Raw genomic sequence first — 112,645 nt, 5'->3', positions numbered from 1 at the left:
TTCTGGGGTTTCGCCGTGGTGCTGCTCGGCATCGGGTTCCTCGCGGCGATCCCCGTCTTCCTGACGTGGTTCAACCGCGTGCGGACGAACGCGGAGGTCTTCGCGCCGGGACGGCACCGCCAGTCGCCGGGGATGGCGATCGGCGCGTGGTTCATCCCGTTCGCCAACTGGTGGATACCGAAGCAGATCACCGACGACATCGTCGCGGTCAGCGACCCGTCGGGCGGCGCGCGGCCGACCGCGTACGGCCACCCCGGGCAGCCGACCGCGTACGGCCACCCAGGGCCGTACGCCCGGCCAGGGCAGGGCGCCGTCACCGCATGGTGGGCGACCTGGGTCGCGTCCAGCGCGCTGAACGCACTCGGCTGGCTGCTGCTCATCGCCGCCGACGAGGGCGACACCGGGCAGGGACGCACCGCGCTGCTGATGTTCATGCTCTCGGACGCCGCCCTGATAGCCGCCGGCATCTGCGGCATCGTGATGATCCGGACGATCACCACCATGCAGGACCTCCGCCTCGGCTTCGCGTACCCGGGCCTGCGGATGCCGCCGCCCATGCCGCCGCCCCCCTCGGGCCCCCGGCACTGGTGAGCCGGTGCCCGCGGGCGAAGGGCCGCCCCCGCGGGCGACTACGCTTGAAGGTCGATCGTCCCCCCTGTCAGGAGTGAAATGGCCGTCAATCTGGTCAATGTCGAGGCAGTCAGCAAGGTGTACGGCACCCGTGCCCTGCTCGACGGCGTCTCACTCGGCGTGTCCGAGGGGGACAGGATCGGCGTCGTCGGGCGCAACGGCGACGGGAAGACCACCCTGATCCGGATGCTCGCCAAGCTGGAGGAGGCGGACACCGGCCGTGTCACGCACAACGGCGGTCTTCGCCTCGGCGTGCTGACGCAGCACGACTCCCTCGACCCGGCCGCCACCGTCCGGCACGAGGTCATCGGCGACCTCGCCGACCACGAGTGGGCGGGCAGCGCCAAGATCAGGGATGTGCTGACCGGACTGTTCGGCGGACTCGACCTGCCCGGCTTCCCGCAGGGGCTCGACACCGTCATCGGCCCGCTCTCCGGCGGCGAGCGGCGACGCATCGCGCTGGCGAAGCTGCTCATCGCCGAGCAGGACCTGATCGTGCTCGACGAGCCGACCAACCACCTCGACGTCGAGGGCATCTCGTGGCTGGCCCAGCACCTGCGGACGCGGCGCTCGGCGCTCGTGTGCGTGACGCACGACCGCTGGTTCCTGGACCAGGTGTGCACCCGCATGTGGGACGTGCAGAAGGGCTCCGTCTTCGAGTACGAGGGCGGGTACTCGGACTACGTGTTCGCGCGAGCCGAGCGCGAGCGCATCGCCGCCACCGAGGAGACCAAGCGGCAGAACCTGATGCGCAAGGAGCTGGCGTGGCTGCGGCGCGGCGCCCCGGCCCGCACCAGCAAGCCGAAGTTCCGCATCGAGGCGGCGAACGAACTGATCGCGGACGTGCCGCCGCCGCGGGACACCAGCGAGCTGATGAAGTTCGCGACGACCCGGCTCGGCAAGACCGTGTTCGACCTGGAGGACGTGTCCGTCCAGGCCGGGCCCAAGCTGCTGCTCAAGCACCTCACCTGGCAGCTCGGCCCCGGCGACCGCATCGGCCTGGTCGGCGTGAACGGCGCGGGCAAGACCTCGCTGCTGCGCGCCATGGCCGACGCCGCCCGCAGTGACGGCGACGTGCAGCCCGCCGACGGGAAGATCGTCGTCGGCAAGACGGTGAAGCTGGCCTATCTCTCGCAGGAGGTCGCCGAGCTGAAGCCGACGCTGCGGGTCCTCGAAGCCGTGCAGCAGGTGCGCGAGCGCGTCGACCTGGGCAAGGGCCGCGAGATGACCGCGGGGCAGCTCTGCGAGACGTTCGGGTTCAACAAGGAGAAGCAGTGGACGCCGGTCGGCGACCTCTCCGGCGGCGAGCGGCGCAGGCTGCAGCTGCTGCGCCTCCTCATGGACGAGCCGAACGTCCTCTTCCTCGACGAGCCGACCAACGACCTCGACATCGAGACGCTGACGCAGCTGGAGGACGTGCTCGACGGGTGGCCGGGCTCCATGGTCGTGATCTCCCACGACCGGTTCTTCGTCGAGCGGACGACGGACAAGGTGTTCGCGCTTCTGGGTGACGCCACGATGCGGATGCTGCCGCGTGGCATCGACGAGTACCTGGAGCGCAGGCAGCGCATGGCGGCGGCCACGGCCCCGTCGGCTCCCGCGGCCGCGCCCGCCGCGGCTCCGGCCGCCGGGACGAAGACCGTCTCCTCCGCGGAGGCCCGCGCCGCCAAGAAGGAGCTCCAGAAGATCGAGCGGCAGCTGGACAAGGTCTCCCAGAAGGAGGCCAAGCTCCACGCTCAAATCGCCGATAACGCCACGGACTTCGAAAAGGTGGCCAAACTGGACGCCGAGCTCCGTGAACTGATCGGCGAGCGGGACGAGTTGGAAATGCGCTGGTTGGAGCTTGCGGAGGACGCGTAGAGCTCTCGTGCAGCTCGCGTAACGGGTGCATTACAGGCCGGTCCTCCCTTGGGAACAGGGACAGGACCGGACCCGTGTGGTACGGGGGCAGGGTGATAGAAAGGCTGCCCTCAGCACCATTTGGCGTGCCGAAAATCAGTGAAGGGGGGAGCGCTGATGACTCAGCCGCCCAACCAGCCGCCGCCCGGCGGTTTCGGAGCTCCGCAGCCACCTGGCCAGCCGCAACAGCCTCCGGGCCAGCCGCCGCAGGCACCGGGCCAGCAGCCGCCGCAGCCGGGCTACGGCTACCCGCAGCAGCCGGGCCCGTACCACCAGCCGCAGCAGCCGGGACCCTACGGCCAGCCGCAACAGCCCGGTCCCTACGGCCAGCCGCAGCAGCCAGGACCGTACGGAAATCAGCCACAGTACGGGTACGCGCAGCAGCCGACGCAGCCGCAGTTCGCAGGACCCGGCGTGCCCGGCACCCCGCCCGGCGACGGCAAGGGCAAGCGCAACAAGCTCGTCGTGATCGTCGCCGCCGCGGTGGCGGCCCTGCTCGTCGCGGGCGGTGTCACGTACGCCGTCGTGAGCGGTGACGACGGCGGCAAGAAGAAGCCCGAGGCGAAGAACAAGGGCCCGAAGCCCACCGCTTCCGCACCGGTCAACCCCGGCAACGGCAGCGGCGACGGCCACGAGGGCAAGGAAGACCTCAACGAGGGCCGCCAGGCCGGTGAGGCGAAGGTCCTCTGGTACAAGGAGGCGCCCCAGGTGCCCGGCTCCGGCGGTGACGCCCCGGGCATGTGGATCCAGGACGACATCGTGGTCAAGGCCGCGTACAAGCAGCTCCTCGCCTACAACGTGAAGACCGGCAGGACCGCCTGGAAGGCCATCACCTTCCCGGAGAAGCTCTGCGCCGCGACTCGGACGGCCACCGACGACGGCAAGATCGCCGTCGCGTACAAGGACGGCTCGCAGAGCGGTGCCGAGTGCAACCAGATCCAGGTCATCGACCTGAAGACCGGTGACAAGGGCTGGGGCCACCCGGTCAAGAAGGAGGGCCTGTTCGACTCGGCGCTCTCCAGCAACCTGGTCCTCGTCGACGACGTGCTGATGGTGGGCCGCGACCAGTCCGGCACGGCGCTGCGGATGAGCGACGGCAAGAAGCTCTACGTCGCGAAGAAGAAGGACGAGGGCACCTGCTTCCCCAACGGCTTCGCCGGCGGCGAGAAGCTCCTCATGGCCCTGTCCTGCGGCGCGAGCACGCCCACCGAGCACGACGAGCTCCAGCAGCTCGACCCGAAGACCGGGCGCGCGCTGTGGACCAAGAAGTTCCCCAAGGGCTGGCGCATCGGCAAGGTCTACTCGGGCAGTCCCACGGTCGTGTACCTCGCCAACGAGGACAAGAAGAAGTGGAACATCTCGGTGCTGAAGGAGAACAGCGACGAGACGCGTTCCGAGGTCGTCACCGACGACAACTTCGCGCCCGAGTGCGACACGGCGATCCTCAACCGCAAGCTGGACGGCTGCCTGGGCGTGACGACGGACGACAAGTACCTGTACCTGCCGTCCGACGAGAAGAGCGGCGCCAACCAGGTCGTCGCGTTCAGCCTGGCCACCGGCAAGGAGGCCTGGCGCGTCAAGTCGCCGCTGGACGAAACGATGCTTCCGCTGAAGGTCGAGGACGGCTCGCTGATCGCGTACGTCAAGCCGTCGTACGACTCCGGCGGCCGTGTCGTCTCCATCGCGACATCGGGATCGCACACGCCCAAGACCCTTCTGCAGCACCCGAAGGGCACCTCGCAGATCGAGAGCGGCTTCTACTCGAAGGACGTCGACTACGTGGACGGTCGCTTCTACATCTCGACGACCAACATCATGAGCACGTCCGGCCAGGCGAAGCTGATGCTCGCCTACGGCAAGTGACGCGCTCCCACCCAGTCATCCGCTCGACCGCTCTCGTCCCCAAGGAATAGACCCGTCATGACCCAGCCGCCCCAGCCACCCCAGCAGCCCCCGAACGAGCCCCCGCAGGGCGGCTTCGGCGCCCCGCAGGACCCTCCGCCCGGAGGCTTCGGCAAGGCCCCCGAGCCGTCGTACGGCTACCCGCAGGCCCCGCCGCCCGCGGCTCCGCCCGCGCCCCCCGGCCAGCCCCCGCAGGCCCCGCCGCCCGCGGCGCCCCCGGCCCCTCCGGCGCCCCCCGCGGGCCAGCCCACCTACGGCTACCCCCAGGCACCCCAAGCGCCCCAGCCGCCCCAGGCCCCGCAGAGCTACGCCTATCCGACGCAGCCCGCGCAGCCGCAGGTCCCGCAGGGCTACGGCTACCCGACGCAGCCCGCGCAGCCCCAGTACCAGCAGGGCTACCAGCAGCCGCCCACCATGCCGATGCAGCCGCAGCCCGGCGACTCCGGCTCCGGCGGCGGCAAGAAGATCAGCAGCCAGACGACGATCATCATCGCGGCGGTCGCCGCGATCGCGCTGATCGTCGGCGGCGGCGTCTTCTACGCCTCGACGAAGGACGACGACTCCAAGAACACCGCGCAGGAGTCGGGCGGCAAGGACGCCAAGGGCGGCAAGGACGGGAAGGGCGGCAAGGACGGCGGCGAAGCGGCGCCCGAGCAGGGCCCGGCCAAGGAGAAGGCCCCGGCCGACCCGGCTGCCAAGGTCCTCATGCAGCTCCCGCAGCCCGCGATCCCCAAGGACCAGATCTGGAACGCCACCGGGTCCGTCCTGACCGACGACACCTACGTCAAGGCGGGCGTCAACGAGCTGAACGGCTACGACCCGGACACCGGCAAGGAGAAGTGGTCGATCCCGCTCTCCGGCATGACGTGCGCGATGTCCCCCGAGGTCACCGAGGACGGCATCGCCGCCGTCGTCACCGAAGAGGCCAAGCGGAACAAGAAGGGCGACTACGAGCAGTGCAGCAACGTCTCGGCCGTCGACCTGAAGTCCGGTAAGAAGCTCTGGACCGAGAGCGTCGAGAGCAACGGCGTGAAGGCGACCTTCAAGGAAGTCACCATCTCGGGCACCACGATCGCCGCGGGCTCGGGCACCTCCAGCGGCGGCGCCGCCTGGGACGTCAAGGGCACCTCCCTGTGGAAGCCGAAGGTCGGCAAGTGCAAGGACGTCGGGTACGCGGGCGGTGACCAGCTCGTCGCGATCCGCGAATGCGGCACGTACGGCGACGAGACGCTGAAGGTCCAGCTCCTCGACCCGAAGACCGGCGACGACAAGTGGACGTACCCGATCGCCCCCGGCATCGACAACGCCAAGATCATCTCGACGAACCCGGTCGTCTTCGGCCAGGACACCACGAAGATCACGGCGTCCGGTGTCACGGACGTCTTCTCGCTCGGCAGCAACGGCAAGCTGCGCGCGAAGATCTCCCTGCCGGAAGGGAAGTACGATCACGACTGCGGCGTGAACATGGTCAACGACTGCAAGGCGATCGCGGTCGGCAACGACCGGCTGTACGTCCCGACGCGCCAGCACGACGGCAGCGGCGAGAGCTACAACCGCACCAACGAGATCGTGTCCTTCTCGCTGGCCACCGGCAAGCCCACCAGTGACCGCGCGGTCGCCGGCGACAACGGCGAGATCTTCCCGATCCGCATGGACGGCGGCAACGTCCTCGCGTACAAGGCGCACGGCTACAAGCAGGGCGCCCAGGTCGTCTCGCTCGACGGCAAGACGATGAAGGAGACCAAGCTCCTGGAGACCCCGGGCACCGAGGCGGTCACCGAGGCGATCAGCGGCATGGTCCCGAAGTCCAACGAACTCCTCTACGCCGACGGGCACTTGTTCCTCGGCAAGAAGCTGCTGAGCAAGCCCTACTCGAAGGACGAAAAGGAGTACGTGGCACTCGGCTTCGTCGCGAAGTAGTCGAACAGGCACGGCGCCACGGACGGCGGCGGGCGCCCCCACGCACCACGGGGGGCGCCCGCCGCCGTTCGCGTACCACCCGCGTCTCGCCAACGCCCCCCGAATGGCAAGGATTTCGGCATTCCGGGCCGCTTCTGGCCGGTAGGGGGCGCGTAACGTCGAACAAGCGTGTAGCTTCCGGGGGATGAAGGGGCGGGGGGCCCGCGGGAAACTGGGGGGTTGCTATGGGTGTGCGGCTCATGGTGGTCGACGATCACCGACTGCTCGCCGAGGCCCTCGCCTCGGCACTGAAACTGCGCGGGCACCGCGTGCTCGCCGCCGCCGCGCCCGCCGCGGGCGCCGCGGAACTGGTCATCAGCAGGGCCCCGGAGGTCTGCCTCCTGGGGACGGCCACACCGGCCGAACCGGGCATGTTCGACCCGGTCGTGAAGATCAAGCGGGACCGTCCGCAGGTCGCGGTCGTGGTGCTCGGCCCGGTGCCGAGCCCGCGCGGGATCGCCGCGGCCTTCGCCTCCGGCGCCTCCGGCTACGTACGCCATGACGAGCGCATCGAAGGAGTGGAGCGCGCCATCATGAAGGCGCGTGCCGGAGAGGCCGCCGTCGCGCCCCAGTTGCTGCAGGGGGCGTTCAGCGAACTGCTCAATCCGGCCGCGCAGCCCGACGACGAGGGGCAGCGGCTGCTGCAGATGCTCACGCCCCGCGAGGTCGAGGTCCTGGTGCGGGTCGCCGACGGCGAGGACACCCGGCTGATCGCCGCGGGCATGGGGATAGCCCCGAGCACCGCGCGCACGCACGTGCAGCGGGTCCTGATGAAGCTGGGTGTCGGATCGCGCCTGGAGGCCGCCGCGCTCGCGGCGCGCACGGGACTGCTGGAGCGCGCCGAGCGGCCCGCGTCGGCGTACGCGCACCATGCGGGCGCCGCGGAGGGCACGGAGATGACGACGGGACCCGAGCCACCGCGGTGAACTCGGGCCCCCGTCGTCGCAGGAGCGGGGGTCAGTCGTCCGACGGGCCCTCGGCGGGGGCGGCCGCCGGGCGCAGCCAGAGCCATCCCAGGAAGAAGAGCCCGAGGGCGAGCATGCCGAGGCCCGTCCACAGGTTGATGTTGATGTCCTCGGCCTTCTTCAGGTCGGCGTCGGACGCGGTGATCCCGGCGATCGTCACGATGATTCCGTAGACGACGAAGAGGCCGCCGATGATGCGCCGGATGTCGAAGAGGCGCGCGGCTGTCGCGGACTTGCGCTCCAGCTCGGAGACTTCGTCGTGCAGGTCGGAGTTGTGCTGGTCGGACATGTCTTCGGTCCTCCGATCGGTCTAGAGCGAGTACGGCAGGTAGCAGGCCGCGGCGAGCACGATGGCACCCCAGCCGAGCAGGGCCGGCTTGCGGTACCAGGCGTCGTCGCCCTCCTCCGTCCCCTCGTCCTCCAGGCCCGGCGAGGCCGTCCCGTAGACCAGGCCCGCGAGCTCCGCCTCCGGCTTCGGCGCGGTGAAGAGGGTGACGACGACCATGACGACGGCACCGGCGACGAAGCCGACGATCGCCGAGACGAAGTTGGCGCCCTGGTCGGTCGGGATGTCGATGACGCCCTGCTTGTAGATCCAGAAGTAGTTGACCATCGCGGCGCCGGTGCCCGCGACGAGGCCCCAGACACCGGACTTCATCGAGGCCCGCTTCCAGAACATGCCGATGATGAAGACGACGAACATCGGGACGTTGAAGAAGGAGAAGAGGGTCTGCAGGTACCCCATGATGTTCGAGAACGACGAGGCGATGAACGCCGTGCCGATGGAGGCGAGCACACCGATCGCGGTGATGAGCCGCCCGAAGTTCAGGTAGTAGCCGTCCTCGCGGTCCTTGACCACGTACTTCGCCCAGATGTCGTACGTGAAGACGGTGTTGAAGGACGAGACGTTCGCCGCCATGCCCGCCATGAACGCGGCGAGCAGACCGGTGACCGCGATGCCGAGGACGCCGTTGGGCAGCAGCTCCTGCATCAGGTACGGGATCGCGTCGTTGTACGTCAGGTCGGAGCCCGGCGTGCCTATCTTCGGGACGAGGACGGCGGCGACCAGGCCCGGGATCATCACCAGGAAGACGATGAAGATCTTCGGGAAGGCGGCGATGAGCGGGGTGCGCTGGGCGGCGCTGAGGTTCTTCGCGGAGAGGGCGCGCTGCACCTCGGCGAAGTTGGTCGTCCAGTAGCCGAAGGAGAGCACGAAGCCGAGGCCGAGGATGATCGTCAGCCAGTTGGCGCCGAGCGGGTTGGCGTCACCGATGCCGGTGCCGCCCCAGGCGGTCATGAAGTTCTCGCCGTGCTGCTTCTCGATGGAGCCGGTGAGACCGTCCCAGCCGCCGACCTTCTTCAGGCCGATGACGCAGATCGGGATGAGCGCGGCGAGGATCACGAAGAACTGCAGGACCTCGTTGTAGATCGCCGAGGAGAGCCCGCCGATCGTGATGTACGCGAGGACGAAGAGTCCCGCGACGACGATCGCCACCCACTGCGGCCAGCCGAGGAGCGCCTCGACGACGATGGAGAGGGCGTAGAGGTTGACGCCCGCGATGAGGATCGCCGCGAAGGCGAAGAGCGCCGAGCTGAGCAGGTGCGCCGACTTGTCGAAGCGCTGGAGCAGGAACTCGGGGACGGAGCGGACCTTGCTGCGGTAGTAGAACGGCATCATGACCAGGCCGAGGAAGACCATGGCCGGGATGGCGCCGATCCAGTACCAGTGGACGACCGCGACGCCGTACTGCGCGCCGGTGGCGGCCATGCCCAGGATCTCGGTGGCGCCCAGGTTCGCGGCGACGAAGGCGAGACCGGTGACCCACGCGGGCAGGGAGCGGCCCGAGAGGAAGAAGTCGAGACTGGTCTTCACGGAGCGCCGGGCGGCGAAGCCGATGCCGAGGACCACGGCGAAGTAGATCGCCAGGATCGCGTAGTCGAGGCCGTTGGTGGGCAGCCGAAGCCCCTCGGCCAGGGTTGTCGTGGTGGGGGACTGCATGTGAACTCGCTTCGTTGCGCGAACGGATCAGTCGGGAACCTACGCCTCTCGCTTCAATAACTGAACAGTTCTGTTGGTGTTCTTTGTTTGATTGTGATCGTTGACGTCGCTGTTGGCTTGTGGTTTGTTATGTTCGGTTCTGTTGGTGGGTGATGAGGAGCCCCGGACGTGAAGAAGACCTCGACCCGTCTCGCCGACGGTCGTGAGCTCATCTACTACGACGTACGCGACGACACCGTCCGCGACGCCGTCGACCGGCGCCCGCTCGCGCCCGTCGCCACCACGTCGGAGGTCCGCAAGGACCCCCTTCTCGGCGACTCCGTGGCCATCGCCTCGCACCGCCAGGCCCGCACCTACCACCCGCCGGCCGACGAGTGCCCCCTCTGCCCGTCCGCCGGAGACCGGCTCAGCGAGATCCCCGACGCGTCGTACGACGTCGTGGTCTTCGAGAACCGCTTCCCCTCGCTCGCGGGCGACGCGGGCCGCTGCGAGGTCGTCTGCTTCACCTCCGACCACGACGCGTCCTTCGCGGACCTCACTCCCGAGCAGGCCGCGCTCGTCCTGGAGGCGTGGACCGACCGGACCGCCGAGCTCTCCCACCTGCCCTCCGTCGAGCAGGTCTTCTGCTTCGAGAACCGCGGCGCCGAGATCGGCGTGACCCTCGGCCACCCGCACGGGCAGATCTACGCGTACCCCTTCGTCACCCCGCGCACGAACCTGATGCTGCGCTCGCTCGCCGAGTTCAAGAAGTCGTCGGGCGGCGGCAACCTCTTCGACGACGTCGTCGCCGGGGAGAGCAAGGGGGAGCGGGTCGTCCTGGAAGGCGAGCACTGGATCGCGTTCGTGCCGTACGCGGCGCACTGGCCCTACGAGGTCCACCTCCACCCGAAGCGCCGGGTGCCCGACCTGCTCGGGCTCGACGAGGCGGCGCGCACGGAGTTCCCACGGATCTATCTGGAACTCCTGAGGCGCTTCGACCGGATCTTCGGCACGGAGGAGAACCCCACTCCCTACATCGCCGCATGGCACCAGGCACCCTTCGGGCCGCTGGAGGGACATGACGGGATCAACCGGGACGACTTCGCCCTCCATCTCGAACTTTTCACGATTCGCCGCACTTCGGGCAAGCTGAAGTTCCTCGCGGGTTCCGAATCCGGTATGAGCGTGTTCATCAACGACGTGCCGCCGGAAGCCGCGGCCCAGCGACTGCGAGAGGTAGCGAGTTCATGAGCGGTAAGTACCTGGTCACCGGTGGTGCGGGCTACGTCGGAAGTGTGGTGGCCCGGCATCTGCTCGAGGCCGGGCACGAGGTGACCGTCCTCGACAACCTCTCGACCGGTTTCCGCGAAGGCGTCCCCGCCGGCGCCTCGTTCATCGAGGGCGACATCCGCGATGCCGCCAAGTGGCTGGACTCCTCCTACGACGCCGTCCTCCACTTCGCCGCCTTCTCGCAGGTCGGCGAGTCCGTCGTGAAGCCAGAGAAGTACTGGGACAACAACGTCGGCGGCACCATGGCGCTGCTCGCCGCCATGCGCGACGCCGACGTGCGCAGGCTCGTCTTCTCCTCGACGGCCGCGACGTACGGCGAGCCCGTGAACACCCCCATCACGGAGACCGACCCCACCGCCCCCACCTCGCCCTACGGCGCCTCCAAGCTCGCCGTCGACCACATGATCACCGGCGAGGCCGCCGCGCACGGCCTGGCCGCCGTCTCCCTGCGCTACTTCAACGTCGCGGGCGCGTACGGCGACTGCGGCGAGCGCCACGACCCCGAGTCGCACCTCATCCCGCTCGTCCTCCAGGTCGCGCAGGGCAGGCGCGAGGCCATCAGCGTCTTCGGCGACGACTACCCGACCCCCGACGGGACCTGCGTCCGCGACTACATCCACGTCGCCGACCTCGCCGAGGCCCACCTCCTCGCCGTCGAGGCCGCCACGCCCGGCGAGCACCTGATCTGCAACCTCGGCAACGGCAACGGCTTCTCCGTGCGCGAGGTCATCGAGACCGTCCGCAAGGTCACCGGGCACCCGATCCCCGAGGTCGTGGCCCCGCGCCGCGGCGGCGACCCGGCGGTCCTCGTCGCGTCCGCGGCCACCGCGCGCGAGAAGCTCGGCTGGAATCCGTCCCGCGCGGACCTCGCGGGCATCGTCGCCGACGCATGGGCCTTCGCCCAGCGCTGACCTGACCGGGAGCAAGGGGTAACCGATGGACGTAGCGGGGAAGTTCGCCGAGCTGTACGGGTACGAGCCGGAGGGCGTCTGGTCGGCGCCGGGCCGGGTCAACCTCATCGGCGAGTACACGGACTTCAACGAGGGCTTCGTCATGCCGCTCGCGCTGCCGCACACCGCGGTGGCGGCGGTCGCACGCCGCACCGACGGTGTCCTGCGGCTCCACTCCGCGGACATCGACGCCCCCGTCGCCGAACTCCGCGTCGACGACCTCGAACCCCTCTCGAAGTACGGACAGGGCGGCTGGGCCGCCTACCCGGCCGGTGTGGTCTGGGCGCTGCGGGACGCGGGCCACGACGTCTCCGGCGGCGCCGACGTCCATCTCGCCTCGACCGTGCCGACCGGGGCGGGCCTGTCCTCGTCGGCCGCGCTGGAGGTCGTCACGGCGCTCGCCATGAACGACCTGTACGGACTCGGGCTCGACCGGCCGCGCCTCGCGGTCCTCGCCCAGCGCGCCGAGAACGCCTTCGTCGGCGTGCCGTGCGGTGTGATGGACCAGATGGCCTCCGCGTGCGCCATGGAGGGCCACGCCCTGCACCTGGACTGCCGCGACCTCGCGATACGCCAGGTCCCCTTCGACCTCGCCGCCCACGGCCTGCGGCTCCTCGTCGTCGACACCCGCGTCAAGCACGAGCTGGGCGACGGGGCGTACGCGGAGCGGCGGGCCGGCTGCGAGGAGGGCGCGCGCATCCTCGGCGTCTCGCACCTGCGGGACGTGGCGTACGACGAACTGCCCGCGGCCCTGGCCGAGTTGACGGACGAGAAGATCCGCCGCTACGTCCGCCACATCGTCTCGGACAACCACCGCGTCGAGCAGGTCATCGACCTCCTCGACTCCGGCGACGTCCGCGCGACCGGCCCCGTCCTCACCGAGGGCCACGCCTCGCTCCGCGACGACCTGCGCATCTCCTGCCCCGAACTGGACCTGGTCGTCACCTCCGCGAACGCGGCGGGCGCGCTCGGCGCCCGGATGACCGGCGGCGGCTTCGGCGGCTCGGCGGTCGTCCTGGTGGAGTCGGCGGACGAGGACACGGTGACGAAGTCGGTCCTGGAGGCCTTCGCCGCGGCGGGCTTCACGGCACCGCGCGTGTTCCCCGCGGAAGCGTCGGCGGGGGCACGCCGGGAGGCCTGAGCGCCGGAGGACGTTTCGCCCGGCCGCTCAGCCGAGCCGCTTGGTGAGCGTGAACTCCTTGACGCCCTCGGGGTAGTCGGGGATCACGCTCACCAGCTCGTAGCCCTGGTTCCGGTAGAAGCCCGGCGCCTGGAAGTCCCAGGTCTCCACACGGGAGTTGACGCACCCGCGCTCCTCCCGGGCCACCCGCTCCGCCTCGGCCAGGAGGCGGGAACCGAGCCCCGCCCCGCGGTGCCGGTCGTCGACCCAGAGGTGATTCACGTGGAGCCAGCGGGCCCACGTGTGCGCGGCGAGACCCGCCGCGAGTCCGCCGCGCCCGTCCAACGCCCATACGGCCAACGGGACTTCCTGGTCCTCACGCGTCCCGCGCAGGGCTCTGAGCTCAGGTGACGCCGCCGTGTTCGTCTCGCTCAGCCGCGAGCGAAGCAGACCGAGCCGCTCCTTGTCGACTCCCGTCTCAATACGAAACATAAGGCTCACCATAAACGCGCTGGCCAACCAGTTCTGCAAATCACCTTCCGCTCCCGGCGTCCGGCCCTACTCTGAAGGGCAGTGCCGGTGGGGGCCGGTACTGATCAGGGGGCGAGACAGTCGGGTACGGCGCCCGGCGTGGGGGTGACGGTGACAGCGCGGCGGCGGCCGTGCGACCGTGTCGGCCTCCGCTCCGTGCGCCGTACCCGCACCAGCCGTTCTCCGATGATGGGGTATCCCCCGCTTCCGGCAGGAAGCGTGGGGAAGGGGGTTTCTGTGGTTCGCATTCGAGTCCTGGTCGTCGACGACCACCGTATCTTCGCCGAGTCGCTTGCCGCGGCGCTCGCGGCCGAACCGGACGTCGACGTGTCCGCGGCCGGCAGTGGCCCCGCCGCGCTGCGGTGCCTGGAGCGCGCGGTCACCGAAGGCCGCAGATTCGACGTGCTGCTCGTCGACGCCGACCTCGGCAGCACCGCGAGCGCACTGCAGGGCACCAGGCCCGCCGTGTCCGTGCAGGACGGCAACGCGGACGGACTCGTCGACGGCATCTCGCTGGTCGCGGGCGTCCGTTCGGGCCAGCCGGCCGTGCGCACCGTCGTCCTCGCCGAGAAGGACGACCCGCGCCGCGCGGCCCTCGCCCTCCAGGCCGGCGCGTCGGGCTGGGTCGCCAAGGACTGCTCGCTGTCCCGTCTCCTGACGGTGATACGTGGCGTGCTGAGGGACGAGACGCACCTGCCGCCCGCCCTGCTCACCGGCGTCCTGCGGGAGCTGACCGCGGCCCGCAAGCACCGCACCGAGTCCGAGCGGCTCGTCGAGTCGCTGACCCCGCGCGAGCGGGAGGTGCTGCGCTGCATGGTGGCGGGACTCGGCCGCAAGGCGGTCGCCGAGCGGCTCTTCCTCTCCCCGCACACGGTGCGGACGCACATGCAGAACGTGCTGGGGAAGCTGGGCGTCCACTCCACCCTCGCCGCCGTGGCGCTCGCCCGGCGCGCGGGTGTCGGTCCCGCCGACCTAGCCGGGGATGTTGTCGAACGGGGCGGTCAACTGGCGTAGCAGCGCGGCCAGTTCGGCGCGCTGGGCGCGGGAGAGTTCCGCGAGGATCGCCCGCTCCTGTTCCAGCAGACCGGCGAGGGCCTGGTCCGCGCGGTCCCGGCCCTCCGCGGTCAGGCGCACGAGGACGCCGCGGCGGTCGCTCGGGTCCGGGAGGCGCTCGACGAGGCCCTTCTTCGCGAGGCGGTCGATGCGGTTCGTCATGGTGCCCGAGGTCACCAGCGTCTGGGTGAGCAGCTGGCCGGGGGAGAGCTGGTAGGGCGCGCCCGCGCGCCGCAGCGACGTCAGGACGTCGAACTCCCACGGCTCGAGATTGTGCTCCGAGAAGGCGAGCCTGCGGGCGCGGTCCAGGTGCCGCGCGAGCCTGCTCACGCGGCTGAGCACCTCGAGTGGTTCCACGTCGAGGTCAGGGCGCTCCCGGCGCCACGCTGCGACCAGCCGATCGACCTCGTCCTCCATGACGATCAGTGTAGGGGGTCTGTCGACGTGAAGTCTCTTGACGTCAAGATACCTCGGGTTCAGGATGAGGCCAGACCCCCGTAACCGAGGAGGCCCGCCCCATGCCTGCCGAGCCCACCATGCCCGCCGTGCCCTCCGCCGCCACCTGGGACCCCCACCAGTACCTGCGCCACGCCGACCACCGCTCCCGCCCCTTCGTCGACCTGCTCGCCCGCGTCCCCGAGCTCCCCGCCTCCGGGCGCCCGCCCCGCATCGCCGACCTCGGCTGCGGCCCCGGCAACGTCACCCGGCTCCTCACGGCCCGCTGGCCCACCGCACACGTCACGGGCCTCGACAACTCCCCGGCGATGCTCGCGAGGGCCGCGGAGCTGGTCGGCCCCACGGAGGGCGGCGGCCACCTGGACTTCGCGCGGGCGGACGCCACGTCCTGGACCCCGCCCCCGGGCACGTACGACCTGATCCTCTCCAACGCCACCCTGCAATGGGTGCCGGACCACGTCGTCTCCTTCCCGGCGTGGGTCGAGGCGCTGACCCCCGGCGGGACCTTCGCCTTCCAGGTGCCGGGCAACTTCGATGCCCCGAGCCACGTCCTGATGCGCGACCTCGCCGCGTCCCCCCGCTGGCGCGACCGCCTCGGCGGCGTCCTGCGCCACGCTGACGCGGTGCTCCCGCCGGGGGCTTACCTGGAACGGCTCGCGGACCTCGGCTGCGAGGTCGACGCGTGGGAGACGACGTACCAGCACCTCCTCGCGGGCGAGGACCCGGTCCTGGACTGGGTGAAGGGCACGGGCCTGCGCCCGGTCCTGACGGCCCTGTCGGACGACGGGGCGGCGACGCAGACGTTCCTGGACGAATACCGGACCCTCCTCCGAAAGGCCTACCCGCCCACGCCCCACGGCACGGTGTTCCCGTTCCGCCGGGTGTTCGCGGTGGCCCGCAGGAGGGACGCGTGACCCTGACGTCCCTCGACCGCGTCCAGCTGGACGCGGCGGGGCTGGTTGCGTCGGGGCAGGGTGCGGCGCAGGGCCCCGGCCGGACAGGCGACCGCACCACGGCAGGCAGGGTGGCGGCAGGGGAGCGGCTGACCCAGGGGGTCAGCTTTTGCGGTGGCCTATCAGGCGCGGCTTCGGTTCCAGCCCGTCCAGGCCGTGCCACGCCAGGTTGACGAGGTGCGCCGCCACCTCCGCCTTCTTCGGCTTGCGCGCGTCCAGCCACCACTGGCCCGTCAGCGCGACCATGCCGACCAGCGCCTGCGCGTACAGCGGGGCCAGCTTCTGGTCGAAGCCGCGGCCCTTGAACTCCTGGCCGAGGATGTCCTCGACCTGCGTGGCGATGTCGGAGATGAGGGACGCGAAGGTGCCCGTCGACTGCGCCACGGGCGAGTCACGGACCAGGATGCGGAAGCCGTCCGTGTACGTCTCGATGTAGTCGAGCAGGGCGAACGCGGCCTGTTCGAGGAGTTCCCGCGGGTGCCCCGCGGTGAGCGCGCTCGTCACCATGTCCAGGAGCTGCCGCATCTCGCGGTCCACCACGACCGCGTACAGCCCCTCCTTGCCGCCGAAGTGCTCGTACACGACCGGCTTGGAGACCCCCGCCTTCGCGGCGATCTCCTCCACGGACGTGCCCTCGAAGCCCTTGGCGGCGAACAGGGTGCGGCCGATGTCCAGCAGCTGTTCCCGCCGTTCGGCACCCGTCATACGGGTCCGGCGGGTGCGCCGGGGCTGCTTCTCTTTGCCGGCAGGGATGGAATTGCTGGAGTCGGTCGCCACGTCGTCAATCATGCCGCGTCGGAGGCGGCAGCCCCGCGCCGGGACTCGGCCGCGCCCTCCGGCTTGCGGCGCGAGTCGATCCGCGACCGCGAAGGCCACCGCACGTCGTAGGCCCAGCCGAGCTGCTCGCACCACCGGATGATCCGCGCCGACGAGTCGACCTGACCCCGCATCACCCCGTGCCGCGCCGACGTCGGGTCGGCGTGGTGCAGGTTGTGCCAGGACTCGCCGCAGGACAGCACCGCGAGCCACCACACGTTGCCCGACCGGTCACGGGACTTGAAGGGGCGCTTGCCCACCGCGTGGCAGATCGAGTTGATCGACCACGTGACGTGGTGCAGCAGCGCGACGCGGACGAGCGACCCCCAGAAGAACGCCGTGAACGCGCCCCACCACGACATCGTGACCAGGCCGCCGACCAGCGGCGGGATGGACAGGGAAACGATCGTCCAGAACAGGAACTGGCGGGAGATGCGGCGGATCGCCGGGTCCTTGATCAGGTCCGGCGCGTACTTCTCCTGCGGCGTCTGCTCCTCGTCGAACATCCACCCGATGTGCGCCCACCACAGGCCCTTCATCAGGGCGGGAACCGTCTCGCCGAACCGCCACGGGGAGTGCGGGTCGCCCTCCGCGTCCGAGAACTTGTGGTGCTTGCGGTGGTCGGCCACCCAGCGCACGAGAGGGCCCTCGACCGCCATGGAGCCCGCGACGGCCAGCGCGATGCGCAGCGGCCGCCTGGCCTTGAAGGAGCCGTGCGTGAAGTAGCGGTGGAAGCCGATGGTGATGCCGTGGCACCCCAGGTAGTACATGAAGACGAGCAGGCCGAGGTCCAGCCAGCTTACGCCCCAGCCCCAGGCCAGCGGCACCGCCGCGACCAGGGCCAGGAAGGGGACGGCGATGAAGAGCAGCAGCGCCACCTGTTCGAGCGAGCGTTTCTGCTCGCCGCCCAGCGTCGCCGACGGCGGCGCGACGTCGGTGGCGGTGGCGGTGGCGGTGGGGGAGCTCGCGTCCGCCCGGGGAGCGTCTGGAGCGTCGTCGATCACATCGGCCTCGGAGTACGCATCGGAGGTTGTCGTCATGGGCACGTCCCCTGTGGGGTCGAGGGTTGGGGTGGGAGCGGTGCACGGGCACGGTTCCTGCAACGGCTGCCACACCGCGTTTCCTACGGTTCCGTAACCTACGGCGACGTAAGTATGGCAGTGCGGAGCCTCGCGGCAAGAGGCCGCGAGCTCTGTGCCCGATGTGACACCTATCCTTGGAGACGGTCGGACAGCGCGGTCCGCTCTGTATCTCCCCCCCCCGGTATCCCCATCGGGGACCTCTCCCAGTCTTGAAGCGCTTCAACACTGCAAGGAGCCGCACCTGTGAGCAGTGCCGACGACCAGGGCCAGCAGGCCACCAGCACCGCCAGCACCGAGCTGCGCGCCGACATCCGCCGCCTCGGCGACCTGCTCGGCGAGACCCTCGTACGCCAGGAGGGCCCCGAGCTCCTCGACCTGGTCGAAAAGGTCCGCCGCCTGACGCGCGAGGACGGCGAGGCCGCCGCCACCCTCCTCGGCGGTACGGAACTGGAGACCGCGGCCAAGCTGGTCCGCGCCTTCTCCACGTACTTCCATCTGGCGAACGTGACCGAGCAGGTCCACCGCGGACGCGAGCTGCGCGCCAAGCGCGCCGCCGAGGGCGGGCTCCTCGCACGCACCGCGGACCGGCTCAAGGACGCCGACCCCGAGCACCTGCGCCAGACGGTGCAGAACCTCAACGTGCGCCCCGTCTTCACCGCGCACCCCACCGAGGCCGCCCGCCGCTCCGTGCTCAACAAGCTCCGCCGCGTCGCCGAGCTCCTGGAGACGCCGGTCATCGAGTCCGACCGGCGCCGTCACGACGTCCGCCTCGCCGAGAACATCGACCTGGTGTGGCAGACCGACGAGCTCCGCGTGGTGCGCCCCGAGCCCGCCGACGAGGCCCGCAACGCCATCTACTACCTCGACGAGCTGCACGCGGGCGCCGTCGGCGACGTCCTGGAGGACCTCACCGCGGAGCTGGAGCGCGTCGGCGTCGAGCTGCCCGAGGGCACCCGCCCCCTCAGCTTCGGCACCTGGATCGGCGGCGACCGCGACGGCAACCCGAACGTGACGCCCGCCGTCACCTGGGACGTCCTGATCCTCCAGCACGAGCACGGGATCAACGACGCGCTCGACATGATCGACGAGCTGCGCGGCTTCCTCTCCAACTCCATCCGCTACACCGGGGCCACCGAGGAGCTGAAGACGTCCCTCCAGGACGACCTGGAGCGCCTGCCCGAGATCAGCCCCCGCTACAAGCGCCTCAACGCCGAGGAGCCCTACCGCCTCAAGGCCACCTGCATCCGGCAGAAGCTGGAGAACACCAAGCAGCGCCTGGCCAAGGGCACCCCGCACGAGGAAGGCCGCGACTACCTCGGCACCGCCGAGCTCCTGCACGACCTCACGCTCATCCAGACCTCGCTGCGCGAGCACAAGGGCGCCCTGTTCGCCGACGGCCGGATGAACCGCACCATCCGCACCCTCGCCGCCTTCGGTCTCCAGCTCGCCACGATGGACGTACGCGAGCACGCGGACGCCCACCACCACGCGCTCGGCCAGCTCTTCGACCGGCTCGGCGAGGAGTCCTGGCGGTACGCGGACATGCCGCGCGAGTACCGCCAGAAGCTGCTCGCCAAGGAGCTCAGGTCCCGGCGCCCGCTCGGCCCCTCCCCGGCACCGGTCGACGCCGCGGGCGAGAAGACCCTCGGTGTCTTCCTCACCGTCAAGAAGGCCCTGGAGGTCTTCGGCCCCGAGGTCATCGAGTCGTACATCATCTCGATGTGCCAGGGCGCGGACGACGTGTTCGCCGCGGCGGTCCTCGCGCGCGAGGCGGGCCTCATCGACCTGCACGCCGGCTGGGCGAAGATCGGCATCGTGCCGCTCCTGGAGACCACCGACGAGCTGCGCGCCGCCGACGTCATCCTCGACGAGATGCTCGCCGACCCGTCGTACCGCCGCCTGGTCGCCCTGCGCGGCGACGTCCAGGAGGTCATGCTCGGCTACTCGGACTCCTCCAAGTTCGGCGGCATCACCACCTCCCAGTGGGAGATCCACCGCGCCCAGCGCCGCCTGCGCGACGTCGCCCACCGCTACGGCGTGCGCCTGCGCCTCTTCCACGGCCGCGGCGGCACCGTCGGCCGCGGCGGCGGCCCCTCGCACGACGCGATCCTCGCGCAGCCGTGGGGCACGCTGGAGGGCGAGATCAAGGTGACCGAGCAGGGCGAGGTCATCTCCGACAAGTACCTCGTGCCGTCACTGGCCCGCGAGAACCTCGAACTGACCGTCGCGGCGACGCTGCAGGCCTCCGCCCTGCACACCGCGCCGCGCCAGTCCGACGAGGCTCTCGCCCGCTGGGACGCCGCGATGGACGTCGTCTCGGACGCCGCGCACTCCGCGTACCGCAAGCTGGTCGAGGACCCGGACCTGCCGAACTACTTCCTCGCGTCGACGCCGGTCGACCAGCTCGCCGACCTGCACCTCGGCTCCCGGCCCTCGCGCCGCCCCGGCTCGGGCGTCTCGCTCGACGGCCTGCGCGCCATCCCGTGGGTCTTCGGCTGGACCCAGTCCCGGCAGATCGTGCCCGGCTGGTTCGGCGTCGGCTCGGGCCTCAAGGCGCTGCGGGAGGCGGGCCTGGACACCGTCCTCGACGAGATGCACGAGCACTGGCACTTCTTCCGGAACTTCGTCTCCAACGTCGAGATGACGCTCGCGAAGACGGACCTGCGGATCGCCAGGCACTACGTGGACACGCTCGTGCCCGACGAGCTCAAGCACGTCTTCGACATGATCGAGGAGGAGCACGAGCTCACGGTCCGCGAGGTCCTGCGCGTCACGGGCGGGGAGCAGCTCCTCGACTCCCACCCGGCGCTCCAGCAGACCTTCGCGATCCGCGACGCCTACCTGGACCCGATCTCGTACCTCCAGGTGGCGCTGCTCAAGCGCCAGCGCGACGCGGCGGCGGCGGGCACCGACCCGGACCCGCTCCTGGGCCGCGCACTGCTGCTCACGGTGAACGGCGTGGCGGCGGGCCTCCGCAACACGGGCTGATCTGCCCCCGCAGACGTCGACGGCCCACCCGATTCCGTTCGGGTGGGCCGTCGGCGTACGGGGGCTGCGGGCGGGCTCAGGAGTTGTACGTGCTCTGGGCGCGTTCCAGGCCGTCCGCGATCAGGGACTCCACCGCGTCCGCCGCGCGGTCCACGAAGTAGTCGAGCTCCTTGCGTTCCGTCGAGGAGAAGTCCTTGAGGACGAAGTCCGCGACCTGCATGCGGCCCGGGGGGCGGCCGATGCCGAAGCGGACGCGGTGGTAGTCGGGGCCCATCGCCTTGGTCATGGACTTCAGGCCGTTGTGCCCGTTGTCGCCGCCGCCCAGCTTCAGGCGCAGCGCGCCGTAGTCGATGTCCAGCTCGTCGTGGACCGCGACGATGTTCGCCGTGGGGACCTTGTAGAAGTCGCGGAGCGCGGTGACGGGGCCGCCCGAGACGTTCATGTACGACATGGGCTTGACCAGGATGACGCGTCGGTTCGCGGGGCCGGGTGCCCCGATCCGCCCCTCGACCACCTGCGCCTGCGCCTTGCCGGCCCGCTTGAACTTGCCGCCGATGCGCTGCGCGAGCAGGTCGGCCACCATGAAGCCCACGTTGTGCCGGTTCATGGCGTACTCGGGGCCCGGATTGCCGAGGCCCGCGATCAGCCAGGGGGCGCTGGCGTCGGTCGTCACGTGCATGTCTCCTTCATACGCGCATCACTGGCTCGGAGCCTCGTGGGCTCACGCGCGGCAGCCGCCGCCCCCCTTGAGGAGCGGCGGCTGCCGTGTGGACCGGGTGTCGCGGAGGCTCAGGCCTCGGCGGCCTCGTCGCCCTCGGCCTCGGCCGGGGCCTCCTCGGCCTGCGCGGCCAGGACCTGGAGGACGACGGTGTCGTCCTCGACGGCCAGCGTGGTGCCGGAGGGCAGCGGGATGTCCTTGGCGAGGACCGACGCGCCGGCGTCGAGGCCCGCCACGGAGACGGTGACCGACTCCGGGATGTGGGTGGCCTCGGCCTCGACCGGGAGGGTGTTGAGGACGTGCTCGAGCAGGTTGTTGCCCGGCGCCAGGTCGCCCTCGGTGTGGACGGGGATCTCGACGGTGACCTTCTCGCCGCGCTTCACGATGAGCAGGTCGACGTGCTCGAGGATGCCGATGCGGAGGGCGTCGCGCTGGACGGCCTTCGGGATGACGAGCTCGCTGCGGCCGTCGATGTCCAGGTTGATCAGGACGTTCGAGGTCTTCAGCGCCATGAGGGTGTCGTGGTGCGGAAGGGCGATGTGGACCGGCTCGGTGCCGTGGCCGTAGACGACGGCGGGCAGCTTGTCGGCGCGACGCAGACGGCGGGCGGCACCCTTGCCGAACTCGGTACGGGTCTCGGCGGTGATCTTCACCTCGGACATGTGCACTCCTCGTATATGCAGTGACGGAAAAGAATCGGTCACCCGGCCACGAACGGCCTGCTACGAAGAGCGCGTCGATAACGGACAGCCACACAAGAAGTGCGGCCTCCCTCGCCGAGCAACTTCAGCAGTCTACTCGGCGACGGAGGCCGCACCAAAAGGATCTTCCGAGCGGGTCCTACTGCTCGTCGAAGAGGCTCGTCACCGAACCGTCCTCGAAGACCTCGCGCACCGCGTTCGCGATCGTCGGCGCGATGGAGAGCACCGTGATCTTGTCGAGCTCCAGCTCGCTCGGCGTGGGCAGCGTGTCCGTGAAGACGAACTCGCTGACCTTCGAGTTCTTCAGGCGGTCCGCGGCGGGGCCCGAGAGCACACCGTGCGTGGCCGTCACGATGACGTCCTCCGCGCCGTGCGCGAACAGGGCGTCGGCGGCGGCGCAGATCGTGCCACCCGTGTCGATCATGTCGTCGACCAGGACGCAGACGCGGCCCTTCACCTCACCGACGACCTCGTGCACGGTGACCTGGTTGGCGACGTCCTTGTCGCGGCGCTTGTGCACGATCGCGAGCGGCGCGCCGAGGCGGTCGCACCAGCGGTCGGCGACGCGCACGCGGCCGGCGTCGGGGGAGACGACGGTCAGCTTCGAGCGGTCGACCTTCGCGCCCACGTAGTCCGCGAGGATCGGCAGCGCGAAGAGGTGGTCGACCGGGCCGTCGAAGAAGCCCTGGATCTGGTCGGTGTGCAGGTCGACCGTGAGGATGCGGTCGGCACCCGCGGTCTTCATGAGGTCCGCGATCAGACGCGCCGAGATCGGTTCACGTCCGCGGTGCTTCTTGTCCTGGCGCGCGTAACCGTAGAACGGCACGATGACGGTGATGGAGCGGGCCGACGCGCGCTTCAGCGCGTCGATCATGATCAGCTGCTCCATGATCCACTTGTTGATCGGAGCGGTGTGGCTCTGGATCAGGAAGCAGTCGGCGCCGCGCGCCGACTCCTGGTAGCGGACGTAGATCTCGCCGTTGGCGAAATCGAAGGCCTTCGTCGGCACGATGCCGACACCCAGCTTGTGTGCGACCTCCTCGGCCAACTCGGGGTGGGCGCGGCCGGAGAAGAGCATCAGCTTCTTCTCGCCGGTCGTCTTGATCCCGGTCACAGCACTGTCTCCTCAGAGAGTTCTTCCCGCTGCCGTACTCACGCGTCCCGGTGCGTCGAGTCGGCCGAATGTGCACTATCACGGTACGCCGTGTCCGGCGCACCTGTTTCCGGTCAGCTTTCGCCGGCCGGCTCCCGGGACGCCGCCTCGGCCGCCTTCGCGGCCGCGCTCCCCGGACGCTTTCGGGCCACCCAGCCCTCGATATTCCGCTGCTGGCCCCGGGCGACGGCCAGCGAACCCGCCGGCACGTCCTTCGTGATCACGGACCCGGCGGCGGTGTAGGCACCGTCCCCGACCGTGACAGGAGCCACAAACATGTTGTCCGAACCGGTCCGGCAGTGGGACCCGACCGTGGTGTGGTGCTTGGCCTGGCCGTCGTAGTTCACGAAGACGCTCGCGGCGCCGATGTTGGAGTGCTCGCCGATCGTCGCGTCGCCCACGTACGACAGGTGCGGCACCTTGGAGCCGTCGCCGATCGTCGCGTTCTTCATCTCCACATACGTACCCGCCTTTGACTTGACTCCAAGCCGGGTGCCGGGACGCAGATACGCGTACGGGCCGACGATCGCCTGCTCGCCGATCTCCGCGGTGTCCGCGACGCTGTTGTCGACGCGTGCGCCCGCGCCCACCGAGGTGTCCTTGAGGCGGGTGTTCGGGCCGACCTCGCAGCCCTTGCCGAGGTGCGTGGTGCCGTGCAGCTGCGTGCCCGGCTGGATGATCGCGTCGCGCTCGAACGTCACCGTCGCGTCCACCCACGTCGACGCCGGGTCCACGACCGTCACGCCGGCCAGCATCGCGCCGGTCAGCAGCCGGTCGTTCAACGTGCGGCGGGCCTGTGCCAGTTGGACGCGGTTGTTGATGCCCGCGATCTCCTCGTGGTCGTCCGCCACGGCGGCGCCGACGCGGTGCCCGGCCTCGCGCAGGATGCCGAGGACGTCGGTGAGGTACTCCTCGCCCTGGCTGTTGTCCGTGCGGACCTTGCCGAGGGCCTCGGAGAGGAGGCGGCCGTCGAAGGCGAAGACCCCGGAGTTGATCTCGCGGATCTCGTGCTGTGCCTCGGTGGCGTCCTTGTGCTCGACGATCGCCGTGACGGAGCCGTCGGCGCCGTCCCGCACGATGCGGCCGTAGCCCGTCGCGTCCGGCACCTCGGCGGTCAGCACGGTCACGGCGTTGCCGTCGTCGGTGTGCACGGCGGCGAGCTTCCGCAGCGTCGCGCCCGTGAGGAGGGGGGTGTCGCCGCAGACCACCACGACGGTCCCGTCGACCGTGCCGCCGAGCTCCTCCAGGCCGATGCGGACGGCGTGCCCCGTGCCGTTCTGCTCGGCCTGGTAGGCGGTGCGGACCTGCGGGGCGATGACCCCGAGGTGCTCGCGGACCTGGTCGCTCTGGAAACCGACGACGGTGACGAGCTGCTCGGGCGAGAGCGCGGAGGCGGCGTGGAGCACGTGTCCGATGAGGGAACGTCCACAGATGTCGTGCAGGACCTTCGGCCGGTCCGACTTCATGCGGGTGCCCTCACCCGCTGCGAGGACGACGACGGCTGCCGGGCAGGTTGCGCTCACGGGGGATGCCCTTCGGCTTCGGATGGGTTGGGGTTCCTCTGTGGGAGGACATCCGCAGGATACCGGGGCATTGTGCGGTGGAAATGAGGGCGGGTCCCGACCTCGGCGGTCAGGACCCGGATAAAGAGTGCAGCTCCCCCATCAGGATTCGAACCTGAACAGACGGTACCAAAAACCGCAGTGCTGCCTGATTACACCATGGGGGACTAAACTCGAACGAACCGGACATTCCGTCAGGTTGCCGAGTCGGCACGCAACACTATGCCGTACCGACCCCCTTCGACGCGACGGTGGAGATCGCCAACCGGTCGGCATCCGGTCGTGTGCTGGATCACCGAGCCGGAAACTCACCGGAAAACCGGGGCGGAACGCCCGTACGCTGGAAGACATGACCACGACGGGGGACGACCGCACCACGGCCATGACCGGGCCGTGGTGGTGGGAGCGGTGGCGCGGTGTCGCGCTGGACGCGGGGCTCGCCGCGCTGTCGGCGGCGGAGTGCGGGGCGGAGGGAGTGGCCTTCGCGCGGGACGCGGGGCTGCCCGTCCCGGTGGGAGTCGGCTTCGGGCTGCTCGCGGGAGCCGCGCTGCTGATCCGGCGGCGCTGGCCCATCGCGGTCGTCCTGATATCGATCGCCATCACACCCGCCCAGATGGGCGTCCTGCTGACCGTCGTCGGCCTCTACACCCTGGCCGCCTCGGAGCTGCCGCGCCGCATCATCGGCGCCCTGGCCGGCATGTCGATGGCGGGCACCCTCGTCGTCGCGCTGGTGCGGGCCAACCAGGACATGGCCGAGGGCAGCCCCTCCATCGGCAGCGAGTTCATCCCCTTCTTCGCCGTGACCGCGGCGATCGGCGTGACCGCGCCCCCGGTCCTCCTCGGCCTGTACGTGGGAGCGCGCCGCCGCCTCGTCGAGGGCATGCGCGAGCGCGCCGACAGCCTGGAGCGGGAGCTCCAGCTCCTCGCCGAGCGGGCCGAGGAACGCGCGGAGTGGGCACGCAACGAGGAGCGGACGCGGATCGCCCGCGAGATGCACGACGTGGTGGCGCACCGCGTGAGCCTGATGGTGGTGCACGCCGCGGCCCTCCAGGCGGTGGCGCGCAAGGACCCCGAGAAGGCCGTCAAGAACGCCGCGCTCGTCGGCGACATGGGCCGTCAGGCGCTGACCGAGCTCCGCGAGATGCTCGGGGTGCTGCGCACCGGCGACGGCACGAAGGCGAAGCCGGAGAAGCCGGCCGAGCCGCCGCTGGCCGCCGTGGCCTTCGCGGCCGCCGCCGCCGCGTCCCGCGCGGTCGACGAGGACGGCCCGTGCCTCGCCGAGCTCGACGAGTTGGTGGGCCAGTCGCGGGCCACGGGCATGGCCGTGGACCTGTCGGTGGAGGGCGAGGCGCGCGACTGCTCCGCGGAGGTGGAACAGACGGCGTACCGGGTGGTGCAGGAGGCGCTGACCAACGTCCACAAGCACGCGGCGGGCGCGAAGACCCATGTGCGGCTCGCGTACCGCAGCGCGGAGATCGCGATGCAGGTGGAGAACGAACCCCCGCCGGAGGCCGACGCCTCGTCCGACGCGCGCCTGCCGAGCGGCGGCAACGGCCTCGTCGGCATGCGGGAGCGCGTGATGGGCCTGGGCGGGGTGTTCGTCTCGGGGCCGACGGACGGGGGCGGCTTCCGGGTGTCGGCGGTGCTGCCGGCGGCCGTGTAGGCCTACCGGCCGCCGCGTAGTCCTATATCCCCGAGCCCGCCGACAGGCGGGTGGGCTGGGCGCCGGTGATGAGCGTGGCCAGGGCCTGGTCGATGTGGGCGCCGAGGAACCAGTCGCCGCTGTGGTCGAGGCTGTAGACACGGCCCTCGGTGTCGATGGCGAGCAGCGCCTGCGTGTCCGGCTCCTCGCCGATGGGGCAGACCTCCGTGCCGAGCGCGCGGCCCAGATCGCCGAGGGTCCGGGCCAGGTGGAGGCCGTACATCGGGTCGAGGTGCACGGTGGCGGGCGCAATCTGACGGCCGGGCCCCTGCGGGGTGATGTGCAGGCCGCCGAACTCGGCCCACGCCTCGACGGCCGCGGGGAAGACGGTGTGCCGGTGCCCGGCCGGCGAGGTGTGGCGGCGCAGGGCGTCGGCCCAGATCTCTGCCTGCTTTATGTCCCAGTGTCCGGGGCGCCAGCCGGCGGCGCGCAGGGCGGCGTCGACGGGGACGGGGAAGCGGGTGCTGCCGCCGGTGCCGGGTGCGGTGGCGGTGGCGGGGTGGTCGGGGTGCATGGGCTGGTAACCCTCGTTCGGGTGGTGGGAACGGTCGGCCGGGCGGCGGATCAGGCTTCGGTGGCCGTGGGGTCGACGACGCGGACACCGAAGTGGGCGGTGAGCGCGGTACAGGAACGGCAGGGCTGGACGAAGTGCCCGTGCAGGGGGTCGCCGTCCTCGCGGATGCGGCGGGTGGTGAGTTTGGCGTGTTTGAGCGCCTTGCGGGCCTCTCCGTTGGTCATGGGCTTGCGCGAGGCGCGCTTGGAGCGGCTCGCGTCGGCCGCCGTGAGGTGCCGGGAGATGAGGATGGCCTCGGCGCAGCGGCCGGTGAAGCGTTCGCGCTGACCGCTGGTGAGGGCGTCGAGGAAGTCCTGGACGAGCGGGTGGAGCGCGGGGGGCTCCTCGCCGCGGCCCGCGGTGCAGGTGAGGGTGGTCTGGCCGCGTACGGAGAGGGCGGCGGCGACGGTGGGCAGGATGCCGTCGCGGCGCTGACGCAGGATGGGCGCGTGGGCGGCGGTGGCGCTCCAGCCGACGCGTGGATCCCCGGCGGCGTGTGCCGCCTGCGCGGCCTGTGCGGCTGTCGGGACGGTGCCCGGGGCCGTGCCGTCGCCGGTCGCGGCGCCCGCCGTGGTCGCCAGTGCCTGGCCGGGCATGCTGCTCTGTGCGGTCTGCATCGTGCTCTTCCCTCCCCCTGCTCGCGGCCGTCACCGCGTGTACAACGCCCCCGCGTCGCGGGGACAGCCTGCCAAATGGGGCGGGTGGTGCGGAAGCTGGGGCACTGCGACACGCCTGGCTTTCCGCCGGGATTCGTCACACCGTGACCGTCCGGTGGCTGGTGGTCATGGAATCGGAGGCCCGGTGACCGGTGTCGTGCTTGCGCATAGGCTGTGTCGACATCGCGGGACCAGGGACCGCACAGACAGAACCAGAACCTTCCACAGTGCCGCAGGGGGCAACCGCCATGACGACAGGTCGGCTGGGGCAGCAGTCAGCGCCGCCGAACGCGGCCTACGCCGGGCAGGTCGTGCACTTCCCGGATCCGGTCCGCGCCGCCCGCCATCCCAGAGGCGTGCGGGTGGACGAGCACGGTTACCCGGACTTCTCGGCGTACGCCCGCGCGGCCGCCGAGATCGCCGAGCCCCCGGAGGGCTTCGGCGTCGACGAACTGCGCCTGACGGACTACGTGTCGGCGAACGCGGCGATGGCGGCGGCGGACCACGACCTGTGGGACACGATCCCCGCGGTGGCGACCCCGCACGGCTGGACCTGGCACCACGTGCCGAACAGCCGGCGCCTGGAGCTCGTCCCCGTCGAGGTGAAGGCGCTGCTGCGGCACCACGGCGGCATCGCGACGACGGCCGTGGACCAGGACAAGAGGGGGACGCGCCCGCTGCAGGAGACGCGGCCCGCCCACTTCGGTCTGCCGAAGGCCGCGGTCGCGGTGACGGAACAGCAGGTGCAGAGCGTCGAGGAGGACCTCGGCTACCGGCTGCCCGGCGCCTACCGCTCCTTCCTGAAGGCCGCGGGCGGCTGCGCGCCGGTCGGCGCCGCGCTCGACGCGGAGCTGGGGCTCCTCGTGGACCAGCCGTTCTTCACGGTGCGGGACGAGGCCGCGGTCAACGACCTGGTGTACGTGAACAAGTGCCTGCGCGACCACCTCACCAAGGACTACCTGGGTGTCGCTTTCGTGCAGGGCGGTCTGCTCGCCGTGAAGGTGAAGGGCGACCGGATCGGCTCGGTGTGGTTCTGCGCGTACGACGACGCGCGCGACGTCTCGGAGGCGGCCGGGTGGCCCCCTGCCGAACGGGTGCGGCAGCTGCTGCTGCCGTGCGGCGACGACTTCGACGCGTTCCTGGCCCGGCTCGCGGGCAATCCGCCGGAGCTGGAGACCGTGGCGAACCTGATGGTGGACGGCGGCTTCGCGCACGCCGTCCCCGTGTCCTCGGGTGGGGAGTGACGTAACGATGGTGACCTTCGCGCAGGCGCAGGAGCGCGCCGAGGAATGGATCAACGGCGACGTGCCGGGCTACCAGCACCGTGAGGTGCGGGTCCGGGAGTTCGACCTCGGGTTCGTGGTGTGGGCCGAGGACCGGGAGAACGGTCCGGTGTCCGACGGCGGTTCGCAGCGGCTCGTCATCGCACGGGACAGTGGCGAGGCGACGCTCTGGCCGAGCCTCGCGGTGGGCGAGGTGATCCGCCGGTACGAGGAGGAGTACGGGCTGCCGGACATGGCACCGCAGGACGCGGTTCCTGCCCCGCCCGAGCGGGTCGACCTCAACCAGACGTCGTTCCTGCTGACTCCTCCGGAGTGGCTCCAGGAGGCGGCCGACAAGCTGGGCATCCCGGACCGCCGGGGTGAGTCGCGGAGTTCGGGGGGCGAGGGGTCGTCGGTGCCGCGGGCTCCAGAGCCGCAGCCGCAGCCGCCTGCCGCGCCTGCCGTGCCTGAGGCGCCGTCCGATCCGGCTGCTCCTTCCGCGCCTGCGGTGTCAGCGGCGTCTGCGACTTCCGGGGCACCCGCGGCTCCGGCTGCGCACGACGCGTCCGACGCTCCGGGTGCGCCCGCCGCTCCCTCGGGCGGTACGCCCTGGCCTGTGGCCGGGGGATCGGCCGAGGACGCCGTCCCGGAGCGCGTGCCCGAGCCCGTGGCCGAGTTCGACGACAGTCTGCCCGCGACGTCGGCGGGCGTGCCCGCGGACGCGACCCCGTGGGCCGGTACGGACACCAACGCCGACGCGGGCGAGGACCATTCGGTGCCGCTGCCCGCGACGGTGTTCGCGCCGCCGCTGACCGGCCTGGACGACGACGGGACGCCGCCCCCGGCCGCCACGCCCGACGCCAAGACCGCGCTGATGCACGGGGGCAGTCAGCTGCCGGCGACGGCGATCGCGCCCGCGCTGGACACGTCGACGCCGGGTGGTCCCGCGTCTCCGTCCGCGACCGCAGGGCCGCAGCCGCCGACCGGTTCACCGGCGCCGCTCCCGCCGCCACCCGGCGCGCAGGGCGCCCCCGCCGCGCAGTCGCAGTCGCCTGCCGGTGCGCCCGCGCCGTTCCCGCCGCCGTCCGGTGCGCAGTCGGTCAACGGGCCGCAGTCGCCTGCCGCTTCACCGTCGCCGGGTGCGCAGGGTGTCCCCGATGCGCAGTCGCGGCCCCCTGCCGGTGCGCCCGCGCCGTTCCCGCCGCCGTCCGGTGCGCAGTCGGTCAACGGGCCGCAGTCGCCTGCCGCTTCACCGTCGCCTGGTGCGCAGGGTGTCCCCGATGCGCAGTCGCAGTCGCCTGCCGGTGCGCCCGCGCCGTTCCCGCCGCCGCCCGGTGCGCAGTCGGTCGGCGGGCCGCAACCCCCCGCTGGTTCCCCCGCGCCGCTCCCGCCGCCGCCCGGCGCGCAGGGCGCCCCCGCCTCCCAGTCGCCGAACGCGCCGCAGCCACCCGCCGGTCCCCCCGCGCCCGCCCCCGACGCCTCCGCGTACGGGTATCCGCAGCCGCCCGCCGCGCCCGCGGCCGGTGACCTCGCGGATGCCGCCACCAGCAAGGCGGGGCCGAGCACGCCGCCGCCCTCCGGGCCCGGCGCTCCCGGTACGCCCGCCGGTGGCTACGTACCGACGCAGCTCGTCTCCTCGCTGGGCCCGGACGGACCCAAGCCGCCCGCGGCTCCGGGTACGCCCCCCGGTGGGGTGCACCACGCGGCGACGATGCTGGCCGACCCGAGCATGGGCGGTGGCATCAAGCCGCCCGGCGCCCCCGGTGCTCCGGGCGCGCCCCAGCCTCCGGGCCCGCCCGGCGCTCCCGGCGCACCCGGTGCGTCCAATGCGCCCCAGCCCCCCGGCCCGCCCGGCGCCCCCGGCACGCCGCCCGGTGGGGTGCACCACGCGGCGACGATGCTGGCCGACCCGAGCATGGGCGGTGGCATCAAGCCGCCCGGCGCCCCTGGTGCTCCCGGCGCGCCCCAGCCTCCGGGCCCGCCCGGCGCGCCTGGTGCGCCCGGTGCTCCGCAGCCTCCCGGTCCGCCCGGCGCCCCCGGCGGCGGCGTCCACCACGCCGCGACCATGCTGGCCGGACCCGCGGTCGGCGGCCCCGGCGCGCCCGGGATGCCTCCGCCGCCCGCGCCGGGCCAGCACGCGCCCGGACCCGGCGTACCTCCCGGCATGCCGGGTGCCCCGGGCGGTCAGCCGTACGGGTACCCGCAGCAGCCCACCGGTCAGCCCACCGTCGGCCCCGGCTACCAGGCCGTGCTGCGCTACCGCGCCGCCGACGGGTCCGAGCAGCAGCTCATCCGGCGGTCCGCGCCCGGTACGCCGCACCCGGAGTGGCAGATCCTGCACGAGCTGCGCGGCATGAACGTGCCGCCGCAGCAGGTGCTGGAGCTCCACACCGAGCTGGAGTCCTGCGAGCTGCCCGGCGCGTACTGCGCGCGGATGATCCGGGAGACCTGGCCGCAGGCGCGGATCACGTCGATCGCCCCGTACGGCAGGGACCACGCCTCCCGCAGGCAGGGCATGCAGCAGCTCCTCGCCCACCAGGGCGAGCTGCACCAGGTCGCGGACGGCCCCGCCAGGCCCGCGCCGGTGCGTGCCCCGCTGCAGCAGATGCCGCCCGCGCAGCCGATCCCGCCGGAGGGCGTCGCGCAGGAGCTGGCCGCGGCCTTCGGGCCCGGCATCTTCCGGTTCGACCAGCGGGCGGTCTCGCGGCAGGGCGTGCCGGACATCGTGGCGCACACCCTCGTCGTGGCGGGCCTGCCCGTCGACTTCGGGCCGTTCTTCTGGGCGCAGGCCCAGCCGGGCCGCCCCGTGCCGACGCTGGCCGAGCTCGCACAGGAGCGCGGGGTGCAGCCCGCGTCCGACGCGGGGTCGTACCTGGTGATGGGCAGCGACTTCGGGCGCGCGCTGTGCGTGCAGTACGGCACGGCGAACATCGTGGCGGTGCCGGTCGAGGCCGGGCCCGGCGGAGCCCCCGTGCCGCCGCAGTTCGTGAACACGGGCCTGCCCGAGTTCGCCCGCTGCATGGCGCTGCTCGGCCGGATGTGGCGGCTGCGGTTCGGGCTCAACCAGGAGCAGGCGGGCCGCTGGACCGTCGACTTCCAGAACCAGCTCGCCGCGCTCGACCCGGCGGCGCTCGCGTCGCCGGAGAGCTGGTGGTCCGTGCTCCTGGAGCAGATGTGGGACGGGCTGCTGTAGAGCGCGGCCCGCGGGCGGGAGCCCGTGTCGGTGAGGCGCCCGCTCCGTCCCCTGGCCGGACGGGGTGGGCGCCTCGCCCATTCGGGGCGCGAGCGGCGGGAATGACGCCCCGATTCCGACTTCCGGCGCCATTTGACGCATCCTTGACCGGGTGGAGTGGGCGGAGTGTCGCGTTATGAGCGCTTCCGCTTGATCCATCAAGATGTGCGCCAATCGCGCTGTACGCGTGCGGTACGTCGGAGAGGGGATCCAAGGATGAGCAGCAGCGGTGCATCGTCGTCGCCCTACGGCTTCGTCACCGTGCGGGGGCGCGGCTACCGTCCCGAGCAGGTCGAGGCGTACGCCGCAGGCCTCTCCCGGGAGCGGGACGACGCGTGGGAGCGCGCGGCCCGGCTCACCGTCCTCGCGAAGGACATGGAGGTGGAGGCGGAGCACCTGCGGGACGTGGTGTCGCGGCTCGCGCCCCAGACGTACGAGACGCTCGGCGAGCGGGCCCGGCAGATCCTGTCCCTCGCCGAGACGGAGGCCGCCGCGGTACGGGAGAGCGCGGCGGCCGAGGCACAGGCGGTGACGGAGGACGCGGAGGCGGCGGCCCGTGAGCTGCGGGAGTCCGCGCGCGCCTACGCCGAGCGGACCGGCGCCGACGCGGAGGAACGGGCCGGGCGCCGGCTCCAGTCGGACCGGGCGACGGCCGACGAGATCAGGATCTCCGCCCGGCAGGACGTGAAGGCGTGGCGCGGCGAGGCGCTCGCGGCGCTGCGCGAGATGCGGCAGCGGTGCGAGGGGCTGCTCGCGGAGCAGGAGAAGGAGCAGGCCGAGCGGTGGGAGGCGGCCGAGCGCGAGGCCGCCGAGCGCGAGGCGGCGTCGGACGCGCGGGACGCGGAGCGGGTGGCCGCGGCGGAGGCGAGACTGTCCGAGGCCAAGCGGGCCTTCGCGGCGGCGGAGGAATCGGCGCGGCACGGGCAGGAGGACGCGGAGGCGCGGGCCGCCGAGATCGTGGCGGAGGCGGTCCTGTGCGAGGAGCGGGTGACCCGCGAGACGGAACGCATCCTGCGCGAACACGGCGAGCGCTGGGACGAGGTACGGGCCCACATGGACCACGTGCGCAGCAGCCTGGCGGCCCTGACCGGGCGGGCTCCCGCGGAGGAGACGCCGTAGGACGGGGCCTACTTCTCCCGCCGTGCCGCCCCCGCCAGGATCCAGCCCTCCACCGCCTCGTACCGCCTGCGGTGCTCCTCCGCCTCCGTGCGGCCGGAGAAGCGGGTGCCGAGCCAGCCGAGGAGGAAGCCGAGCGGGATCGAGGCGATGCCCGTCGTCGTGAACGGGAACCAGGTGAAGTCGTGGTGCGGGAACAGGGCGCCGGGGCTGCCGGAGACCAGGTTCGTGCCGGTCATCAGGACGAGTGAGCCGAGCGTGCCGCCGAGGAGGGTCCAGAGCAGACCGGTCCGTGTGTAGCGGCGCCAGAAGAGGCTGTAGACCAGGGCGGGTGCCAGGGCGGACGCGCCCAGGCAGAAGGAGAGGGTGGCCAGGGGCTGCAGGTTGTGGTCCTCGACCAGGACCGCGAGGAGGATCGCCGGGACCCCTGTGGCCAGCGCGGAGGCGCGGGCCAGCGTCATCTCGCGGCGCGGCGACGGGGCGCGGCGGCCCTGCGCGAAGACGTCGTGGGCCAGGGAGTTGGCGCAGGCGAGGATCATGCCGGCGACCGAGGCGAGCAGCGTCAGGAACAGTGCCGTGGTGACCGTCGTGAAGAGCAGGGTCTCGGCGGCCGAGCTGTGGGCGCCGAACGCCGCGCGGGAGCCGAGGAGGTAGGCGGTGTTGCCCTGCGGGTCGTCCGCCGCGATCGCCGCGCGGCCGAGCAGCGCGGTCGCGCCGAACCCCACGACGGTGATGACGAGGACGAAGAGCGCGACCGACGAGACCGCCCAGGACATGGAGCGCCGTATCTCGCGGGCGTCGCGGGCCGTGTACATCCGCATCGTGACGTGCGGGAGCGCCGCGCCGCCGAGGACCACCGTCAGCTCCGAACTGATCATGTCGAGGCGCGGGCTCGGGCTGTCCGCGAACTGGAGTCCGGAGCGGAGGTACGCCGGTCCCGCGCCGCTGCCGTCCCGCGCGGCGGCGAGCAGGGCGCCCGGGTTCCAGTCGAAGCGGTGCAGTATCAGGGCGGCGACGACCACGCCGGAGCCGAGCAGCATCACGATCTTCAGGATCTGGATGAGGGCGGTGCCCTTCATGCCGCCGATGGCCGCGTAGCTGATCATCAGGGCGCCGAGCGCGACGACGCAGGCGGTCTTCAGGCCGTCGCTGGAGAAGCCGAGGATGAAGGCGAGCAGGTCGCCGGCGCCCGCCAGTTGGACCAGCATCAGCGGCAGCAGGGCGGCGATGGTGGCCGCGCACGCGGCGATGCGGACGGCCCGGCCCGGCATGCGGCGCGCCACGACGTCGCCCATGGTGAACCGGCCCGCGTTGCGCAGGGGTTCGGCCAGCAGGAACATCAGGAGCGTCAGGGAGAGCGCCGTGCTCAGGGCGAGGACCACGCCGTCGTGTCCGAGCAGGGCGATCACGCCCCCGGTGCCGAGGACGGTGGCCGCCGAGATGTAGTCGCCCGCGATGGCGAGACCGTTGCGGAGCGGGGAGAGGGCGCCGTACCCGGTGTAGAACTCGTCGAGGTCGTCCCGGTCGGGCCCGGTCATGACGCACAGGAGCAGGGTGAGGGTGGCCACGACGGTGAAGGCCACCAGGGACATGGTCTGCGCCTCCGCGCTCACGGGGCCTCCCCGTCGTGCCTGGCGGTCGACGCGCGCTGTCTGCGCAGGCGTGCGGAGAGCGGGTCGAGGCGGCGGCGTGCCGTGCGCTCGAACAGGACGAGGGCGAGACAGGTGACGGGGAGCTGGCACAGGCCGAGGAGCAGCCCGGTGGTCAGGCCGCCGGAGACGGTGCCGGTCATGAAGGACGGCGCGAGGGCGGACAGGGCGAGGAAGAGCGTGAAGTAGCCGAGCGCGGTGAGGGTGGCGACGCGGCGCTGGCTCCGGTAGGCGCCGCGCAGCTTGCGCAGGTCGCTGTGGCGGCCGGGAGCGGGGCGGCGGGGGAGCCGGGGGGCCGGGGGCGCCTTGGGCGGCGGGGGCTGCCAGGGGTAGGTGAGGTGGGCCTGCTGCTCGAAGGGGGCCACCGGTGGGGTGTACGGGGTGTGCGGGGTGCAGGGCTCGTGTGGGAAGGGGGTTGGGTCGTACGCGTCGTACGGAGGGTGGGTCATCCCGGTTCTCCTTGCGCGGCTTCCGGTCCGGTGGTGCGGACCGCAGGGAGCGAGGGGAGCCGAGACGTTACTCGTAAGTAGGCCCGGTGTGCGGGGTTTTCGAGGAACCGGTCAGTCGCTCTGTTGTGTGGGTGACAACTGGTCCTTCTGGGCGGCGAGTTGCCGTTCGTCGAGGACGGGGAAGCGCCGGGGCGCCAAGAAGAGCAGGACGGCCAGCGCGGCGACGGCGGCACACCCCGCGCCGAGGTACACCGAGTCGACCGCCGCGTCCACCGCGCGCCGCAGCGGTTCGGGGTCGGCCACGGACCCCGGGTCGTCCAGGATGCGTGCCACCGAGTCGAGCGACCCGGCCCCGTCGAGCCGCGCGGCGAGCACCCCGTTGGCGACCGCGCCGAACAGGGCGGCGCCCAGCGTCTGGCCGATCTGGCGGCAGAACAGCACGGACGCGGTCGCCGTGCCGCGCTCGGCCCAGCCGACGCTGGACTGGACGCCGACGATGAGCGGCAACTGGAAGAGCCCGAGGGCCGCGCCGAGCAGCAGCATGAGCAGCGCGGGCTGCCACGCGGTGCCGGGGTAGGGCAGGAACGGGAACGTGAAGAGGATCAGCGCGGCCCCCGAGATGCCGGTGATCGCGGTGTTGCGGAAGCCGATCCTGCGGTACACGTGCTGGCTGAGCGCGGCGGAGACCGGCCAGCTCAGCGTCATCACGGAGAGCACGAATCCGGCGGCGACCGGGGCGAGTCCGAGGACGGACTGCGCGTACGTGGGCAGGAAGACGGTCGGCGCCACCATCAGGAGGCCGAGCGCGCCGAGGGCGAGGTTCACCGCTGCGATGGTGCGCCGCCGCCAGACCCAGCCGGGGATGATCGGCTCCTCGGCCCGGCGCTCGACGAGGACGACGACGGCGATGAGGGCGAGCCCCGCGCCGAACAGCGCGAGGGACGGCGCCGACACCCAGTCCCAGGCGACCCCGCCCTGTACGAGCGCGGTCAGGAGGGTGCCGCCGCAGGCGAAGACGGCGAGCGCGCCGGGCCAGTCGACGCGGCCGCGCGGGACGGCCTCGCGCTCGGGCTCGTGCAGGTGGCGCACGATCAGCCAGAGCGCGACGGCCCCTATGGGCAGGTTGATGAGGAAGATCCAGCGCCAGTCCGCGTACGAGGTGATCGCCCCGCCGAGCGCGGGCCCCGCGACGGCCGACGTGGCCCACACGGTCGACAACTTGGCCTGGATCTTGGGGCGTTCCTTGAGCGGGTAGAGGTCGGCGGCGAGGGTCTGCACGGTGCCCTGGACGGCGCCGCCGCCGAGCCCCTGGACGACGCGGAAGGCGATCAGGGACTCCATGTTCCAGGCGAGGGCGCAGAGTCCGGAGCCGAGGAGGAACAGCACGCACCCCGCGATGAGGACGGGCTTGCGGCCGAAGGTGTCGGAGAGCTTGCCGTAGACGGGCAGGGTGACGGTGGCCGCGAGGAGGTAGCCGGAGAAGAGCCAGGAGAAGATCGAGAAGCCGCCGAGCGCACCCACGATCTGCGGGACGGCGGTCGACACGATGGTGGAGTCGACGGCGGCCAGCGCCATGGCGAGCATGAGCGCGGCGACGACCGCGCCCCGGCCGCGTACGGCGTCCTGGGTGCGTATCGCGTCCTGGGTGCCCACAGAACTTCCTTCCCCCCGCGTCCGGTTGCTGCGGGCCACCTTCTCACTCGGGGGAGTCCGGGGGCAGGGCGCACGGCGGGTGGACGACCGGGTGGACGGCGGGGTGGAGGAAACCCTGAGAAGGACTCCACCGGCGGGTGGAGATCCCCTAGGGGTACCTCCGTACAACGGACCGGGGAGCGTTCGTCCCGCTGGAGGATGAGCCGGGCCCCGCCGGTCCTTAGATTTGCTTTACGAGCCGGGCACGGGGCCGGCTCGTGAAACCCACCCCGCCGGAATGGGGCGGCCCCTCCCGCAGGAGGGGCCAACCGCACCGGCGAGGGTGGGGTTTTCCCCCGGAAAAGACTGCGCTGAGCACCAGCGCGCCGGGACCCGCCGTGACACCAGACTGAAGCGCGAGAGCGCGCCGCGTACTCGCCCGGCTCGTCGCAGGACCGACTTAGGAGACTTACCGTGACAACGGCTATAACGACACCCAGGCACGGGGGCACTGGAGGGCGTACGGCCGTGGCGGCGCGGGCACGCCAGGTCGTGAAGGCGTACGGCTCCGGGGAGACCCGCGTCGTCGCGCTCGACCACATCGACGTCGACATCGCCCGCGGTCAGTTCACCGCGATCATGGGCCCCTCGGGGTCCGGCAAGTCCACCCTGATGCACTGCCTCGCGGGCCTCGACACCGTCAGCAGCGGGCAGATATACCTCGACGAGACCGAGATCACCGGCCTCAAGGACAAGAAGCTGACGCGGCTGCGCCGGGACCGGATCGGCTTCATCTTCCAGGCGTTCAACCTGCTCCTCACCCTGAACGCCATCGAGAACATCACGCTCCCGATGGACATCGCGGGCCGCAAGCCCGACCGTGCCTGGCTCGACCAGGTCGTGGAGACCGTGGGTCTGGCGGGGCGCCTCAAGCACCGTCCGACCGAGCTCTCCGGTGGCCAGCAGCAGCGCGTCGCCGTGGCCCGCGCCCTCGCCTCGCGCCCCGAGATCATCTTCGGCGACGAGCCGACCGGAAACCTCGACTCCCGCGCCGGTGCCGAGGTGCTGGGCTTCCTGCGCCGCTCGGTGACCGACCTCGGCCAGACCATCGTGATGGTCACGCACGACCCGGTGGCCGCCTCGTACGCGGACCGCGTCCTGTACCTCGCCGACGGCCGGATCGTCGACGAGATGCACCACCCGACCGCCGACCAGGTCCTCGACCGCATGAAGTCCTTCGACGCCCGGGGTCGTACGTCATGACCGTCCTCAAGACCTCGATGCGCAACTTCTTCGCGCACAAGGGCCGCATGGCGCTCTCCGCCGTGGCCGTGATCCTGTCGGTGGCATTCGTGTGCGGCACGCTCGTCTTCTCCGACACCATGAGCACCACCTTCGACAAGCTCTTCGCGGCGACCTCCGCCGACGTCACCGTCACCCCCAAGTCCGCGGAGGACGCGGGCGACACCCCGCGCAGCGGCAAGCCCGAGTCCATGCCCGCCTCCGTCGTCGAGCAGGCGAAGCGGGCCAAGGGCGTCAAGGCGGCCGAGGGCGCGGTCAGCAGCCAGAGCGTGACCGTCGTCAACACGAAGAACAAGAACATGGGCCCCACCAACGGCGGCCCGACCATCGCGGGCAACTGGACGCACAACGACCTGCGTTCCATGGACATCACCTCCGGCCACGCCCCGCGCGGCCCCACCGAGGTGATGATCGACGCCGACACCGCCGACAAGCACGACCTGAAGCTCGGCGACGAACTGCGCACCATCGCCGCCACCGGCGACCTCACCGCGAAGATCTCCGGCATCGCCACCTTCAAGGTGACCAACCCCGGCGCCGCGATCGTCTACTTCGACACCGCGACCTCGCAGCGTCAACTCCTCGGCGCCACCGGCCGGTTCACGCACGTCAACCTCACCGCCGCCGCGGGTGTCAGCGACACGCAGCTGAAGAAGAACGTCGCCGCCGTCCTCGACGGCAAGACCTCCTCGTACGACATCAAGACGCAGAAGGAGACCGCGGACGACAACCGCGAGTCCGTCGGCAGCTTCCTCGACGTCATGAAGTACGCGATGCTCGGCTTCGCCGGGATCGCCTTCCTCGTCGGCATCTTCCTCATCATCAACACCTTCTCGATGCTGGTCGCCCAGCGCACCCGCGAGATCGGCCTGATGCGCGCCATCGGCTCCAGCCGCAAGCAGGTCAACCGCTCCGTCCTCGTCGAGGCCCTCATGCTCGGCGTGTTCGGCTCGGTCCTCGGCGTCGGCGCGGGCATCGGACTCGCCGTCGGCCTCATGAAGCTGATGTCCGGCGTGGGCATGGAACTCTCCACCGGCGACCTCACCGTCAACTGGACGACCCCCGTGGTCGGCCTCGTCCTCGGCATCGTCGTCACCGTCCTCGCCGCCTACCTCCCCGCACGACGGGCCGGCAAGGTCTCGCCGATGGCCGCACTGCGCGACGCGGGCACCCCGGCCGACGGCAGGGCGAGCGCGCTGCGCGCCGTCATCGGACTCGTCCTCACCGGCGCGGGCGGCTGCGCCCTGTGGGCCGCCTCGCAGGCCGACAAGGCCAAGGACGGCTCGCTGTTCCTCGGCGGCGGCGTCGTCCTCACGCTCATCGGGTTCGTCGTCATCGGTCCCGTGCTCGCCTCCGGCGTGGTCCGCGTCATCAGCGCGGTCCTGCTGCGGATGTTCGGCCCGGTCGGCCGGATGGCCGAGCGCAACGCGCTGCGCAACCCGCGCCGCACCGGCGCCACCGGCGCGGCCCTGATGATCGGCCTCGCGCTGGTCGCCTGCCTCTCCGTCGTCGGCTCCTCCATGGTCGCCTCGGCCACCGACGAGCTCGACAAGTCGGTCGGCGCGGACTTCATCGTCCAGCCCACGCAGCCCGGCATCTCCATCACGGAGAAGGCCGCGCAGGCCCTCGGCAAGGCCGACCACATCGCCCACATCACCCGCTACAAGCAGATCAACGCGGACATGACCACGCCCTCGGGCAAGACCGTGGACGGCGTCGGCCTCAGCGCCGCCGACCCCTCCTACGCCACGGACCTGCGGCGCGAGACCACCGCGGGCACGCTGTCCGCCGCCTACGGCAAGGACGCCATGTCCGTCGGCGACGACTTCGCCGAGAAGCACGGCCTGAAGGTCGGCGACGAGCTGAAGATCGCCTTCGAGCACGGCAGGACGGCGAAGCTGAAGCTCGCGGCGATCACGAACGACGACACGTCCGTCGACAAGGGCTCGATGTACCTCAACATCACGACGATGGAGAAGTACGTCCCCGCGGACCGCGTCCCGCAGAACGACATCATGTTCGCCTCGGCCACCAAGGGCCAGGAAGAGGCCGCGTACGCCTCCCTGAAGAAGTCCCTGGACGCCTACCCGCAGTACAAGGTGATGGACCAGACCGACTTCAAGCAGACCCTGAAGGACCAGGTCGGACAGCTCCTGAACATGGTCTACGGCCTGCTCGGCCTCGCGATCATCGTCGCGGTCCTCGGCGTCGTGAACACCCTGGCCCTCTCGGTGGTGGAGCGCACCCGCGAGATCGGCCTCATGCGGGCCATCGGCCTCTCCCGCCGCCAGCTGCGCCGCATGATCCGCATGGAGTCCGTGGTCATCGCCCTCTTCGGCGCCCTGCTCGGCCTCGGCCTGGGCATGGGCTGGGGAGCGACGGCCCAGAAGCTCCTGGCCCTCGAAGGCCTGAAGGTGCTTGAGATCCCGTGGCCGACGATCATCGCGGTCTTCATCGGGTCGGCGTTCGTGGGCCTGTTCGCGGCCTTGGTCCCGGCGTTCCGGGCGGGCCGGATGAACGTCCTCAACGCCATCGCCACCGAGTAGCCACACCGACGGGGGAATCGGGGGAACGGGGGAGCCGGCCCCGGCGGGCGCGCGTCATGCGCGCCCGCCGGGGCCGCCGCCGTCTGTTGTCATTCCCGGCGCAGCAGCACGTACCCGTACGCGGTGTCCTCGGCGACGTAACGGGTGCCCGGATGCAGGCCGTTGGCGTACGCGACCGGGTCCTTCGTCCAGCCGGACCGAACGTCGAGAGCGACGTACCTGGGCACGACGGGGTCGGCGTCGCCGGTCCAGAAGACGCGGGCGCGGGAGGTGAGCCGGGTGATCGGCCCGATGTTCGCCTCGACGGTGGCGCCGTCCGGGATGCGGTCGAGCATCTTCTCGATGGCGACGACCTGCTCGCTCTTCTCGTACGTCGCCCCTTCGGTGAGGCCCCCCAGCGGCAGGGACGTGGTGAGGGCGAGCGCGGCAGCGGCGACGCACGCGGGCAGCAGGTCCGCGTACCGGCGCAGCCACGGCTTCGCGCTGCGGCGCGCGGTGGCGACGGCGTCGACGAGGGCGAGCAGGACGACCGGCATCAGGACGGCGCTGTAGTGCCAGTCCGTGCCCCAGTAGTGGTCGTCGGCGGAGACGAACCGCCAGCCGAGCGTCGGCAGCGCGACCAGGAGCAGCGGCGAACGCAGCGCGAGGAGCCCGGAGGTGGGGATCAGCAGCCAGGCGAGGGTACGCAGCTTCGTACCGAACCCGTCGAAGACCCCGGCGGCGCCGCCCCCGTCCCCCACCTTGTCCCAGTAGTCGTACCCGCCGACCGAGTTGAACGCCGGAATGACCAGCGTGAGCGTGACGAGGGTGGCGACCGCGCCGAACGCGGCGACCCCGAGGGCGTAGGGCAGGGCCTTCCGGTCCGTACGCCGGCACCGGATCGCCACCACCACGGCGAGCGCGGCGAGGGTCACCCCCAGGTCCTCCTTGACGAGGACCAGCGGCAGCGCCCAGAGCAGGGACGCCCGCCACCGCTGCCGGAGCAGCGCTTCGAGGGAGAACGCGATCAGCGGCACCGCGAAGCAGATCTCGTGGAAGTCGAAGTCGACGGCGCGCTGGATCCCCCACGACAGTCCGTACGCGACCCCGACCGCGAGCCCCGACGCGCGCCCCAGGATCCGGGTCGCCGCCCGGGTGACGGGCACGACGGAGACGGCGATCAGCAGTGCCTGCGCGACGAGCAGCGTGACGGGGGAGGGGAAGAGCCGGTAGGCGGGGGCGAGGAGGGCGGTGACGGGGCTGAAGTGGTCGCCGAGGATGTTGGCGCCGGGCCCCTTGAGGTCGGCCACCGGCACGTCGAGGTGCGCGTACGCGCGCACGGCCTGCTCGAAGATCCCGAGATCCCACGAACGGCTCTCGAGCCGCCGGTACCGGCACACGGACACGACGGCGTACGCGAGGAACAGTCCTGCGGCGAGCAGATACGGGGCGCGGTCCCGGAGCCGTCTCTTCCCGTCGACGACGGGAGCGGAGACGCTCCGGTCCCGCCCCGGTATGAGCTCGTCGGCACGCTCCTCCTGAACGGGGAGATCGGTTTTGGCTCCGGGCATGGGGTGGCTTTCTGTGGGAGAGGGGGTGCAGATCTCAGCCCCTCCGGCGATTGAGGAGCGGGGTCCGGGGCGGAGCCCCGTGTCGCGGCGGCGCGTTCGAAGATACTCAGCCCCCCGAGGGAACCGCCGTCGCCGAGTCGCTGGGCGGCAGCGACGTCGACGGCGTCACCGTCGGAGGCAGCCGCGTCGGCGTCCGCGAGGGCGGGGACGAGCCGGGGTCGGGCGACGCCGACCGTTCGGCGGGGGACGACTCCGGGAGAGACGCCGACTTCGTCGGGCTCGGCGGCACCGCGGGCCCCACCGGTTCATCCCCGCGGCCCAGCTGCACCGCGGCGAGCGCCGCCCCGCCCGAGACGAGGCACACGGCGAGCGCCGCCCCCGCGGCGTACGTGCGCCGCCGCCGTCGGGCCCCGCGCGCGGACACCTGATGGGCCGGGACCGGCGAGGCGGCCCGCCCGCCCGACGCGGCGGCCCGTTTCAGCGCGGCGGCGAGACGGTCGCCGTCGCCGGCCGGGGGCATGGGCTCGGTCACGGTGCTCCTCCGAGGTCGAGGTCCGAGGTGGGCGCGTCGTCGAACGCGGCGTCGTCGAGATGCGGCGCGAGCGCGGCCCTCGCCCGGGACAGGTGGGACTTCACGGTCCCGGCCGCGATCCCGGTCTCCGCGGCGACCTGCTGCACGGACAGGTCGCAGACGTAGTGCAGAACGGCCACGTGCCGCTGCCGCTCGGACAGCCGCCGCAGCGCGGCGACCAGCGCGACGGTCCCCGGGTCGGGGGCGGGCGCGGTGCCCGCCCGCTCCCCGTGGTGGCGCCGCCAGGCCTCCGCGGCCCGCCCGCGCCGCCGCCACCGGCTGACGGCGAGCCGCCGGGCGACGGTCCTGACCCACGCCTCGGGCCCGGCGTCCCGCTCCAGACGGGCGCGGCGCGCCCACGCGCGGACGAAGGCCTCCTGGACCACGTCCTGCGCCTCGTGGAGGTCCCCCGTCATCAGATAGACCTGTCCGACCAGCGGTCTCACGGAGTGCGCGTAGAACGCCTCGAACTCCTCGTCGGTCAAGTGGTCTCCTGGTGCGTGCGGTGTTCTCGTTGGCAGTACGCCTGGCAAGCGCGGCCGGTTTACACCGCGGGGAAAGAATTTTCGAGCGCCGTTTCCGGACATTGTGCGGGAGACCACGGGGCACCCGGACTCCCCGGCCCCGCCCGGCCCGCACCGCGGCTCGCCCCGACCGGGCCGCGCCGATCAGCGCGGAGTCGTACGCTGGAGACCCCCGGCCCGTACGACGTGCCGGGCGGTTCGCGTTGCCCACTCACTCCGGCACTCCGGTCATCCGGACCGCTGGACTGGACGGAAAGCCTTCAATGAGCCTGCACGGTCTGCTCGACGCTGTCGTCAAGGACTCGGCACTCGCCGAAGCGGCCAAGGCCGCGTCCGACGGCCACCGCATGCACGTCGACCTGGTCGGCCCGCCCGCGGCCCGGCCCTTCGCCGTGGCGGCGCTGGCCCGCGAGTCCGGCCGCACCGTCCTGGCCGTGACGGCCACCGGCCGTGAGGCCGAGGACCTCGCCGCCGCGCTGCGGACGATCCTGCCGCCGGACGGCGTCGCGGAGTACCCGTCGTGGGAGACGCTGCCGCACGAGCGCCTCTCCCCGCGCTCGGACACGGTCGGCCGCCGCCTCGCGGTCCTGCGCCGCCTCGCGCACCCCCGCACGGACGACCCGGAGACGGGTCCGGTCTCGGTGGTCGTCGCACCGGTCCGCTCCGTCCTCCAGCCGCAGGTCAAGGGCCTCGGCGACCTGGAGCCCGTGGCGCTGCGCAGCGGGCAGACCACGGACCTGAACGAGACGGTGGAGGCCCTCGCGGCGGCCGCGTACTCGCGCGTGGAGCTGGTCGAGAAGCGCGGCGAGTTCGCCGTACGCGGCGGCATCCTCGACGTCTTCCCGCCCACCGAGGAGCACCCGCTGCGCGTGGAGTTCTGGGGCGACGACGTCGAGGAGATCCGCTACTTCAAGGTCGCCGACCAGCGTTCCCTTGAGGTCGCCGAGCACGGTCTGTGGGCGCCGCCCTGCCGTGAGCTGCTGCTCACGGACGAGGTGCGCGAGAAGGCGGCCGTCCTCGCCGAGGAGCACCCGGAGCTGGGCGAGCTGCTCGGGAAGATCGCCGAGGGCATCGCGGTGGAGGGCATGGAGTCCCTCGCGCCGGTCCTCGTGGACGACATGGAGCTGCTCGTCGACGTCCTGCCGAAGGGCTCGATGGCGGTGGTCTGCGACCCGGAGCGGGTGCGGACGCGCGCGGCGGACCTGGTGGCGACCTCGCAGGAGTTCCTGCAGGCGAGCTGGGCGGCGACGGCGGGCGGCGGCGAGGCGCCGATCGACGTGGGCGCGGCGTCCCTGTGGGGCATCGCGGACGTCCGGGACCACGCCCGCGAGCTCGACATGATGTGGTGGTCGGTGAGCCCGTTCGCCGCCGACGAGGAGCTGGACGAGGACACGCTCAAGCTGGGCATGCACGCCCCGGAGACGTATCGGGGCGATACGGCGAAGGCGCTGGCCGACACGAAGGGCTGGCTGGCGGACGGCTGGCGCGTCGTCTACGTCACCGAGGGCCACGGCCCGGCGGCCCGTACCGTCGAGGTGCTCGGCGGCGAGGGCATCGCGGCCCGCCTCGACGGCGACCTCGGCGAGCTCACGCCGTCACTGGTCCACGTGTCGTGCGGCTCCATCGACTACGGCTTCGTGGACCCGGCCCTGAGGCTCGCGGTCCTCACCGAGACCGACCTGTCAGGGCAGAAGGCCGCCGGCAAGGACGGCCAGCGCATGCCGGCCCGCCGCCGCAAGACGATCGACCCGCTGACGCTGGAGTCCGGCGACTACATCGTCCACGAGCAGCACGGCGTGGGCCGCTACATCGAGATGGTGCAGCGCACGGTCCAGGGCGCGACGCGCGAGTACCTCGTGGTGGAGTACGCCCCGGCCAAGCGCGGCCAGCCCGGCGACCGCCTGTACATCCCCACGGACCAGCTGGAGCAGATCACCAAGTACGTGGGCGGCGAGGCCCCGACCCTCCACCGCCTGGGCGGCGCCGACTGGACGAAGACGAAGGCGCGGGCGAAGAAGGCGGTCAAGGAGATCGCCGCCGACCTCATCAAGCTGTACTCCGCGCGCATGGCGGCGCCCGGCCACGCCTTCGCGCCCGACACACCCTGGCAGCGCGAGCTGGAGGACGCGTTCCCGTACGCGGAGACGCCCGACCAGCTGACGACGATCGCCGAGGTCAAGGAGGACATGGAGAAGACGGTCCCGATGGACCGTCTGATCTGCGGCGACGTCGGCTACGGCAAGACGGAGATCGCGGTCCGCGCGGCGTTCAAGGCGGTCCAGGACGGCAAGCAGGTGGCGGTCCTGGTCCCGACCACGCTCCTGGTCCAGCAGCACTTCGGCACGTTCTCCGAGCGTTACTCGCAGTTCCCGGTCAACGTGAAGGCGCTCAGCCGCTTCCAGACGGAGACGGAGTCGAAGGCGACCCTGGAGGGCCTGCGCGACGGCTCGGTCGACATCGTCATCGGCACGCACCGCCTGTTCTCCTCCGAGACCAGGTTCAAGGACCTGGGCCTGGTCATCGTCGACGAGGAGCAGCGCTTCGGCGTCGAGCACAAGGAGCAGCTGAAGAAGCTGCGTGCGAACGTCGACGTCCTGACGATGTCCGCGACCCCCATCCCTCGTACGCTCGAAATGGCCGTCACCGGCATCCGCGAGATGTCGACGATCACGACGCCGCCGGAGGAACGCCATCCGGTCCTGACGTTCGTCGGCCCGTACGAGGAGAAGCAGATCGGCGCGGCGGTCCGCCGCGAGCTGCTCCGCGAGGGCCAGGTCTTCTACATCCACAACCGCGTCGAGTCGATCGACCGCGCGGCGGCGAGGCTCCGCGACATCGTCCCCGAGGCGCGCATCGCGACGGCCCACGGCCAGATGTCGGAACAGGCCCTGGAGCAGGTGGTCGTCGACTTCTGGGAGAAGAAGTTCGACGTCCTCGTCTCGACGACGATCGTCGAATCGGGCATCGACATCTCCAACGCGAACACGCTGATCGTGGAGCGGGGCGACAACTTCGGCCTGTCTCAGCTCCACCAGCTGCGAGGCCGGGTGGGCCGAGGCCGCGAACGGGGCTACGCGTACTTCCTCTACCCCCCGGAGAAGCCCCTGACGGAGACGGCCCACGAGCGCCTCGCCACGATCGCCCAGCACACGGAGATGGGCGCGGGCATGTACGTGGCGATGAAGGACCTGGAGATCCGCGGCGCGGGCAACCTGCTCGGCGGCGAGCAGTCGGGTCACATCGCGGGTGTCGGCTTCGACCTGTACGTCCGCATGGTCGGCGAGGCGGTCGCCGACTACCGCGCGTCCCTGGAGGGCGGTGTCGAGGAGGAGCCGCCCCTGGAGGTCAAGATCGAGCTCCCGGTCGACGCGCACGTCCCCCACGACTACGCACCCGGGGAGCGCCTGCGCCTCCAGGCCTACCGCGCCATCGCCTCCGCCAACACGGAGGAGGACATCAAGGCGGTGCGCGAAGAGCTCACCGACCGCTACGGCAAGCTCCCGGAACCGGTGGAGAACCTCCTCCTGGTGGCGGGCCTCCGCATGCTCGCCCGAGCCTGCGAGGTCGGCGAGATCGTCCTCCAGGGCAACAACATCCGCTTCGCCCCGGTGGACCTCCGCGAATCCCAGGAACTCCGCCTCAAGCGCCTCTACCCGGGAACGGTCATCAAGCCGACCGCGAACCAGATCCTGGTCCCGCGCCCGAAGACCGCGAAGGTGGGCGGCAAGCCGTTGGTCGGCCGGGAACTCCTCGGCTGGGTCGGGGAGTTCCTGACGTCGATTCTGGGGTCCTAGGCCCTAGGCCGGCGTGCAGGCCGCCGCGACCGACAGGCTGTTCTCGTAGAGGTGGTGCCGGGTGATGCGGCCGTTCTCCACCGTGAGGCGCAGGGCGAAGGGGCCCTCGAAGGACTTGCCGGTGGCGCGCACGGTGCCCTTGAGGTGGCCGAAGAGGACGGCGTCGGTGCCGTCCACCAGGAACGTGTCGAGCGTCGCGGAGGCGTCCTCGGCGACCGTGTGCTCCGCCAGTTCCGCGGACTGCGCGGCGCACTCGGCGCCCGTGGAGCGGGGGCGGATCCACGGGACGGCGGGGTTCTCGGCGAGCAGCCAGTCCACGTCGTCGGCGAAGAGTTCCACCATCCGCTCGGTGTCCCCGGCGAGCCGGGCCTGGAGGAAGTCCTGGACGACGGAGCGGGTGGGGGCGGCGACGGTCTCGGCGGTCATCGGATTCTCCTCGGACGGGCTCGCTCGGCTCATGCTGATGCGTCCGATCCTGTCGGGGGAGAGGGCGACGGTCGATTACCGCCGAGGTAATCGTGTGGTCGTCAGTCGTCGAACAGCTGGTCGTCCTTGTCGCGGCACAGGCCGTGGGCGACGCCCATGATGCGGGACGTCTGCACCTTGGTCGTGCCGAGGCGGCGCGTCGACTCCGTGAACTGGTCGCCGAGGGCCGGGCCCCGGACCGTGCACAGCGCGTCCCCCTCGGCGACGAGAGCGTCGTCGTCGATGTGGTCGAGGTCCGGGTAGTTCTCCCGCAGGGTCTTGAGGAAGAACGCGGCCGCCGCGCCCTTGAGGCCGCGCCCCTTGGGTGCGGGGGGAGCGGAAGGAGTGACGGACGCGCTCGCCGACGGAGTGCGCGGCTTGTCGGCCGCCGTGCCGTCGGACGCGTCGGTGTCGGACGCACCGCACCCCGTGGTACCGAGGACGAGGACGGTGAGCAGCGGCAGGGTGAGCCGCGGCAGACGCTTGAGCATGAATCTCCTGATGGGGAAGGAATCAGGAGATATTCTCATGATCTTCTGGGAGGGGAGAGCGCAGTGACGTTCCAAGTCGTGGGTCTGCACCGGTTCCCGGTGAAGTCGATGCTCGGCGACGTGCACGACCGGCTCGATTTCGGCGCGGCCGGCGTCGTCGGCGACCGGCTGTGGGCCCTGCGGTACCCGGACGGCAAGCTGGCGAGCGGAAAGAACCACCAGCGGTTCCGCCGCACACCCGGAATGCTGGAGCACCGCGCGGTCTACGACGCCGACGGCACCCCCGTCGTCCTCGCACCGGACGGTGCGGAGCTGCGCCCCGGCGACCCGCGCCTCCCGGAACGTTTCGGCGAGGGCGTGGAGTTGGTCCGCGAGGAGGGGGACGACTTCCACAAGGACGTCTCGGCCGTGTCCCTCGTCGGCACCGCGTCCCTGCGCGCACTGGGCGACCTGCTCGGCGACCCCGACCCCGTCGACGTACGACGCCTGCGCAAGAACATCGTCGTGGAGACCGACGAGCCATGGATCGAGGAGAGTTGGGTGGGCCGGGAACTCGTCCTGGGAGGCGGCGGGGGCCGCGACCCCTTGCGCCTGCGCGTCAGCAAGCGCGTGAAACGGTGCGTCATGGTCACCCAGGCCCAGCCCGGCCTCCCCGTCGACAACCGCGTCCTGAAGACCCTCACGACGGCCCGCGGCATGTGCATCGGCATCCACACGGACATGGTGGCGCCCGCGCCGCTGGCCCTCGGCGACACGGTGGCAGTCCGATGACCCGACGCGCTACCCGACGTACCCGTACCGCTTCGGCGCTGCTCGCGCTCCTCGCCGTACCCGCGCTCCTCACCGGCTGCGAGACCGGCACCAAGGACACGGCGGAGGAGGGCGGCGCCGCAGGTCCCGACGCGAGGGCGGGGTCCGCACTGGCCGCCGTCGACACACTCACCGTCAAGGGCCGCGCCCCGAAGACCGGTTACGAGCGGAGCCGGTTCGGCACGGCGTGGGCCGACACCGACTCCAACCGCTGCCCGACCCGGGACGACATCCTGAAGCGGGACCTCAAGGACGTGACGTACCAGGGCGGCGACTGCCGGGTGGCGTCCGGGAAGCTCGCGCCCGACCCGTACACGGGCAAGGAAGTGACGTTCCGGCGCGGCCGCAGCCAGGTCGACATCGACCACCTCGTGGCGCTCTCCGACGCGTGGCAGAAAGGCGCGTTCCAGTGGGAGCCCGCCAAACGCATAGCGTTCGCCAACGACCCGCTGAACCTCCTCGCCGTCGACGCGGGCCCCAACCGCGGCAAGGGCGACGGCGACACGGCGACGTGGCTCCCCCCGAACAAGTCCTACCGCTGCACGTACGTGGCAGGGCAGGTCGCGGTGAAGAAGAAGTACGGGGTGTGGGTGACGGGCGCGGAACGCGCCGCCATGAAGAAGGTCCTCGGTACCTGCCCGGACGAAGAACTCCCGGTCGGCAACGCCCCGACAGAGGCCCCCTCCCGCTTCCACGCCCGCTGACCACGAGCCGCGGGGAACGGCGCGCCCCGTCTCACCCGCCCGCGGAAAAAACCGCTACCGCCCGCCGCGCGGACCCCGTACCGTCCCGACCCATGGACCTCAAGATCACGACCCTCGTCGAGCGACCGGAGCTGGTGGAGCCGCTCTGGAACATGGCTGAGGACTGGCCGGAGTTCATCCTCCACGATCCCGTCGGGTGGTCGTTGATCGGGCGGATCGTGAAGGACCTGCCGGAGTACGTCCTCGTCGCCACCGACGAGGACAACGGCGGCAAGGTCGTCGCCCGTGCCTTCAGCGTGCCGTTCGCGCTCCGCGACCGCGGCACCGGTGAGCTGCCCGACGGCGGCTGGGACCAGGTCCTGCTGTGGGCCTTCTCCGACCTGCGGCACGGCAAGAAGGCCGACACCGTGAGTGCCATCGAGATAACCGTCGACGAGACGGCTCGGGGCAAGGGGCTCTCCGGAACGATGCTCGCCGCGATGCGGGACAACGCCCGCGCCCACGGCTTCACCGAGGTCGTCGCGCCCGTGCGGCCCAACGCCAAGCACCTCGAACCGGCCGCGCAGATCGACGAGTACGCGTACCGCACCCGCGAGGACGGTCTGCCGCACGACCCGTGGCTGCGCGTGCACGTGCGGGCCGGCGGCACGATCGAGAAGGTGGCGCACGCTTCCATGACCGTGTCCGGGTCGACCGCCCAGTGGCGCGAGTGGACCGGGCTGCCCTTCGACACGGAGGGGCCGGTCGAGGTGCCGGGGGCGCTGGTGCCCGTGCACTGTGAGGCGGAGCGCGGGTACGGGGTGTACGTCGAGCCGAACGTGTGGGTGCGGCACACGCTGTAGCGCTCGTACGGTTACCCGCCCAGCTTGTCCAGGTCGATGACCTTGCCCGCCGGCGGCGTCGTCTTCACCGGCTTGTCGTACTTGCTGAACGTGATGTGCTCGGGGCCGGGCCCGGTCTTCTTCGCCTCCGCGTCGATGATCTTCAGCAGGTACGGCTTGCCCTCCGTGGCGACGTAGATCGTGTACTTCTCCTCGGCGTCGTGCGCGTCGATCCTGATCGCCGGGGTGCCGTCGAGCTCCGTCGTCGCGCCCCTGCGGGCGTTCGAGTTGATCTCGCCCTCGAACTCCGCGAGCAGGTCGTCGAGATCGCACATGCCCGCGATGTCCTTCGCGTCCGCGCCCGACGCCTTCGTCTTCGACCAGCGGTCGGCGAGCATCTCGACCGCCGCCGCCGTCTGGTCCGCGGGCTCGCCCTTGCTCTGGGCGCGCAGGAACTTCTCGTCGTACTTCATGTAGACCGTGCCGTTGCCGGGGACGATCAGGTCGAACGAGCCCTCGTCGGCGGTCGCCATGGTGCCCGCGCACTTGCCCGACGTGTCCAGGGCCAGGTCCATCTTCATCCGGCCGGTCTCGTCGTCGTCGATGTCGCCCACGAGCCGGAGCGACGTGGCGCCCTTCGTCGCTTCGACCGCCTTGTCGACGATCTCCGTGCCGCTCATGCCCGCGAAGGGCTCCTTCGGCTTGTCCTTGCCCGACTCCGAGCCGCAGGCCGTGAGGCCGACGGTCGCGGCGACCAGGGCGGCCGCGACGGCGGCGGTGCGGCGCAGCTGGTGACGACGGTGATGACGGTGACGCATGGAAATCCCCCTGGGGAACTCGTTCGGTGGGCAACATCAGAGCAGGTGAGTGTGAACCGAGTCAACACGAGAGTTGGTGGAACCCGAGTTAACGGGCGTGAAGCGGTCCGTGCGGTCGCGCCCGCGTGACCCCTGGGTATGCTCGACGCCGCGCGACTGACCCCGCGCGTTCGAGGGGAGCCACCAGATGACGCCGCGGAACGACACGACCGAGGTCACCGCCGCAGGGATCGCCCGTCTCGCGGGAGTCGGCCGGGCGGCCGTCAGCAACTGGCGCCGCAGGCACGGCGACTTCCCCAAACCGGTCGGTGGCACCGAGACCAGCCCCTCCTTCGCGCTCTCCCAGGTCGAGCACTGGCTGCGCGCGCAGGGAAAGCTCGTCGAGGTGCCCCTCCGCGAACGCGTCTGGCAGCAGCTCGCCGGGCACCCCGCGGGTCCCGTCGCCGCCCTGCTGCACACCGGATGCGCCCTGCTCCTGCTCCGCGACCGGCCCACCGACTGGCTCGCGGTGAGCGCCGTCTCCGACGAGCGGATGGCGCAGCTCCTGCCGGACGCGCTGGACGAGACGGTCGCGATGCGGTTCGGCGTACGGAGAAGGCGTGCCGTCCGGGTTCCGACGGCCGCCGAACTCCTGCCGACCGTCCCGCTGCTGCGCGGCGCCGCCGAGCTGGCGTCCGAGCTGGGCGCCATGCAGACGTACGAGTTCCTGCTCGGCCGGCAGACCGACGCCAACCCCCGCCAGTACACGCTCACCCCGGCGGGCCCCGCCGAGCTGATGGCCCGCATCGCCGGGAGCACCGCCCCCGCCGGGAGCAGTGGGAGCACCGGAAGCGCCGTCCCCGCCCGCACCGTCCTCGACCCCGCCTGCGGCACCGGTGCCCTGCTGCGCGCCGTCCCGCCGCGCCCCGACCAGTACCTGTACGGCCAGGACAGCAACCCGGAGCTCGCCGCCCTCACCGCGCTGCGCCTGGCGCTGCACTCCGACGCGACCGTGCGCACCATGGCCGCCGACACCCTGCGCGCCGACGCCTACGACGACCGCAAGGCGGACGTCGTGCTCTGCCACCCACCGTTCAACGAACGCAACTGGGGGCACGACGAACTGGCCTACGACCCCCGCTGGGAGTACGGTTTCCCGGCCCGCTCCGAGTCCGAACTCGCCTGGGTGCAGCATGCGTTGGCCCGGCTCACCGACGGCGGCACCGCCGTCCTCCTCATGCCGCCCGCCGCCGCGTCCCGCCGCTCAGGGCGCCGCATCCGCGCCGACCTGCTGCGCCGCGGCGCGCTCCGCGCCGTCGTCGCGCTGCCCGCCGGCGCGGCACCCCCGTACAACCTGCCCCTGCACATCTGGGTGCTGCGCAAGCCGGGGCCCGCGGCGCGGCCCGCGCCCGAGCTGCTGCTCGTGGAGACGGCCGGTGTCCTGGCCGCCGACGGACGGGACAAACAGCTGTGGCCCGCCGTCCAGGACGCGGTCCTCGACGCCTGGGAGCACGTCGAACGGCACGGCACGCTCGACGAGCGGCCCGGCGCCGCCCGCAGCGTCCCCGTGCTCGAACTCCTCGACGACGAGGTCGACCTGGCGCCCGCCCGCCATCTTCCGCCGCCCGCCGCGGCCGGGGACGGCGCGGAGCTCCTGGCCGTCCGGCACGGACTGGGCGAGGCACTGCGCCGCGCCGCCGACCTCGCGCCCCCGCCGGACGATCTCACCCCCAGCGACACCGAGGACACCCCCAGGCCGCCGCTCACCACCGTCGGCGAGCTGGCCCGCGCCGGCGCCCTCACCCTCCACACCGGCACCGGCGAAGGACCCGGCGGCACGCCCGTCCTCACCGACCACGACGTACTGACGGGCGCCGCGCCCTCCGGCACCGCCCACGACAGCAACGGCACCCACGGTTCGGACGACGTCGAGCCCCTGCGCACCGCCCCCGGCGACGTCGTCGTCCCCGTGTTCGGCGGCGGCACGGCCGCCCGCGTCATCGACGAGGCCACCGCGGGTGCCGCACTCGGCCGCGGCCTCGCCCTGCTGCGCCCGGACCCCGCCGCGCTCGACCCGTGGTTCCTCGCCGGGTTCCTGCGCGGCACCGCCAACCACCGCCAGGCCAGCAGTTACGCGTCGACGTCCGCCCGGCTCGACGTCCGCCGCCTCCAGCTGCCCCGCCTTCCGCTCGCCGGACAGCACACGTACAGCGAGCGGTTCCGCCGCCTCGCCGAGTTCGAGGACGCGGTGCGCCGCGCGGCCCTGCTCGGCGACCGGCTGGTGCGCGGCATGCACGACGGACTGACGGAGGGAACCCTTCCGCCCGGGGCCGCGTGACCAGTACGACAACGGTTCGGTACAACCCGGGACCCGTCGCCGCGGTCGGCCTATACGCTCGAACCCTCACCCGTTCGTTCAACAGGCAACAGGAGCAGCCATGCACGGCCACGGCTATGCGCCGCAGCACCCGCACCCCCCTTCCAGGGGGACGCATGTGACGCTGCGCGTGCTGTTCGTGGTGCTCACGGTGCTCACGTGCGGCCTGCTCGCGTGGGCCGCGATGCTGCGGCTCGCCCTCGTGACGCGCAAGGCCCACAACTGGCTCCTCTTCGGCCTCGTGACGGCGCTCGACGTCCTGGCCCTCGCCCTCATCGGCGTCGACCCGGGGGAGGAGGAGTTCCAGGGCCCCGGCAGCGCGGGCATGGTGGTCATGCTCTGCACGATGGTGGCCGCCGTCGCCTACTACCTGTACGGGGACCTCCGGCACTTCAGCCCGTACCGACAGCAGCCCCAGCCCCAGCCCCAGCCCCAGCCGCAGCAGTACACGGGGTACGCACCGCAGCAGCCGCAGGCCTCGTACGGCTACCCGCAGCAGACCGCCCCCGCCCCGGGCCCCGCGCCCACACCGCCGGGCCCCGTCCACATCCAGCCCACCCAGCTCGGCCACACCACACCGCCGCCCGCGCCCGCGCGCCCCGCGCCCGTCCGCATCGACCAGGTCCGTGCCGAGCTCGACGAGCTGAGCGACTACCTGCGCAAGCAGGAAGGCGGCAGCTGACCGTGCGCGTCGTCGCGGGGCGCTACGAACTCTCCACCCTCATCGGCCAGGGCGGCATGGGCCAGGTCTGGACGGCGTACGACCAGCGCCTGGACCGCCGCGTCGCCGTGAAGCTGCTCCGCCCCGACCGGGTCGCGGGCGCCGAGGCCGAGGAGCTGCGCCGCCGGTTCGTGCGCGAGTGCCGCGTCACCGCGCAGGTCGACCACCCGGGACTCGTCACCGTGCACGACGCGGGCAGCGAGGGCGAGGACCTCTACCTCGTCATGCAGTACGTCGACGGCGCGGACCTCGGCGACCACCTCGCCGAGCACGACCCCTACCCCTGGCAGTGGGCCGTCGCGATCGCCGCCCAGCTGTGCGCCGTGCTCTCCGCCGTCCACGCCGTGCCGATCGTGCACCGCGACCTCAAGCCGCGGAACGTCATGGTCAAGCAGGACGGCACCGTCTCCATCCTCGACCTCGGCATCGCCTCCGTGATGGACACGGACACCACTCGCCTCACGCACACCGGATCGCCGATCGGCAGCCCCGCCTACATGGCGCCGGAGCAGGCGATGGGCGGCGCCGTCGGCCCGTACACCGACCTGTACGCGCTCGGCGTGCTCCTGCACGAACTCCTCAGCGGCGACGTCCCGTTCTCCGGGTCCACCGCGCTCGGCGTCCTCCACCGCCACCTCTACGAACCCCCGCTGCCGGTGCGCCGCCTGCGCCCCGAAGTGCCCGAGGCCCTGGAGGCCCTCGTCCTGCGGCTGCTCGCCAAGGACCCCCAGCACCGCCACGGCAGCGCCCAGGAGGTCTACGAGGAACTGGCGCCGCTCCTGCCCGGCCGCGGCATCCCCTCCGGCCGCCCCCTCGACCCCACCCGCCCCTTCCTGCGCCCGCACGCGCCGTGGCCGGACCGGGCCGCGACGCCCGCCGCCGCGCCCGACATGCCCGCGCAGCCGCCGGGCGCCGTGCCCCAGCAGGACGTCGCCCGAGCCGTCGACGACGTCAAGCGGCTCCTCGGCGAGGGCCGCATCACCCAGGCCGTCGACATCCTCGGCGCGATCCTCCCGGCCGCCGCCGCCCAGCACGGCGAGCACTCACCCGTCGTCCGCACCCTGCGCAAGCAGTACGCGGCGACCCTCATGGACGACGGCCAGTACCGCCGCGCCCTGCCCGAGCTGCGCCGCCTCGCCGACGAGCGCGCCGCCGAGTCCGGGCAGGCGGACCCGCACTCGCTCCAGTTCCGGTACGAGGCCGCGCAGTGCCTGGAGCAGCTCGGCGAACCGGCGGCCGCGCTCGCCGAGTACCGCTCGCTGCTCCCCTATTACGAGAACCAGTACGCGACGGACGACCGCCGTCAGTCCCTGGAGATCCGCCGCCGCATCGGCCACCTGCTCCTCGCCCTCGGCGACCGGACCGCCGCCCACGACACGCTGGCGCGGCTCCTGCACGACGCGGAGCTGCTGCACGGGCCGGGGCACCCGTTCCCCGCGGAGATCATGCGGACGCTGCAGTGGCTCGGACAAGTGCGCGGCTGACGCCCGTACGGCTGGGTGGGCCCCGCGGAAGGGTGCCCCAACTCCCGGGAAATCGTTGGTCGAATACGTGTCGAATGGCTGGCCGACAAGCCGGTCACTCCCTAACATCGATCACCGCAAGACTTTGTGCACCGCCGCACAATCTCCACCGGGAGGCTCACTTGCACCGCCGTCGTCGTCGTACAGCGCTCATCCTCTCCGCGGCCGCGATCGCCGCGGCCCCCCTGCTGACCGCCTGCGGAAGCGACGCGCACCCAGGTGCCGCCGCCGTCGTCGGCGACGACCGCATCACGGTCGCGCAGCTGGAGGGCCGGGTGAACGAGGTGCGGGACGCGCAGCGGTCGGCCATCCCCGACGACGCGCAGTACGCGCAGGCCATCGCCAAGTCCGGCGGCCTCACCCGCGCCACGCTCCACACGATGGTCCTGGACAAGGTCCTGCACCGCGCGGCCACCGACGCCGGGGTGACCGTCACGCGCCGCGACATCCAGACCATGCGCCGGGGCATGGAGCAGCAGTCGGGCGGCAGGAAGGCGCTGGAGGAGGGCTGGCTGCGGCAGTACAACGTCGCCCCGGCCCGCCTCGACGACAGCCTGCGCACGGAGATCGAGGCGCAGAAGCTGTCGGCGAAGCTGGGCGCGGACATGAACTCGCCGGAGGGCCAGGCGGTCTTCTGGAAGGCGCTGACGGCCGCGTCGAAGAAGCTCGACATCGACCTGAACCCGCGGTACGGCACGTGGGACGTCGACAAGAACAAGCGCACGGACGCGAAGACGCCGTGGGTGCGGCAGGTCACGAAGACGGGTTCGGGTACGCCGGAACAGCCGGCGTAAGAACGCGCGCCCCCGCTGGGTTACGTTCGACGGGTGAACCAGACCGACACTCCGCCCCCGGCCGATTCCGCCGCCCCGCCCGTGGGCCGCGTCATCCTCCTCACCACCAGCCACCGGGTGGCGCCCGGCCTGCTCTCCTGGCCCGCCTGGCAGGCGCTGCACGCCGCCGACGAGGTGCTGTGCGCCGACGCGTCGCACCCGCAGCTGCCGTACCTGCGGGAGGCGGGCGTCCGGGTGGAGCAGGCGGCACCCACCGCGCAGGAGCTGGTCGAGGCGTGCGCGGGGGGCCGCACGGTGCTGGTCGTCGCGACGGCCGAGGGCGACCGGGCGCTGACGGACGGCCTGGCCCGGCTCGCGGGCACGGGCCGTGTCGCCATGCCGGACCTGGAACTCCTCCCCGCCTCGTACGACCTGCCGGGCGCGCGCCTGCTGGACCTGGTCCAGGTCATGGACCGCATCCGCGAGGAGTGCCCGTGGTCCTCCCGGCAAACCCACAAGGGTCTGGCGAAGTACGCGATCGAGGAGGCGTACGAACTCGTCGAGGCGATCGAGGAGGGCGACAGGGAGGAACTCCGCGAGGAACTGGGCGACGTCCTGCTCCAGGTGGTCTTCCACGCACGGATCGCGGAGGAACCGGCGGACGAGTCCCCCGAGGAGGTCCCCTTCTCCATCGACGACGTGGCGGCGGGCATCGTGGAGAAGCTGATCCACCGCCACCCGCACGTCTTCGGCGACGACTCGGCGCAGACCCCCGAGGACGTACGCGCGCACTGGCTCCGCACGAAGGCGGAGGAAAAACGCCGCACGTCACTGACGGAGGGCATCCCCCTCGGCCAGCCGTCCCTCGCCCTGACGGCGAAGCTCGCCTCGCGCGTACGCACGGCAGGCCTGGAGGTCCCGATCCCTCCGGGGGAGGGCATCGGCTACGAACTCCTGACGCTGGCACTACGAGCGGAGTCGGAGGGCGTGGACCCGGAGGCGGCCCTGAGGGCAGCGGCACGGGCATACAGGGACGCAATCCTGACGGCGGAGGCACGCTAGGGAAGCGGCCCGGTGGCGGAGGTTCCTCAGCGACACGGTCCCGGCGGCGGAAGTGCTGTTCAGGGCGCGAGGACCTGCGCGAGCAACCACGAAGCACCCGCACCCGGCAACGCACCGAGATACCCCGCCCCGCCCCCGGATACCGTCACTCCATGCACGACGGACAGCCCGCCCCGCTCGGGGACACCACGGAACCGGAACTCTTCACGTGGGAGTTCGCCGCAGACCCGTACCCCGCGTACGCCTGGCTGCGCGAGCACGAGCCCGTACGCAAGCAGCGCCTCCCGAGCGGCGTGGACGCCTGGCTGGTCACCCGCTACGCAGACGCCCGCCAAGCCCTCGCAGACCAACGCCTCAGCAAGAACCCGGCCCACCACGACGAGCCCGCACACGCGAAACGCAAGACCGGCATCCCCGGCGAACGCAGCGCCAACCTGATGACGCACCTGCTCAACATCGACCCGCCGGACCACACCCGCCTGCGCCGCCTCGTCTCCAAGGCCTTCACCCCCCGCCGCGTGGCCGAATTCGCACCGCGCGTGCAGGAGCTGACGGACCAGCTCATCGACAAGTTCATCGAAGAGGGCTCCGCCGACCTCATCCACGAGTTCGCCTTCCCCCTCCCCATCTACGCCATCTGCGACCTCCTCGGCGTCCCGCGCGAGGACCAGGACGACTTCCGCGACTGGGCGGGCATGATGATCCGGCACGGCGGCGGCCCGCGCGGCGGCGTCGCCCGGTCCGTGAAGAAGATGCGCGGCTACCTCGCCGAACTCATCCACCGCAAGCGCCTCGAACCCGGCGACGACCTCATCTCCGGCCTCATCAAGGCGTCCGACCACGGCGAGCACCTCACCGAGAACGAGGCCGCCGCCATGGCGTTCATCCTTCTCTTCGCCGGGTTCGAGACCACCGTGAACCTCATCGGCAACGGCGTGTACGCCCTCCTCACCCACCCCGAACAGCGCGCCCGTCTCCAGAAGGCCCTGTCCGAGGGCGACACGGGGCTCCTGGAGACCGGCGTGGAGGAACTCCTCCGCTTCGACGGACCCGTGGAGCTCGCGACCTGGCGCTTCGCGACCGGGCCGCTCACCATCGGCGGACAGGACATCGCCGCCGGCGACCCCGTCCTCGTCGTGCTCGCCGCCGCCGACCGCGACCCCGCCCGGTTCGACGACCCCGACACGCTCGATCTTTCCCGTCGCGACAACCAGCACCTCGGTTACGGGCACGGAATCCACTACTGCCTCGGCGCCCCGCTCGCCCGTCTGGAGGGCCAGACCGCCCTCGCGACGCTGCTCCGGCGCCTCCCCGACCTGCAACTCGCGGCGGAACCGGATGATTTGCGGTGGCGTGGCGGACTGATCATGCGGGGACTGCGCACCCTGCCGGTGAAGTTCACGACCGCACAGACATCGGCACCCGACTGACGCCTCGTCACGACTGTGATGTTCGCGTGATCTCCGCTGCATCGACTTGTGACAAGCGTTCGACTGCGGCTACGTTCACGACGACTTGAGCGCCCCACGCGTTCAAGTCGTCGCTGCAGTCTCGTGAAAGGCACCCGCATGCTCTCCGGCCATGGTCGTCACCGACGCCCCCGCCAAGCCCCGGCCCTCATCGTCGCGGCAGGAGTCACCGGATCAGCCATCGCCATTCCACTCCTCGGCGCCACGAGCGCGAACGCCGCCGAGACCACGACATGGGAGAAGCTCGCCCAGTGCGAGAGCGGCGGCGAGTGGAGCGCCAACCCCGGCAACGGCTACTACGGCGGGCTCCAGCTCTCCCAGGAGACCTGGGAGGCGTACGGCGGCCTCGACTACGCGCCGAGCGCCGACCAGGCCAGCCGCTCCCAGCAGATCGCCGTCGCCGAGCAGGTCCTCGACGCCAAGGGCACCGCCGCGTGGCCGAGCTGCGCCCCCATCGCCGGCCTCACCCAGGACGGCGCCGCGGCCGACGTCGACCCGGGCGCCCCGATCACCCCGAAGCCCACCGAGCCGTCGGGCTCCACGGGTTCGGCCAAGGATGACGAGAAGGGCGACAAGGGCGACAAGGGCTCCGCGGGCAAGGAAAAGGGTGAGGGCGACAGCGAGGACGGCAGCGAGGACAAGCCGTCCGACACCGCCTCCGACCCGGACAAGCCCTCCGGCGACGCGAGCGACACGCCCGGCTCCGGCAAGGACTCCCGAGAGAAGAATCACGACGAGTCCGGCGAAAAGGGCGGCAAGGGCGACGCTGACGCCGATACGGGCGACTCCGGCAAGTCGGGCGACAGTGACGCCACTTCGCCCACCCCGGAGAACGCGACCGATCCCGCCGACGACGCGGACGGCTCCAACGGCACCCCCGGCGACTCCGCGTCCGGCCGCCACCGCGGCGACCGCGCGGACGAGAGCGACCGCGCGGACGGCGGGTCGGGCCGGCACGCCTCGCGCGGCGAGAAGCGCTCCGCAAAGGTCCCCGACGGGACGTACACGGTGCGCTCCGGGGACAACCTCTCGGTCATCGCGGACGACCTCGGCGTCGACGGCGGATGGCACGAGCTCTACACCGAGAACAAGAAGACCGTCGGCAAGGACCCGGACCTCATTCTCCCCGGTCAGAGCCTCGATCTGGGTGAAAAGTAACGGAAGTTGACGAAGAGTCGGGTGGGGGCTTCGCGTCGTATGTCTGGTTTGGCGCGAGTGAGAGATGGGTCTCAGAAGCCCTGATCGTCTTTGAAATTCCGGCGAGCGCGTGATTACCGTCGTCACCGCTCGCCACTGGTGGGCCCCGCCGGTCGGTACGCCGAATCCTGCCAACGGCCGGACGGGAACAGTCGTCGCTTTGAGCGCCGTAGGCAGGAGCGGGGGACCCAAGGTAAGCGCCGCGTCACGCGGCTAGGGGTGAAGCCGCACTCGGGAGAGTGCGGCCGGGCAACCACATCGGCCCGAACCCGACAGCTCACCTCGCAGGCGTCGGTGAGGGGATCTACGCATGCTGTTTTCCAGCAAGGGCAAGCACCGTCGTCCGTCCAAGGCCACCCGTGTCGTCACGCTCGCCGGTGTCACCGGCGCCGCCGTGGCCGCCCCGCTGATGGCCGCCGGCACCGCCTCGGCCGCCACCACCTCCGAGTGGGACGCCGTCGCCCAGTGCGAGTCCGGCGGCAACTGGTCCATCAACACCGGCAACGGCTACTACGGCGGCGTGCAGTTCTCCGCCTCCACGTGGGCCGCGTACGGCGGTACGAAGTACGCGCCGACCGCCGACAAGGCCTCCAAGGCCCAGCAGATCGAGATCGCCGAGAAGGTCCTCGCCGGCCAGGGCAAGGGTGCCTGGCCGAGCTGTGGCGTCGGCCTCTCCGGCGCGTCGCCCAACAGCGGCGGCTCGCAGCAGCAGGCTCCGCAGCAGCAGACCAAGCCGCAGCCGCAGCAGACGCAGCAGCAGGCCGCCCCGCAGCAGCAGGCCGCGCCGAAGCCGCAGCCCAAGCCCGCGCCGCAGACCGAGTCCAAGAAGACCGTCGAGACCCCGACCGGCAAGACGGTCAAGAAGGGCGACGGCGAGTACAAGGTCAAGACGGGCGACACCCTGTCCAAGATCGCCGAGGCCGAGCACGTCAAGGGTGGCTGGCACAAGGTCTACAAGCTCAACGGCGACATCATCGACAACGCCGACATGATCTACCCGGGCCAGCAGCTCCACCTGAGCTGACCCGAACGGTCGCGGCCGTGCCTCGGCGGACGCACGGCCGTACCCCCCGTCCCCACGGGCTCCCCGCCCCGGTGCGCGTATCCCCCGTACGCACCGGGGCGGGGCCATGTCCGCACCCGTTCCCCCGCCGCTTCCGCCCCTTCTTGTTCGCTACTAGCGAGTAGAGAACGTGGTCTTTCGCCCTGTTTCCGCGCCGTACGGCCTTTGTGTCGTCCCAGGGGACGGGCGGTCGGCTGGCCGAAGGCCCGGAGCCGGTTAGGCTCAGGAGACGCAGGGCCGAAGCGGCTCGCGTAAACGCGTCACATCCCAGAAGGAGATGCTCGTGCCGTCCATCGACGTCGTCGTAGCCCGGGAAATCCTGGACTCCCGAGGCAACCCCACGGTCGAGGTCGAGGTCGGCCTCGACGACGGCAGCACCGGTCGTGCCGCCGTTCCGTCCGGTGCCTCCACCGGTGCCTTCGAGGCCATCGAACTCCGTGACGGTGACCCCAACCGTTACATGGGCAAGGGTGTCGAGAAGGCCGTCCTCGCCGTCATCGAGCAGATCGGCCCGGAGCTCGTCGGCTACGACGCCACCGAGCAGCGCCTGATCGACCAGGCCATGTTCGACCTGGACGCCACCGACAACAAGGGCTCGCTCGGCGCCAACGCCATCCTCGGCGTCTCGCTCGCCGTCGCGCACGCCGCCTCCGAGGCCAGCGACCTGCCGCTGTTCCGCTACCTCGGCGGCCCGAACGCGCACCTGCTGCCCGTCCCGATGATGAACATCCTGAACGGCGGGTCGCACGCCGACTCGAACGTCGACATCCAGGAATTCATGATCGCCCCGATCGGCGCGGAGTCCTTCTCCGAGGCGCTGCGCTGGGGCACCGAGGTCTACCACACCCTCAAGAAGGTCCTGAAGGACAAGGGTCTGTCGACCGGCCTCGGCGACGAGGGCGGCTTCGCCCCGAACCTGGACTCCAACCGCGCCGCGCTCGACCTCATCCTCGAGGCCATCAAGCAGGCCGGTTACGTCCCCGGCGAGCAGATCGCCCTCGCCCTCGACGTCGCCGCGTCCGAGTTCTACAAGGACGGCAAGTACCAGTTCGAGGGCAAGGAGCGCTCGGCCGCCGAGATGACCGAGTACTACGAGGAGCTCGTCGCCTCGTACCCGCTCGTCTCCATCGAGGACCCGCTGTTCGAGGACGACTGGGCCGGCTGGAACGTCATCACCGAGAAGCTCGGCGACAAGGTGCAGCTCGTCGGCGACGACCTGTTCGTCACCAACCCCGAGCGCCTGGCCCGCGGCATCGAGGAGAACTCGGCCAACGCCCTGCTCGTCAAGGTCAACCAGATCGGTTCGCTGACCGAGACCCTGGACGCCGTCGAGATGGCCCAGCGCAGCGGCTTCAAGTGCATGATGTCGCACCGCTCCGGCGAGACCGAGGACGTCACCATCGCCGACCTCGCCGTCGCCACCAACTGCGGCCAGATCAAGACCGGCGCCCCGGCCCGCTCCGAGCGCGTCGCCAAGTACAACCAGCTCCTGCGCATCGAGGAGATCCTCGACGACGCGGCGGTCTACGCCGGTCGCTCGGCCTTCCCGCGGTTCCGCTCCGCGGACCAGTAGGCACAGCAAGGGCTGAGCTTCGACGACCTGACCGAGCAGGCAGCTCTCCCAGGCACGTAGTTACCTACGTCCCCGCACGCGGTCCCGTACCGTGTGCGGGGACGTACGTACGTGTAAGCGCTGCGCAGCTCTGGGGAGGCGGAACCATGGCCAAGGCCGGGACCAAGGACCGGTTCTCCACCGCGACCCGCCTGCGGCTGCTCGGCGAGCAGACCGCCGAGCGCGTCTACCGCTCCCAGACCAAGCGCCAGGCGCGCCGCTCCCGGCTCACCGGCCGCGCCGCGCTCCTCGCGCTCGTGCTCTGCTCCCTGGTCGTCGCGCTGGCGTACCCGATGCGGCAGTACGTGTCGCAGCGCGCCGAGATCGACGACCTGCGCAGGCAGCAGGCCGAGCACCGGGCCGACGTCGAGAAGCTGCGCGACGAGAAGGCCCGCTGGCAGGACGACGCGTACGCGGAACAGCGCGTCCGGGACCGCCTGCACTACGTGATGCCCGGCGAGACCGGCTTCACCGTGATCGACCCCGCGGCGGGCAAGAGCCGCCGCACGGACCAGGGGGCGGCGACGCGCCCCTGGTACTCGAACGTCTGGGACGGCGTCGACAAGGCCGACCGCCCCGACAACTGACCCAAGGACACGAGAGACAGGCATGGAAACGCCCCCGCCGACCACTGAGCGCACCGAGCCCACCGACGCCGACGTCGAGGCCTTCAAGCAGCAGCTCGGCCGCCCGCCGCGCGGCCTGCGGGCCATCGCGCACCGCTGCCCCTGCGGACAGCCGGACGTCGTCGAGACGGCCCCGCGCCTCCCGGACGGGACACCGTTCCCCACGACGTACTACCTGACGTGCCCGCGGGCCGCCTCCGCGATCGGCACGCTGGAAGCCAACGGCGTCATGAAGGAGATGTCGGAGCGGCTCACGAAGGACGAGGAGCTGGCGAAGCAGTACCGCGCCGCGCACGAGGACTACATCGCGCGCCGTGACGCCATCGAGGTCCTGGAGGGCTTCCCGAGCGCGGGCGGCATGCCGGACCGCGTGAAGTGCCTGCACGTCCTGGTCGGCCACTCCCTGGCCGCGGGCCCCGGCGTGAACCCGCTGGGTGACGAGGCCATCGCGATGCTCCCCGAGTGGTGGGCCAAGGGCCCCTGCGTCACGCCGTGCGCCACCGGGGACGCCGAGTGACCCGGGTCGCCGCCATCGACTGCGGCACGAACTCGATCCGCCTCCTGGTCGCGGACGCCGACCCGGCCACGGGCGAACTGGTCGACCTGGACCGGCGGATGACGATCGTCCGGCTCGGCCAGGGCGTGGACAGGACGGGCCGCCTCGCCCCGGAGGCCCTGGACCGCACGTTCGCGGCCTGCCGCGAGTACGCCGCGGTCATCAAGGAGCACGGCGCCGAACGCGTCCGTTTCGTCGCCACGTCCGCGTCCCGCGACGCGGAGAACCGCGACGAGTTCGTGCGCGGCGTCCTGGACATCCTGGGCGTCGAGCCGGAGGTCATCAGCGGCGACCAGGAGGCGGAGTTCTCCTTCACCGGCGCCACCAGGGAACTGACGGGCCGTGACGACCTCGCGAAGCCGTACCTGGTGGTGGACATCGGCGGCGGTTCCACGGAGTTCGTGGTCGGCACGGACCGGGTGGAGGCGGCCCGCTCGGTCGACGTCGGCTGTGTCCGCATGACCGAGCGGCATCTCGTACGCGACGGAGTGGTCACCGATCCGCCCGCGCCCGAGCAGCTCGACGCGATCCGCGCGGACATCGAGTCCGCCCTGGACCTCGCCGAGCGCACGGTCCCGCTGAAGGAGGCCCGTACGCTGGTGGGCCTCGCGGGTTCGGTCACCACGGTCGCCGCGATCGCCCTGGACCTCGACGTCTACGACTCGCAGGCCATCCACCACGCCCGCATCCCGTACCAGCAGGTCAGCGCCATCGTCGACCGCCTGACCCGGGCCACGCACGCCGAGCGCGCCGCGATCCCGGTGATGCACCCGGGCCGCGTCGACGTCATCGCGTCGGGCGCGCTGGTGCTGTTGGCGATCATGGACAGGGTGGGCGCGCGGGAGGTCGTGGTGAGCGAGCACGACATCCTGGACGGCATCGGCTGGTCCATCGCCTGAGCGCGTCCTGTAGCGTCTGAGCGGTCGGGAGGGGGGTCGGAAGGCCCCCCTACGACACTCCGTCGGGAAAGTTCGTGAAGTTCTTCACAAGGAAAAAGGCCCTGATGGGCGAGGTTCGTCGGTCGCGGACCGCCTAAAGGGGGCTTTTCGAAGGCCCGAGCCCGTGACCGCGATGCTTCACGCAGGTGACGGGAGTGTGTCGCCGGGCTCCGGTCCAGCCGGGGCGGAGCGTCGGAGCGCAGCTCACAAGGGGTGCACAACGACTCGCGTGACACTGTGGTTCCCCACGGACGCCATGACCTGGGTCACGTGGGCGGCGAAGTGTAGCAGAGGCCCTTGGCATGCTTGTGAAGGGGCGCACGAGCGACCCTCGTCCGGCAGGTGGATACTCGATGGCATGAGCACCACGGAGCGTCCCAGGATCCTCGTAGTAGGCGGTGGGTACGTAGGCCTGTACGCAGCTCGGCGCATTCTCAAGAAGATGCGCTTCGGAGAGGCGACCGTCACGGTCGTCGACCCCCGTTCGTACATGACCTACCAGCCCTTCCTCCCCGAAGCCGCCGCAGGCAGCATCTCGCCGCGGCACGTCGTCGTGCCGCTGCGACGCGTACTGCCGAGGGCGGAAGTCCTCACCGGCCGGGTCACCACCATCGACCAGGACCGCAAGGTCGCCACGGTCGCACCGCTCGTCGGCGAGGCCTACGAGCTGCCCTTCGATTACCTCGTCATCGCGATGGGCGCGGTCTCCCGCACCTTCCCGATCCCCGGCCTCGCCGAGCAGGGCATCGGCATGAAGGGCATCGAGGAGGCCATCGGCCTGCGCAACCACGTTCTGGAGCAGCTGGACAAGGCTGACTCCACGACCGACGAGGAGGTCCGTCGCAAGGCGCTGACCTTCGTCTTCGTCGGCGGTGGCTTCGCGGGTGCGGAGACCATCGGTGAGGTCGAGGACATGGCCCGCGACGCGGCCAAGTACTACAAAAACGTGAAGCGCGAGGACATGCGCTTCGTGCTCGTCGACGTCGCGGACAAGATCCTCCCCGAGGTCGGCCCGAAGCTCGGCCAGTACGGCAAGGAGCACCTCGAGGGCCGCGGTGTCGAGGTCTACCTCAAGACCGGCATGGACTCCTGCGTGGACGGCCACGTCGTCCTGAACAACGGCCTCGAGGTCGACTCGAACACGATCGTGTGGACCGCGGGCGTCAAGCCGAACCCGGCGCTGTCCCGCTTCGGTCTGCCGCTCGGCCCGCGCGGCCACGTGGACACCCAGACGACGCTCCAGGTGCAGGGCACGGACTACATCTGGGCCGCGGGCGACAACGCCCAGGTGCCGGACGTCGTCGGCCGCAAGGCCGGCAACGAGAACGCCTGGTGCCCGCCGAACGCCCAGCACGCCCTGCGTCAGGCCAAGGTCCTCGGCGACAACGTGATCTCCGGCATGCGGGGCTTCCCGCAGAAGGAGTACAGCCACGCCAACAAGGGTGCGGTCGCCGGTCTCGGCCTGCACAAGGGCGTCGCGATGATCGTCATGGGCAAGATGAAGATCAAGCTCAAGGGCCGTCTCGCCTGGTACATGCACCGCGCGTACCACGGCATGGCGATGCCGACGTTCAACCGCAAGATCCGCGTCTTCGCGGACTGGACGCTGGGCATGTTCCTCAAGCGCGAGGTCGTCTCGCTCGGCGCCATGGAGACGCCGCGCGAGGAGTTCTACGAGGCTGCCAAGCCGGCTCCGAAGCCGGCCGCCGCCGCCGAGCCGGCTCCCGCGGCGAAGACCGAGGAGCGGGCGAAGGCCTCCTGACCTCGCGTCGCTGATCCACCCCGAAGGGGGCCGCCCGCCATCCGTGGTGCGGGCGGCCCCCTTCGGCGTACCCGCGCGATATAGGTGTCACCTCCATCTATTTTGCCGTTCCATGACGCGGCAACGGGACTGCGCACGGCCCCCTTCGGTGTTTACGTGGGTGTCGGACCCATCCACGGAGGTGTGCGCCATGCAGGACGCCGCACAGCGGCTCAAGACCCTCGCCGAGCAGCTCATGGGAGCCCCGCTGCCGGTCCGTATCCGGGCCTGGGACGGGTCGGAAGCAGGGCCGCCGGGCACCCCCGCCCTCGTCGTGCGCAACCGCCGGGCCCTGCGCCACCTCCTGTGGAAGCCGGGGGAGCTGGGCCTCGCGCGCGCCTGGGTGGCCGGTGACCTGGACGTCGACGGGGACCTGTACGAAGCGCTGGACACCATGGCGGAGTTCATCTGGGAGCGCGCCGACAGCTCCCCGAGCCTGCGGCAGTCCCTGCGCGACCCGGCCTTCCGCGCGGCGGCCCGCTCCCTCGTCGCCCTCTCCGCGCCCTTCCTGCCGCCCGCCCCGCCCCCGGAGGAGATGCGCAGACCCGGCCGCCTCCACCTGCACACCAAGGGCAGCGACCGCCGCGCCATCAGCCACCACTACGACGTCGGCAACGACTTCTACGAGCTGGTGCTCGGCCCGTCGATGGTCTACTCGTGCGCCTACTGGGAGTCGCCCGAGGGCACCCTGGAGGACGCCCAGCGCGACAAGCTCGAACTCATCTCCCGCAAGCTGGCCCTGAAGCCCGGCATGCGCCTGCTCGACGTCGGCTGCGGCTGGGGCTCCATGGCGGTCCACGCGGCGCGCGAGCACGGCGTCGACGTCGTCGGCGTCACCCTCTCCCAGGAGCAGGCCGCCTACGCCAGGAAGCGGATCGCCGACGAGGGCCTGACGGACCGGATCGAGATCCGCGTCCAGGACTACCGCGACGTACGTGACGGACCGTATGACGCCATCAGCTCCATCGGCATGGCCGAACACGTCGGCGCCGACCGCTACTTGGAGTACGCGCACGACCTCCACGCCCTCCTGCGGCCCGGCGGACGGCTCCTGAACCACCAGATCGCGCGCCGCCCGCAGGACGACGAGTCGGCGTACTCCGTGGACGAGTTCATCGACGCCTACGTCTTCCCCGACGGGGAGCTCGCGCCGCTGGGCACCACGGTCGGCCTCCTGGAACGGGCCGGCTTCGAGGTCCGCGACGTCGAGACCATCCGCGAGCACTACGCCCTCACACTGCGCCGCTGGGTCGCGAACCTGGAGGCGCACTGGGCGGAGGGCCGGCGGCTGACCTCGCCCGGCCGGGCCCGCATCTGGCGGCTCTACATGGCCGCGTCCGCCCTCGCCTTCGAGCGCAACCGCATCGGGGTCAACCAGGTCCTGGCGGTGAAGACCCCCGAGAGCGGGGCTTCGGGGATGCCTTTGCGGGCCAGGGACTGGCGCTGAACCTACGGGTGGGCCCCGGACGACATCGACGATGTCGTCCGGGGCCCACCCGCGTACCGCTCAAGCAGCGTGTCCGCTACTCACTCTTGATGGCCATCAGCGGGTTCAGACGGGCCGCGCTCCGCGCGGGCCACACCGCCGCCATGACGCCGACCACCGCGGCGACCGCCAGGAAGATCACGATCCGGCCGACCGGGATCTCCATCGAGTACGTGGTGACCTTCTCGGCGATGCTGCCGCCCACGGCCCAGCCCATGAAGAGACCGAGACCGATGCCGAGCACCGCGCCGAACAGCGAGATCACGACCGATTCCAGGCGCACCATCTGCTTGACCTTCGCGCGGTCCAGGCCGATGGCCCGCAGCATGCCGATCTCGTGCTTGCGCTCGAACACCGACATGGCCAGCGTGTTGATGACGCCGAGCACCGCGATCAGGATGGCCATCGCGAGGAGGCCGTACAGCATGTTCAGGACCAGGTTGATGCCGCCCGCGACCGCGTTGCTGACGTCGTCCTTGTCCTGGATCGTGATGGCCGGGTTGTCGCCGAGGGCGTCGACGATGGCGTTCTCGGCGCGCTCCGACGTGCCGCCCTTCACCTTCACCAGGACCTGCTTGTCGACGAGCTTGGACAGGTGCGGGTCGACGACGGAGGTGGGGGCGAAGAGACCGTTGAGCATCTCGTTGCCCTCGTAGACGCCCGCGACCTTCAGCCGGACCGTCTTGCCGTCCTCGTCGAACTTCAGCGGGAACGTGTCGCCGGCCTTCAGGCCCTTGTCCTTCGCCGTGTCCGTGTCGACCAGCGCGGTGCCCGCCTTCAGGTCGGCCACCGAGCCGCTGGTGAAGTCGAGGCCGACCAGCTTGCCGAACGACTTCGGGTCGACGCCGTTGACGGACGAGTAACTCCCGTTCACCTCGCCGTACGCGGTGCGCAGCGGGGAGCTCGCCTCGACGTCGGGAAGCTTGTCGATCTTCTCGCGGACCTCGGGGGCCAGCTCCTGGAAGTTCGCCATGGAGACGCTGTAGTCGGCCTTCATGGAGCCCGCGGCCATCTTGTTGATGGCGCTGCCCATGGAGGTCGCGATGACCGTCATGCCGGTGATGAGGGTGAGACCGATCATGAGGGCCGCGGCGGTGGACGCCGTGCGGCGCGGGTTGCGCACCGAGTTGAGGCGCGACAGCTTGCCGGTGACGCCGAACGGCTTCAACAGCGGCGCGGAGGCGGCGATGAAGGGCCGCGACAGCAGCGGGGTGAGAACGATGACACCGACGAGGATGATGCCCGCGCCGCCCGCCATCACGTAGTTGTCGTCGTTGAACAGCAGCACCGCGCCGAGCGCCACGATGAGCGAGCCGATGGTGTTGCGGACGACCAGACCGCGCGTCGTGGGCGTCGCGTGGACGCTGTTCATCGCGGCGACCGGCGGGATCTTCGCGGCGCGGCGGCCCGGCAGCCACGCGGCCAGCATGGTCACGACCACACCGATCAGGAGCGCCACGACGATCGTCGTCGGGGCGATGACGAGGGGGCCGTCGGGCAGCGAGGCGCCGCCGGAGTTCATCAGGGACTCCAGGCCGACGGAGACACCGAGGCCGAGCCCGAAGCCGGCCACGGCGGCGACCAGGCCGACGAGGAACGCCTCGATGAGCACGGAGCGCGTCACCTGGCGGCGCGAGGCGCCGACGGCGCGCATCAGCGCGAGCTCCTTGGTGCGCTGGGCGACCAGCATGGTGAAGGTGTTGGCGATGATGAAGATGCCGACGAACAGCGCGATACCGGCGAAGATCAGCAGGACCTGACTCATGGAGCTGGTCTGCTGCTCGATCATCCGCTCCTGGTCGTCCGAGAGCTGACCGCCGGTGACGGCGTCCGTGTCCTTCGGCAGGATCTTCTCGACGGAGCTCTTGAGCGCCGTCTCGGAGGTGCCCGCGGCGGCCTTGACGTCGATCTCGTCGTACTCGGTCTTGTTCAGCGCCTTCAGCGCGGTCTTGTTGTCGAGGACGACGAGGCTGCCGCCCGCGACGACGCTGCCGTCATCGGTGTCGAAGATGCCGGAGACCTTCGCGGTGCGGACGGGGCCGTCGGTGGAGTAGCGGACGGTGTCGCCGACCTTGAAGCCGGTGCGCTCCGCGGTGCGGGAGTCCAGGGCGATGTCGGCTGCGGACTTCGGGGCGGCGCCCTTGGTGAAGGCGTACCGGGGGTCCTTGCCGTCCTTGCCCGGGTAGAAGTTGGAGCCGGTGGTGCCCCACTCACCGCCGACCAGCTTGCCGTCCTTGTCGGCGAGGGCGGTGAAGCCGTTGACCGAGCCGATCGCGGACTCGGCGCCGGGCAGCGCCGCGGCCTTCTTCAGGAGGCCGTCGGTGAGGCGGGCCGGCTCCTTGGACGTGCCGTCCTCGGAGGAGGAACCGCCGTCGGGCCGGATGGCGACGGAGACGTGGTCGAAGCTCTTCGCCGACTTGTTCTTGTAGGCGTTGCCGAAGGTGTCGGTGAAGACGAGGGTGCCGGAGACGAACGCGACGCCGAGCATGACGGCGAGCACGGTCATCAACAGCCGTGCTTTGTGCGCCAGCACGTTGCGCAGGGCGGTACGGAACATGGGTGTGAGTCCTGGGTGAGGTGAGGGGGAGGAACGGTGGACGCTGCTCGGAGCGTCAGCTCGTCCTGCCCTTCGCGTCGAAGTCCTTCATCCGGTCGAGGACGCCGTCCGCCGTCGGCCGGTGCATCTCGTCGACGACCCGCCCGTCCGCGAGGAAGATCACGCGGTCCGCGTACGACGCGGCCACCGGGTCGTGCGTGACCATCACTACGGTCTGCCCGAGGTCCCGCACGGAGTTGCGGAGGAAGCCGAGGACCTCCGCGCCGGAGCGCGAGTCGAGGTTTCCGGTCGGCTCGTCACCGAAGATGATCTCCGGCTGGGAGGCGAGCGCGCGGGCCACGGCGACACGCTGCTGCTGGCCGCCGGAGAGCTCGGTGGGCCGGTGGCTGAGCCGCCCGGAGAGGCCGACCATCTCGATGACCTGCTCCAGCCACCGCTTGTCCGGCTTGCGGCCCGCGATGTCCATCGGCAGCGTGATGTTCTCCAGCGCCGTCAGTGTCGGCAGCAGGTTGAACGCCTGGAAGATGAAGCCGATCTTGTCCCGGCGGAGCTTGGTGAGCTGCTTGTCCTTCAGCGTGGACAGTTCCGTTTCGCCGATGCGCACGGAGCCGGAGCTGAAGCTGTCCAGGCCCGCGACGCAGTGCATGAGCGTCGACTTGCCGGAGCCCGAGGGGCCCATGATCGCGGTGAACTCGCCCTGCCCGAAGTCGACGGAGACGTGGTCCAGGGCGACCACCTGGGTCTCACCCTGTCCGTACACCTTGGAGAGATCCGTGGCGCGCGCGGCCACGGCGGTGGCGCGGGCGGCGAAGGGGGTGGTGGTCACGGGACGGTGCTCCTGTCGGGACGACGAGTGGGGACGTACTCCATCGTCCTGTCCGATCACCGTCATGTAGTCAGCCGCTGTTCCGGTTCCCGGGGCCGTCTCCAGTCGGACTTGAGGTCGGCCTGTCATACCTGGGGATGACACCTATCCCTGAGTCCGGGAGGAGGCGAGGGGGTGGGAGAAGGCGAAGAAGGCGGAGAAGGGGGGTGAAAGCGGGACCGGGACCGTCCGGGCGGCTAAATTCCGTCATTCCGTGCACAGAGCCGCGAGACCGGCCGGGGCCGCGACAAGGCCTCCGGCATGTACCAACGGACCGTGTCAGGGCCTGATGCACCCTCAGACGTCAATAAAATAAGACAACATCGGGCTGCCCTTCCGCTGTTCGGGGGATGCCTCCCGATAGGGTCGAAGCCTCGACGCGGAGCCCATGGCCTGCCCGGATGGTGGAATGCAGACACGGCGAGCTTAAACCTCGCTGCCCCTCGGGGGCGTGCCGGTTCGAGTCCGGCTCCGGGCACATCCGCCGCACACCCGCCGTGCCTCACCGTCGACCTCCCGTCGCTCTCCGGGGTCACCCGGGCGGCGCAACGGCCACGATCCGGGAACAGAGGCCCCGGCGTGCGCGTTCTCCATCACAGTGAGGGAAAGATCCTCCCCAAGCACTAGGCTCATCCCTTTGCCTACGCATTACTCTTGAGGGCAAAGCCACACTCGGTGGCCATGGAGGAGTGAAATGAGGAGCAGTAACCCGGTCTTCTCGCGACGGGGGTTCAGCCGCGACAACGGCTTCGCCGGCTTCGGCCAGCAGCCGCAGGCCGGGGGACCCGCGGGCGCGACCCAGACCCAGCAGGGCAACCCGTACGCGCAGGGCAATCCGTACGCCGGAGGCCAGCAGGCCCCCGCGGGCAACCCCTACGCCACGAATCCGTACGCGCAGCAGGACCTGCAGCACGGAGCGCCCCAGGCGCCCGTGACCACCGCGGGTCGTATGACGATGGACGACGTCGTCATGCGTACCGCGACCACGCTCGGCACCCTCGTGGTGACGGCCGCGCTCGCCTGGGCGCTGCTGCCGGTCGACGACGCGAACATCAGCAAGTCGTACGGCATCGCGATCGGCGCCGGTCTCATCGCGATGGTCCTTGGCCTCGTCCAGGCCTTCAAGCGCAAGGCCTCGCCCGCGCTGATCCTGACGTACGCCGCGCTGGAGGGTGTCTTCCTCGGCGTCGTCTCCAGCGTGGTCGACAACCGCATCGCCAGCGGCGCGGCCATGCAGGCCGTGCTCGGCACGATGGCCGTCTTCATCGGCGTCCTCGTGGCGTACAAGGCGGGCTGGATCCGCGTCAACCGTCGCTTCTACGGCTTCGTGATGGCCGCGGCGATGGGCTTCCTGCTGCTGACCTCCGTGAACCTGCTGTTCATGGTCTTCGGCGGCGGTGACGGCCTCGGCTTCCGCAGCGGTGGCCTCGGCATCGCCTTCGGCATCGTCGGCATCCTGCTCGGCGCGTGCTTCCTGGCCCTGGACTTCAAGCAGGTCGAGGACGGCATCGCGTACGGAGCGCCGAAGGAAGAGGCGTGGCTCGCCGCGTTCGGTCTGACGATGACGCTCGTCTGGATCTACATGGAGTTCCTGCGCCTGATCGCGATCTTCTCGGGCAACGACTGACGAGTGAGCGCGTAGTCGCAGCAGTCGTACGCAGAAGGGCCCGCGGACCGGAGACGGTCCGCGGGCCCTTTGCCGTATGCGGCGTGGATGGGGGTCAGAGGAGTTTGCGGGCGGCCCGCCTGAGGTCGTACTCGTGGATGATCGCCTTCGCGTGCCCGTACGCGAGATTGTGTTCGGAGCGGAGCCAGCTGACTTTTTCCTCGAAGCGGAAGAGAGAGGGTCCTTCATCCACGGCGCGCAGCCAGTCGGAGACTTCACGACCGGTGCAGTGGGGGATTCGGGCGAGCAGGTTGCGGTGGGTCTCCTCGGAGAAGACTTGGGACATCGGCGCCTCCGGACGCGTCGCGATGTGTTCCGGCCTTCACGCCACCGTGCCTGAGGGTTGGGGCGTTGGCAACAGTCCCGGTAGGGCGCATAAGGTCGCTGCGTGCTCGATACGACGCCTTTGACAGCCGCAGTGGACCAATTCGCCGACCGCCTGCGGGCCGCCCCGCAGAGCCGCCTGCAGCGGGGGGCCGCCGCCGAAGCGCTTGCTCTGGCCAGGGAGTTGGCGGCCCGCGCCCAGCGCATCGAGGAACCGGAGGCGCAGCCGCGGGAGATGCCGGACGCGGGGATGTTCGCCGCGGCCGACCAGATCACCGTCGCGGGGCGCGATCTCGCCCTCGTCCTGACGGACCCCGATGAGCTCGCGCGGGTGCTGGAACTCGTGGAGGAGGCGCAGAAGCGGGCCGGGGTCTAGGACCCCTTCTACGCGTTCTACGCGTCGCTCAGACCGAGGCGATGACGCGGTCGGCGAGGATGTAGATGTTCTCGGTGCCGCACTCGAACGTCAGGGCGTACGCACCGGAGATGCCGGAGCCGCCGAGCAGGAACGGGGTGCGGCCCTCGCGCAGCGCGGTCGCCAGGAGCTCCGCCGTCTCGCGGTGTCCGGGCGTCATGCACAGCGTCGTGCCGTCCGCGAAGACGTACACGTCCAGCGTGCCCAGCGGCCCCGGACGGACGTCGGCGAGGGCGGTGCGGGCGTCGGCCAGCTCCTCCAGGCATGCGACGGTGCGCTCGTGGTCACCGCGATCACCGTGGTCGCCGTGGGTTTCGGGCGCCGGCGTCTGCACCGGCACGAAGTCCGGGTGCGAGGGGTGCCGACGGCGCGCGGCGGCGAGCTCGGGGGAGTCCCCGGCGAACTCGTCGGTGCCCGCGGACTCGGCGAACGGCTCGGTCACCGGCTCCAGACTGTCGGACTCCAGGCCCGCGAAGTCGGCCTGCCGGGGCAGGAACAGCTCGTCCGCGATGCCGTCGGGCAGGCCGATGCCGTCGGGCAGCCCGGACAGTCCGCCGAGCATCGTGGGCCCGTCGGCGCCCTCACGGGCCTCCTGGGCGGCCCAGAACGCTCGGGCCTCGGCGAGCTCGCGCTCGCGCTCCTCGGCGAGCGCCTCGGACACGGCCGCGCGTATCTCGTCGGTGTCCACCGTGGTGCGGGCGCCCGGCACCGTGGGGTGCGGGCCGCTCGTGGCACGGCTGTCGGCTTCGGCCGCGGCTCTGGCGGCCAGTTCGGTGTGCAGGGCTGTGATCTCGGCGAGCTGCTTCCGCAGGCCGTGCACGGCGTGCAGGGCAGCGACGCCCACGGCCGTGGCAGCGGCCGTGGAGAGCAGCAGGGCAAGAGGCAAGGCGCTCACTGACGTACTCCCGGTTTCAAGTCGACCCCCGACTTCCTACATCAGCTTGAAGCCTGCACGATCCGCCTGTCAGTGCATTACGTCACGAATGGGACAGGACTTAGGGCCTGAGGTTTAACACCAGATCTGCTCTGAGCTGGGCATATCCATCTCCCCCAGGAGATAGGTCACATCCTGGGGGAGATTGGGTCACGAAGTGATGCAGGGACGGAGGGTCAGCGGAGGGAACTGTGTGTCAGCGGTTTTCCCCTGTTACCGGCCGTCGCACCGGCCGTATCAGCTGAGGCGTTCGATGACCATGGCCATGCCCTGGCCGCCGCCGACGCACATCGTCTCCAGGCCGAACTGCTTGTCGTGGAACTGGAGGGAATTGATGAGCGTGCCGGTGATGCGGGCGCCGGTCATGCCGAAGGGGTGGCCGACGGCGATGCCGCCGCCGTTGACGTTCAGCTTGTCGATGTCGATGCCCAGGTCGCGGTAGCTGGGGATGACCTGCGCGGCGAACGCCTCGTTGATCTCGACCAGGTCGATGTCGTCGATGGTCAGGCCCGCGCGCTGGAGGGCCTGCTTGCTGGCCTCGACCGGGCCGAGGCCCATGATCTCGGGGGAGAGACCGGTGACGCCGGTGGAGACGATGCGGGCGAGCGGGGTGAGGCCGAGCTCGCGGGCCTTCGTGTCACTCATGATCACGAGGGCGGCGGCGCCGTCGTTGAGGGGGCAGCAGTTGCCGGCGGTGACGAGGCCGTCGGGGCGGAAGACGGGCTTGAGCCCCTGGACGCCCTCCAGGGTGACCCCGGCGCGGGGCCCGTCGTCCTTGCTGACGACCGTCCCGTCCGGGGTGGTGACGGGGGTGATCTCCCGCTCCCAGAACCCGTTCTTGATGGCTTCCTCGGCGAGGTTCTGCGAGCGGACGCCGAACTCGTCCATGTCCTGGCGGGTGACGCCCTTGAGCCGGGCGAGGTTCTCGGCGGTCTGGCCCATCGCGATGTACGCGTCCGGGATGAGCCCGTCCTCACGCGGGTCGTGCCACGTGGAGCCCTCGGTCTTGGACACCGCCTCGGTACGGGCCTCGGCGTCCGCGAAAAGCGGGTTGTGCGTGTCGGGAAGCCCGTCGCTGGTCCCCTTCACGCTCCGCGACACCATCTCCACACCGGCGGAGATGAAGACGTCGCCCTCCCCGGCCTTGATGGCGTGCAGGGCCATGCGGGAGGTCTGGAGGGACGAGGAGCAGTACCGGGTGATGGTGCAGCCCGGAAGGTGGTCCATGCCCATCTGTACGGCGACGATGCGGCCGAGGTTGTGCCCCTGCTCGCCGCCGGGCAGACCGCAGCCCAGCATCAGGTCGTCGATGTCCTTCGGGTCCAGCTCGGGAACCTTGGCGAGGGCGGCCTCGATGATGGTGGCGGTCAGGTCGTCCGGCCGCAGCTCCTTCAGGGAGCCCTTGAAGGCGCGGCCGATCGGGGATCGGGTGGCGGAGACGATCACGGCTTCGGGCATCAGGGGCTCCAGTGGCGAAGGGGATGGACTCACTGGGAAGTTACCTGCACGTATTGCTGTCGGTCATCGGGTGTGGTGTGTGACTCCGACCGCATTTCTAAGCGGGCGCTCAGGCCGCGGGGCCGTGGCAGGGTCCGGCGCCTTTGCTCGGGCCCTCGGGTGGACCACGCAGGGGCGTGGGGAACTGTGCGCCGAGCCGCCACCGGGCCGCAGGTGACGACGGTCCGGCATGCGGATGCCTAGGAACCCTCCACTCCCTCCGCTTCCTCCACTCCCTCCACTCCCTCCACGAAGTGGTCGAACTCGCCCGCCTGTACACCGAGTACGAACGCGTCCCACTTCTTGCGGGTGGTCGTGACGACGTTGTCCGGATCGCTGGTCTCACGGAGATAGACGGCGTCACCGTCCGCGCCGAAGGCGATCTCGATCCAGGGCCCTGGGCCCTCGGCGTCCTCGGGCGCGGCGCGGGTCCAGTCGAGGTCGGTGGGGATGCCGGTGGGGATGCGGGGTGTCTCGGTCATGGCTGGGGGCTGCGCCCTTTCTTCGTCTGGGGGCGGGGCCGCGGAGGTATGTACGTCCTCGCCATCTCGGCGGGGAGCCCAGGTCCGGCCGCACATACCTCCACGTCCCCTCAGGCCGTCTCGGCGTCCGCGCGCCGCTTGGTGGTACGGAGCAGGGCGGCGAAGGCGGTGGGGGTGGCTTGGAGTATTGCTGCGGTGGGGTCGCTGCTTTCGGTCAGATGGATGGTTCCGGGCACTGTCGCTGCGACGTGGACGCATGAGTCGCCCTGCCCGCAGTAGGACGACTTCTGCCACTCGTGCGTGGGGGCAGGCATGAGGTTGTTCCCTTCACAGGTCGCGGATCAGGTGGTGGATGAGGTCGCGTGACCTCGTGACGTCGAGGGCGATGGACTCGATCTGGTCGAGCAGCAGCCGGTACATCTCCAACTGCGCCTCGGCGTCGAGGAACGTGGGGCCGTGTGACTGGTCGAGGTGGACCGTGTCCAGTTGGGGAACCTTGCCGCTGGAGTAGAAGAGCGATTGCCCCGACCCCGGGAAGGAGCCCGCGGAAAACGGCAGCACCTTGATCGTGATGTGCTCCCGCTCGCTCATGTCCAGCAGATGTTGCAACTGGCTCTTGGTCACGTCAGGTCCACCGAACTGCATCCGCAGGGCGGCCTCATGGATGACCGCCAGGTACGGAGTCGGAAGCTCTTGGAAGAGCACCGCTTGCCGCTTGATACGGAACGACACCCGATGCTCCACGTCCGGGGGAGGGAGCTCGGGCACGACCTGGCGGAAGAGTTCGCGTGCGTGGTCTGTGGTCTGGAGCAAGCCCGGGATGTGCACGGTGATGGCGGTGCGCAGACGCGTGGCGTGGTGCTCCACCTCTGCGAGGTCCAACAGCCCGGCAGGCAGGATCCCGCGATACTCCTCCCACCAGCCGCGCTTGCGGTCGCCCGTCATCTCCGCAATGGCTTCGACGAGGGCCTTGTCCGAGCAGGCGTAGTTGCAGGCCAGGGTCCGCACCCGCTCGGCACTCACGCCGACCCGCCCGGTCTCCATGTTGCTGACCTGTGCCTGCCTCATGCCGAGCAGTTGAGCTGCCGCTGTCGAGGTAAGGCCGGCACGTTCGCGCAGCTTGCGCAGCTCGGCGCCGAGCCGGAGTTGCCGACCTGTCGGGTTGTTCCGAACGGCCATGCTTCTTGCTCCTGTGCTCTCGCGTCACTCACACGAGTGGTTGCTTTTAGTCTCACCCGTAAACGGGTGAAGAATATATCCGGAAGCGCTACTTTCGATGGGGCCCGACCGCCCGGAAGAACCCCGCTCGACGGAGCGGCAACGTCACTGGGCTCACCCGGCAACTACCCACTCACCACGGAGACTTCCATGCGTACCGCAACCGTATCCCCGCCCTGGTCCTACACCCTCCGACTTCCCCACGATCCCCGCGCCCCGGGAATCGGCCGCGCCACCCTCCGCGCGGTCCTCGAAACGTACGGGCTGGGGGACCTGACCCCCACCGCGGAGCTCCTGGCCGGGGAACTCCTGAACAACGCGCACTGCCACACCGACGGCCCGTACGCCCTCCGCCTCCGCTCCTCCTCCCCGGAGGGGATCCGCGTCGCCGTGTGGGACTCCAACCCGCAGATCCCACCCGGCTTCGGGAAGGCCGACGGCGGCGTCGACAGCAGGCCGCCCGGGATGGCGGAGAACGGGCGGGGCCTGCACATCGTGCGGGCTTGCGCGGACAGATGGGGGTCGTACGCCATGGGGACGGGGAACGCGGGGAAGCTGCTGTGGGCGGAGGTCACGCCGGGCGCAGGCCGGTAGAGGCCGCGGTGAGCCACGGGACGGACGGATCCCCCGGCTGGGGCACGGTTAGTTCACCCGCAGGCGAGCGAATTTCCATCAAGACGGTGCCGCTCGGCAGCATGGCGTACGTCGGCGGGTACGGCCTCTGCGGCATCCCGGCACAGAACCGGCCGCTTCTCGCCGCTGACCTGCGGTAAGCGCGTCCGCCGACAGCATGCGCACCGTTCCGCCGTGCATCTGCTCACGACGTTCGGCGCTGTTGCGGGTGCCGGTGAAGAGCCGTCCCCAGGACCGGTCCGCGAAGGTGAGCCGGACATCTTCCAGCAGCCCGAGCTCCGGGCCTACGAAGAGGAGGCGATGACTGGTGACGACCAGATCCGTGGTGTAGCCCTTGGGGCGGCGTGCGGGGTCCAGTTGCCACGGAAGGGTGCGGGCGAGGGTGCCGGGAGCGGCCCACATGACGGGGAAGTCACCGTTGGCTCGCATGTGTCGCTCATCGCCATGGGCGGCAAGTGGGCAGCTCGCTCCGCTCGGCGCAACGCGGCCCGCCGTACCGGACGCGCCATTTCCGGGACCGGAGGGGGCAGGCCCGGAGGGGGCCCCGGAGGGGGAAGCCCCCCGGGAGGGTCAGTGGGGGAGCGGTGACGGCGTCGGCGTGTGGATGCGGCGGCGGCGTCGGCGTTTGAGGAGGGCCCATGGGCCGCGGGGGCCCGTCGGCATGGCAGCCGTGACCTCCGTGCCGCCTTCCGAGGCGGCCTGGGCCGCCGCCCTTGCCACCGGCAGGAATCCCTCGCGGCGCGAGACGTCCGGGCGGTCCTCCTCCGGCCACAGGCCGAGCGCCGCGCAGAGCGTGGGGAGTACTGCCATCGCCGCCGTCGCGTAGCCCTCCGCGGAGGGGTGGTAGCGGTCGGGGCCGAAGAGTTCGCGGGGGTGTGCCGCGAACTCCGGGCCCAGCAGGTCGCCGAGCGACACCGTCCGCCCGCCCTGCTCGACCACCCCGATCGTCTGCGCCGCGGCCAGCTGGCGCGAGACACGCCGGGCCAGCCACCGCAGCGGCTGGTAGACGTTCTCGACCGTCCCCAGGTCGGGACACGTGCCGACCACCACCTCCGAACCGGCCGTACGGAGCCTGCGTACCGCGGAGGAGAGATGGCGTACCGACCGCGTCGGCGGCATCCGGTGCGTCACGTCGTTCGCGCCGATCATGATGACGCAGACGTCCGGCACCCAGGAGGCGTCGGAGAGGATCAGGCTCACCTGGCGGTCCAGGTCGTCCGACTGGGCGCCCGGCAGCGCCACGTTGCGCAGGTCGACGGGGCGCTCGGCGACCGCGGCGAGACCCGAGGCGAGCAGTGCCGCCGGGGTCTGCCTGGCCCGGTGCACGCCCTGCCCCGCCGCCGTGGAGTCCCCGAGCATCGCGAACCGCACCGGTTCGGCGTGCGTGGGCCGCGCGGCCTCCGCGGCGAACGCCCCGCCGTAGCGCCCGTCGGCCCGCGGCGGATCCGCGGGGCCGCCGTTGCCCACGTTCCGCTTCGCCAGCTGCACCTCGGCGAGCACCACGCCCACCGTGGCAGCCCCGAGCAGCCCGATGCCTCCGCCGCCGTACGCCGCGCCCGCGGCGATCCGCCGCGCCACCCTCGCCCTCGACATGCCCTGCAGCCACCTCCTCGTGCCGTACCGGTTCGTACGGCCGTACATCCACTCATTGCCCCGTAAGCACGGTCGGCCAATCGCAAGCGGAGGTGAACGGATGAGCCGGACCCTTAGGCTGACCGCACCAATTCGTCGCACTACATCGCAGCCCGGAGACAACGGTGCAATTCCACGACTCGATGATCAGCCTCGTCGGCAACACCCCGCTCGTGAGGCTCAACAACGTGACCGCGGGCATCCAGGCGACCGTCCTGGCCAAGGTCGAGTACTTCAACCCCGGCGGTTCCGTGAAGGACCGCATCGCGCTGCGCATGATCGAGGCGGCCGAGCAGAGCGGGGAGCTGAAGCCCGGCGGCACCATCGTCGAGCCCACCTCGGGCAACACCGGGGTCGGTCTCGCCATCGTGGCCCAGCAGAAGGGCTACAAGTGCATCTTCGTCTGCCCGGACAAGGTGTCCCTCGACAAGATCAACGTGCTGCGCGCGTACGGCGCCGATGTGGTGGTCTGCCCGACCGCCGTCGACCCCGAGCACCCCGATTCGTACTACAACGTCTCCGACCGGCTCGTCCGTGAGACGCCGGGCGCCTGGAAGCCGGACCAGTACAGCAACCCGAACAACCCCCTTTCGCACTACCACTCCACCGGCCCCGAGCTGTGGGAGCAGACGGAGGGGAAGATCACCCACTTCGTGGCGGGCATCGGGACGGGAGGCACGATCTCCGGTACGGGGGGCTACCTGAAGGAGATCTCGAAGGGCTCCGTCACCGTCGTCGGTGCCGACCCCGAGGGGTCCGTGTACTCGGGTGGGTCCGGGCGGCCCTACCTCGTCGAGGGCGTGGGCGAGGACTTCTGGCCCACGGCGTACGACCGCAATGTCACCGACGAGATCATCGCCGTGTCCGACAAGGACTCCTTCCAGATGACGCGGCGGCTCGCCAAGGAGGAGGGGCTCCTCGTCGGCGGGTCCTGCGGCATGGCCGTCGTGGCGGCGCTGCGGGTCGCGGAGCGGCTCGGTCCGGACGATGTGGTGGTCGTCCTGCTGCCGGACAGCGGGCGCGGCTACATGAGCAAGATCTTCTCCGACGAGTGGATGAACGACTACGGCTTCCTGGAGGAGGCCGGCGACCAGCCGCGCGTCGGCGACGTGCTGAGCCGCAAGGAGGGCGGCGAGCTGCCCTCCCTCGTCCACATGCACCCCGAGGAGACGGTGGGGGAGGCGATCGAGGTCCTTCGTGAGTACGGGGTCTCGCAGATGCCGATCGTGAAGCCGGGGGCGGGGCACCCTGACGTGATGGCGGCGGAGGTCATCGGGTCGGTGGTCGAGCGTGAGCTGCTCGACGCGTTGTTCGCGCAGCGTGCGTCGCTCTCCGACCCGCTGGAGAAGCACATGTCGGACCCGTTGCCGCAGGTCGGCTCCGGTGAGCCGGTGGCTGACCTGATGACGGTGCTGGGTGGTGCCGACGCGGCGATCGTGCTGGTGGAGGGGAAGCCGACGGGGGTCGTCAGCCGTCAGGACCTGCTGGCGTTCCTCGCGGAGCAGCAGTCGCAGTAGCGCGGGTGGGCCCGTGGCGCGGGCGGTCCCGGTGACGCGGGCGTCCCGGTAACGCGGGTGGCACGAGGACGTCACGTGCGCGCAGCACCTGCTTAACACGGGGCGGGCATGCTGGTCGGTGTCGGCGTCAGGAACTCCGGAGCGGCTCCCGGGTCCGTGGACGCCTGGGCGCGGCCGGCTCTGACCCGGTACGTCGTCCTTCCGCGGGGGACCGCCGTCGTCCCGCCCCCTGGACATCCGGGGGTGCGGCGGCCCTCCGCGGTGACGATCCCCGACGCCGGACCGTGGGTCAGTCGTCCCACTCCGACTTGCGGTCCTCGCGGTGGCGCCGGAAGGACAGGCCGCGGAACGAGCACACCGCGTTCACGCCCACGATGCCCGCCCAGGACACGAAGAGCCCGGTCAGGCCCGCGTTGACCACGGCGATCGCGGAGAGCGGGACCGCGAGGATCAGCGAGACGACGCCGAAACCGAAGCGTTCGGCCCAGGAGTCGACCCCGCTCGCGGGGGAGCGGGCGCCGCGGGCGACCACCATCTGCTGTTCCGCCAGGTGGCGGCGCATGCGGCGGTCGATCGTGCCGTCCAGGCGCTGCTCGACCTTCCCGAGGAACGAGTCGACCAAGGCGGAGTCGTACTCTTCGCCGAGCTCTCTGCGCGCGTGCAGAGTGGCGTCGAGTTCCTTCTTGAGTTCGGCGTCACGGGCTTCCATGAGGTTTTACGTTACGGCGCGGACGGGGTCTCGGCGCTGGGGCTAACCCCCCTTTCCGTCCGGGGTCCAGCCCCAGGGACGGGCGGGTTCCGCCTGGCCAGCGTCCAGTACAGCACCGCCGGCACCACAAGACCCACGATCCACGAGATGTCGGCGCCGCCGAGCGGGTCGACCAGGGGGCCCGTGTAGAAGTGGGTGACCAGGAAGGGGAGCTGGGCCAGGAGGCCCACGCCGTAGACCGTCAGGGCGTCCCAGCGCCAGGCGCCGTAGCGGCCGAGCGGGTCGAACAGGGCGGGGATGTCGTACCGCTCGCGGGAGATCAGGTAGTAGTCGACCAGGTTGATGGCCGACCACGGCGTGAAGAACGTCAGCAGGAACAGCAGGAAGTCCTTGAAGGACGACAGGAAGCTGTCCTTGCCCAGCAGCGCGACCGCCGTGCCCGCCACCATGATCAGCGCGATGTACGTGGCCCGTCCGCGCGCTCCGAGCACCTTCTGGCCGCGGAAGCCGCTGATGCTCGTGACCATCGACATGAAGCCGCCGTAGGTGTTGAGGACGTTGATGGTCAGTTTGCCGAGTGCGATCACGAAGTAGAGGAAGGAGGCGATCAGGCCGGTGCCGCCCAGGCCGACGACGTAACCGACCTGGTTGGCGAGGAACGCGTCCCCCGCGCCGGCGGCCACGAGCACCCCGAACGTCATCGACCACTGCGAGCCGATCGCCGACCCCGACAGCGTCCACCAGAACGTGGCCTTCGCGGAGGTGGTGCGCGGCAGGTAGCGCGAGTAGTCCGCGACGTACGGACCGAACGCCAGCTGCCACGACGCCGAGAGCGACATGGCGAGCAGGAACATCGGCAGGTCGAAGTGGGCGTCCGAGAACAGTGCGCCGACGTCCACGCGGTCGAGGAGCCGGATGCCGAGATAGACGAACGCGAGCGCGCAGATCACGCTCGCCACCCGGCCGAGTGCGTGGATGACGCGGTAGCCGACCGCCGCCATGACCGCCGTGACGACGGCGAAGACGACGATGCCGGTGGTGTCGTTCGTGTGCGTCAGCTCCGCCGTCGCCTGGCCCGCGAGGACGCTGCCGCTCGCGAAGAACCCGACGTACATCAGGATGACGAGGAGCAGCGGGACGACCGCGCCCTTCACCCCGAACTGGGCCCGCGACTGGATCATCTGCGGCAGCCCCAGCTTCGGGCCCTGCGCCGAGTGCAGTGCCATGACCGCGCCGCCGAGCAGGTTGCCGAGGACGAGGCCGACGAGCGACCACACCACGTCGCCGCCGAACACGACGGCCAGCGCGCCCGTGACGACCGCGGTGATCTGCAGATTGGCGCCGAGCCAGAGCGTGAACTGGCTGAACGCGGTGCCGTGCCGTTCGTCGTCCGGGACGACGTCGATGGAGCGCCGCTCCACCAGGTCTTCAGCTGCCATGCCGGTCAACTCCGCATGTCGAGGGTGAGATCTTGCCCGGCTGTATATCGTCATGCAGGGTTCTTGTTGGCTGAATAGATTGTCAATAGTTCGCGGCACTCCGGTGTGCGTCGCCGAGCGGCGAACGGTCGATGAGTGAGACGGAACGTCCGGTTGAGGAGGATGTGCGAGTGAAGTCGTCTCGTATCGCGGACGCCGAGCGCATGCGCCGTCCGCCGGGCGCCTCCGATCGCCCCACTCCGCCCCTCTGCGCCCGGTGCGAACGCACCGCCTCCGTTGTGGAAGCGGAGTTCGCGGACCGGCCGCTGACGGATGATGCAGGCAAGAACGCAGGAACGACCGCCGGAACGACAGCGGGTACGGACATCATGAGGGGGACGGCATGAGTGACAGCCCTGCCGCGCGACTGCAAGTGCTCTTCGAGGGCCACCGGCTCACACCCACCCAGCGGCGCATCGCGCACTGCATGGTGCGCAGGGCCGCCGACGCGCCCTTCCTCTCCAGCGTGGAGCTGGCCGAACTCGCCGGCGTCAGCCAGCCCTCGGTCACCCGCTTCGCCGTCGCCCTCGGCTTCGACGGCTATCCGGCGCTGCGCAGACACCTGCGGGACGTGGCCCCCGCGGAGGAGTCGGGAGCGACGGCCGCCAACGAGTACCAGCAGGCCGTCGACGCGGAGATCGAGAACCTCAGGCACCTGGCGGAGGCCCTCGCCGACCCCGAACCGGTCGAGCGCGCGGGGCGGCTCCTCGCCGCGTCCCGGCCCCTGCCCGTCCTCGGACTGCGGGCCGCCGCGTCCCAGGCCTACGGCTTCTCGTACTTCGCCGCCAAGGTCCACCCCGAGGTGCGCCTCCTCGACGAGGGTGGCACGATGCTCGCCGACCGCATCGACGCGGCGGTCCGCGCCGGTGCCACGGCCCTCCTCTGCTTCGCGCTGCCCCGCCACCCCCGCGAGGTCGTCGACGCCCTCGCCTGTGCCCGGTCGGCGGGGCTCACCGTCGTCACCGTCGCGGACTCGGCCTTCGCGCCCGTCGCCGCCCACTCCGACCTGCTCCTCCCCGCCGCCGTCGGCACGGGCCTCGCCTTCGACACGGCCTGCGCCCCGATGCTGCTCGGCCGCGTCCTCCTGGAGGCCATGTGCGACAACCTCCCCGACGCGCAGGCCCGCCTGGAGGACTTCGACGTACGGGCGGCGGCACGCGGACTCTTCGTGGAGTAGGCGGACACACGGGAGCGGCGCCGCGCCCGGGGAAGCGCGGCGCCGCCGTCAGGCGACCTGACGTCAGACGCGGGGCATCAGACGTCCAGGCCGGTCTCGATGCGTTTGAGCTGATGGCGGGCCATCGCCAGGTTGGAGCGGTCCTTGTCGAGGGCCAGATAGAGGAAGAGGCCGTTGTTGTTGCGGCCCTTCATCAGCCGGATGAGGTGGTACTGCGTGCCCAGCGAGATCAGGATGTCCTCGATCTCGTCCTTGAGCCCGAGCATCTCCATGGTGCGCAGCTTGGCGCGTACGACGTCCGTGTTGCCGGCCGCCGCCACCGACAGGTCCAGGTCCTTTCCGCCCCCGATGGTGCCGAGGGCCATTCCGCTCGTGTAGTCGACCAGAGCGGCGCCGATGACGCCCTCGATCGTGGTGGTCGCTTCCTTGAGTGCGGTCTCCGTGTCGGTCATGTGCTTGGTGCTTCCTTTCCGTCTGCCGGGCGTCCGCGGTGAGGGGGACGACGAGGGTGTGGTGGGGGGGCATGGGTCAGGTTTCCTCCGCTCGATCGACGGCGGCGTCGACCAGCTCTCCGATGAGCGCGCTGGAACGGCGGGCCTCCAGGTGCAGTCGGCCCACGTTGATGCGGGGCTCGGCGAGCAGCGTGAGCACGGCGGACGAACCGGCCGCGTACGTCGCGACGTAGCCCTGTTCGCCGCGGATGATCAGTTCGCGGAAGCCGCCCTGGTGGGTGGCGTCGGACAGCCGCAGCGCCACGCCGAGCGCCGCCGCGGTGAGCGCGCAGACGCCCTCCGCCTCCACGTCGGAGGCGTCCTGCGCGAGCAGCAGCCCGTCGACGCTGGCCGTCAGGGCGCCGCGGAGCTGGGGAATCCGGGTCCGAAGGCGTTTCAGTTCGCCGAGTACGTCGGCTTCGGCAGCCACCAGCTCTCTCCTCCCTGCGCGCCGCCAGGACGCGAAGAACTTCATGTGGTCGAGGTCCCGGCCCAGGGGGCGGCAGGGAGTTTCACAGCGCCTCCAGGGCGTCACGGACCCGGCGCAGGAGCGCGATGTCGGGATCGGCGCATTCCGTCGCGGCGGGGAAGGGGAGGGCCACGGACACCGGCTCCCGCTCCGGTGTCCCCGGGACCTCCACGAGCCCGGCGGCGGCCAGCCGCCTGACCTCGATCAGGGTGTGGAACGAGGGCCTGCCGAGGAGCCAGGCGATGGCCGTCGGCGTCCGTATGCCGTCCGCGAGGCGCAACAGCGCACGCTGGCGCACGGTGACCGTCTGGCCGGGCGCGGGCGTGCGGGGCACGACGGGCGCGGTGTCGACCTCGGGCCGCGGCCAGATGCTGTCCAGGAGCGCCCGGCGCCGCAGCGTCTCGCGTTCGAGGGCGGCGGCGGGGACCGGGCGGACCCGGCCGAGCCAGTGCGCGACGCCGTAGCGGAACCGGGTGGGTCCGCTCGCCGCGCCGAGGACGAAGAACGCGGCGTCGAAGAGCGCGCCGAGATGGCACATCTCCAGCTCGCCCGCGGTGACCCGGCCGCTGGCGACGAGCTCGCGCCCCACCTCGTGCCGGGTGCCCGCCGTGGACAGGACTTCCTGCCAGCCCTGTGCGGCCAGGGCGCCACCGGCCGTGAGCAGGACGTCTATGCCCGGCGCCGCGGGGCTCTCGGCGTGCACGACACGCCCGTCCACGAGGTAGAGGGTGCCCTGGGCGCGCAGGAAGGCGCCGGTGGCCCGCTCGGCGGCGAGCCGCGTCAGGAGGGGCGAGACGGCGGGGGCGCCGACGGCCCGCGGGACGGTGGCGGGCTCGGCGGGCGCGGCGGCCCGCAGGCCGTTCACACCAGCACCAGCCGTTCGGCGAGGCTCCGCAGCCGTATCCGCGCCATGGCGAGGTTGCCGGTGTGCCGGTCGAGCCAGAGGTAGAGGAAGACGCTGCTGTCGAAGGTCGTCTCCACGTAGCGGATCAGGTGGAAGCCGGACCGGGTGGTGAGCATGAGGTCTTCGACGGGCAGCCCTTCGCGGGGCGTGCCCTCCTGGCCGCTCACGCCGTCCGGGTCGTCGACGGGTGCGAACGCCTGGTACTCGGCGGCCGCGCGGGCCACCTCGGCGGTCTCGGCGGCGGTCGCCTCGTAGTCACCGTTCGGGGAGTCGCCGACCGAACCGAGCGCGAGGCCGCTGGTCCAGTCGACGATGGCGGCTCCACGGGCACCGGGCAGTGTCATGGCTTCGTACAGACACTCGTCGATTCCGGGCACGCGGCCTCCCCTTCCCCAGGTGGAACCGGGTGGTCCCCACCACCCGACCGGGCGGCTCCCGTCACCCGGTGGAGAGGAAAGTACGCAGGGGAACCCGGGTTCGCGGTGAAAGGGCATATTCCGCGGGAATGCGTCCGAGCCCGACGGGACGCGTTCGGTCGTGGCCCTGGACGGGCCCACTGCTGACCGAATGTGCCGATCACATGATCGAAGCGTCCCCCGGGACGGTGTCAGTCCTCGCCACGGGCGCGGAGTACCACTTTGTTCACGCCCCACAGGGCGACGCCGATCGCGACGAGGACGCCGGCGCGGATGTAGACCTCCGCGGGGCGGTCCGCGAGGGGGCTTGCGAGGACCAGGGCCGTGACGGCGCCGAGGACCGGCAGGACGGTCGGCGTACGGAAGTGCTTGTGCCCGACGGGATCGCGGCGCAGGACCAGGACCGCCACGTTGACCACCGCGAACACGCACAGGAGGAGGAACGCCGTCGTGTCGCCGAGGCCCTCGATCTCGCCCGTGGAGACGAGGCCGATGGCGAGGAGCGAGACGAAGACGATGCCGACGACCGGGGTGCGGCGCCCGGAGAGGACGCGGCCCATCGCGCGCGGCAGGATGCGTTCGTTGGCCATGCCGTAGCAGAGCCGCGAGGCCATCATGATGTTGATCAGCGCCGAGTTGGTGACCGCGAACAGGGCGATGAGGGCGAAGAGTTTGTGCGGGAAGTCGACGCCGCCCGCCTTCACGACCTCCAGCAGCGGTCCGCTCGACCCCTCAAGGGTCCTGGAGTCGACGAGCAGGGACGAGACCATCGCGACGAGGACGTAGATCGTGCCGGTGACCGCGACGCCGATGAAGATCGCGCGCGGGAAGGTGCGCACCGGGTCCTTCGTCTCCTCGGCCATGTTGACCGAGTCCTCGAAGCCGACGAAGGCGAAGAAGCCGAGAGCGGTGGCACCGAGGACACCGGTCATCAGGGCGTATCCGCTGCCGTCGGACTCGAACTCGGTGAGGCGCGACGCCTCGCCGTCCCCGCTCATGACGGCGTACGCCCCGATGGCGAGGATGATCGCGAGACCGGTGAGCTCGACGAGCGTGAGGACCACGTTGGTCTTCACGGACTCCGACACGCCCCGCATGTTGAGCGCCGCGAGCAGCACGATGAAGGTGATGGCGATCAGCGTCGGCGGCAGGGCGTCGCCGGTCAGTTCGGCGAGGTAGTCGCCGCTGAAGGCGCGGGCGGCGGCGCTCGCGGAGGAGAGCCCGGAGCACATCACCATGAAGGCGATGATGAAGGTGAGGAACGGGACCTTGAACGCCTTCTGCGTGTAGAGCGCGGCGCCGGCCGCCTTCGGGTATTTGCCGACGAGTTCGACGTACGACGCGGCGGTCAGGATCGCCACGACGAACCCGATGGCGAACGGCAGCCAGAGCGCGCCGCCGACCTTCCCGGCGACTTTGCCGGTCGTGGCGTAGATGCCGGTGCCGAGGATGTCGCCGATCACGAAGAGGATCAGCAGCTTGGGGCCGATGGCGCGGCGCAGTGGGCCCTCTTCGGCGGACGGTGATGGTGATGCGGTGGTGGACGTGCCGGATGTCGTCACAGGTGCCTCCCCCGAGACCGAGTGCGGGTCGAAGGGGTATTGCCCGTGACGCAGGTCACTATGCGGGAGTTGAGGAAGGTCAGAGCATCCGACCGAGGCGTCGCAGCGCGCGGCTGGAGCTCAGAGATTCCGCAGCGCGTCCCGTTCCGCTCCGCCGCCCGCCTCCGCCACGATCTCGTCCGGCGTCTGCGGTTCGCGCACCACGGCGAAGCGCACGCCGTCCGCGGCCGTGGGCGCGGAGAAGCCGTAAACGCCCGGCCCGGCAAGGCTGTTGTACGAATAGTGCTGGGCGAAATAGTAGGCGCCGGTGTCCAGCGCGGTGACGTAGTCACCCGGTTCGAGCAGTGGCATCGGACGGTTCTCGGCGAGCAGGTCGCCCGCGAAGCAGGCAGGTCCCGCGATGTCCTGGCCGACGGCGGGGCCGCTCTTGGGCAGCCCCTTCGCGTCGAACGCGGCGATCCGCAGCGGCCACGACGCGGGCGCGTACACGGTCCTCGTCGCCACCTGCACGCCCGCGTGCGTCACGGCGATGGGCCGCCCGCCCGCCCGTTTCGCGTACTCGACGCGGGCGAGCACCGTGCCGTGCTTGGCGAGCAGGGAGCGGCCGAACTCGGTGACGATGCCGTACCGCCCGTCGAGCAGCCCCGGTACCCGCGACTTGAGGCGGCGCGCGTACTGCGCGTGGGTCGGTGTCTCGTCGTCCGAGCCGAAGTTGACCGGCAGGCCGCCGCCGATGTCGACGGTGTCGACCTGCCGCCGCCCGGCGCGTTCGTTGATCTCCTCGGCCAGTTCGTACGTGGCCGCCACGCCCCGCACCATCATCTCCAGGGGCATGCCCTGCGACCCGGAGTGCGCGTGCAGGCGGGTCAGCCACGGCCGGTCGAGGAAGGCCCTGACCACCCACTCCCTGGCGTCCTCGTCGCGCAGCGGCACCCCGAACTTGGACGTGGCCGTCGCCGTCGAGAGGGCGCCGATCGCGCCGCCGCCGATCTGCGGGTTGACGCGGATGCCGACGGGGGAGCCGGTCGGCGCCGACCGGGTCATGGCGTCGATGCGGTCCAGTTCCTGCGGGTTGTCGGCGTTCACGGCGATGCCGAGCGCGAGGGCCTCGCGGAGTTCGGCGGGGGTCTTGGCGGGCGAGTCGAGGACGGTCGCGCTGGGCGGCATGCCGGCGGCCCGCGCGAGGGCCAGCTCGCCGGGGCTCGCCACCTCGGCGCCGATTCCTGCCGCGCGCAGCAGTCGCAGGACCGGGACGAGCGGGGTCGCCTTCACCGCGAAGGCGTGCAGGACGGGCGTGCCGGGCGGGACGACGGCCTCGAAGGCGGCGTGCAGGGCGGCGGCGCTCGCGCGGATGCCGGTGACGTCGAGAAGTCCCGCGACGGGAGCGGCGGGGCCGACGACGCCCTGCTCGACGGCGGCGCGGACCGCGCGGTCACGGCGGGCGGCGGCCTCGCCGCCCGGGGTGGCCCCGGGTGCCGCGTCCGTGCGGAGAACCGTGGTCTGGTCGTCGTCCTCGTCGTGGCCCATGTGATCCAGCCAATCACCCGTGAGGGGACCCCGCTGGCGTACTCGCGCATTCGTTCGCTATTGACTAGCCCTATTCAGGCCCCCAGGATGTGAATAACAAGGTCACAGCACTGAGTCATGGGCACCAAGGTCACACCGTCGAGGAGGCATCGCCATGTCAGGACCCCGCCCCGTACGGGCACCGCGCGGTACGGAACTGAGCGCCCTGGGATGGCAGCAGGAAGCCGCCCTCCGCATGCTGCAGAACAACCTCGACCCCGAGGTCGCCGAGCACCCCGACAAGCTCGTCGTCTACGGCGGCACCGGCAAGGCGGCCCGCGACTGGCGCTCCTTCGACGCCATGGTGCGCACCCTCAAGACCCTCAAGCAGGACGAGACGATGCTCGTCCAGTCCGGCCGCCCCGTCGGCGTCATGCAGACCCACGAGTGGGCGCCGCGCGTCCTCATCGCCAACTCCAACCTGGTCGGCGACTGGGCGAACTGGGAGGAGTTCCGCCGCCTGGAGCAGCTCGGCCTCACCATGTACGGCCAGATGACCGCGGGTTCCTGGATCTACATCGGCACGCAGGGCATCCTCCAAGGCACGTACGAGACGTTCGCCGCGGTCGCCGCCAAGAGGTTCAACGGCACGCTCGCCGGAACGATCACCCTCACCGCGGGCCTCGGCGGCATGGGCGGTGCCCAGCCCCTCGCCGTCACCATGAACGACGGCGTCGCGATCTGTATCGACTGCGACCCGCGCGCCATCGAGCGCCGCATCGAGCACAAGTACCTGGACGTGAAGGCGGACTCCCTGGAGCACGCGCTCCAGCTCGCGACGGAAGCCCGCGACCAGCGCAAGCCGCTCTCCATCGGCCTCCTCGGCAACGCGGCCGACCTGCTCCCGCGCATGCTCGCCGAATCCGCCCCCATCGACATCGTGACGGACCAGACCTCCGCCCACGATCCGCTGTCGTACCTGCCGACGGGCGTCGATTTCGACGACATGCAGGCGTACGCGGCGAAGGACCCGGCGGGCTTCACCACCCGCGCCCGCGAGTCGATGGCGAAGCACGTCGAGGCGATGGTCGGCTTCATGGACGCGGGCGCCGAGGTCTTCGACTACGGCAACTCGATCCGCGGCGAGGCGCAACTCGCGGGCTTCGAGCGCGCGTTCGCGTTCCCCGGCTTCGTCCCCGCCTACATCCGCCCCCTCTTCTGCGAGGGCAAGGGACCGTTCCGCTGGGCGGCCCTCTCCGGCGAGGCGTCCGACATCCACAAGACGGACAAGGCGATCCTCGACCTCTTCCCCGAGAACGAATCCCTCCACCGCTGGATCAAGATGGCGGGCGAGCGCGTCCACTTCCAGGGCCTCCCCGCCCGCATCTGCTGGCTCGGCCAGGGCGAGCGCGACAAGGCGGGCGACATGTTCAACGACATGGTCGGCGACGGCACGCTCGCCGCGCCCCTCGCGATCGGCCGCGACCACCTGGACTGCGGCTCCGTCGCCTCCCCGTACCGCGAGACGGAGGCCATGCTCGACGGCTCCGACGCGATCGCCGACTGGCCGCTCCTGAACGCCATGGTCAACGTCGCCTCCGGCGCGTCCTGGGTCTCCATCCACCACGGCGGCGGCGTCGGCATGGGCCGCTCCATCCACGCGGGCCAGGTCTCGGTCGCCGACGGCACGAAGCTCGCGGGTGAGAAGATCCGCCGCGTCCTCACGAACGACCCGGGGATGGGCGTGATCCGGCACGTGGACGCGGGGTACGACATCGCGGAGTCGGTGGCGGACGAGAAGGGTGTACGGGTTCCCATGCGCGAGGGTGGCGACGCGTGACCTCCACGTTCCACAGCATGTGGGCGGAGCTGCTGCCCATCGGCCGCGACCCGGACAGCCGCGGCTACCGCCGCTACGCCTGGACACGCGCCGACGCGGACTGCCGCGCCTGGTTCAAGGCGCAGGCGGACACCCGCGGACTGACGTACGAGCTGGACCGCAACGGCAACCAGTGGGCGTGGCTCGGCGACCCCGCGGCCGGTGACGCGGTCGTCACCGGCTCCCACCTCGATTCGGTGCCGGACGGCGGCGCGTTCGACGGCCCGCTGGGTGTGGTGTCGTCGTTCGCGGCCCTGGACGAACTCCGGGCGCGCGAGGCCCAGTTGACCCGCCCCCTCGCGATCGTCAACTTCGGCGACGAGGAGGGCGCCCGCTTCGGCCTGGCCTGCGTGGGCTCACGCCTCACCGCCGGACAGCTGACGGTCGAGGCCGCGCACAGGCTGACGGACGGCGACGGCGTGACGCTGCCGCGGGCGATGGAGGCGGCGGGCTACGACCCGTACGGCATCGGCCCGGACCCCGAACGCCTGGCCCGTATCGGCGCGTTCGTGGAACTGCACGTGGAACAGGGCCGCGCCCTGGACCTCACCGGTCACCCGGTGGGCATCGCGTCCGCGATCTGGCCGCACGGCCGCTGGCGCTTCGACTTCCGGGGCGAGGCGAACCACGCGGGCACGACGCGCCTCGTGGACCGCAGGGACCCGATGCTGTCGTACGCGGAGACGGTCCTTGCGGCACGCCGCGAGGCGGAACTCGCGGGCGCGGTGGCCACCTTCGGCAAGATCTCGGTCGAACCGAACGGCGTCAACGCGATCCCGTCGCTCGTACGCGGCTGGCTGGACTCGCGCGCCGCCGACCAGTCGACGCTGGACACGGTCGTGACCGGCATCGAGAAGGCGGCACGCGAATACGCGGAGCGGAACGGCATCGACCTCGACGTCGTCCGCGAGTCGTTCACTCCGGTGGTCGAGTTCGAGGACGCGCTCCGGGACGAGCTGGGCAAGATCCTCGCCCCCCGCACCGAGCGGCCCCTCCCCGTCCTCGGCACGGGCGCGGGACACGACGCGGGTATTCTGTCCGGCTCGATCCCCACCGCCATGCTGTTCGTACGGAACCCCACGGGTGTCTCGCACTCCCCGGCCGAGTTCGCCGCCGAGGACGACTGCCTGGCCGGGGTGACCGCACTGGCCGACGTACTGGAAGGGCTGGCGTGCAGGTGACGACGGAGAGCTCGACGGAGACTTACTGGCTGGAGCAGGCCTGGCTCGGCACGCACGTCGAGCCGGGCGTCGCGGTCGACGTGGCGGGCGACCGGATCACGGCCGTCCGCCGGGGCGTCGACGCGCCCCCGCCCGGCGCGACGGTCCTGCGCGGCCTGACGCTCCCCGGCCTCGCGAACGCCCACTCGCACGCGTTCCACCGCGCGCTGCGCGGCACGGTCCAGGTCGGCTCCGGCACGTTCTGGACGTGGCGCGAGGTCATGTACGCGGTGGCGGACCGCCTCACTCCGGACACGTACCACGCGTTGGCGCGGGCGGTGTACGCGGAGATGGCGCTGGCCGGCATCACGACGGTCGGCGAGTTCCACTACCTCCACCACGCCCCCGGCGGCACCCCCTACGCCGACCCGAACGCGATGGGCGAGGCACTGATCCAGGCGGCGGCGGACGCGGGCATCCGCATCACGCTCCTGGACACGGCGTACGTCGCGTCAGGCCTCCTCGACGCGGACCGCGGCAAGGCCCCTGACCGCCACCAGCTGCGCTTCTCCGACGGTACGACGGAGAAGTGGGCGGAGCGGGCGTCGCTCCTCAAGGACCGCCCGCACGCCAGGATCGGCGCGGCGATCCACTCCGTACGGGCGGTACCGGCGCGGCAGCTGGGCACGGTGGCGCAGTGGTCGTCCGCCCGCCCGGCCCCGCTCCACGTCCACCTCTCCGAGCAGACGGCGGAGAACGAGGCGTGCATGGCGACACACGGCTGCACACCGACACAGCTCCTGTCGGACCACGGAGTCCTGGGCGCACGCACGACGGGCATCCACAACACCCACCTCACGGAAGAGGACATCGCCCTTCTCGGCGGCTCGTCGACCGGCACCTGCATGTGCCCCACGACGGAACGCGACCTCGCGGACGGCATCGGCCCGGCGCTCCGCCTCCAGCAGGCGGGCAGCCCCCTCTCCCTGGGCAGCGACAGCCACGCGGTGATCGACATCCTGGAGGAGGCCCGCGCCATGGAGCTGAACGAACGCCTCCGCTCCCACACGCGCGGCCACTGGACGGCGGCGGCCCTGCTCCACGCGGCGACGGCCGACGGCCACGCGGCCCTGGGCTGGCCGGACGCGGGCACGCTGGAGCGAGGCGCGCTCGCGGACCTCACGACCATCACCCTGGACTCGGTCCGCACGACGGGCCCCCTCCCACGCCTGGCGGCGGAGACGGCGGTGTTCGCGGCGACGTCGGCGGATGTGCGGCATACGGTGGTGGGGGGCGCGCATGTCGTACGAGACGGGGAACACGCGCTGGTCGAGGACGTACCAGGGGCGCTGAGGGAGGCGGTGGCGGCGCTCAGAGACTGACCTCTTCCCCGAGCCCGCGGATCAGGGGAAGCAATCCCGCTCGAAGCCCAGCCCCACCCCCCTCACCCACCCCGGGAGAAGCCCCATGCCCCGCACCACCCTGATCACCGACATCGCAAGCCTCGTCACGAACGACCCGGCGCAGGGCGACGGCACCCCCCTGGGCCTCATGACGGACGCGGCCGTCGTCATCGAGGGCGAAACCGTCGCCTGGGTGGGCCCGGCGGCCAAGGCCCCGTCGGCAGACGAGACGTACGACGCCGCGGGCCGCGCCGCTATCCCCGGCTTCGTCGACTCCCACTCCCACCTCGTCTTCGCGGGCGACCGCACCCAGGAGTTCAACGCCCGCATGTCGGGCCGCGCATACGAGGCGGGAGGCATCCGTACGACGGTCGCGGCGACGCGCGCCGCCACGGACGCGACACTCGAAGCGAACCTCACCCACTACCTCGAAGAGGCCCTCCGCCAGGGCACGACCACGTTCGAGACGAAGTCGGGCTACGGCCTGAACACGGAGGACGAGTCCCGCGCCCTCCGCATCGCCGCCCGCCACACCGACGAGGTCACGTTCCTCGGCGCGCACATCGTGTCCCCGGACTACGCGGAGGACCCGGCGGCGTACGTGGACCTGGTGACCGGCGAGATGCTGGACGCCTGCGCCCCCCACGCCCGCTGGATCGACGTCTTCTGCGAGAAGGGCGCGTTCGACGGCGACCAGGCCCGCGCGATCCTGACGGCGGGCAAGGCGAAGGGCCTGCACCCGCGCATCCACGCGAACCAGCTGTCGTACGGCCCGGGAGTCCAACTCGCCGTGGAACTGGACGCGGCGTCGGCGGACCACTGCACGCACCTGACGGACGCCGACGTCGACGCACTCGCCCAGGGCAACACGGTGGCGACGCTCCTCCCCGGCGCGGAATTCTCGACCCGAGCCGAGTGGCCCGACGCCCGCCGCCTCCTGGACGCGGGCGCGACGGTCGCCCTCTCCACGGACTGCAACCCGGGCTCGTCCTTCACGTCCTCCGTGCCGTTCTGCATCGCCCTGGCCGTACGGGACATGGGCATGACCCCGGACGAGGCGCTCTGGTCGGCGACGGCGGGCGGCGCGGCGGCGCTGCGCAGGACCGACGTGGGCCGCGTCACCGTGGGCGCCCGGGCGGACCTCGCCCTCCTGAACGCCCCGAGCCACGTGCACCTGGCGTACCGCCCGGGAGTCCCGCTGGTCAGCGAGGTGTGGCGAAAGGGCACCCGGGTGGCATGACGGGAACCGCCCTGGGGATCAGGCGGCCCACATCCCCCCGTCCACCCGCAGCACGGTGCCGGTGACGTACGAGGCCCGATCGCTCAGCAACCATGCGGCGGCCTGGGCGATCTCCTCGGGATCGGCGGCACGCCCCAGCGGAGTCTGGGAGTTCAGGTGGTCGATGGTGCCGGGGGAGTCCTCGTCCCACTCACGGAGCATCTCGGTGAGCGTGGTGCCGGGCGCGACGGCGTTGACGCGGATGTCCTCGGGCCCGTACGTGACGGCGGCGGACGCGGTGAGACTGTTGACGGCGCGCTTCGTCGCCGCGTACGCGGGCAGGGCGGGGTTGGCCACGAGGCTGCCGACACTGGACGTATTGACGATGGCCCCGCGTTTTGACGTGGCGCGGATGGCCGCGACCTCGGCGTTCATGGCGAGCCAGGTCCCCTTGAGATTGACGCCGGTCACGTGGTCGAAGTCGTCCTCGGACAGTTGGTCCATGGGGCCGGGCGGCTGCCCGCTCGCCCCATTGTTGAAGGCGACGTCGAGCCGCCCGTGGACCTCGACGACCCGCTCGACGGCACGGCGTACGCTCGCGCCGTCCCCGAGGTCACACACGACGTACCCGGCGACGCCCCCGTGCCCCCGTATCCCCTCGACGACACTGCTCAACTGTTCCTCGGTACGAGAGGCAAGCATCACGCGGGCCCCCTCCCGGGCGAAGAGCCGGGCGGCGGCGGCACCGATCCCGCGCCCGGCGCCGGTGACGAGGGCGACCTTGCCGGCGAGCAGACCGGCACCACTGGAATGCGTCATGTCGTTCATACCGAGGAGCCTGCGCCGCCCCGCGCCCCCCATCCAGGCCCCACCAGTACCTGGCTGAGCTGCGCAGACGCCCGGCACACTGACACAGTGAACCGAGAAGAACGGGAACGCGACCTGGCGGACTTCCTGCGCGGCAGGCGCGAACGCATCACGCCCGCCGACGTGGGCCTGCCCGCGGGCCCGCGCCGCCGCACTCCGGGCCTGCGCCGCGAGGAGGTGGCGCAGCTGGCGTACATCTCGACGGAGTACTACACGCGCCTGGAACAGGCCCGCGCCCCGCGCCCGTCCCGCGAGGTCCTGGCCCAACTGGCCCGCGCACTGCGCCTGTCGGACCCGGAGCGCGACCACCTCCACCACTTGGCGGGCGTCCCGCCGTCCCCGCCCCCGGGCCCGTCGAGGGAGGTGAGGCCGAGCATCGTCCAACTCCTGGACAGGCTCCCGGAGGCGGCGGCGATCGTTCTGTCGGCAACGTACGAGGTAATCGCCTGGAACAACCTGGCGGCAGCCCTGATGGAGGACTTCTCCGTCCTGCCCCGCAGGGACCGCAACATGGCTCGCCGCACGTTCCTGTCCTCCCGGAAGGCGGGCGAAGGCTGCACCCTCTACGGAGTCCCGAACACGGACGAGTTCGCCCGAACGATGGCCCAACACCTCCGAGCGACGGCCGCACGCTATCCGGAGGACCCGGAAGTGAGCGCGCTCGTGCACGAACTCCGCACGCACAGCCCCGAGTTCGCCACGCTCTGGGCCACCCACGAGGTGGCGCCCCGCCCCACCCTCTGCAAGACCTTCCAGCACCCCACGGTCGGCTTCATCGCCATGCACTGCGACGTCCTGGACATCACCGACCGCGACCAACGGGTCTTCATCTACACGGCGGCGCCGGGCTCGGAGGAGGCGATGCGGCTGCTGTCGGTCATCGGCACACAGCGCATGGACGTGCCGGGCTGACGACCGCGCCGTACCGGACCCCCCTACCGCCTGGCTAAGCCAGCCTGACGCCCATACGTTTGGCCACCCTCTCCGTGGCCTTCGTATGCCACCACTCGAAGAGGTGGGTGCGCATGAGCAGGGCGAGATAGTCCACCGTCTCGTCGGCAAGATCACCGCTGACGAGGCTTGTCTCCTGCCCCTTGTAGTCCAGGGAGACGCGCCACAGCTCTCCCGAGACCCGCACATCGAGCTCGATCAGCAAGGCAGGAGCGACGTCACCGACGCGAAGCTCCAGAATCTCGACGGCCACGCCGGGTCCCTCCCGCTGCACGCCGAGAAGTACCTGGCCGAGCTTTTCCTGAACTTGTCCCGCGGTCGCCACGAATCATCCCCCCGAGGGTGAGGGCCCGCTAGTCGCGCTCGGGCCAGACGGGTCCCTCATCGGTCCAGGTCACACCCTTGTTGCGGCAGAGGCAGAAGGGGTGGCCGACGGGGTCGATGTACACGCGGAATCCATAGCCCTCGGGGCCGACCATGTCCTGCTTCAGGGTCGCGCCGAGGGCCAGGACGCGGCTCTGTTCGGCCTCGATGTCGTCGACCTCGAAGTCGAGGTGGAACTGCTTGGGGTGCTCGCTGCCGGGCCACTGCGGGGCGCGGTAGTCCTCCACCGGGGTGAAGGCCAGCTCGATGTCGCCGAGCCGGATGCCGGCCCAGTGCTCGTTGCTGTCCGCCTTGACCGGGACCCCCGTCACCTCGGAGTAGAAGGCTGCCAGCTTCATCGCGTCGGGGCAGTCGATGATGAAGTCAGTGAGTCGTAGCATTCGGCGATCTTGCCACGGGGGCGGGCTTGGGGACAGGCCCTGAGCGAGGCTCGGTCGGGTCGCTGTCACTCCTCGTGCAAAGTAACTCCTGCCGGACATCTCAGCTGAGGCATGGCGCGGTTCGGAGAGCAGCACACCAGGGCCAGGGACAGGAACGAGGGTCGTTCCAGGTAGCAGCCGTGCGATACGTCACCGCCGTGGCCGAGCCGTTCGTCCGCAGAGACGACCAGGTCTGCCAGACGCGTCGGGTCCCGGGCCGCCCTGGACGTGAACCGGGGCGCGTACTCTGCCAACCGCGCCCCGAGCCAGTCCGCCGCGCCCTTCGATTCCCTCCACGTTCCCCGGATCAGTTTCTCCGGTTTGATGAGCCAGTACGCGGTCTCCAGTGGAGGCAGGTCCACGACGGGAAACTCCGCCTGCACCTCGCGGTGACGTTGGATCAGTTCGGGACGGCTCTCGTCCGGGGGCGGATGAGGGGGCGGAGGCCGCCGCAGTGCGTCCACGTCGAACCTCTGTTTAGGGCCGGTCCACAGGTATCCGTGGTGGTGCAACGGTCGTCCCTTTCGGCGGTGTGCGCAGGCGAATGGAGGGAAGCTGAGGGCCCGGCCGGCTCCTGTCCTGTCAAGGGGACGAAGCCCGGCCGGACGTATGCGAACGATCAGGTCGAGAGCCCGAAGCGCACCGGGTCGATACCGGCGGCGTCCAGCTCATCCGTGCTGAAGCGCAGCGGTTCGGCGCCGGGGCGCTTGCTGTCACCCACGGCCCAAGCACCCGCGCCGATCTTCGCGAGGGTCACGCACGCTTCGCCGTCAGGGTGGGTGTTGCCGCCGCAGGCCTTGTTGAACGCGCCGGACGCGGGGAGGGGAAGGGTGTAAAGGTCGGGTTGAGGCATGGTGTGCCTTCCGTAGCGGAATCGCGGATATGGCGGACTCGTCCAGCACCGTTTCGAAGCCGCCACGGAAAGCATCGGCCGCCGACAGTGCAGATACCAGACCTATCCGCGTTGTCGGGTAGAGGATCACGAACGGAAGCGGGATGCCCATTCCCTGAGTATCTTCCTGGCTTCCTCGCCGTAGGTGGCACTACGTTCATAGAGGCCAAATACTTCCAGGTGCCCTGCGATGTCTCTGGCGTCCTGGAACACTATGCGTCCCGTGAATGTCTCTACGGTTGCGAGCCGGTCATCGTAGATCGTGAACGTATTCAGTGGGCCACGCGTGATGGGCGTACCGAGGGGGATGACCCCGATGCGTGTGTACGGGATGTGCGAGATAGCAGTGATGCGGTCGATTTGTGCAGCCATTGCCGAGTGTGGAAGCAGGGCCCATCTGATGGCCTGCTCGGTCAAAAGGAACGTGAAACGTTTGGTGCTGTCGTACAGAATCGACTGTCGTTCCATTTTTCTGGCCACTGTCTTGGAGATGTCGACAGGTGCATGGCCAAGGCTTGCTCTGATGTAGTCAGGTGTGGCCAGGAGTCCTGTAACCATCGAGGGCAGGAAGTAGCGTAGTTCTGCAGCCTCTGCTTCGAGTCCGCTCAACTCCGCCTGCCGCTTTTCGAGGCCTCTGCGCCAGGACGCCCTCTTTCCCTGCCATTCCGTGTGGGCGAGCCGCGCAAGAGCGGTCACCTCCGCCACGGCTTCTGGGGGTGCCTGCAAGACTCGGAGGATCAATTCGACATCGACAAGGCCCGGTGTGACGCGACCCGTCTCGATGTTGCTGAGTTTGGTCTGTGAGATGTTGCAGCGCCGAGCGAGCCAGACCTGCGTTCGGTTGGCTCGCTTGCGCATGTCGCGGAGTGCCTTCGCCAGGTCTGCCTTTGACTGACCCAGCTGCCCTGGGTCAAACGTCAAGGCCCTTCACGTACTCCTCGAAGGTCACGGAGTGCTCCAGGGCTGTGCGCTTCCACTCCAGATATGGGGTCGGGTCGCCCTCAAAGGCCTCACGATTGATTTGGGTTCCGTCCGGCCGAAAGTTCAGGTGAGCTATGCGTGCTTCGTCGAACAGCCACCAGTCACGCCCGGAGAGCGGCAAGCCGTAGTCCTCCAGTGTCACATCCAGGATGCGGATGTCTTCGCCGGCCGCGATGTTTCCTGGTATCCCCCAAGCGAACTGGTATCGCTGGTAATCTGTGAGGGGACGCCGAACGATTCGGACCCGGCCGATACGCTTGCCGGATTTGACATACCCGCGTACCCGTTCGTGCCAGCGTGCGTTGTGCGCAGAGGGTTTGTCCGCACCGCGTAGGAAACGCGCGAGGCTTTCCTGTTCTTTGGGCATGGTGTACGTCGGTTGAGCCTCGAACCGCCAGGCTTCGTGCGCGAAAGCGTCGAAGTACCTGCGCCAGTCCTCACCATCCAAGAGCACGGACGGCCTCCCTCAGGACGTGCTCGGGAATTTCTACCAGGCCCTCACCGCTGGGTGTGACGAAGACGTCGGACAGGTCCCCTTGGACGATGAACGAACCGCTTTTGGTGCGGTAGACGTTCGGGCAATCGTCATCGTCGCAGTCAGGCCCGCCGACCCTACCGGTCAGGCGGGTCAATTCCTGTCGGGGCATCGTCGCCTCCTATGGGGCGGGGTCGGTCCCTGCCGCGATGACGACGGTATGGCGAGCGGAGGCCGCGGGTCTATGGCGCATCGCCGATATTCGCGTTGTCGGGTAGACGATCTCGTGATGTGCGAGCACACGATCCCCGAGACGGCCGCAGAGACAGCGGAACTCGCCGACATGAGCACGGCGGCTCGGCATGCCTCAGGCAGCGCGAACAGCGGCGAACTCGCCGGGCAACTGGCGCGGCGTCGGCTGACAGCAGCGGTAACTCACGTTCAACAATGTGCCCTTGAGCTGGCTCGGTGCCGGCGTGATGGACCGGCCACCTGACCTGCGGCTTTGTGAGGAGCCGCCCGAGACGATCCGTCTGCGGTGACAGGCCTTAACCCGCCAGCTCCCCCTTTGTGACCGCCTCGACGAAGAGGGTCCAGGCGGTTGCCGGGATCACGAGGGCGGGACCGTGCGGGTTCTTGGAGTCGCGGACAGGGATGAGGTCGGGGAGGCCAACGGTGACTTCGACGCAGTCGCCGCCAGTGCCGTTGCTGCTCTTGCGCCAGCGGGCGGCGCCGGGAAAGCGTTCGGCGACCTCTACACAATCACCGCCGTCGCCGTTGCTGTGGCTGCTCTTGCGCCACACGGCGGTGCTCAAGTCAACGTCGTGGCTTGCCATTTCGGTATTCCTCAGCCGCATCCTCGATCATGGCGAGGGACGCCTCCGGCGGCAGTGCGGCGGCCCTGAGCCGATCGTATGTCTTCCGGTACGGCTTCACGAGGGCCGGATCGTCCACACACTGTCCGTGGTACGGGCCTTCCGTGTACATGAGCGGAGGCGCGTCGTCGAACTCCATGAACTTCAGCGGCAACCCCATGAAGGGACGGGTTGGAGCGTTCCACAAGAGAATCTGTGGAACGATGCGACGGCGTTTAGCCAACGCTGCGACGTGGTCGAGCTGCTCAGCCATCTCCTCCGGTGGCAGAATCGGCTCCCGCAGCAGGGACTCGTGCAGGATCGTCCAGTACTCCGGTTTCTTCGGGTCGTCGAAGAGCTTGGCCCGCTGCAACCGAGCGTCGATCTTCGCGTCGACTTCCTCCGGAAGGTCCAGTGGGTGCGTCGAGTGGATGACCGCCCGTGCGTACGCCCCGGTCTGCAACAACCCCGGGATGAGCGCGTTGTTCCACTCCTCGATGGTCCGCGCCCGCGGTTCCGCTTCCAGGACCTGCACGAAGTACGCCGCGTGCGCGCCCTTCCGGGCCTTGTGCACGTCCGCGCACCGCCGTTCGAAGAACCCGTCCGTCCCCAGGAACTGGTCCACATGGCGGGCCATTTCCAGCGGCATCCGGCGCTCGCCCCGCTCGATCTCACTCAGATACGACGCCCCGTAGAAGCTGCCCGCGACCGTCTCCTGAAGCGTCCGCCCCGCCGCCTCCCGTTTCCAGCGCAGCTCCTTGCCGTAGAAGGCGGGCACGCTCGCCGAGCCGTCGATGTCCTTGCGTACCGCCACAGTTGCCCGCCTTCCACACTTCGCACTGTGGAGCTGAAACCCCTGTCACGTTACGCCGACCCACGCCACTGTGTGACCGAACCGTCACAGAGCGCACGGAAGGCGTACCCGCATGCAAGACCCAGGCCCAGCCCCGACCGTCACCTCCCTGCCCGCCCCCGACTTCGAGCTCGACCTCCTCGCCGTCCCCAAAGCCATCCCCGACCTCCGCCGGGTTCTGCGCACGCACCCCTACGGCCCCCTCCCCGACGTCCAGCTCTGCGTCAGCGAGCTCCTCAGCAACGTGATCCGGCACCTCGGCGAGGGAACGCCCGTGACCGTCCGCCTCACTACCGCCCACGGGCGGATTCGCGTGGCCGTCACCGACCCGGACCCCCGCGCCTGGCCCCTGCTCCGCAGCGCGGGCAGCGACGACGAGACGGGACGCGGCCTCGCCCTGCTCGACGCGGTCTCACTGCGGTGGGGCGTGGAACAAGAAGCGGACCGCAAGACCGTCTGGTGCGAACTGGGGGAGGGCTAGGTGCTGCACCGGCTCCTGACCTGGCTGCTCCCCGGCACGGGCGCACGACGAGCCGCCGCGGCGGCGGCGACAACCCGGCCACCGCTCACAGCGGCCCGACCTCGCCCCGTACACGGCGCACCCCGTCTCCCGCGCAGCCCCTACGCGAGGGAAGCCGCCGCGGACCATACGGTCGACGTCACCCATAGCCCCCTCACCCGCCCCTACTGCCGCGCCGCCGAGGACCGCCTCCTGCCCGCCTGAGGGCGCCCCGTCCGGTACGGCATCCTGACCCCATGAAGACCATCGGCCTCATCGGCGGCATGAGCTGGGAGTCCAGCGCCGAGTACTACCGACTGCTCAACGAACTCGTACGGGACCGGCTGGGCGGCCTTCACTCCGCGCGGTGCGTGCTCTACTCCGTCGACTTCGCCGAGATCGAGCGGCTGCAAGTACAGGGGGAGTGGGTGCGGGCCGGAGACGTGCTCGCCGCTGCCGCCAAGGGAGTTGAGGCCGCCGGCGCCGATCTCGTCCTCATCTGCACCAACACCATGCACAAGGTCGCCGACCAGGTCCAGGCCGCGATCTCCGTGCCGCTGCTGCACCTCGGGGACGCCACCGCCGAGGCCGTACATCGGGCGGGGGTCACCCGCGTCGGACTGCTCGGGACCGCGTTCACCATGGAGCAGGACTTCTGTCGGGAGCGGCTCTCCGCGCACGGGCTGGACGTCCTCGTGCCCGACGAGGCCGGGCGGGGTCTCGTCCACCGCGTCATCTATGAGGAGTTGTGCCTCGGGGTCGTGCGGGAGGAGTCCCGTGCCGCGTACCAAGAGGTGATCCGCCGCCTGGTCGACAGAGGTGCTCAGGGCGTCATCCTCGGGTGCACCGAGATCGAGCTGCTGATCGGGCAGGAGCACAGCCCTGTGCCCGTGTTCCCGACCACCAGGCTCCACGCCGAGGCCGCGGTCGACGCCGCATTCGGCACCAGCGGGTGACGGGACGACAGTAGGGCCCGCCCCTTCAAGGGGCGGGCCCTACAACCGTGTTCGCGCGCTCGAGCCGAGCGCAGCGGCACCTCACTCCTCGACCGTCAGTCCCTTGCGGAGCTTGACGAGAGTGCGCGACAACAGTCGCGAGACGTGCATCTGCGAGATGCCGAGCTCCTCGCCGATCTCCGACTGCGTCATGTTGGCGACGAATCGGAGGGAGAGGATCTTGCGGTCGCGCGGGGGGAGTTCGGCGATCAGCGGCTTCAGCGACTCGATGTACTCGATGCCTTCGAGGCCGTGGTCCTCGTAACCGATCCGATCCGCGAGCGCGCCTTCGGAGTCGTCCTCCTCGGGCTGCGCGTCCAGGGAGCTGGCCGTGTAGGCGTTGGACGCGGCCATCCCCTCGACGACTTCTTCGTTGGAGATGCCCAGGCGCTCGGCGAGCTCGCCCACCGTGGGGGCGCGATCGAACTGCTGGGCGAGTTCGTCGCCCGCCTTGGCGAGGTCCAGTCGGAGTTCCTGGAGTCGGCGCGGGACGCGCACCGACCAGCTGGTGTCGCGGAAGAAGCGCTTGATCTCACCGACGATCGTCGGCATCGCGAAGGTGGGGAACTCGACGCCACGGCTGAGCTCGAAGCGGTCGATGGCCTTGATGAGGCCGATCGTGCCGACCTGGATGATGTCCTCCATGGGCTCGCTGCGGGAGCGGAACCGGGAGGCGGCGAACTTCACCAGGGCGAGGTTCAGTTCGACCAGCGTGTTGCGGACGTACGCGTATTCGTGTGTGCCTTCTTCGAGGGATTCGAGGCGCTCGAAGAGAGTCTTGGACAGGGCCCTCGCGTCCAGCGGCGCCACTTCGGCGTACGGCGGGATCTCGGGGAGACCGTCGAGGCCTTCGTAGGTGTCCTCGGCGATTTCGTGGGCACCCTGAGTCGGGACGGACTCTTGGGCGGGGGCCGGGATCCCGGTGGCGGAGCGGTGCGGCGGGAGTGTCGACGTCGCCTGGTCAGTATGCGATTCGTCGAGCCGGGGTGACATGGTGTCCTCCATCGTTCTCGGCATATGGCTGCCGATGCCAATACGTGCACTGCGGTGTGCGGCGCCTCCAAAGCCGTCCGTGTCGATTGATGTCTCTTCTACCCCTACCCGCTTCCGCGCTCCGGTCGCAAGTGCGTTCTGAGGCTAAATGTCCGATTTCGGGGGGATGTTCGGGTACCCCGGAGCGCCAGGAGGGCGTAATGTTCAGGGGCGTCATCAACAGCAACGACGGTCGGAAGAGAGAGACGGCATGGACCGCGGGACGGTCGGCAGCGCACACAGGGGCCGGCTTCTGGTCGAAGTCCGGAAGGTGGGCGCGAGTGCCGTCGTGACCCCGGCGGGTGAGTTGGATCACCACACCGCCGACGTGTTGCGCGAACCACTCGAAAACTGCCTGTCAGAGGGCTACGCACGGCTTGTCGTCGACTGCTCACGTCTTGAGTTCTGTGATTCCACGGGACTCAACGTGCTCCTCGGCGCCCGGCTCAAGGCCGAGGCCGCCGGCGGCGGTGTTCATCTCGCCGGGATGCTCCCGGTGGTCGCCAGGGTCTTCGAGATCACCGGCGCGGAGGCGGTCTTCACCGTCCACGACACCCTCGAAGCGGCCCTCGGAGAGTGACTCAGAAGCGGTCGTACGAGAAAATGTCCTGGTCACACGCGAAAGTTATGTGTCAGTTGCCTCTGTGTGATCATGGCGTTACCAGCGTCACAAGAACCGTGCCGAACTAGTGGGTGTTCACACGGTTCGTCCGGGCAGGAGAGACCTGGATCCCGTAGTCAGCGATCCGCAGAGTCAACAGTCAGAACGGCAAGCAGCAGCCGATGTCAGCCGATGTCCCCAGTCCAGTCCTCCTGTCGGTGAGGTGAAGCGCTGATGAGCACCACCCGGCCTTATTCGCCGGGCGACCGCGGCCCGGAGTCCGAGGCCGCAGTCGCGGACGCTCCCGCGGAGCGGGCCTCAGGCACGCCCGCCGCCCGGCAGGTCCGCAGGCTCAGCCTGAATGGCGCGAGCGGCATCGTCCCGCTCGCCCGCGACTACACGCGCGAGGCGCTGCACGCGTGGGGCTGGCTCCCCGCGGAGAGCGCCGACCGGCGGGCGGCCGCCGAGGACGTGCTCCTCGTCGTCTCGGAGCTGGTCACCAACGCCTGCCTGCACGCCGAAGGCCCCGACGAGCTCCGTCTGTCCTCCGACGGCAAGGTGCTGCGCATCGAGGTCTCCGACCGCGGCACGGGACAGCCCGCGCCGCGCACCCCGCACCGCGCCGGGCGGCCCGGCGGACACGGCATGTTCATCGTGCAGCGGCTCTGCCTGGACTGGGGCGTCGTCCGCAACCCGGGAGCCGCGGGCAAGACGGTCTGGGCGGAGGTGGGGGCGCCCGCGTAGACCGCGGCCTCGCCCCACACCGTTACCCACGGTCAGCACTCGGCTGCTACTCGTCAGTACACGCGCCGGATCATCACGGATCCGGCGCGTCTTTTGTCTTCCCTCGTCAAGGTCCCCGGCGTACCTTGAGCGCCCAATCTGATGTGCCGTCAGTAACACCCGTCACTCCGCACCGCGGCACGCCACGACCGGCATGAGGGGACAAACGAGGTGTCGCACACGAAAAAACCGGCCGCGCTCGCGCTCGCCACCGTCCTGGCCGGCGGCTCAGCGGTGCTGCTGGCCGCCCCCGCCGCGCAGGCCACCGTCCAGGACGTCAACTACCAGTGCAAGACGCCGATCGGCGACAAGAGCGCCGTCTCGCCGATCGACATCAAGAGCGTCAAGAGCGGCAGCGCCTACAAGCTCACCATGTCCTTCCAGAAAGGCGTCTCCTCCAGCCCCGTCGAGCTCGGCAAGGGCGCGATGAAGCCAAGCGCGGTGATCAAGCTGGGCGGCGCGGAGAGCGGCACGGTCCCGGTGTCCGGCGCGACGAACGCCGAGGCCATCCCCGCGAACACGCCCATCAAGATCAGCGACCTGTCGGGTACGTACACGCCCAAGAAGAGCGGCAAGGTCACGTTCACCGCCGGTGTCCTCACGATCAAGGCGCTCGGCACGACCACGACGTGCACGCCCTCCAACAATCCCAAGCCGTCGCTCGAACTGGACGTCAAGGGAGCCGGCGGCTCCGAGGGGTCCGGGGGCTCCGGGGGGTCCGATGCGAGTGGCAGTGGCGCGTCGGGGGGCTCCGGCACCACGGGCGGCTCCGACAGCGCGCCCTCCGGCGGCGGCGAACTCCCGCAGACCGGCCCCGCCGACTCCGCCGTCGCACTCGGCACCCTCGGCGGCACGGTGCTGCTCGCGGGAGCGGCCGGGGCGCTGTGGCTGACGCGCAGGAACCAGGCGGCGCGCTCGCGGTAGGCCCTCGGACGAGTACGCGAGCCAGGTCCCGTACGAAGATCAGGAGCCGCCGATGACGTTTTCCGTGCGAGGCGCGGTGTGCGCGGCTGTCCTGGCGCTGATGGCGGCGGCCGTCGGTGCCGGGCCCGCACACGCGGACGGTGGTGGACGGGAGGAGGACGGTCGTGGCCCCGCCACGTGGTCCGCCGCGCCCTCGTCCGGCGGCGGCACCCGGCCCGCGAAGGACGGACGGCCCTCTTTCTACGCGGAGGGCACCCCCGGAGCCGTGCTCCAGGACACCCTCTCCGTCACCAACCCCGGCCCGAAGCCGCGCACGGTCACCCTCCGCGGTGCGGACGCCCGCAACACCGGCTCCGGGGCTCTCTCCGTCACGCCCGCCAAGGGCACGCCGAAGGACACCGGGGCGTGGATCAGCTTCGCGAAACGGCAGGTCGAGGTGCCGCCCCGCACCCGCGCCGAAGTGCCGTTCACCCTCACCGTCCCCACGAACGCCATGCCCGGCGACCACCCGGGGGCCATCGTCGCGAGCGGCGGCGGCCGCACGGTCGGCGTACGCGTCGACCTGCGGGTCGACGGGCCGACGCTCTCCGCGCTCACCGTCGAACGCGTCGACGTCGACACCGACGCGGGCACCATCTCGTACGACCTGGTCAACCGCGGCAACACCGTGCTGACCCCGAAGCTCGCCGTGCACGCGGACGGTGTCCTCGGCACCCTCCTCGACCGCCCCGCGCGCACGCTCCCGGTCGAGCTGCTGCCCGGCCGCCGCGTGTCCCTGGCCGAGCCGTGGCCGGACGCCCCCGCGCTCGACTCGGTCGACGTCGAGCTGACGGCCACGGCGGCGGGCGGCGCCCGCGACACCGCCACGGCCTCGGCCCGCTTCGTGCCATGGGGCGCGGTGGCGGGCGGGGGAGTGCTGCTGCTCGCGGCGGTGGGCGGGGCGCTTCATCTCGTACGCGTACGGGGGCGGCGGGACGCAGAGGCGCCGGGGGTGGCGGGCGTCGGTGAACGGGCTTGCGCAAAACGGGAGTTGGCGCGATCGGGGACGGGAGAGGAACTGTGAACGGTACGAACAGGTCCGGCCCGGGGGTGCGGGTGGATGCGCGAGCGGGCGTGGTGCGGGGTGCTGTGGCTGTCCTCGCCGCCCTCGTCCTTCTCGGGCTCACGCTGGTGCCCCAGGCGACCGCGACCGCGACCGCGTCCGCTGCCGCGGACAAGCTCACCGAGCCCACCAAGCCCACCGTGGAGCTCTCGGCGTCCCAGGCGGGCAAGGGCGGTTCCGTCACCGTCAAGGGCGCCGGGTGGCGGTCCGGCGCGCTCCTGATGATGCTCGTCTGCGGTCAGTCGGCCCCCGGCAAGGGCGTCGTCGGCGGCACGAACTCGTGCGCCAACTCCGAGGGCCGTGCCGTCACCACGGACGACGACGGCGCCTTCAGCAGGAAGCTTCCCGTCGCCGAGCCGCCCGAGCCCTGCCCCTGTGTCGTCCACGTGGCGACGGTGACCGGTGAGAAACAGCAGGTCGACGCGGTACTGAAGGTCGCGGGCCACCCCGTGAAGCCGCTGCCCGCGCAGGCGAACGGCGGCAGGCTCTCCGTCCTCACGGACACGGCGCTTGAGGGGGCCGGCGGGGTGCTGACCTGGTTCGGCGCACCGCCGCAGCGCACGCTCGAGTTCACTGTCGGCAACGTCGGCTCGGCGCCGGTGAAGGACCCCGTCTTCCAGGTCGGCACGTCCCACGGCGTGTTCGCGCCGCAGTGGGAGGAGCAGCAGTGGCGCGGCACGATCGCTCCCGGTGAGAAGGCGCGGATCAAGCTGCCGGTGGAGCTTTCGGCGGGGGCGCACGGGGACTACCTGGTCTCGCTGAAGTTCGGCGGGAAGGTCCTCGCCGAACAGCCGTGGGGCGTGGGGCGGCCGTGGGGGGTGACGCTCTTCTGGATCCTGCTGTGCGTCGTCGTGCCCGCGGCCGTCTTCCGTGTCGGCATGGCGGTCGTGGACCGGCTCCGGCCGAACCGGCGCGGAACGTCCCGGTCGGGCGCCCGCCCCCGCGGTGCCCGCTTCGCGGAACTGGCGCGCCGCTTGCCGCGGTTGAGGCTGCCGCAGGGAGCGGTCGACGCGGACGGGAAGGGGCGGGGACGGGCGTCGCACGCGGCGCGTACACCTGGCAGGGACAGGAACTCCACGGGGGCGCACGGCGCGGGTGGGCCGAGCGGCGCGGGGGCCAGGGTCGGCTCGGGCGGCTCGGGTGAGTCGTCGGCCGCCGCCCCCGGCTCCGCCACCGCCTCCCTGCCCTGGTTCACCCCCGACACAGACCCCGGCGCACCCGCAGGCCGGCTCTCCGCACCGTCCGACGACAGTCCGACGAAGGGAACCACGTGATCACGCAACGACGGAGAGCGGGCGCGGCCTCGGTCGCGCTCCTGCTGGGCGGAGCGGGAGTCCTGCTGACCGCGGGGCCCGCGCACACCGCCGCGGCCGCCGCGGTCGCCTACAAGACGGAGTGCGTCCCGCCGCCCATCTCCAACCTGCCGCCCGTGCAGGGCACGACCCAGGTCGAGATCACCGCGCCCGCGACGGCGAGGGTGGGCGACGAGGTCGACGTCGTGTGGAAGACGACGCAGGCCGCGTCCAAGAACCCGGACGTCCTGGACCTCGGCGAGAACACGGTGCAGCCGACCGGCACGATCAAGCTGGGCGGGGGCCGTACGGGCGACCTGAAGGTGACGGGTGAGCGCAAGAACCCGCCCATCAAGAAGAACAGCCCCATGGTCCTCTCCGACATGAAGGGCAAGCTGAAGCTGACGGCGGCGGGCGAGGTGACGCTGACGCCGGACGCGTACAACATCAACGTCAACAAGCCGATCTCGACCGACACGAAGTGCACGCCCAAGGAGCAGGTGGGGGTGGGCGCGACAATCAAGGTGACGGCGGCGGGGGGCGGTTCGGGCGGTGCGTCGTCGGGTGGATCGTCATCCGGCGGTACGACGGAGGGGACTTCCGGCGGCTCCACCAGCGGTTCCACCGGCGGGGGCGGCGGGCAGACCGACTTCCCCGGCAAGGAGGTCCAGACCCCGTACAAGTGCAAGACGCCCATCGGCGACAAGGAAGCGACGTCGCCGGTCCAGATCAACGCGAAGAAGGACGGCGGGAGTTACGGGCTGACCGTGCAGTTCAAGAAGGCGGTGATGGACAGTCCGGCGGACATCCCCGCGGACTCCGTGAAACCGTCGATGGAGGTCGCGCTGGGCGGGGCGGACAAGGGCACGGTGCACGTGGAGGGACCGGCCAACAAGGAGCCGATCAAGTCGGGCGACCCGATGACGATTCCTGACCTCACCGGGACGTACAAGCCGGGGGCGGACGGCACATCCACGCTGTCGCCGGGTGTCCTGACGGTGAAGGCGCTGGGCACGACGACGACGTGCACGCCCGCGAAGGCGGAGGTCTCCCTGGAACTCGACACCGCCGCGCAGCCGGGTGGGGCGGCGGGGGGCTCCTCCGGGACGGGTGGCTCGACCGCGGGGGGTACGGCAGGGGGCTCCGCGTCGGGCGGCGGCCTCGCCGAGACGGGGGCGGACGACAACGGGACGTTGCGGGCGCTCGGGTTGGTGGCCGGCACGGTGATCCTTCTGGGCGGAGCGGTCTTCACGTTCCTCCCCGGGCGGCGCCGGGGCCGCCTGCGCTGACGCGGCGGTTCTTCCCCGCGCCCCGGCGCGGCAGCCGTTGTGTAGACGCCGACTTGGGCGGGGGCTCCCTGGGGGCGCGGGGATCTGCGCGCGCAACCCGCAACTGCCCGCACCCCTTGACCGCCCCCGCCCAGAGCATTCGATCCCGTTGTCTGGCCCCCCAACGGTTCGTTGGGTCTGGCGTGCGCGAACGACCGTCGTGGCCGGGGGCGTTGCCCCGGAGGCGCACCGCCGACAGCGATAGGGAAGCGCCGCAGTGATCCAGGTAAACGTCGAGGACGTGGAGTTCGCCCCGGGGCACATGTACGAGTGGCGGATGGCCGCGGCGGCAGCCGGCACGCGGCCGAGCGGAGTCACCAGCTTCAACCAGGAGAAGCACGTCAGCGTCGCCCGTGAGGCCCACGCCGCCGATGACTCCCTCGCCATGTACATCGCCGCGACGTTCGAGCTCCCCGGCCCGGTCGACCGCGAGGCGCTCGGCGCCGCCCTGCTGTACTTCGTACGGCGCCACGACGTGCTGCGCAGCACGTTCCGGCAGCTCACCGGTGGCCTGTCCTGCGGCGTCCTGGCCCCGGAACACGTCGAGTCGAGGCAGGTCGACCACGGGTACGCGGAGTCGCCGTCCGCCGTGCGCGACCTGCTGCACCAGATCTTCCGGGGGGTCGACCCGCTCGCCTGGCCCATGATCCGGCTCGGCGCCGTCATCCGGGACGACTCCGCCACCGTGTGGTTCACCTGCGACCACGTCGTGGCCGACGGCCTGTCCATGCCGGTCGGCGTGCACGACATCGCCGAGGCCTACC

105 protein-coding genes, 2 tRNA genes and 1 riboswitch (2 of these 108 cut by a window edge) are annotated in these 112,645 nt (G+C 70.9%); of the genes, 56 read left to right on the top strand and 51 right to left on the bottom strand.

Features of this window, described 5'->3' with window-relative positions; translation table 11 throughout:
• The 5 genes from DEJ47_RS15745 to DEJ47_RS15725 form a co-directional block, all read left to right on the top strand.
• On the top strand, positions 1 to 591 hold the 3' portion of the coding sequence (locus tag DEJ47_RS15745) for a DUF4328 domain-containing protein (protein WP_150168869.1). It extends 237 nt beyond the left edge of the window; 591 of the gene's 828 nt are visible here — the last part of the coding sequence; its start codon lies off the left edge, out of view; the stop codon is at positions 589 to 591.
• A gap of 78 nt (positions 592 to 669) precedes the next feature.
• Positions 670 to 2,490, top strand: coding sequence for an ABC-F family ATP-binding cassette domain-containing protein (locus DEJ47_RS15740; RefSeq protein WP_150168867.1), 1,821 nt, complete (start codon positions 670 to 672; stop codon positions 2,488 to 2,490).
• Between the two features lie 156 nt (positions 2,491 to 2,646).
• Positions 2,647 to 4,392 (top strand): PQQ-binding-like beta-propeller repeat protein, encoded by a 1,746-nt coding sequence (locus tag DEJ47_RS15735; RefSeq protein ID WP_150168865.1) that lies wholly within the window; start codon positions 2,647 to 2,649, stop codon positions 4,390 to 4,392.
• 57 nt (positions 4,393 to 4,449) lie between these two features.
• Positions 4,450 to 6,351: a PQQ-binding-like beta-propeller repeat protein gene (locus tag DEJ47_RS15730; protein ID WP_150168863.1), complete on the top strand. Its 1,902-nt coding sequence runs from the start codon at positions 4,450 to 4,452 to the stop codon at positions 6,349 to 6,351.
• Between the two features lie 224 nt (positions 6,352 to 6,575).
• Positions 6,576 to 7,316, top strand: a complete 741-nt coding sequence (locus tag DEJ47_RS15725; RefSeq protein ID WP_223828371.1) for a helix-turn-helix transcriptional regulator — start codon at positions 6,576 to 6,578, stop codon at positions 7,314 to 7,316.
• 31 nt (positions 7,317 to 7,347) lie between these two features.
• Here DEJ47_RS15725 and DEJ47_RS15720 read toward each other — a convergent pair whose 3' ends face one another.
• The gene (locus DEJ47_RS15720) at positions 7,348 to 7,644 is read right to left on the bottom strand and encodes a hypothetical protein (protein WP_150168862.1); all 297 of its coding nucleotides are present in this window, start codon (positions 7,642 to 7,644) and stop codon (positions 7,348 to 7,350) included.
• 21 nt (positions 7,645 to 7,665) lie between these two features.
• Positions 7,666 to 9,354, bottom strand: coding sequence for a sodium:solute symporter family protein (locus DEJ47_RS15715; protein WP_150168860.1), 1,689 nt, complete (start codon positions 9,352 to 9,354; stop codon positions 7,666 to 7,668).
• A 168-nt stretch (positions 9,355 to 9,522) separates the two neighbouring features.
• Here DEJ47_RS15715 and galT point away from each other — a divergent pair, with 168 nt between their 5' ends.
• The 3 genes from galT to galK are packed head-to-tail and all read left to right on the top strand — an operon-like array spanning position 9,523 to position 12,714.
• Positions 9,523 to 10,584: a galactose-1-phosphate uridylyltransferase gene (galT, locus tag DEJ47_RS15710; RefSeq protein ID WP_150168858.1), complete on the top strand. Its 1,062-nt coding sequence runs from the start codon at positions 9,523 to 9,525 to the stop codon at positions 10,582 to 10,584.
• Positions 10,581 to 11,534, top strand: a complete 954-nt coding sequence (galE, locus tag DEJ47_RS15705; RefSeq protein ID WP_150168856.1) for a UDP-glucose 4-epimerase GalE — start codon at positions 10,581 to 10,583, stop codon at positions 11,532 to 11,534. The genes galT and galE overlap by 4 nt, the downstream gene beginning before the upstream one ends.
• A 25-nt stretch (positions 11,535 to 11,559) precedes the next feature.
• Positions 11,560 to 12,714, top strand: a complete 1,155-nt coding sequence (gene galK, locus DEJ47_RS15700) for a galactokinase (RefSeq protein ID WP_150168854.1) — start codon at positions 11,560 to 11,562, stop codon at positions 12,712 to 12,714.
• A 27-nt stretch (positions 12,715 to 12,741) separates the two neighbouring features.
• Here galK and DEJ47_RS15695 read toward each other — a convergent pair whose 3' ends face one another.
• Positions 12,742 to 13,197, bottom strand: coding sequence for a GNAT family N-acetyltransferase (locus DEJ47_RS15695; protein WP_150175665.1), 456 nt, complete (start codon positions 13,195 to 13,197; stop codon positions 12,742 to 12,744).
• A gap of 264 nt (positions 13,198 to 13,461) precedes the next feature.
• Here DEJ47_RS15695 and DEJ47_RS15690 point away from each other — a divergent pair, with 264 nt between their 5' ends.
• Complete coding sequence (locus DEJ47_RS15690) at positions 13,462 to 14,238, top strand: LuxR C-terminal-related transcriptional regulator (protein ID WP_150168853.1); 777 nt, start codon at positions 13,462 to 13,464, stop codon at positions 14,236 to 14,238.
• Here DEJ47_RS15690 and tamR read toward each other — a convergent pair.
• Entirely contained in the window at positions 14,197 to 14,694 is a 498-nt protein-coding gene (gene tamR, locus DEJ47_RS15685; RefSeq protein ID WP_150168851.1) for a MarR family transcriptional regulator TamR, read from the bottom strand. The genes DEJ47_RS15690 and tamR overlap by 42 nt on opposite strands.
• 119 nt (positions 14,695 to 14,813) lie before the next feature.
• On the opposite strand from tamR, the gene DEJ47_RS15680 reads away from it, so the two are divergent.
• The gene (locus DEJ47_RS15680) at positions 14,814 to 15,647 is read left to right on the top strand and encodes a trans-aconitate 2-methyltransferase (RefSeq protein WP_150175664.1); all 834 of its coding nucleotides are present in this window, start codon (positions 14,814 to 14,816) and stop codon (positions 15,645 to 15,647) included.
• Positions 15,648 to 15,788: 141 nt separating this feature from the next.
• Here the strand turns inward: DEJ47_RS15680 and DEJ47_RS15675 are convergent, their stop codons facing one another.
• On the bottom strand, positions 15,789 to 16,475 hold the full coding sequence (locus DEJ47_RS15675) for a TetR/AcrR family transcriptional regulator (RefSeq protein ID WP_150168849.1): 687 nt from the start codon (positions 16,473 to 16,475) through the stop codon (positions 15,789 to 15,791).
• Positions 16,472 to 17,542, bottom strand: coding sequence for an acyl-CoA desaturase (locus tag DEJ47_RS15670; RefSeq protein ID WP_190415433.1), 1,071 nt, complete (start codon positions 17,540 to 17,542; stop codon positions 16,472 to 16,474). Before DEJ47_RS15670 ends, DEJ47_RS15675 begins: the two co-directional genes overlap by 4 nt.
• Positions 17,543 to 17,827: 285 nt before the next feature.
• On the opposite strand from DEJ47_RS15670, the gene ppc reads away from it, so the two are divergent.
• Positions 17,828 to 20,572, top strand: coding sequence for a phosphoenolpyruvate carboxylase (gene ppc, locus DEJ47_RS15665; protein ID WP_150168847.1), 2,745 nt, complete (start codon positions 17,828 to 17,830; stop codon positions 20,570 to 20,572).
• 76 nt (positions 20,573 to 20,648) lie between these two features.
• Here ppc and pth read toward each other — a convergent pair whose 3' ends face one another.
• The 5 genes from pth to DEJ47_RS15640 all read right to left on the bottom strand — a co-directional run bounded on the left by pth (position 20,649) and on the right by DEJ47_RS15640 (position 24,873).
• Positions 20,649 to 21,251 (bottom strand): aminoacyl-tRNA hydrolase, encoded by a 603-nt coding sequence (pth, locus tag DEJ47_RS15660; protein ID WP_150168845.1) that lies wholly within the window; start codon positions 21,249 to 21,251, stop codon positions 20,649 to 20,651.
• A 110-nt stretch (positions 21,252 to 21,361) separates the two neighbouring features.
• On the bottom strand, positions 21,362 to 21,952 hold the full coding sequence (locus DEJ47_RS15655; RefSeq protein WP_150168843.1) for a 50S ribosomal protein L25/general stress protein Ctc: 591 nt from the start codon (positions 21,950 to 21,952) through the stop codon (positions 21,362 to 21,364).
• A 178-nt stretch (positions 21,953 to 22,130) separates the two neighbouring features.
• Complete coding sequence (locus tag DEJ47_RS15650) at positions 22,131 to 23,105, bottom strand: ribose-phosphate diphosphokinase (protein ID WP_150168841.1); 975 nt, start codon at positions 23,103 to 23,105, stop codon at positions 22,131 to 22,133.
• Between the two features lie 113 nt (positions 23,106 to 23,218).
• Positions 23,219 to 24,667: a bifunctional UDP-N-acetylglucosamine diphosphorylase/glucosamine-1-phosphate N-acetyltransferase GlmU gene (gene glmU, locus DEJ47_RS15645; RefSeq protein ID WP_150168839.1), complete on the bottom strand. Its 1,449-nt coding sequence runs from the start codon at positions 24,665 to 24,667 to the stop codon at positions 23,219 to 23,221.
• A gap of 133 nt (positions 24,668 to 24,800) precedes the next feature.
• Positions 24,801 to 24,873, bottom strand: a tRNA-Gln gene (locus tag DEJ47_RS15640).
• Positions 24,874 to 25,055: 182 nt separating this feature from the next.
• Between DEJ47_RS15640 and DEJ47_RS15635 the strand changes: the two genes are divergently transcribed.
• Positions 25,056 to 26,369, top strand: coding sequence for a sensor histidine kinase (locus DEJ47_RS15635; protein ID WP_150168838.1), 1,314 nt, complete (start codon positions 25,056 to 25,058; stop codon positions 26,367 to 26,369).
• A gap of 22 nt (positions 26,370 to 26,391) precedes the next feature.
• On the opposite strand, the gene DEJ47_RS15630 is transcribed toward DEJ47_RS15635, so the two are convergent.
• Both DEJ47_RS15630 and DEJ47_RS15625 read right to left on the bottom strand, forming a co-directional pair.
• Positions 26,392 to 26,922: an SUKH-3 domain-containing protein gene (locus DEJ47_RS15630; RefSeq protein WP_150168836.1), complete on the bottom strand. Its 531-nt coding sequence runs from the start codon at positions 26,920 to 26,922 to the stop codon at positions 26,392 to 26,394.
• Positions 26,923 to 26,972: 50 nt separating this feature from the next.
• Positions 26,973 to 27,578, bottom strand: a complete 606-nt coding sequence (locus tag DEJ47_RS15625) for a YwqJ-related putative deaminase (RefSeq protein ID WP_150168834.1) — start codon at positions 27,576 to 27,578, stop codon at positions 26,973 to 26,975.
• Between the two features lie 287 nt (positions 27,579 to 27,865).
• Between DEJ47_RS15625 and DEJ47_RS15620 the strand changes: the two genes are divergently transcribed.
• The 3 genes from DEJ47_RS15620 to DEJ47_RS15610 all read left to right on the top strand — a co-directional run bounded on the left by DEJ47_RS15620 (position 27,866) and on the right by DEJ47_RS15610 (position 33,230).
• On the top strand, positions 27,866 to 28,861 hold the full coding sequence (locus tag DEJ47_RS15620) for an SMI1/KNR4 family protein (RefSeq protein WP_150168831.1): 996 nt from the start codon (positions 27,866 to 27,868) through the stop codon (positions 28,859 to 28,861).
• A 7-nt stretch (positions 28,862 to 28,868) separates the two neighbouring features.
• Positions 28,869 to 32,072 carry an SUKH-4 family immunity protein gene (locus DEJ47_RS15615; protein ID WP_150168829.1) on the top strand — a complete coding sequence of 1,068 codons (3,204 nt, stop codon included), beginning with the start codon at positions 28,869 to 28,871 and terminating at the stop codon, positions 32,070 to 32,072.
• A gap of 255 nt (positions 32,073 to 32,327) precedes the next feature.
• A complete protein-coding gene (locus tag DEJ47_RS15610) occupies positions 32,328 to 33,230 on the top strand; it encodes a cellulose-binding protein (RefSeq protein ID WP_150168827.1) in 903 nt (300 codons plus the stop codon).
• A gap of 8 nt (positions 33,231 to 33,238) precedes the next feature.
• Here DEJ47_RS15610 and DEJ47_RS15605 read toward each other — a convergent pair whose 3' ends face one another.
• The 3 genes from DEJ47_RS15605 to DEJ47_RS15595 all read right to left on the bottom strand — a co-directional run bounded on the left by DEJ47_RS15605 (position 33,239) and on the right by DEJ47_RS15595 (position 36,909).
• Positions 33,239 to 34,819, bottom strand: coding sequence for a cation acetate symporter (locus tag DEJ47_RS15605; protein WP_150175662.1), 1,581 nt, complete (start codon positions 34,817 to 34,819; stop codon positions 33,239 to 33,241).
• Positions 34,820 to 34,836: 17 nt separating this feature from the next.
• Positions 34,837 to 35,325 carry a DUF485 domain-containing protein gene (locus DEJ47_RS15600; RefSeq protein ID WP_150168826.1) on the bottom strand — a complete coding sequence of 163 codons (489 nt, stop codon included), beginning with the start codon at positions 35,323 to 35,325 and terminating at the stop codon, positions 34,837 to 34,839.
• Positions 35,326 to 35,436: 111 nt separating this feature from the next.
• Entirely contained in the window at positions 35,437 to 36,909 is a 1,473-nt protein-coding gene (locus DEJ47_RS15595) for an MDR family MFS transporter (RefSeq protein WP_150175661.1), read from the bottom strand.
• A 522-nt stretch (positions 36,910 to 37,431) separates the two neighbouring features.
• On the opposite strand from DEJ47_RS15595, the gene DEJ47_RS15590 reads away from it, so the two are divergent.
• Both DEJ47_RS15590 and DEJ47_RS15585 read left to right on the top strand, forming a co-directional pair.
• Entirely contained in the window at positions 37,432 to 38,220 is a 789-nt protein-coding gene (locus tag DEJ47_RS15590; protein ID WP_150168824.1) for an ABC transporter ATP-binding protein, read from the top strand.
• The gene (locus tag DEJ47_RS15585) at positions 38,217 to 40,805 is read left to right on the top strand and encodes an ABC transporter permease (RefSeq protein ID WP_150168822.1); all 2,589 of its coding nucleotides are present in this window, start codon (positions 38,217 to 38,219) and stop codon (positions 40,803 to 40,805) included. The genes DEJ47_RS15590 and DEJ47_RS15585 overlap by 4 nt, the downstream gene beginning before the upstream one ends.
• An 89-nt stretch (positions 40,806 to 40,894) precedes the next feature.
• Here DEJ47_RS15585 and DEJ47_RS15580 read toward each other — a convergent pair whose 3' ends face one another.
• The 3 genes from DEJ47_RS15580 to DEJ47_RS15570 all read right to left on the bottom strand — a co-directional run bounded on the left by DEJ47_RS15580 (position 40,895) and on the right by DEJ47_RS15570 (position 43,411).
• Positions 40,895 to 42,355, bottom strand: a complete 1,461-nt coding sequence (locus DEJ47_RS15580; RefSeq protein ID WP_150168820.1) for a DUF2079 domain-containing protein — start codon at positions 42,353 to 42,355, stop codon at positions 40,895 to 40,897.
• 106 nt (positions 42,356 to 42,461) lie between these two features.
• The gene (locus DEJ47_RS15575) at positions 42,462 to 42,887 is read right to left on the bottom strand and encodes a hypothetical protein (protein ID WP_150168818.1); all 426 of its coding nucleotides are present in this window, start codon (positions 42,885 to 42,887) and stop codon (positions 42,462 to 42,464) included.
• Positions 42,884 to 43,411, bottom strand: a complete 528-nt coding sequence (locus DEJ47_RS15570) for a SigE family RNA polymerase sigma factor (RefSeq protein WP_150168816.1) — start codon at positions 43,409 to 43,411, stop codon at positions 42,884 to 42,886. Before DEJ47_RS15570 ends, DEJ47_RS15575 begins: the two co-directional genes overlap by 4 nt.
• Positions 43,412 to 43,713: 302 nt before the next feature.
• On the opposite strand from DEJ47_RS15570, the gene mfd reads away from it, so the two are divergent.
• Positions 43,714 to 47,244: a transcription-repair coupling factor gene (gene mfd / locus DEJ47_RS15565; RefSeq protein ID WP_150168814.1), complete on the top strand. Its 3,531-nt coding sequence runs from the start codon at positions 43,714 to 43,716 to the stop codon at positions 47,242 to 47,244.
• A gap of 3 nt (positions 47,245 to 47,247) precedes the next feature.
• Here the strand turns inward: mfd and DEJ47_RS15560 are convergent, their stop codons facing one another.
• On the bottom strand, positions 47,248 to 47,670 hold the full coding sequence (locus DEJ47_RS15560; RefSeq protein WP_150168813.1) for a nuclear transport factor 2 family protein: 423 nt from the start codon (positions 47,668 to 47,670) through the stop codon (positions 47,248 to 47,250).
• 101 nt (positions 47,671 to 47,771) lie between these two features.
• Complete coding sequence (locus DEJ47_RS15555; protein WP_150168810.1) at positions 47,772 to 48,200, bottom strand: hypothetical protein; 429 nt, start codon at positions 48,198 to 48,200, stop codon at positions 47,772 to 47,774.
• A 63-nt stretch (positions 48,201 to 48,263) separates the two neighbouring features.
• Here DEJ47_RS15555 and DEJ47_RS15550 point away from each other — a divergent pair, with 63 nt between their 5' ends.
• The 3 genes from DEJ47_RS15550 (at position 48,264) to DEJ47_RS15540 (ending at position 50,556) form a co-directional block, all read left to right on the top strand.
• Complete coding sequence (locus DEJ47_RS15550; RefSeq protein WP_150168808.1) at positions 48,264 to 48,971, top strand: MOSC domain-containing protein; 708 nt, start codon at positions 48,264 to 48,266, stop codon at positions 48,969 to 48,971.
• Positions 48,968 to 49,714 carry an HNH endonuclease family protein gene (locus tag DEJ47_RS15545; RefSeq protein WP_150168806.1) on the top strand — a complete coding sequence of 249 codons (747 nt, stop codon included), beginning with the start codon at positions 48,968 to 48,970 and terminating at the stop codon, positions 49,712 to 49,714. Before DEJ47_RS15550 ends, DEJ47_RS15545 begins: the two co-directional genes overlap by 4 nt.
• Before the next feature lie 92 nt (positions 49,715 to 49,806).
• On the top strand, positions 49,807 to 50,556 hold the full coding sequence (locus DEJ47_RS15540; RefSeq protein WP_150168804.1) for an N-acetyltransferase: 750 nt from the start codon (positions 49,807 to 49,809) through the stop codon (positions 50,554 to 50,556).
• 11 nt (positions 50,557 to 50,567) lie between these two features.
• On the opposite strand, the gene DEJ47_RS15535 is transcribed toward DEJ47_RS15540, so the two are convergent.
• On the bottom strand, positions 50,568 to 51,353 hold the full coding sequence (locus DEJ47_RS15535; RefSeq protein ID WP_223828369.1) for a hypothetical protein: 786 nt from the start codon (positions 51,351 to 51,353) through the stop codon (positions 50,568 to 50,570).
• A 187-nt stretch (positions 51,354 to 51,540) separates the two neighbouring features.
• Between DEJ47_RS15535 and DEJ47_RS15530 the strand changes: the two genes are divergently transcribed.
• From DEJ47_RS15530 to DEJ47_RS15465, 14 genes are all read left to right on the top strand, one after another.
• Entirely contained in the window at positions 51,541 to 53,670 is a 2,130-nt protein-coding gene (locus tag DEJ47_RS15530) for an N-6 DNA methylase (protein ID WP_150168802.1), read from the top strand.
• 157 nt (positions 53,671 to 53,827) lie between these two features.
• Positions 53,828 to 54,391, top strand: a complete 564-nt coding sequence (locus DEJ47_RS15525; RefSeq protein WP_223828704.1) for a hypothetical protein — start codon at positions 53,828 to 53,830, stop codon at positions 54,389 to 54,391.
• A gap of 2 nt (positions 54,392 to 54,393) precedes the next feature.
• On the top strand, positions 54,394 to 55,914 hold the full coding sequence (locus DEJ47_RS15520) for a protein kinase domain-containing protein (RefSeq protein ID WP_398339041.1): 1,521 nt from the start codon (positions 54,394 to 54,396) through the stop codon (positions 55,912 to 55,914).
• A 161-nt stretch (positions 55,915 to 56,075) separates the two neighbouring features.
• A complete protein-coding gene (locus DEJ47_RS15515; protein ID WP_150168800.1) occupies positions 56,076 to 56,747 on the top strand; it encodes a SurA N-terminal domain-containing protein in 672 nt (223 codons plus the stop codon).
• 33 nt (positions 56,748 to 56,780) lie between these two features.
• The gene (locus DEJ47_RS15510; RefSeq protein WP_150168798.1) at positions 56,781 to 57,788 is read left to right on the top strand and encodes a nucleoside triphosphate pyrophosphohydrolase; all 1,008 of its coding nucleotides are present in this window, start codon (positions 56,781 to 56,783) and stop codon (positions 57,786 to 57,788) included.
• A gap of 152 nt (positions 57,789 to 57,940) precedes the next feature.
• On the top strand, positions 57,941 to 59,218 hold the full coding sequence (locus tag DEJ47_RS15505) for a cytochrome P450 family protein (protein WP_150168796.1): 1,278 nt from the start codon (positions 57,941 to 57,943) through the stop codon (positions 59,216 to 59,218).
• Positions 59,219 to 59,356: 138 nt separating this feature from the next.
• Positions 59,357 to 60,415, top strand: a complete 1,059-nt coding sequence (locus tag DEJ47_RS15500; RefSeq protein WP_150175657.1) for a transglycosylase family protein — start codon at positions 59,357 to 59,359, stop codon at positions 60,413 to 60,415.
• A gap of 194 nt (positions 60,416 to 60,609) precedes the next feature.
• A riboswitch (cyclic di-AMP (ydaO/yuaA leader) is annotated at positions 60,610 to 60,760 on the top strand.
• Between the two features lie 4 nt (positions 60,761 to 60,764).
• Positions 60,765 to 61,478 carry a transglycosylase family protein gene (locus DEJ47_RS15495; protein WP_150168794.1) on the top strand — a complete coding sequence of 238 codons (714 nt, stop codon included), beginning with the start codon at positions 60,765 to 60,767 and terminating at the stop codon, positions 61,476 to 61,478.
• A gap of 316 nt (positions 61,479 to 61,794) precedes the next feature.
• Positions 61,795 to 63,090: a phosphopyruvate hydratase gene (gene eno, locus DEJ47_RS15490; RefSeq protein WP_150168792.1), complete on the top strand. Its 1,296-nt coding sequence runs from the start codon at positions 61,795 to 61,797 to the stop codon at positions 63,088 to 63,090.
• Between the two features lie 146 nt (positions 63,091 to 63,236).
• Entirely contained in the window at positions 63,237 to 63,716 is a 480-nt protein-coding gene (locus tag DEJ47_RS15485) for an FtsB family cell division protein (RefSeq protein ID WP_150168790.1), read from the top strand.
• 22 nt (positions 63,717 to 63,738) lie between these two features.
• Entirely contained in the window at positions 63,739 to 64,272 is a 534-nt protein-coding gene (locus tag DEJ47_RS15480) for a DUF501 domain-containing protein (RefSeq protein ID WP_150168788.1), read from the top strand.
• Positions 64,269 to 65,210, top strand: coding sequence for a Ppx/GppA phosphatase family protein (locus DEJ47_RS15475; RefSeq protein ID WP_150168786.1), 942 nt, complete (start codon positions 64,269 to 64,271; stop codon positions 65,208 to 65,210). The genes DEJ47_RS15480 and DEJ47_RS15475 overlap by 4 nt, the downstream gene beginning before the upstream one ends.
• Positions 65,211 to 65,607: 397 nt before the next feature.
• Entirely contained in the window at positions 65,608 to 67,011 is a 1,404-nt protein-coding gene (locus tag DEJ47_RS15470; RefSeq protein WP_150168784.1) for an NAD(P)/FAD-dependent oxidoreductase, read from the top strand.
• Between the two features lie 190 nt (positions 67,012 to 67,201).
• Entirely contained in the window at positions 67,202 to 68,497 is a 1,296-nt protein-coding gene (locus DEJ47_RS15465) for an SAM-dependent methyltransferase (RefSeq protein ID WP_150168782.1), read from the top strand.
• A 76-nt stretch (positions 68,498 to 68,573) separates the two neighbouring features.
• Here the strand turns inward: DEJ47_RS15465 and DEJ47_RS15460 are convergent, their stop codons facing one another.
• Complete coding sequence (locus tag DEJ47_RS15460) at positions 68,574 to 71,093, bottom strand: ABC transporter permease (protein ID WP_150168780.1); 2,520 nt, start codon at positions 71,091 to 71,093, stop codon at positions 68,574 to 68,576.
• A 55-nt stretch (positions 71,094 to 71,148) separates the two neighbouring features.
• Positions 71,149 to 71,919 (bottom strand): ABC transporter ATP-binding protein, encoded by a 771-nt coding sequence (locus DEJ47_RS15455; RefSeq protein WP_150168778.1) that lies wholly within the window; start codon positions 71,917 to 71,919, stop codon positions 71,149 to 71,151.
• A 434-nt stretch (positions 71,920 to 72,353) separates the two neighbouring features.
• On the opposite strand from DEJ47_RS15455, the gene DEJ47_RS15450 reads away from it, so the two are divergent.
• Both DEJ47_RS15450 and DEJ47_RS15445 read left to right on the top strand, forming a co-directional pair.
• Positions 72,354 to 72,436, top strand: a tRNA-Leu gene (locus DEJ47_RS15450).
• Positions 72,437 to 72,652: 216 nt separating this feature from the next.
• Positions 72,653 to 73,585 carry a Bax inhibitor-1/YccA family membrane protein gene (locus DEJ47_RS15445; RefSeq protein WP_150168776.1) on the top strand — a complete coding sequence of 311 codons (933 nt, stop codon included), beginning with the start codon at positions 72,653 to 72,655 and terminating at the stop codon, positions 73,583 to 73,585.
• A gap of 94 nt (positions 73,586 to 73,679) precedes the next feature.
• Here DEJ47_RS15445 and DEJ47_RS15440 read toward each other — a convergent pair whose 3' ends face one another.
• The gene (locus DEJ47_RS15440) at positions 73,680 to 73,910 is read right to left on the bottom strand and encodes a DUF4287 domain-containing protein (RefSeq protein ID WP_150168774.1); all 231 of its coding nucleotides are present in this window, start codon (positions 73,908 to 73,910) and stop codon (positions 73,680 to 73,682) included.
• 102 nt (positions 73,911 to 74,012) lie between these two features.
• On the opposite strand from DEJ47_RS15440, the gene DEJ47_RS15435 reads away from it, so the two are divergent.
• The gene (locus DEJ47_RS15435) at positions 74,013 to 74,324 is read left to right on the top strand and encodes a hypothetical protein (RefSeq protein ID WP_161237491.1); all 312 of its coding nucleotides are present in this window, start codon (positions 74,013 to 74,015) and stop codon (positions 74,322 to 74,324) included.
• A 28-nt stretch (positions 74,325 to 74,352) separates the two neighbouring features.
• Here DEJ47_RS15435 and DEJ47_RS15430 read toward each other — a convergent pair whose 3' ends face one another.
• The 5 genes from DEJ47_RS15430 to DEJ47_RS15410 form a co-directional block, all read right to left on the bottom strand.
• Entirely contained in the window at positions 74,353 to 75,258 is a 906-nt protein-coding gene (locus DEJ47_RS15430; RefSeq protein WP_190415430.1) for a hypothetical protein, read from the bottom strand.
• A 276-nt stretch (positions 75,259 to 75,534) separates the two neighbouring features.
• A complete protein-coding gene (locus tag DEJ47_RS15425) occupies positions 75,535 to 76,755 on the bottom strand; it encodes an acetyl-CoA C-acetyltransferase (protein WP_150168772.1) in 1,221 nt (406 codons plus the stop codon).
• Between the two features lie 239 nt (positions 76,756 to 76,994).
• The gene (locus DEJ47_RS15420; protein ID WP_150168770.1) at positions 76,995 to 77,276 is read right to left on the bottom strand and encodes a DUF397 domain-containing protein; all 282 of its coding nucleotides are present in this window, start codon (positions 77,274 to 77,276) and stop codon (positions 76,995 to 76,997) included.
• Between the two features lie 110 nt (positions 77,277 to 77,386).
• Complete coding sequence (locus DEJ47_RS15415) at positions 77,387 to 77,590, bottom strand: DUF397 domain-containing protein (protein ID WP_150168769.1); 204 nt, start codon at positions 77,588 to 77,590, stop codon at positions 77,387 to 77,389.
• Positions 77,591 to 77,603: 13 nt separating this feature from the next.
• The gene (locus DEJ47_RS15410) at positions 77,604 to 78,455 is read right to left on the bottom strand and encodes a helix-turn-helix domain-containing protein (protein ID WP_150168766.1); all 852 of its coding nucleotides are present in this window, start codon (positions 78,453 to 78,455) and stop codon (positions 77,604 to 77,606) included.
• Positions 78,456 to 78,644: 189 nt separating this feature from the next.
• Here DEJ47_RS15410 and DEJ47_RS15405 point away from each other — a divergent pair, with 189 nt between their 5' ends.
• On the top strand, positions 78,645 to 79,088 hold the full coding sequence (locus DEJ47_RS15405; protein WP_150168764.1) for an ATP-binding protein: 444 nt from the start codon (positions 78,645 to 78,647) through the stop codon (positions 79,086 to 79,088).
• A 78-nt stretch (positions 79,089 to 79,166) separates the two neighbouring features.
• Here the strand turns inward: DEJ47_RS15405 and DEJ47_RS36910 are convergent, their stop codons facing one another.
• On the bottom strand, positions 79,167 to 79,556 hold the full coding sequence (locus DEJ47_RS36910; RefSeq protein ID WP_223828368.1) for a hypothetical protein: 390 nt from the start codon (positions 79,554 to 79,556) through the stop codon (positions 79,167 to 79,169).
• 141 nt (positions 79,557 to 79,697) lie between these two features.
• Positions 79,698 to 80,720, bottom strand: coding sequence for an SGNH/GDSL hydrolase family protein (locus tag DEJ47_RS15395; protein ID WP_150168762.1), 1,023 nt, complete (start codon positions 80,718 to 80,720; stop codon positions 79,698 to 79,700).
• A gap of 164 nt (positions 80,721 to 80,884) precedes the next feature.
• Here DEJ47_RS15395 and DEJ47_RS15390 point away from each other — a divergent pair, with 164 nt between their 5' ends.
• The gene (locus DEJ47_RS15390) at positions 80,885 to 82,276 is read left to right on the top strand and encodes a cystathionine beta-synthase (RefSeq protein WP_150168760.1); all 1,392 of its coding nucleotides are present in this window, start codon (positions 80,885 to 80,887) and stop codon (positions 82,274 to 82,276) included.
• 289 nt (positions 82,277 to 82,565) lie between these two features.
• Here the strand turns inward: DEJ47_RS15390 and DEJ47_RS15385 are convergent, their stop codons facing one another.
• Positions 82,566 to 82,985 carry a hypothetical protein gene (locus DEJ47_RS15385; RefSeq protein ID WP_150168758.1) on the bottom strand — a complete coding sequence of 140 codons (420 nt, stop codon included), beginning with the start codon at positions 82,983 to 82,985 and terminating at the stop codon, positions 82,566 to 82,568.
• 11 nt (positions 82,986 to 82,996) lie between these two features.
• Positions 82,997 to 84,424, bottom strand: coding sequence for a purine-cytosine permease family protein (locus DEJ47_RS15380; RefSeq protein ID WP_150168755.1), 1,428 nt, complete (start codon positions 84,422 to 84,424; stop codon positions 82,997 to 82,999).
• A gap of 382 nt (positions 84,425 to 84,806) precedes the next feature.
• On the opposite strand from DEJ47_RS15380, the gene DEJ47_RS15375 reads away from it, so the two are divergent.
• Positions 84,807 to 85,640, top strand: a complete 834-nt coding sequence (locus DEJ47_RS15375) for a MurR/RpiR family transcriptional regulator (RefSeq protein ID WP_150168753.1) — start codon at positions 84,807 to 84,809, stop codon at positions 85,638 to 85,640.
• Between the two features lie 77 nt (positions 85,641 to 85,717).
• On the opposite strand, the gene DEJ47_RS15370 is transcribed toward DEJ47_RS15375, so the two are convergent.
• The 6 genes from DEJ47_RS15370 to DEJ47_RS15345 form a co-directional block, all read right to left on the bottom strand.
• Positions 85,718 to 86,092, bottom strand: coding sequence for a hypothetical protein (locus tag DEJ47_RS15370; RefSeq protein ID WP_150168751.1), 375 nt, complete (start codon positions 86,090 to 86,092; stop codon positions 85,718 to 85,720).
• A gap of 76 nt (positions 86,093 to 86,168) precedes the next feature.
• On the bottom strand, positions 86,169 to 86,606 hold the full coding sequence (locus DEJ47_RS15365) for a roadblock/LC7 domain-containing protein (protein WP_150168749.1): 438 nt from the start codon (positions 86,604 to 86,606) through the stop codon (positions 86,169 to 86,171).
• Between the two features lie 37 nt (positions 86,607 to 86,643).
• The gene (locus DEJ47_RS15360) at positions 86,644 to 87,456 is read right to left on the bottom strand and encodes a transcriptional regulator (protein ID WP_150175654.1); all 813 of its coding nucleotides are present in this window, start codon (positions 87,454 to 87,456) and stop codon (positions 86,644 to 86,646) included.
• Positions 87,457 to 87,461: 5 nt separating this feature from the next.
• Positions 87,462 to 87,881, bottom strand: coding sequence for a hypothetical protein (locus tag DEJ47_RS15355; RefSeq protein WP_150168747.1), 420 nt, complete (start codon positions 87,879 to 87,881; stop codon positions 87,462 to 87,464).
• 230 nt (positions 87,882 to 88,111) lie between these two features.
• The gene (locus DEJ47_RS15350) at positions 88,112 to 89,482 is read right to left on the bottom strand and encodes an APC family permease (protein WP_150168745.1); all 1,371 of its coding nucleotides are present in this window, start codon (positions 89,480 to 89,482) and stop codon (positions 88,112 to 88,114) included.
• A gap of 120 nt (positions 89,483 to 89,602) precedes the next feature.
• Positions 89,603 to 91,009, bottom strand: a complete 1,407-nt coding sequence (locus tag DEJ47_RS15345; RefSeq protein ID WP_150168742.1) for a diaminopimelate decarboxylase — start codon at positions 91,007 to 91,009, stop codon at positions 89,603 to 89,605.
• A 154-nt stretch (positions 91,010 to 91,163) separates the two neighbouring features.
• Between DEJ47_RS15345 and hutU the strand changes: the two genes are divergently transcribed.
• From hutU to hutI, 4 genes are all read left to right on the top strand, one after another.
• Positions 91,164 to 92,828 (top strand): urocanate hydratase, encoded by a 1,665-nt coding sequence (gene hutU / locus DEJ47_RS15340; protein ID WP_150168740.1) that lies wholly within the window; start codon positions 91,164 to 91,166, stop codon positions 92,826 to 92,828.
• A 17-nt stretch (positions 92,829 to 92,845) separates the two neighbouring features.
• On the top strand, positions 92,846 to 94,048 hold the full coding sequence (locus DEJ47_RS15335; protein ID WP_150175653.1) for an allantoate amidohydrolase: 1,203 nt from the start codon (positions 92,846 to 92,848) through the stop codon (positions 94,046 to 94,048).
• On the top strand, positions 94,045 to 95,409 hold the full coding sequence (locus DEJ47_RS15330; protein WP_150168738.1) for a formimidoylglutamate deiminase: 1,365 nt from the start codon (positions 94,045 to 94,047) through the stop codon (positions 95,407 to 95,409). The genes DEJ47_RS15335 and DEJ47_RS15330 overlap by 4 nt, the downstream gene beginning before the upstream one ends.
• An 85-nt stretch (positions 95,410 to 95,494) precedes the next feature.
• Positions 95,495 to 96,670: an imidazolonepropionase gene (gene hutI, locus DEJ47_RS15325; protein WP_150168735.1), complete on the top strand. Its 1,176-nt coding sequence runs from the start codon at positions 95,495 to 95,497 to the stop codon at positions 96,668 to 96,670.
• Positions 96,671 to 96,688: 18 nt separating this feature from the next.
• Here the strand turns inward: hutI and DEJ47_RS15320 are convergent, their stop codons facing one another.
• Positions 96,689 to 97,477, bottom strand: coding sequence for an SDR family NAD(P)-dependent oxidoreductase (locus DEJ47_RS15320; protein ID WP_202457369.1), 789 nt, complete (start codon positions 97,475 to 97,477; stop codon positions 96,689 to 96,691).
• Positions 97,478 to 97,564: 87 nt separating this feature from the next.
• Here DEJ47_RS15320 and DEJ47_RS15315 point away from each other — a divergent pair, with 87 nt between their 5' ends.
• A complete protein-coding gene (locus DEJ47_RS15315; protein WP_223828367.1) occupies positions 97,565 to 98,428 on the top strand; it encodes a helix-turn-helix transcriptional regulator in 864 nt (287 codons plus the stop codon).
• Positions 98,429 to 98,462: 34 nt separating this feature from the next.
• Here the strand turns inward: DEJ47_RS15315 and DEJ47_RS15310 are convergent, their stop codons facing one another.
• From DEJ47_RS15310 to DEJ47_RS15270, 9 genes are all read right to left on the bottom strand, one after another.
• On the bottom strand, positions 98,463 to 98,792 hold the full coding sequence (locus DEJ47_RS15310) for a hypothetical protein (RefSeq protein WP_150168731.1): 330 nt from the start codon (positions 98,790 to 98,792) through the stop codon (positions 98,463 to 98,465).
• 28 nt (positions 98,793 to 98,820) lie between these two features.
• Positions 98,821 to 99,231, bottom strand: a complete 411-nt coding sequence (locus DEJ47_RS15305) for a VOC family protein (protein ID WP_150168729.1) — start codon at positions 99,229 to 99,231, stop codon at positions 98,821 to 98,823.
• Positions 99,232 to 99,296: 65 nt separating this feature from the next.
• Complete coding sequence (locus DEJ47_RS36905; protein WP_150168727.1) at positions 99,297 to 99,782, bottom strand: hypothetical protein; 486 nt, start codon at positions 99,780 to 99,782, stop codon at positions 99,297 to 99,299.
• Positions 99,783 to 99,889: 107 nt separating this feature from the next.
• On the bottom strand, positions 99,890 to 100,123 hold the full coding sequence (locus tag DEJ47_RS15295) for a DUF397 domain-containing protein (protein ID WP_150168725.1): 234 nt from the start codon (positions 100,121 to 100,123) through the stop codon (positions 99,890 to 99,892).
• A 126-nt stretch (positions 100,124 to 100,249) separates the two neighbouring features.
• Positions 100,250 to 101,083 carry a helix-turn-helix domain-containing protein gene (locus DEJ47_RS15290; RefSeq protein ID WP_150168723.1) on the bottom strand — a complete coding sequence of 278 codons (834 nt, stop codon included), beginning with the start codon at positions 101,081 to 101,083 and terminating at the stop codon, positions 100,250 to 100,252.
• On the bottom strand, positions 101,073 to 101,597 hold the full coding sequence (locus tag DEJ47_RS15285; RefSeq protein ID WP_150168721.1) for a DUF6879 family protein: 525 nt from the start codon (positions 101,595 to 101,597) through the stop codon (positions 101,073 to 101,075). The genes DEJ47_RS15290 and DEJ47_RS15285 overlap by 11 nt, the downstream gene beginning before the upstream one ends.
• Positions 101,581 to 101,790, bottom strand: coding sequence for a hypothetical protein (locus DEJ47_RS15280; protein ID WP_150168719.1), 210 nt, complete (start codon positions 101,788 to 101,790; stop codon positions 101,581 to 101,583). The genes DEJ47_RS15285 and DEJ47_RS15280 overlap by 17 nt, the downstream gene beginning before the upstream one ends.
• A 376-nt stretch (positions 101,791 to 102,166) precedes the next feature.
• Positions 102,167 to 102,454: a DUF397 domain-containing protein gene (locus DEJ47_RS15275; protein ID WP_150168717.1), complete on the bottom strand. Its 288-nt coding sequence runs from the start codon at positions 102,452 to 102,454 to the stop codon at positions 102,167 to 102,169.
• Entirely contained in the window at positions 102,435 to 103,286 is an 852-nt protein-coding gene (locus DEJ47_RS15270; protein WP_150168715.1) for a helix-turn-helix domain-containing protein, read from the bottom strand. Before DEJ47_RS15270 ends, DEJ47_RS15275 begins: the two co-directional genes overlap by 20 nt.
• Before the next feature lie 112 nt (positions 103,287 to 103,398).
• On the opposite strand from DEJ47_RS15270, the gene DEJ47_RS15265 reads away from it, so the two are divergent.
• The 3 genes from DEJ47_RS15265 to DEJ47_RS15255 are packed head-to-tail and all read left to right on the top strand — an operon-like array spanning position 103,399 to position 104,780.
• Positions 103,399 to 103,806: an ATP-binding protein gene (locus DEJ47_RS15265; protein ID WP_150168713.1), complete on the top strand. Its 408-nt coding sequence runs from the start codon at positions 103,399 to 103,401 to the stop codon at positions 103,804 to 103,806.
• Positions 103,807 to 104,049, top strand: coding sequence for a hypothetical protein (locus tag DEJ47_RS15260; RefSeq protein ID WP_150168711.1), 243 nt, complete (start codon positions 103,807 to 103,809; stop codon positions 104,047 to 104,049). It abuts the gene before it with no gap.
• Between the two features lie 32 nt (positions 104,050 to 104,081).
• On the top strand, positions 104,082 to 104,780 hold the full coding sequence (locus DEJ47_RS15255; protein ID WP_150168709.1) for an aspartate/glutamate racemase family protein: 699 nt from the start codon (positions 104,082 to 104,084) through the stop codon (positions 104,778 to 104,780).
• A gap of 81 nt (positions 104,781 to 104,861) precedes the next feature.
• On the opposite strand, the gene DEJ47_RS15250 is transcribed toward DEJ47_RS15255, so the two are convergent.
• Positions 104,862 to 105,812: an RNA polymerase sigma factor SigF gene (locus DEJ47_RS15250; RefSeq protein WP_150168707.1), complete on the bottom strand. Its 951-nt coding sequence runs from the start codon at positions 105,810 to 105,812 to the stop codon at positions 104,862 to 104,864.
• Positions 105,813 to 106,062: 250 nt separating this feature from the next.
• Here DEJ47_RS15250 and DEJ47_RS15245 point away from each other — a divergent pair, with 250 nt between their 5' ends.
• The 7 genes from DEJ47_RS15245 to DEJ47_RS15215 form a co-directional block, all read left to right on the top strand.
• Positions 106,063 to 106,431, top strand: a complete 369-nt coding sequence (locus DEJ47_RS15245) for an STAS domain-containing protein (RefSeq protein ID WP_150168694.1) — start codon at positions 106,063 to 106,065, stop codon at positions 106,429 to 106,431.
• A 255-nt stretch (positions 106,432 to 106,686) separates the two neighbouring features.
• Entirely contained in the window at positions 106,687 to 107,196 is a 510-nt protein-coding gene (locus DEJ47_RS15240; RefSeq protein ID WP_150168692.1) for an ATP-binding protein, read from the top strand.
• A 210-nt stretch (positions 107,197 to 107,406) separates the two neighbouring features.
• Positions 107,407 to 108,159 (top strand): LPXTG cell wall anchor domain-containing protein, encoded by a 753-nt coding sequence (locus DEJ47_RS15235; RefSeq protein ID WP_150168690.1) that lies wholly within the window; start codon positions 107,407 to 107,409, stop codon positions 108,157 to 108,159.
• 52 nt (positions 108,160 to 108,211) lie between these two features.
• A complete protein-coding gene (locus DEJ47_RS15230) occupies positions 108,212 to 109,222 on the top strand; it encodes a hypothetical protein (protein WP_190415428.1) in 1,011 nt (336 codons plus the stop codon).
• Positions 109,223 to 109,287: 65 nt separating this feature from the next.
• Entirely contained in the window at positions 109,288 to 110,535 is a 1,248-nt protein-coding gene (locus DEJ47_RS15225) for a hypothetical protein (protein ID WP_223828366.1), read from the top strand.
• Positions 110,532 to 111,842 (top strand): hypothetical protein, encoded by a 1,311-nt coding sequence (locus DEJ47_RS15220; protein ID WP_398339017.1) that lies wholly within the window; start codon positions 110,532 to 110,534, stop codon positions 111,840 to 111,842. Before DEJ47_RS15225 ends, DEJ47_RS15220 begins: the two co-directional genes overlap by 4 nt.
• Positions 111,843 to 112,098: 256 nt before the next feature.
• On the top strand, positions 112,099 to 112,645 hold the beginning of the coding sequence (locus tag DEJ47_RS15215; protein ID WP_150168688.1) for a condensation domain-containing protein. Its footprint extends 839 nt past the window's final position; only the first 547 of its 1,386 coding nucleotides appear in the window; its start codon is at positions 112,099 to 112,101; its stop codon lies beyond the right edge, outside the window.

The sequence above is a fragment of the Streptomyces venezuelae genome (assembly GCF_008642355.1).
GTDB lineage: Bacteria > Actinomycetota > Actinomycetes > Streptomycetales > Streptomycetaceae > Streptomyces > Streptomyces venezuelae_B.
The sequence above is the reverse complement of the archived record's forward strand: the minus strand, read 5'-3'. Positions and strand labels throughout refer to the sequence as shown.

Coding starts and splice junctions, on each gene's coding strand:
- DEJ47_RS15740 (WP_150168867.1), top strand. CDS start 670: ATGGCCGTCAATCTGGTCAATGTCGAGGCAGTCAGCAAGGTGTACGGC.
- DEJ47_RS15735 (WP_150168865.1), top strand. CDS start 2,647: ATGACTCAGCCGCCCAACCAGCCGCCGCCCGGCGGTTTCGGAGCTCCG.
- DEJ47_RS15730 (WP_150168863.1), top strand. CDS start 4,450: ATGACCCAGCCGCCCCAGCCACCCCAGCAGCCCCCGAACGAGCCCCCG.
- DEJ47_RS15725 (WP_223828371.1), top strand. CDS start 6,576: ATGGGTGTGCGGCTCATGGTGGTCGACGATCACCGACTGCTCGCCGAG.
- DEJ47_RS15720 (WP_150168862.1), bottom strand. CDS start 7,644: ATGTCCGACCAGCACAACTCCGACCTGCACGACGAAGTCTCCGAGCTG.
- DEJ47_RS15715 (WP_150168860.1), bottom strand. CDS start 9,354: ATGCAGTCCCCCACCACGACAACCCTGGCCGAGGGGCTTCGGCTGCCC.
- galE (WP_150168856.1), top strand. CDS start 10,581: ATGAGCGGTAAGTACCTGGTCACCGGTGGTGCGGGCTACGTCGGAAGT.
- galK (WP_150168854.1), top strand. CDS start 11,560: ATGGACGTAGCGGGGAAGTTCGCCGAGCTGTACGGGTACGAGCCGGAG.
- DEJ47_RS15695 (WP_150175665.1), bottom strand. CDS start 13,197: ATGGTGAGCCTTATGTTTCGTATTGAGACGGGAGTCGACAAGGAGCGG.
- tamR (WP_150168851.1), bottom strand. CDS start 14,694: ATGGAGGACGAGGTCGATCGGCTGGTCGCAGCGTGGCGCCGGGAGCGC.
- DEJ47_RS15680 (WP_150175664.1), top strand. CDS start 14,814: ATGCCCGCCGTGCCCTCCGCCGCCACCTGGGACCCCCACCAGTACCTG.
- DEJ47_RS15675 (WP_150168849.1), bottom strand. CDS start 16,475: ATGATTGACGACGTGGCGACCGACTCCAGCAATTCCATCCCTGCCGGC.
- DEJ47_RS15670 (WP_190415433.1), bottom strand. CDS start 17,542: ATGACGACAACCTCCGATGCGTACTCCGAGGCCGATGTGATCGACGAC.
- pth (WP_150168845.1), bottom strand. CDS start 21,251: ATGCACGTGACGACCGACGCCAGCGCCCCCTGGCTGATCGCGGGCCTC.
- DEJ47_RS15655 (WP_150168843.1), bottom strand. CDS start 21,952: ATGTCCGAGGTGAAGATCACCGCCGAGACCCGTACCGAGTTCGGCAAG.
- DEJ47_RS15635 (WP_150168838.1), top strand. CDS start 25,056: ATGACCACGACGGGGGACGACCGCACCACGGCCATGACCGGGCCGTGG.
- DEJ47_RS15630 (WP_150168836.1), bottom strand. CDS start 26,922: ATGCACCCCGACCACCCCGCCACCGCCACCGCACCCGGCACCGGCGGC.
- DEJ47_RS15625 (WP_150168834.1), bottom strand. CDS start 27,578: ATGCAGACCGCACAGAGCAGCATGCCCGGCCAGGCACTGGCGACCACG.
- DEJ47_RS15620 (WP_150168831.1), top strand. CDS start 27,866: ATGACGACAGGTCGGCTGGGGCAGCAGTCAGCGCCGCCGAACGCGGCC.
- DEJ47_RS15615 (WP_150168829.1), top strand. CDS start 28,869: ATGGTGACCTTCGCGCAGGCGCAGGAGCGCGCCGAGGAATGGATCAAC.
- DEJ47_RS15610 (WP_150168827.1), top strand. CDS start 32,328: ATGAGCAGCAGCGGTGCATCGTCGTCGCCCTACGGCTTCGTCACCGTG.
- DEJ47_RS15605 (WP_150175662.1), bottom strand. CDS start 34,819: ATGTCCCTGGTGGCCTTCACCGTCGTGGCCACCCTCACCCTGCTCCTG.
- DEJ47_RS15600 (WP_150168826.1), bottom strand. CDS start 35,325: ATGACCCACCCTCCGTACGACGCGTACGACCCAACCCCCTTCCCACAC.
- DEJ47_RS15595 (WP_150175661.1), bottom strand. CDS start 36,909: ATGCTCGCCATGGCGCTGGCCGCCGTCGACTCCACCATCGTGTCGACC.
- DEJ47_RS15585 (WP_150168822.1), top strand. CDS start 38,217: ATGACCGTCCTCAAGACCTCGATGCGCAACTTCTTCGCGCACAAGGGC.
- DEJ47_RS15580 (WP_150168820.1), bottom strand. CDS start 42,355: ATGCCCGGAGCCAAAACCGATCTCCCCGTTCAGGAGGAGCGTGCCGAC.
- mfd (WP_150168814.1), top strand. CDS start 43,714: ATGAGCCTGCACGGTCTGCTCGACGCTGTCGTCAAGGACTCGGCACTC.
- DEJ47_RS15560 (WP_150168813.1), bottom strand. CDS start 47,670: ATGACCGCCGAGACCGTCGCCGCCCCCACCCGCTCCGTCGTCCAGGAC.
- DEJ47_RS15555 (WP_150168810.1), bottom strand. CDS start 48,200: ATGCTCAAGCGTCTGCCGCGGCTCACCCTGCCGCTGCTCACCGTCCTC.
- DEJ47_RS15545 (WP_150168806.1), top strand. CDS start 48,968: ATGACCCGACGCGCTACCCGACGTACCCGTACCGCTTCGGCGCTGCTC.
- DEJ47_RS15540 (WP_150168804.1), top strand. CDS start 49,807: ATGGACCTCAAGATCACGACCCTCGTCGAGCGACCGGAGCTGGTGGAG.
- DEJ47_RS15535 (WP_223828369.1), bottom strand. CDS start 51,353: ATGCGTCACCGTCATCACCGTCGTCACCAGCTGCGCCGCACCGCCGCC.
- DEJ47_RS15530 (WP_150168802.1), top strand. CDS start 51,541: ATGACGCCGCGGAACGACACGACCGAGGTCACCGCCGCAGGGATCGCC.
- DEJ47_RS15505 (WP_150168796.1), top strand. CDS start 57,941: ATGCACGACGGACAGCCCGCCCCGCTCGGGGACACCACGGAACCGGAA.
- DEJ47_RS15500 (WP_150175657.1), top strand. CDS start 59,357: ATGCTCTCCGGCCATGGTCGTCACCGACGCCCCCGCCAAGCCCCGGCC.
- DEJ47_RS15495 (WP_150168794.1), top strand. CDS start 60,765: ATGCTGTTTTCCAGCAAGGGCAAGCACCGTCGTCCGTCCAAGGCCACC.
- eno (WP_150168792.1), top strand. CDS start 61,795: ATGCTCGTGCCGTCCATCGACGTCGTCGTAGCCCGGGAAATCCTGGAC.
- DEJ47_RS15485 (WP_150168790.1), top strand. CDS start 63,237: ATGGCCAAGGCCGGGACCAAGGACCGGTTCTCCACCGCGACCCGCCTG.
- DEJ47_RS15480 (WP_150168788.1), top strand. CDS start 63,739: ATGGAAACGCCCCCGCCGACCACTGAGCGCACCGAGCCCACCGACGCC.
- DEJ47_RS15470 (WP_150168784.1), top strand. CDS start 65,608: ATGAGCACCACGGAGCGTCCCAGGATCCTCGTAGTAGGCGGTGGGTAC.
- DEJ47_RS15465 (WP_150168782.1), top strand. CDS start 67,202: ATGCAGGACGCCGCACAGCGGCTCAAGACCCTCGCCGAGCAGCTCATG.
- DEJ47_RS15460 (WP_150168780.1), bottom strand. CDS start 71,093: ATGTTCCGTACCGCCCTGCGCAACGTGCTGGCGCACAAAGCACGGCTG.
- DEJ47_RS15445 (WP_150168776.1), top strand. CDS start 72,653: ATGAGGAGCAGTAACCCGGTCTTCTCGCGACGGGGGTTCAGCCGCGAC.
- DEJ47_RS15440 (WP_150168774.1), bottom strand. CDS start 73,910: ATGTCCCAAGTCTTCTCCGAGGAGACCCACCGCAACCTGCTCGCCCGA.
- DEJ47_RS15425 (WP_150168772.1), bottom strand. CDS start 76,755: ATGCCCGAAGCCGTGATCGTCTCCGCCACCCGATCCCCGATCGGCCGC.
- DEJ47_RS15420 (WP_150168770.1), bottom strand. CDS start 77,276: ATGACCGAGACACCCCGCATCCCCACCGGCATCCCCACCGACCTCGAC.
- DEJ47_RS15415 (WP_150168769.1), bottom strand. CDS start 77,590: ATGCCTGCCCCCACGCACGAGTGGCAGAAGTCGTCCTACTGCGGGCAG.
- DEJ47_RS15410 (WP_150168766.1), bottom strand. CDS start 78,455: ATGGCCGTTCGGAACAACCCGACAGGTCGGCAACTCCGGCTCGGCGCC.
- DEJ47_RS15405 (WP_150168764.1), top strand. CDS start 78,645: ATGCGTACCGCAACCGTATCCCCGCCCTGGTCCTACACCCTCCGACTT.
- DEJ47_RS36910 (WP_223828368.1), bottom strand. CDS start 79,556: ATGCGAGCCAACGGTGACTTCCCCGTCATGTGGGCCGCTCCCGGCACC.
- DEJ47_RS15395 (WP_150168762.1), bottom strand. CDS start 80,720: ATGTCGAGGGCGAGGGTGGCGCGGCGGATCGCCGCGGGCGCGGCGTAC.
- DEJ47_RS15385 (WP_150168758.1), bottom strand. CDS start 82,985: ATGGAAGCCCGTGACGCCGAACTCAAGAAGGAACTCGACGCCACTCTG.
- DEJ47_RS15380 (WP_150168755.1), bottom strand. CDS start 84,424: ATGGCAGCTGAAGACCTGGTGGAGCGGCGCTCCATCGACGTCGTCCCG.
- DEJ47_RS15375 (WP_150168753.1), top strand. CDS start 84,807: ATGAGTGACAGCCCTGCCGCGCGACTGCAAGTGCTCTTCGAGGGCCAC.
- DEJ47_RS15370 (WP_150168751.1), bottom strand. CDS start 86,092: ATGACCGACACGGAGACCGCACTCAAGGAAGCGACCACCACGATCGAG.
- DEJ47_RS15365 (WP_150168749.1), bottom strand. CDS start 86,606: ATGAAGTTCTTCGCGTCCTGGCGGCGCGCAGGGAGGAGAGAGCTGGTG.
- DEJ47_RS15345 (WP_150168742.1), bottom strand. CDS start 91,009: ATGGGCCACGACGAGGACGACGACCAGACCACGGTTCTCCGCACGGAC.
- hutU (WP_150168740.1), top strand. CDS start 91,164: ATGTCAGGACCCCGCCCCGTACGGGCACCGCGCGGTACGGAACTGAGC.
- DEJ47_RS15335 (WP_150175653.1), top strand. CDS start 92,846: ATGTGGGCGGAGCTGCTGCCCATCGGCCGCGACCCGGACAGCCGCGGC.
- hutI (WP_150168735.1), top strand. CDS start 95,495: ATGCCCCGCACCACCCTGATCACCGACATCGCAAGCCTCGTCACGAAC.
- DEJ47_RS15320 (WP_202457369.1), bottom strand. CDS start 97,477: ATGAACGACATGACGCATTCCAGTGGTGCCGGTCTGCTCGCCGGCAAG.
- DEJ47_RS15305 (WP_150168729.1), bottom strand. CDS start 99,231: ATGCTACGACTCACTGACTTCATCATCGACTGCCCCGACGCGATGAAG.
- DEJ47_RS15295 (WP_150168725.1), bottom strand. CDS start 100,123: ATGCCTCAACCCGACCTTTACACCCTTCCCCTCCCCGCGTCCGGCGCG.
- DEJ47_RS15280 (WP_150168719.1), bottom strand. CDS start 101,790: ATGCCCCGACAGGAATTGACCCGCCTGACCGGTAGGGTCGGCGGGCCT.
- DEJ47_RS15275 (WP_150168717.1), bottom strand. CDS start 102,454: ATGGCAAGCCACGACGTTGACTTGAGCACCGCCGTGTGGCGCAAGAGC.
- DEJ47_RS15265 (WP_150168713.1), top strand. CDS start 103,399: ATGCAAGACCCAGGCCCAGCCCCGACCGTCACCTCCCTGCCCGCCCCC.
- DEJ47_RS15255 (WP_150168709.1), top strand. CDS start 104,082: ATGAAGACCATCGGCCTCATCGGCGGCATGAGCTGGGAGTCCAGCGCC.
- DEJ47_RS15250 (WP_150168707.1), bottom strand. CDS start 105,812: ATGTCACCCCGGCTCGACGAATCGCATACTGACCAGGCGACGTCGACA.
- DEJ47_RS15245 (WP_150168694.1), top strand. CDS start 106,063: ATGGACCGCGGGACGGTCGGCAGCGCACACAGGGGCCGGCTTCTGGTC.
- DEJ47_RS15240 (WP_150168692.1), top strand. CDS start 106,687: ATGAGCACCACCCGGCCTTATTCGCCGGGCGACCGCGGCCCGGAGTCC.
- DEJ47_RS15230 (WP_190415428.1), top strand. CDS start 108,212: ATGACGTTTTCCGTGCGAGGCGCGGTGTGCGCGGCTGTCCTGGCGCTG.